The sequence below is a fragment of the Micropruina sp. genome (assembly GCF_047602085.1).
GTDB lineage: Bacteria > Actinomycetota > Actinomycetes > Propionibacteriales > Propionibacteriaceae > Micropruina.
This window is the reverse complement of record NZ_JASGID010000006.1, coordinates 1-111872: the sequence shown is the minus strand read 5'-3', so window position 1 is coordinate 111872 and position 111872 is coordinate 1. Positions and strand designations below refer to the sequence as shown.

The following is a 111872-nucleotide window of genomic DNA, read 5'->3' as shown; positions in this document are numbered from 1 at the left end:
AGTTTCCGACTCCCCACACGCCGAGGGTTTAGGGAAGCGCTGATTTTTCGCTGGTCGAGCTTGTCGAGACCTCGACCATGCCGCTCCGGTAAAGGGTTTCGACAAGCTCAACCAGCGAGGGTTGCGTTGATCAGCGCTTCCTTAGAGCAAACTCGGCTCTCGCCGAGACCTGCTGATCAACTGACCTTCCACTCCCAGAAGTTCCAGAAGATGGTCGGGGTCAGGGTGATCGGCTTGACGCCGGTCAGCTTGTTCGAGAACGACGCAAGGCTCGGGAACTGGAAGATGGTGAGCCCGAATGCATTGTCAACCAGCAACTTGTCGACCTGCTTCAGGATCTCGTCCTGCTTGGCCGTGTCGGTCTCGATCTGCAACTGATCGTAAAGGGCGTCGATCTGCTTATTGGTGAAGCCGTACGGGTTGTTGGACCCCCCCGCCTTCTTGGACAGATACTGGGGAGCATTATCGGTCACACCAGTGCTGTTGGCCGCCCACGCGAAGAACGCCGCATCGTACTTGTCGGGAGACGTGAACACCAGCGTCGACCAATCGTCACTGGAACTGTCGACCACCTTGAATCCGGCCTGCTCGGCGGACTCCTTCATCAGCCGGAACTCTCCTTGCCTGCGGACGTTCTGCTTGGCGAACATGATCCGCACGGTGGGGTTCTTCACCCCGGCCTCAGCGAGCAGCGACTTGGCCTTTTCGATATCCACGTCGCCGTAGGTAGTACCCATCCCATTCGCGGCGGTGACGGCGTCATAGTTCGGTGCGCCCGGTACCGCGTTGAACGCGTTGCGTACGGCCGCGTCGGGGTTGACCGGCTTGACCAAGGTGTCGACGATCTGTTGGCGAGGAACCGTGTGCAGGAAGGCCTGCTTGACCTTGAGCGCCTTGGCGGCGTCCCCTCCGTACGTCTCCGGATCGAAGACGCCCCCGCTGGCGACCGACAGGTCGATGTGCTCGTAGCTGCTCTCGATGCCGGTCAGAGTCGTGACGTTCGACAGGGCCTTGGCGGCCTGGTAAGCGTCCTCGGTGACCTGTGGCGCGATGAGCTGGACCTCGTTGTTCTGGAGGGCTTGCACGGCAGCCATCGGGTCCTCGTTGAAGCGAACGGTGACCGTGTCGATGGCCGGCGTGTGATCGCCCTTGTAGTTGGGGTTCCGCTTCAGGGTGACGTACTGGTCGGCTACGGCCTCCGCGATCATGTAGGGACCACAGGAAACCAACAGGTTCGCATCGGACGGCGTGTTCTTGAAGTTCCAGTCCTTGTTCCAGACGTTGGAGATCTTCGAGAGCGAGGCATTGTCCTTGTTCTGGAATGCCTTCACCACGGCGTCGGCGGCCTTGGTGGCATCTGTCTCACCAAGAGCCCGGGCACCCACAACGTGCGCCGGCAGGCCGGCCGTCATAAGGTTCTTTTCCCAGTCGGCGAACGGCTTGCTGTAAGTGTAGGTGAGGGACTTTCCATTGTCGCCGATAACCGGGAACTCCTCGATCAGCGAGGCGGCTGGAAGTCCGGTCTGATCGAAGTAGACGTCAGTTCCCTTGTTGGTCGACGTGACTGCGCCGGTATCGGCGTCCTTCTTGACGTCGGTGTCGCTCAGGGTGTTGAAGTGGCCGCTGTAGGTGGCCCAGTAGAGCACCAGATCGGCGGCCGTCACGGGGACACCGTCTGACCACATCGCCGTATCGGCCAGCGTGACCTTCACCTTGAGCGGGTCGTCGCTCAGCTTCTCGTAGGTGGCGAAGCTCTTGTTGTTCTCGAGCTTCAAGCCTTCGCCGTAATAGGTGATCGTGTCGGTGATCAGGTAGCCGATGTTGGCAGTCACCACGTTGTTGCCGGATGACGAGTATTGATTCACCGTGTAGAAGGGCTGGTTCCACATAACCGAAACACTCGACGCGGCCGGTGCTGACTGACTCGAACTTGTGGTCGGCGGTGTGCAGGCTGACAGCGCGAGAACGCTTGCGACAACGCCTGCGGCGCCCGCGACCCATTTCTTGATGCCCAATGTTCCTCCAGGTCTAGGTCGGCGAGACCGCGGGCCCTGTAGGTGCCGCAATGCAGACTCGTCCGATGGGTGAGCTTCGACTCAAGCTAATCGGTCGCATCGGGGGCCGCAATGGAAGCTGTGAACGGTTGCCGGATCGTTACGGAAGCGGCACCACTGCGCCCCGGAAGGCACGACTGACTGTTCTCGAACCGTCAGCGCACTCTCTCACGTGATGGGTTGGTGAGGCGCTGATTTTCGATCAGCGTTTCCTGGGCGAGGTTGGTCAGCGCCGGTTGACCACCACGGTGCCCAGCGCCAGATCGTTCAGGGCGCGCCGTTCGGCACCGATCACGATGGTGGGCAGCACCAAGCAGATCATCGCCTGCCGGGCCACCGCCCGCAGCAGGCCGATCGGTTCGCCGGTGAGCCGCACCACCCCGATCTTGGCGATGATCTGGCCGAAGCTCCCCCCCGCCAGACCGGTCAACACCGAACTCTGCACGAAGAACACCGCCAGGGTCATCCAGCTTCGCCAGCCCGGCTCATGCAACACCGCGGTGCCGAACAGGATCACAGCCAAGGCCATCGAGGCAGCCCAGTCGAGAATCAGGGCGGCCACGCGGGCTCGCCACCTGGCCAGCGCACCACGCCCGGTCTCGGGCAGGCCCAGGGTTTCGCCGGGGTAGTGCTCGGCGGTGTCGTTCACCCGGCCAATCTATCGGCTCCCCCGCGGCCGACGATCCCCGGCGACAGGCGGTCCCCGGCGACAGGCGGTCCCCCGTAACGTGGCCGAAACACTGGCGCAACCGCGCGGAAACGAAGTCTCCAATAGGGTGGCGATGTTCGGATTCCCTTACCCACTCGGAGGAAAGATGTTCCAAAGCGCTGACGATCTGTTGGCCTATGTGAAGGACGAGGGCGTCGAGACCATCGACGTCAGGTTCTGCGATCTGCCCGGCGTCATGCAGCACTTCACCGTTCCCGCTGGGTCGTTCGGCCCCGAGGTGTTCGAGGACGGCCTGGCGTTCGACGGCTCGTCCATTCGCGGCTTTCAGAAGATTCACGAGTCGGACATGGCACTGCTGCCAGACCCGACCTCGGCGTTCATCGACCCGTTCCGCCGGTCGAAGACCCTGGCCGTGAGCTTCTTCGTGCACGACCCGCTGACCAAAGAGCCCTACAGCCGCGACCCGCGCAACATCGCCCGCAAGGCCGAGGCGCACCTGAAGTCGACCGGCATCGGCGACACCGCGTTCTTCGCGCCCGAGGCCGAATTTTACATCTTCGACTCGGTGCGCTTCGAGACCAAGCAGAACGCGTCGTTCTACTACATCGACTCCGAGGCCGGCGCCTGGAACAGCGGCGCCGAGTCCGACGGCGACGGCCGGGCCAACCGTGGGTACAAGGTCAAGTACAAGGGTGGCTATTTTCCCGTCGCCCCGGTCGACCACTTCACCGACCTGCGTGACGACATGGTACGCAACCTCGAGCAGTCCGGCTTGATCGTCGAGCGCGCGCACCACGAGGTGGGCACCGCAGGCCAAGCCGAGATCAACTACCGCTTCAACACCATGCTGGCCGCGGCCGACGAGGTGATGAAGTTCAAGTACATCATCAAGAACACCGCCTGGGCGGCGGGCAAAACCGTCACCTTCATGCCGAAGCCGATCTTCGGCGACAACGGCTCGGGCATGCACGTGCACCAGTCGCTGTGGGCGAACGGAACCCCGCTGTTCTACGACGAGAACGGCTACGGACAGCTCTCTGACATGGCTCGGCACTACATCGGCGGCCTGCTGCACCACGCACCGTCGCTGCTGGCCTTCACCAACCCGACGGTGAACAGCTACCACCGCCTGGTGCCGGGCTTCGAGGCCCCGACCAATCTCGTGTACTCGGCCCGTAACCGGTCGGCCTGTATTCGCATTCCGCTCACCGGCTCGAACCCGAAGGCCAAGCGCATCGAGTTTCGCTGCCCCGACCCGAGCTCGAACCCGTACCTGGCCTTCGCCGCATGCCTGTTGGCCGGCCTGGACGGCATTCAGAACAAGATCGAGCCGCTACCCCCGGTCGACAAGGACCTCTACGAGCTGCCCCCCGAGGAGCACGCCAAGGTGCCCACCGTCCCGCCGTCGCTGGAGGGCGTGCTCGACAAGCTGGAGGCCGACCACGACTACCTGCTGGCAGGCGACGTGTTCACCTCGGACCTGATCGAGACCTGGGTCGACATGAAGCGCGCCGACATCTCGGCGATCCGGCAGCGTCCGCACCCGCACGAGTTCGAGATGTACTACGACATGTGACCATCAAACCTAGTCAACCCAAGGTCTAACTGGGCTTAGTCCGCAAAGAGTCCGCACGGGACGCGAAAGCAGCCGCGATCGCCTCCCGTGCGGACTTGTCCTTGTCCGGGAACATGTGCCCGTAGGTGTTCAGCGTCGTCGTCGCCGATGCATGCCGCAGCCGCGTCTGCACCACCTTCACGTCCAGGCCGGCAGCGATCAGCAACGACGCGAAGTAGTGCCGCAGGTCATGGAACCGGAACCCGTCCGGCAGCTTCTCCACACCCCGCTTCTCGTCGGGCTGCACCTGATCGCGGGCGGCCCTCATCGCCCGCTCGATCGCCCACGGAGTCGTCGGCTTCCCGACCACGTCGGTGACTATCGTCGACCCGCCGGACGCCTCCACCGCCGCCGCCACCTGCAGCGCCAACTCGTCCGGCACCGGGATCGGCGTCTTCGCCGTGTCCGACTTCAATGGCTCGAGCGGGTACTGGATGGCCGGCGAGATCACGCCCCGCATGAAGTCGACATCGACCACCCGCAGCGCCGCGGCCTCCGCGACCCGTAAGCCGGCGAACGCACCCAGAAGGACCGCCGGCTGCAGGTGTGCCGGGAACGCGTCATACAGGGCCCACACCTGCGCTGTGGACGCCACGTAGGGCCGCGGCTTCGCCTGCCCCGGGGACGTCCGCCGGGAGCACGGAGACCGCGGCAGGAGACCGTCGTGGACGGCGTCGCCGAGGATCTGCGCCAGCCGCCGATAGATCGCGTACGTGGTCGACGGTGCGTAGGTCTCCTGCAGCTGTGCCGTCCACGCCTTCACCGCCGACGGCTTCACATCGGCAAGCCGCTGATCAGCGAACGTCTTCTTGATCACCACGATGTGCGTCTTCGCCTGCCGCACCGTCCCCTTGCGGCGCGTCCCGTAGCCCTCCAGCCATGTGTCGCACCACTCCCCCACGGTCAGCTTCTGCTTCGTCGGCGCCACCCACATGCCCGTGACCAGCTTCGACGTCTCCTGGTCCAGCCAGCCCTGCGCGTCCACCTTCCGCCGGAAATGCTTCGCATGCTCCTTCCCGGCCGCGTCCCGGTAGCGGGCACGCCACCGGCCGTCAGGGCGCTTCGCGATGCTCGCCACGACGGGCCTTCCAGCGCTTCCTGGCCTCCAACCGGAGAGCCTCGGCTTGATCCAGTTCCACGGCGACCAGTCGCTCGAGGTCGGCGCTCTCGGAGTAGTCCTCGACGATGCTCCGCTTCGCTTCCGCTCTCATCCCGGAATCCACCGCCTCGATCAAGTGATCGCGGATCGGGACATCCATCCACAACCACCACAAGGGCTCGTCCGGCAGTTGCCCTTCTTCGTCGAGGAGAATTGACTCTGTACTCGTCTGGACCGCCGTACGGGTGAACTCCTGCGCCAGGCGGGCGATGCCACTATGCGCCTCGCTCAACCGGCGACCGGCCCGCATGAAGTGAGCCCCATGTTCTTCGCCCCACCTTGCAATCGATAGAACGTTGACCTCGACAACCTCGGAGAGCGCGATCGCCTCTTCCAGCTTCAGCGAGCGCTCGCCCTTCTCGATTGCCCAAACGGTGGCCTGCGTCCAGCGATGGCCTCGCTTCCGCATCTCGTCAGCGATCATCTGCTGACTCCGGTCTCCGCGCAGCCCGGCCAGGTTCCTACCCACGATCTTGTCGTACTCCCGATTGGCCATGGCTCACACGCTACTCGGAAACCCCTGCGCGCTCCACTTGATTTCCATGTGACTCGTGTTTACCATTATGGCCAACAGTGTTTACGAGTCGAAGGAGAGGACGCGTGACTGAACCACAGGCCGCCAACCTGATGTCCCCGATGGACATCGAGGCCTACACGAACGGCACCGTGAAGGCCGCCACCCTGCGGTGGTGGCGATACGAAAACAAGGGCCGAGGACCGAGGAGCTTCAAGCTCGGTCGCCGGCTCGTCTACCGCAAGAGCGATGTGCAGGCGTGGCTCGACGCCCAGTACAACGCCAGCCCCGAGGGGAAGGCGAGCGCATGAGTCAGCCGATGACCGCCGAGGACGCCATGGACTACCTCGACCAGATGATCACCCGCATGGACGAGCCGCTCGCGCAACTGGACCTCACCGACCAGCAGAAGGTCGGCGTCGCAACCATCGTCACCACCGAAGTCGCCGTGGCCAACCCGGCGTTGAGCGCCGGGCTCATCGCCGCCGGCATCATCGAAGTAGAAGGCTAAGCCCGATGAGCGACACCCTCGAACCATCCGCCTATCTGATCCAGCGATGCGAAGCAGCGATCCGAACGATCAGCCAGACTGCGGCCGACACGGGAATCATGTTTCCTGGCGAAGACGTCATCGACCTGGTCGAAAGAGACCTACTGCCCATGACGGGCGTGATGCAAGTCCTCCGGCGCGCAATGATCCGCCAGGTCATCAGCGACATCGTCACCCGCGACCAGGAGGGCTGAACCATGCCCTCCACCACGAAGAACGCCCCCGCCCAGCGGCAACTGGACGAGGGCAAGAAGTCAAACCCCAAAGGAAAGGAATTGACATGACCAACCATACCGCCCACGTCCACGACTTCCGAGCAGGCGAAGTCTGGTGCACCGGTTGTCTTGCCCACCGTCCCGACTGCGACTGCTGGCGCTGCGACCGCACCATCACCCTCGTGATGCCCGACGGGCTCAGCAGCAACCAATACGGCGAGATCAACGCCCGGACCACCGCGGCCTTCGACGCGCTGGTCAACGAGGTGGTGCGCCTCAACGCTGCCGAGTCGGTGACCCGATGAACACCGTCGTCGCCAACGTCCGCGCCACGGAAGTCACCGTCAAGACCGCCACGGTCCGCATCGAGAACACCGACAAGGGGCCCGTCATCATGCTGCCCCCGGTCCTCGATGACGAACTGGGGCGCCCGTCCGCGATCGCCAGGAAGGCCCGAGACCTCTCCGACGCCTTGACCAAGGTGGCGCACATGCTGAAGGACCACACGGACATCAATCTCGACACCGCGATGATCGCCGGCAGCGTGCGCGCCGAGGCTGGAGCCAAGCGGCTCACCACCCGAGACCTCGCCAACGCCGCCGGCGTGAGCATCCCACGGATGCGAGACCTGAAGGCCGGCCGCAAGCCGTACCGGACGGACGAACTCACCGGCATCGCGGCACTGATGGGAAAGAACATCGTCGAGTTCATGGACCAAGCCCAGCAAGACGCAATCCGACGCCGGGACTCCCTCCGCGACCCGGACCAACCGACGACCAGTTGGCGGCAAGCCCTCACTACCGTGCTGGAGGACTCATGACTCTCCACGACGCTCTCGATAACGCCGACAACTGGTGGCGGGACCCTGCCGAAAGGGCACTCGCCTGGTGGGCCGAAACCGGGCAACCGTTCACCGTTGACGATTTGCGCGATCTCGGCGTTCCTGAACCCGACCATCCCGCCCGCTGGGGAGCACTATTCGCTGGCGGGCGGAAACAAGGCCTCGTTCAGCCCATCGGCTATTCCCAATCACGACGACCCGCACGCCACGGAAGCGTCATCCGCATCTGGAAAGGAACCATGACGGAGAACCAGGCAGCATGACCTGGACGAAATTCGGTGCCGAGTTCCGCGACGAATGCGCGGAACTCGGCCTCACCGACGCCGAATTCCGCACCCACGTCGAAGCCATCATGTACCTGTACGGCATCGAAAACATGGACATGATCATCCAGTGCCGCCTCGTCCGCAAATGGGCGGGCAGCGACAACTACGCGGACGCCGTTCGCGGCTTGGTCGAGAAAGGGCTCTGGAAGCCCGCCGGACCCGACTGGAAGATCGTCCACCACGAGGACGTGTTCCGTCAGTCGCTCGGCTACCAGCTGCGCGAGCGCGAGCGGGCCAAGGACAGCATGGCCAAGAAGCGAGCCGCTGCCGAGGCTAGGCGACCGGCGCAGGACGTTACGCAGGACGTTACGCGTAACGAACTGCGAACGCAGTCAGTCAGTCAGTCATACAGGCAGAGCAGTAACAACGAACCTGAAAACGAGCGAGCTTCGAAGCTTGAACCGGACAAGCAGATGAACGGGCGCTGCTCTGACCCTGACTGCGATCAGCCTCTGACGAACCCGATGTCGAGGAAAGCTGGGAAGTGCCCGGCGCACATGAGGCGGGCAGCATGAACGAGATCATCGTCTACACGGCCCGCGAGGCTGCCGAGGTCGCTCGCTCCCGAGCCCGGGTCGACGGAGCCTGCTCGACTAGCGCATTCTCGCCGAGGACCTGCGCGAATGGATCAGGGCTGACCTATCCGCTCACGAAACATGAGGATGCCGAGCGGTGAGCCGCACCAAGTGGGCCGGGCGGGACAGCCGGAATGCCCGCGCTATCTGCAAACCGCTGGTCGACCAGGGCGTCCCGTGCTACCGCTGCAAGAAGCCGATCCTGCCCGGACAGCAATGGCACCCCGACCACATCATCGACCGGGCACTCGGAGGCACCAACACCCCCGACAACCTGTGGCCCTCGCATGCACGCTGTAACACCAGCGCAGGAGGAAAGATGGGCGCCGCAATCGCAAACACACGACGCCAACAATTGAAAGCACAAAGAAATAGCCGAAACAATTCCGAAAAGGTCGAATCTTTTGGCGGAAAGGAAACAGCCCACGGCTACGGCCCCTCTATTTCTCTCCCCATTCCGTCTGAATGGCCGGACGTGTCGGCCGCGGCGTCGATTTTGTCGCCTGTCCCGGCGGGCACTGATCTGGCGGAGGCGGTCGAGGGGGCGCGCTGGCTGGGGCTGGACTTGAAGCCGCAGGGGTTGGAGATCGCCGGCGTTATGCAGGCGTTGGGTTCGGATGGGCATCCGCTTTACGAGACGGTGGGTGTGGAGTTGGCGCGCCGGTCGGCGAAGACTACTGCGGTGTTGGCGACCTGAGGTTGACCCCAAAATCCGGACAGGTGGTTGTTTGGTCAGGCGGCCTGGAGGGCCGGCTGGTCGGTCTGTCGGGCCAGGTGGTGTTCGTACTGTAGTGGGCTGAGGTAGCCGATCTTGGAGTGGCGCCGGCGGGCGTTGTAGAACCCGTCGATCCAGGCATAGACGCCGCGGCGGGCCTCGACGATCGTGGCGAACACGTGCCGGTGGTAGTACTCGTTCTTCAGCGTCGACCAGAACGACTCGGCTGCCGCGTTGTCCCAGCACACCCCGGTGCGTCCCATCGAGCGCAGCAGGTCGAGCTGGCCGGCCACCTCGGCGATCTGCTGGCTGGTGTACTGACAGCCCCTATCGGCGTGGAAGATCACCTTCCCGGGCAGCTCACCGCGCAGAGCGACGGCCTGACGCAGCGCGTCCTCGACGAGATCGGCCCGCAGGTGGTCGGCGATGACACGGCCCAGGACCCGGCGGGTGTGGCCGTCACGGACCGCGCACAGGTAGGCCCAGCCCTCACCAGTGGACAGGTAGGTGATATCGGAGAACCAGGCGACATCGCGGTGTCCCTTGTCGAAGTGGCGCTTGACCAGGTCCGGTGCCGGGTCGGGGTTCGGGCCGGGCACCGTGGTCGGCGGATGCCAGGTCCGGGGACTGATCCCGGCTATCTTGGCTTGCCGCATGAGCTTCGCGACCGTCTTGCGCGACACCGTCTCCCCAGCCTCCTGCAAGTCGGCGCGGATCCTCGGCGCCCCATACGTGTGATCGGAAGCCTTGTGGAACTCGACGATCTTGCCGGTCAGCTCGGCCCGCCGCTGCTCGGCGCGAGTCGGGCCGCCGCGACGACGCTTGCACCACTCGTAGTAGCGGCGCCGGTCAACCCCGATCAGCCGGCACATCCGGCTGATCGTGTAGTTCGCCTTCTCCGCGTCGATCACCTCGAAGCACTCCTGCCGGGAGTGTTCTTCGCCGCGAAGAAGGCTGCGGCTTTTCCCAGGAACTCGTTGTCCATCCGCAGTTCGGTGTTCTCGTGCCGCAGCCGTTCCAGCTCGGCCCGCTCCGACACGTCCAACGGCGCCTCCGGCGGCGCACCGATCCGGTCCCGCTCGGCCTGGACCCAACGGCCCAACAGCTGCGCACCCACGTTGATCTCGGCCGCGACCGCCGCGATCGTGCGGCCGGTGTCGATCACCAGATGCGCAGCCTCACGCCGATACTCCGGGGTGTAACTCTTCCGCTTCTTCGAAGTTCCCATCAAGGACATCCTCTCCGGCGGTCTCCGACAAGGGAACCCGCCAAGACGGTGTCCGGGTTACGGGGTCAACCTCAGACCTTGTTGGGTCGCTGTCTGGCTCGTCCTGGCTATCGGGTGGCGTCGACGGCGCAGGACGGTTTGCGGGCGCGGGCGAAGTTGAAAGAGGTCATGACGCTACTGCGGTTGCGGGGGTTCGAGCGGCAGGAGTTGGGGGTGTTGTACTTCAGCAACGGCACGGAGCGGATCTTGTTCGAGAACGGGTCGGTGTGGATGGCGATCCCGCCGGATCCGGGTGCGTTCCGGTCGGACGCGTTCGACGCGATCTTCGTCGACGAAGCTGGCGAGTTGGACCCGGAGAAGGCTGAGGCGTTGCAGGCGGGCTACCTGCCGACGCAGGACACCCGGCCGGACTCGCAGACGATCATCGCCGGCACCCCGGGGGAGTCCCGGGCCGGCCTGTTGTGGTCGACGCTCGAGGATCTCCGCCACGGGGTACCGGGTGTCGGTGGCGTGGTGTACGAGGCGGGCGACCGTGAGGTGTTCCTTGACGTGTCCGACCCGGAGAACCCGGTGCCGAACATCGAGTTGCTGTTGCGGGTGCATCCCGGCATTTCGTCAGGTCTGACGACGGCGCCCAAGGTGCTCTCCCGGATCGGGAAGATGGGATTGGCGAAGTGGTGTCGCGAGTATCTGTGTCAGTGGCCGCTCAATGCCGGCGTCACCGCGCTGGACGTCGCCGCATGGGTCGACTGCGCGACTGAGGATGCCCCGGCACGGCCGGAGAACGCCGCGGTGTGCTGGGACATCGACAAGGACGGGGCTCTGGCGGCGCTGGTGGCTGCGTGGCGTGACGCTGACGGTCGGGCCTGGTTGGAGGTGCTGGACGTCCGCGCCGGCTACGACTGGATCCCGAAAGCGGCCCAGGCTGCGCAGGGCGAGCATCGCGGCCCGGTGATGTACGACGCGATCGGCGCGAACCTGGACGTCGCCGAGGAACTGTCCCGGCCGCCGTACCGGGTCCGGACCAAACCGTTGACGACCCGTGAGCAGGTGGGGGCGACAGCGCGGATCGAGAAGGAGATCAGCCGTCGCAACGTGCGGCATCTGGACGACCCGGCGCTGACCGGTGCGGTGGAGTCGTCGGCGTGGCGTCCGGCGGGGAACGCCCGCCTGTTCCTGCGGGTCGCCGGCTCCTGCACGATCGTGGCCGCCGCTGGGGCGTTGTGGGCCTACGACCAGCGCAGCCCGGCCGCCGGCCGGCGTCGCCGGATCCGGACGAGTGCGCAGGTGGCGGCGTGAAGTACCGGGTGGATATCGGGGATCCGGCTGCCCGGGTTGCTCTCGGGGTGTGCGACGAGTGTGGTGATGCTCGGTTCTTGGCCGTCTCCTACGAGTCGGCTCTCGTGCTGTTGGCTGCTCACGAGTTGGAGGTGCATCCGGACACGAAGCATGTCCGCTCCAACCTGGCCCGGTACCGGGCGGCGCACCGGCAGGGCGCGGCGGCTGCCTGAATACCACCTCGCCCATGATGGGTTTCGTGGGTTTGTTCGATAAGTTGCTGCCGCGCCGTGAGGCGGTCGGGATGCTGCTGGCTGACCCCCGTATCGCGCCGATGGCTTCCCCGTGGGCGGGCGCCAGCCTTGCCCGCGTCGCCCTGGCCGACATGGCCGGCATGCGACTCAGCGGGATCAGCCGCGAAGAGGCCATGAAGGTACCGGCCGTGGTCCGCGGCCGGGGTCTGATCGTCGGGCACCTGTCCCGCCTGCCGCTCAAACTGTGGGACGTCTCCAGCGACACCCAGCAGCCGACGCCCGTCTGGCTCGGCTCGACCAACACGCTGCAATCGCCCCGGATGCGGCTCGCCTGGACCCTCGATGACCTGATCTTCACCGGCCTGTCACTGTGGGCCGTCGAACGCAACGGTGACGGGCTGACCGATGCGATCCGGGTGCCGCGTGCCGAGTGGACCGTCGATCCCGACTCGCTCGGGGTGATCGTGCGCGGCGTCCCGGTCGCCGACCCGCGTCAGGTGCTGCTGTTCGAGGGCACCCAGGAAGGCCTCTGCCAGATCGCCGCCGACGAAGTACGCGGCTCGCTCGACATGTCCACCGCCTGGCGGCAACGCGTCGAGTCCCCGATCCCGAACGTGGCGCTGAAGCAGACCGACCCGAACGACCAGCTGACCGACGACGAGGTGGATGACCTGGTCGACGACTGGGAAGCTGCCCGCCGCGCCGGTGGGACCGCGTTCGTGCCCTACGGGGTCGAACCGGAAGCGATGGGGCAGGTCGCTGCCGATCTGTACGTCGAAGGACGCAACGCTGGCCGGCTCGACATCGCCAACTACCTTCAGGTGCCGGCCAACCTGCTCGAAGGCTCGATGTCCACCGCCAGCCTCACCTACAGCACCCAGGAGGGCCGGCGCTCCGACTTCATCGACACCTGCCTCGCCTACTGGGCTGGCCCGATCGAGGCCCGCCTCTCCCAAGACGACGTGTGCCCCGACGGCACCGCTATCCGGTTCGACTTCTCCAGCCTCACCAGCGTCATCGCACCTGCCACGCTCCCGAGTTCGGAGGACTGATGGACATCCTCGAGGATCTGCGCGAGGTCGACTACATGGCCAGATGGTGTGTCAGCCAGAACCTGAGTCACCTGACGGGGTCGGTGGAAGACGCATTCGATGAGGCTCGGAGCGCGATCCTGGAGAAGGTGGCCGAGCATGCGGCCAGCCAAGGCAGCCTCAGCAGCCGTCACGATCTCATCGTGGCGGGGAAACGCGCCGTCCAGCGACTCATCAAGGCGGCCGGCAAGCACAGAGGGCCGGCTGCTGTCAGCTACTGGACCGCTGCATGCGACCCGTGGGACGAGCGACTCCTCGACCGCCTCGCCGTACACGAAGTGATGCGGGTCTTGCCGCTCGAGATGCAGGAGACCCTGCTCACCTACGCCGCACATGACCAGAACATTGAGGCCACGGCGAAGCACTTCACCGTGGACATATCGGTGATGTACCGCCGCATCCGGCGGGCGCGGCAGCAGTTCATCACTGTCTGGTTCGACTGGGAAGTACCTGCCAAGCCTCGGCACCGGGAACACGTCGGGCAGGCGCCGCTCGCGACCCACTGTGGCCGCGGCCACGAGTTCACCCCAGAAAACACCCTCCGCACCCGCTCAAAGCGGAGTATCGCCAGAACCGGGCGCAGGTGCCGCGCATGCACGCAGATCTACAGCCGCCGCCAGGTCGCCACCAAACGCACCAAGACTCAGGAGAACCAATGACCAAGTTGACTCTGATTGCCCCCGGCCGGCTGCAGGCGACCGCCGATCCGCGTGTGAAGTCGGGTCTGTTGCTGCCGTACGGGGAGCACGGGCTGACGAACAAGGGCAAGGTGCTCGCTTCGGCTGGTGCGCTCACTCTGGCGGAGAAGCTGGACCCGTTGACGTTGGAGCATGCCGACAAGTTGGGGGTCGCGGACTTCGTCGGGTTCGAGGAGCAGCCCGGCGGGCTGCACTGCTCGGTGCGGTACCTGGACACCCCGCTCGGGAACGCTGCTCTGGCCGAGTTCGACGGCGGCACCCGCGCCGGCCTGTCGGTCGAGGTGGACCAGCCCGTGATCCGTGGAGGTCGGCTTGTTGCCGGCGTCATCACGGGCGGTTCGCAGGTGGAGACGCCGGCGTTTCCGTCGGCGAAGTTGGCTGCCGCTGAGCTGGACGACGCCCCCGACGAGGGCGCTCCCACCGATCTGCCGGATGTGGTGATCAACGGCGCCGAGCTCGACGACGTCGAGTCCGTCGAGGTCACCCATGACCGTATCGCGATCACCACCAAGACCCCCGAGGCACCCGCCGAGGACGACACGAAGGAACCCGTCATGACTGCTGCCCGAGTGCAGAACGCCGCGCTGCTGGGCGCGAGCAAGCCGAAGAACGACAGCAACGCCCTGTTCGCCGCGCTCGCCGGAGGGTTCGGCGCCGGCCTGACCGGTGGACGCCTGGAGGCCGCCCTGGCCGATGTTGTGCCGGCGAACATTCTCGGCATCGAGCAGCCGCAGTACGTCGGCGAGCTGTGGGCCGGGCAGCCGTTCGAACGGCGCATCATCCCCCAGTTCGACCACTCCGACCTGAACAGCTTCACCATCCAGGGCTGGGAATGGGGCACTCAGCCCACGGTCGGGCTGTACACCGGCAACAAGACCGAGATCCCGTCCGCGCCGATCAGCACCGTCGCCAAGTCGGGCACGCTGCAGCGGATCGCCGGCGGTCACGACATCGACCGCAAGTTCCGCGACTTCTCCAACGCCGAGTTCTGGGAGGCCTACTTCCGGAAGATGGCCGAGAGCTACGCGAAGGTGTCTGACGACTACATCCGCAGCCAGGTCGTGGCCTCCATCGGCGCCGGTTCGCAGCGGCAGCACCTGGCCGCCGGCGCCATGCCGTCCGGTGTCCCGGCCGCGCTCGCGATGATCGTGAAGGCGTCGATCAAGATGCTGGACGACCTCAACACCTTGCCGACGGTGGCGTTCGTCACGAGTGACTTCTGGGAGCCGTTGTTCTACGTTCAGCAGCAGCAGGTGCTCGCCTACCTGAGCACGTCGCTGGGGTTGAAGGAAGGCGATGTGGAAGGGTTCAAGATCGTGCCCGTCCCGACCGGCAGCCTCACCGCCGGCGCCTGGGTCGGCAAGGTTGTCGTGGCCCACAAGTCCGCGTTCAACGTGTACGAGCTGCCCGGCTCCCCGATCCGGGTCTCGACCGAAGACCTCACCCGAGGCGGCGTCGATGAGGCCCTGTTCGGCTACTGCGGCTACATGCTGGAGAACGCCAAGGGTCTGATCAGCTACGACACGCCCAGCTGACCATGGCGGTTCTTGGCTGGATCAGCGGCGTCGGTAGCGACGATCGTCTGGACGTGCTGTGGCCGGGTGCCTCCGACTACGGCTTCGATCTCGACTTCCCGTTGCAGTGCGCCGCGATCCAGTGCGCCCTGTTCGCCCCACCCATCGATGACGGGGCGCCGGTGCCGGACAACTACCTCGCTGCGCAGGTGTTGCAGGCCCGGGCGTTGGTGCGGGCCGGGATCGTCGGGGACAGTGACCGTGCCGGGCTGGGTGAAACGGTCGCAGTGTTCCCGATGGACTGGACGGTCAAGAACCTGCTCCGACCCAAGCGAGGCAAGCCGTACTTCGGTGGGAAGCGGGCAGTGTCGTGAGCGGCCGCAAGCTCCTCGCCGACGCACTGAAGACGGCGCTGCCGACCTGGCAGATCGTATCCGATGCCCGGACCCTCGACGGCGTCCGCAAACCCGGCGCGGTCGTGTTGTGGACTGCTCGCCGGATACGGCCGGACAAGGTCACCCTCGACCTGCTCACCGACGAGATCCCCCTATGGGTGCTCACCGCCACCGACCGGCCCGCCGACATCGAGGACGACCTCGACCAGCTACTGGACCGCACCATCGAGGTGTTGGAGTCGCTGGACTGGTGTGTCTGGACCGAAGCGACCCGCGGCGTCCTGGCCGAAACCTGGCATGGCTGGCAACTCACCGTCACCTGCAACTACCGAATCACCACCTAGGAGTACCTGATGGCCACCATCACTCATCCCGTCACCAACGCCTACGTACTGAAGACGCTCAGCATCCTGTTCAAGCTCCGGGGCGCCACCGATACCGACGATTTCACCAAGCACGTCGGTGGTGTCACGTTCACCCCGACCGCGCAGTCCGGTTCGTGGACCGGCGCCAGCGGCAACGTGATCAGCGAGCAGGGCATCGCGACCTGGGTCGCGACCCTGGGTCTGGTGCAGGACCTCGACGATGACGGGTTCATGTTGTGGCTGCTCACCCACGAGGGCGAGAAGGCCGACGTGACCGCCACCCTGAAGTCCGGCACCGGAGCGTTCACGTTCACCGTGACCCTGACCCCGGCCGCGATCGGTGGCGAGGTCGGCCCGAACCCGTTGTCGTCGTCGGTGACGCTGCCGATGGACGGCAAGCCCGTGTTCGTCCCGCCTGCTCCCTGATCCCCTGGTGTGGGTGGGGCAGCTGGTCCGGGGCTGAACGGCAAAGCACCTGTGACCGGGTCGCCGTCGCCCCACCCACACCAGGCCACGCTGAATTTGGAGGCGGTTGCATGATCGCGATCGACGTGGGTCGGGCACCGGCCGAGTTGCGTGCCGCGGTGCTCGCAATGCGCCAGGCCGACGCCGAGATCCGTCGTGGTGTGTCGGCCCGGATGCGGGGCGAGATGAACCCGGTGTGGAAAGCCGAGGTCACCCAGCGCGCCGCCGGCGGCATGGCGGCCCGGATCCTGTCCCCGGGTGCCCGGATCACCGGTGGGAACCCGCCGCAGATCATCGCCGCCTCGTCCCGGCGAGCGATCGGGCGTGGTTTGGTGCCGGACCGGAACTGGGCCGGCTACGAGTACGGCGCCAACGATTCCACCCGGATGGCCACCTCGGCTCGTGGGAAGCGGTACCGGCGGCATGTGATGCGGCACCTGCCGAAGCATGGTGAGGGGCGGGTGCTGGAACCGGCCGCCCGGGAACTCCTGCCCCGAATCGCCAGCTACTGGACGCAGAGTGTGATCAAGGTGTTCATGGACGCCGCGGAAGGCAAGGGGTAGACGTGGCGTTCAAGATCAGCCTGCTGTCCGATGTGCGTGGCTTCCTGAAAGGCACCGACGACGTCGGGAAGGCCCTCGACGACGTCGCTGACAGCCTGGACGACCTGGCCCGCGACACCAAGCAGAACGCCGACGAGGCCGGCCGGCAGCTTGAGCGGGGCTTCTCCGACGCGTTCGACAAGGTCCGCCGCGAAGGCAAGGACGCCTCGCGCCGGATGGGTGACGACCTCAAGGACGGCGCCAAGGAAGCCGGCGAGGGGTTCAACGAGCTCGGCGACGAAGCGAAAGACTCCGCGAAGGAAGCAGCCGCCTCGTTCTCCGGCGAGTTCTCCGACGTCGCCGACTACATCCAGGAAGTCCTCGCCCAAGCCCTGCAAGGGTTCGGCCCGGTCGGCGCGGCGGCCGGTATCGCCGCCGCGGCCGGGGTCGGCATCCTGATCAGCAGCCTGCAACAGGCCGCCGAGGACGCCGAGACCGCCAAACAGACTGTGCTCGATCTCGCTGACCAGCTCGCCGACGTGAAAGGCAACCCGGCGGCGCTCGCCTGGGCCGACCTGTTGCGCGGCAAGCTGCAGGAAATCGTGAACACCAAAGAGTGGTACGAGTTCTGGCAAGACACCCCGAAGACCCGCCTCGAAGAATGGGGCACTGCCGCCAAGAAATACGGCGTCGATATGGCCGACGTGATGCGCGCCCAAGCCGGTGACGCTGAAGCATTGGGCCGTGTCACCGATCAACTCAACCGGCAACAGGCCGACCTGAATAACCAATATCTCGACTCGGCCGACATCTACGGCAACTACAACGAACAGCTACGCAGCGCCGCCAGTGAGGTCGGCGCATTCCGCTACCAGGTCACCGCCGGCGCCAGCGACCTCGAAAAGGCGACCGAGTGGAACAAGGCGTACACCGAAGCGATGCGCGACATCCCGTCCGCGACCGAACGTGCCGCCGAGGCGTCCGCAACCTTCACCGACAGCCTGAACGATCACCTGACCGTCGCCGATGAAGGCCTGGACAAGTTCGTCCACAAGGGAAAGCTGAGCCTTGACGAATGGGCAAGCGAGCTGCGCCGGCGCGCCAAGGAAACCAAAGCGGTTCAGGACTTCACCGTCAACCTGACCCCGAAACTGTCCCCGGAGGCAGCTGCCCGGTTCGCTGAACTCCCCTTCGAGACCCAAGCGAAAATCGCTGACGCGTTCAAGTCCGGCGGAAAGAAGGCACGCCAGAAGATCGTGCAGAACCTCGAAGCCGAGGCGAAAGTCACCAAGGTCGACATCAACACCGGCGACGCCCAGAAATACGCCGACAGCAAGCCGATCGAGATCCCCACCACGGTTGCCAATACTGGCGCCCTCAAAGGCGCCCAAGAAGCTGCGGACGCCGCTCAGAAGGTCGCCGACCGGACCAACAACCGCATCGAGTACCACACCCGCATCGACACCGGCGAACTGCAACGCCAAGTCGACCGCGCCGCGGCGTCGATCAGGCCCCCGACGATCACGATCAAGACCCGGGTGCAGAAGGAGACGCCGTGATTGTCGCTACCGGTCTGCCGGTCACTCTGATTGCCATCAGTGGCCAGGCCACGGAATCTCCTGCCGGCACGTTCACCGTCAACGATGCCACCAGCTCAGGTTTCGCCGGCGTCACCGTGGCCAGCGTCCCGGCTGGTGCCCGCTGGACGGTCACCGCCGACGCCGGCCCCGACTCGTGGGGGCTGTACGCATACTGGCGGACCGCCGCCGGTACCCAGACCGGCCCGACCGTCCACTCGATCGACCCCGTCACCAGCGCCGGCGCCGGAACGACGATGATCGATCTGCCGGCCAAGCCCGCTGACGCGACCAGCGCCCGGCTCGGCATCGAGATCCGCAGCACCGGCGCCGGACGTGTCGTCGAAGTCACCGCCGCATCATGGACCCTCACCGCCACCACCGAGATGTTGACGGCGCAACTCGACCGCCCCCTGCACCGCACCGCCATCGACCGCATCACCGCAGCCGTCCCGCACATCCAAGCCGGCACACCCGGTCTGCTCGCCGGCCAGATCACCTACCTGTGTGACGATCTGAACGCTGCACTCGCCCTTGATGCCGTGTACACAGCCGGGCCGGGAGTGTTCGTTCGTTCGTTGACTCCAGACCCCGAGCATTCCGGCCTGTACCTGGCAGACGGTCTCGTGCCTGACCCCGAGCATCCCGGCCTGTACATGGTCAATCCCGAATTGATGGTCCCCGTGCTCGGTCTCCCCGGGATGTACACCGCACCCCCGCTCGCGAACCTGAGACATGTCGCGGTCGGCACCATTCGGATGGCCGCTGAGCGGGCGACGCCTGGCCGGCCGTCGAAGTGGCTGTACACCGTCGAAATCCGAGAGGTTCCCTGATGGCAGGCAACAACCCCGCCCCCTGGCTCCCGGGCAGCATCGCGCTGCTCGAGCAGCCGCTCGTCGAGCACACCTACGCGGTGAAGATCTGGACCGGGAACCTCGCCCTCAACAGCGAACGCGTCGAGGTACCCGCCTACGACGTCCAAGTCACCCTGTCGTCGGTTCGGGTCCCGTTCGGGCTGGCCACGTTCAGAACGCCGATCCCGCCCTGGCCCGGCATCGACTGGCCCACCGGGAACGTGCTGCACGACCTGCGGTCCTGCATCGCCCGCATCGTCCCGGTATCCATCCTGGCCGGCTGGAAGACCAGCGGCGGTGGCGACGACCGGCACACCATCCTCGCCGGCTACGTCACCAGCATCGAGGTCCGTCGTACCGCCGACAGCAGCTATGTGCAGTGGACCGTCACCAGCGCCGAACAGCTCTGGGAGTACCCCTCCCACCGCACCTACAACCCGTCCAACAGCTACACCCGGATCAAACAGGTCACCGACGCCGTCAACGGTTCCGCTGACCCCTGGTACGTCGCCCCCGTCGTCACCGAAGGCACCCTGAACACACCCAGCAGCGGCCAACTCACCAACTTCCGAGCCGCCGACATCGCGATCGGTGACACCGTCGGCGACTACCTGCGCCAACTCGCCCAGATGCTCGGCCAGGTCGTCCGGCCCGACTGGCGCAACGACACCCTGCGGCTGAGCGTGGAGGCCGAACCCACCTACAACACGGCCGCGGCGCTGACCCTCACCAGCCCCGCCGAAGCCAGCGAAACCTACAGCTACGACGAGTGGGGAACCGTCCTCACCCTGCGCGCCCAATGGATCGCCGGCGGCGACGAGAAGACCAGCCAACGCCAGTTCGCAGCCACCGCCGTCGGCGGTATGCCGCTGTTCCCCAACACCCCCACCCGCGGCACCATCCCCGCCGTCCCACAGACCGCGACCGTGTGGACCAAGCCACCCGGCGGTGTCGTCCCCGCCGATCCCACCTGGGGACCGACAGCGCTGTGGATGGACCGCATCACCAACAAGAAGTTCGCACTCCTGCAAGCCACCAGCCGCGCTGCCTGGTGGCTCGTCCCCGGCGACGTCGTCAGGTACACCAACCTGCCCACCACCGGCGACACCACCACGACCATCGTCGCCGACACGATCACCTACGACCTCGACAGCGGCCTCATGACCATCAACGGCTACGCGCCCTAGGTGCTCTAGTAGTGTGTCGTGTCTAAATATTTGGGTATAGGTGTCGGAGTTTGATGCGGGCGTCGTTTGTCGTGAACTGCCAGTCGACTTGCCGTTGGTCGTCGTTGGTCGCTTTCTGCCAGGCGGCGAGTTCGGCGTTGAGGACGTCGAGGTCGTCGATGCGGCGGGTGAGGCATTGCCGGCTGAGGGCGGACAGCTCGATCTCGGCGATGTTGAGCCAGGAGCCGTGCTTGGGTGTGTAGTGGATCTCGAGCCGTTCGGCGAGAGCGCGGGCCTTCGCGGGCTCGAACGCCTCGTAGAGCGAGCCGAGGGTATGGGTGTTGAGGTTGTCCATGACGAGGACGACGCGTTTGGCGTCGGGGTAGTCCATGGTCAGCAGCCGGTCCACGCCCGCGGCCCAGTCGATCCGGGTCCGCCGCGGCTTCGCGTCGACGTGGCGGTGTCCGGCGAGCGGCTCGACCCAGACGAAGATCGAGCAGGTGCCGTGACGGACGTACTCCGAGTCCTCTTTGAGATCGTGGCCGGGGCGCGCCGGGATCGGGTCACGAGCGTGGCCGAGCAGCTGGTACGGCTTCTCGTCCATGCACACCACCGGCACTGCCGGGTCGAAGGGCCGGTGGTAGACCTCCAGAACATCCTCCATCCGCGCCACGAACTCGGCGTTGGCTTTCGGCGGGATCGTCCAGCACTTCTTTAAGTGAGGACGAAGCCCCCCTTTTTCAGGGCCCGCCCAATCGTGGAGTGATCCAGAGGCGGCAGCCCGTCGGTAAGGGCCACGTGTTTCTCCAGCAGCCGCAACGACCACCGGTCGAACCCCTCCGGCGGTCTCGTGCACGCCAGCGCGATCACCCGCGCCTCGACATCCCCGGTCACCTTCGGTGGCACCGGCGGCGTGACCCGTTTGCGGCGGCGAATCACCTCATCGGCATCCCCACCGGACTCGACGAACCGCTTCGCGATCAGATACACCGTCTGTTCGGACACCCCGACACGCTCCGCGACAACCCGCCGACCCGGCACGACCCTCGCGTTCTCATCCAGCTCAAGCAGAACCCTCGCCCGCGCAATCATCCGCGCCGGATGCGTCCCCCGCGACACGACCCTCGTCAGCTTCACACGATCCTCAGCCGTCAACGCGACGACATGATCCTTCAGCCTGGGCACGATACGACTCCTCCCGATCAAGCATCAATCAGGACAAGCCAATCCCACCCATTACCAAACTATTAGGAGCGACACTCCACTAGCATCTGCTCATACTTCAAGCATCCCGCCTCTTAGGAAATCAATGCTGTTCAGAATCGAACCGACTATGCGGGTCACCGCTTGCACATTTCTCGGCAAGAAGGACCTCGCCAAGTTCGGGAGCCATCCCAACTTCCCCAACGTGTTCGAGCCGACCACAGTCGGTTCACCGGACCGTGTCTTGGCGATCGCGCTGCGCCACGGCGTCGCCATTACGGATGGCCTGGCCGTGGACGCCTATCCCGTGTTTGCACTCGGGCGACCTACCGAGCTCCGGAAGCTCCGAGACGACATGATGCGGAACCGCGAGCAGCTTCGTCCTGAGCACGAGATGGTGGACCGGTGGCTCGGCGTGCCCGGCGAGACGCAGAGGCTCGACGCTGAGATGGACGAGGTGATTGATAGGCAGATCGACGAGGCAGACACAGAAGCCGATGGCTATCTGGCCGGAGCGGTGAAGCCGGAACTCGTCGAACACTGGCGGTCACTGGGCGGCCCCGTCCTCCCGTGAACGGTCCGCAGAAAGTCCGCAAGATTCCCAGCAGCTACCCCGCCCGGCTCAACGCCACCAACGCTCCGCCCCTAGCCAACTCGCGGTAGCCAATCTCACCCATCATCCCCAATCGTGGGGCGGCAGTTCGAGATGTACTACGACATGTGACGACTCCGTCGTCCCAGGGTTCCGGCACTCGGCGGGCCTGAAGCCCTCAGCACCCGTGTGCTTCGATCTGTGACGACCCGGTGACTGGCCGGTCCATCGCTCGGTGGACCGGCCTTCGCTTGCCTACGCGACGTGCCGACCGATGCGGCCGCCATCTGACAGGGGTGCGTGAGATTACGTCCGATCCGCACGCCACTTCGCCTCGTCCGCCGCACGATCCACGGAATCGGACGTAATCTCACGAGCGTGATCGGGTTCAGAGCGGACAGTGCCGCGCCCGTCCACCCATCGCGAAGGAGACCACCCACGGACCTGGCGGAGCAGTCGTGCCGTAACACCGCGCCGGCCCGGCTGATCAGGCTGCTGCGATCCCCGATTGCGCACCGCTTGGCGACCAGACCCGACTCGACGACCTGACCATGCCGGGTTGGGTCGAGGGGATCAGCGCTGGTCGAGCCCGTCCAGACCTCAGACATTCCGCCGGGCAACGAGATTTCGACAAGCTCAACCAGCGGTGATTGTCTCCACCAGCGAGGGTGCCGCTCGACCGACGATTATCACCGTTCAAGCCGACAGCCGCACCACGTTGCCCCAGGGGTCGTCCAGCTCGACGAAGGCGCCGGTGTCGCGCAGTTGGGTGCCCGCGGCCCGCAGCCGTCCAGCGGCCTGGGCGACGTCTTCGGCGCTGGGCAGCGTGATGTCCACCCGGCCGAGCCCGAGAGCCGGTGCGCGGAAACCCGCGCCGGCACTGCGCCAGGTGTTCATCGCCATGTGGTGGTGGTACCCGCCGGCCGCCACGAACACCGCGCCGTGCCATTCGGCAGTGAGTTCGAAGCCGAGCAGGTCAACGTAGAACCGCTTGGCCAGTTCAGCGTCGCCCACCTTGAGATGCACGTGCCCGACGGCGCCGTCCAGGCCGGTCAGCACGCCGCGACGATCGGGTGCCGTCGACAGGTGCTCACGGGCCGCGTCGGTGAGATGTTCGCCGATGAATCTGTTGGCGTCGATGTGGAGGGCATCCATCACCACCCGCCCGTTCTGGTACGACCACTCACTGCGCGGACGGTCCCAGTACAACTCGATGCCGTTGCCCTCGGGGTCGTCGAGGTAGAACGCCTGCGAAACCAGGTGGTCGCCGGCACCGGTGTACAACTGTGGGGTGTTGACCGCGACGGAGGCCAGGGTGGCGGCCAGCGACGCTCGATCGGGGTGCAGGATCGCGGTGTGAAACAACCCGGCGCTGCGCCGCTCGCCTTTGGGCAGATCGGGACGGTGTCGCAACGTCACCAGGGTCTCTGCCCCACGACCCAGGTGCACCTCGGGGCCGTTCTCGGCCAGCACGTCGAGCAGCAGCACGTCGCGATAGAACGCGGTCTGGGCAGCCAGGTCGGCCACATCAAGGCTCACCCGGCCCATGCGGGTGCTGGCCGGCAGCAATTCGGTCACAACGAACCTTCTTCAGTCGATAGCTGACCTGTCAACAATAATTCTTGGCTGCGCATTCCAACCGTCCGGCCGTTGTCGGCTTCGAGACCGCGGGCTGCCGTCCTGGTGTCGGCGCTGGACGCGACACCACGACGACGACCCGCCGGCAGCACGCGTCGGCGAAAACCGGCGAGCCCTCGCAGCGAACAGGCCCAGGGCCGACGCACTGTCTCCACGGTTCACGCCACACGCCTAGACTGCGCCGGGTGACCTCAGCCCTTCAACCTCGGGTGCGCGCCCGTGCGCTGGTCGTGGTCGGCATCGTGCTGCTGGCGTTCAACATGCGCCCGGCCGCGGTGTCGATCGGCCCGGTACTGGCCGAGATCGTCGCCGAGCTGCAGCTGAGCGGGGTCGAGGCCGGACTGCTCACCGCGCTGCCGGTGCTGTCGTTCGCCGCGTTCGGGGCCCTGACGCCACGACTCGCTCATCACCTCGGCCCGCACCGGTTGACCGTGCTGGCCCTGGTGACGGCGCTGCTCGGCATGGTCGGCCGCAGCTTCGCGGGCCAGGCGTGGTCGTTTCTGCTGCTCTCGCTGCTCGCACTGGCCGGCATGGCCACCGTCAACGTGGTGATGCCGTCGCTGGTCAAGCGGCATTTTCCCGATCAGGTCGGCCTAGTCACCGCCGTGTACACCACAGCGATGGCAACGGCGCTGACCGCTGCCAGCGCACTCACCGTGCCGATCGCCGAGACCGCCGGCAGTTGGCGCTACGGCATCGCGAGCTGGGCGATCTTCGCGGTGCTGGCGATCGGTCCGTGGCTGGCACTGGCCGCGCACGACCGTCCAGACGCCGCCCCCGAGCCGACCGCCGCCGTGCGGCTGGGCCAGGTGGCGCGCACCCGGTTGGGTTGGGCGATGGCGGTCTTCTTCGGCCTTCAGGCGCTGCAGGCGTACGCGGTGTTCGGCTGGTTCGCCAAGCTCTACCGCGACGCCGGATTCAGCGCCACCGACGCCGGGCTGCTGCTGGGCGTGATCACCGGCATCGGCATTCCGGTCTCGTTCGTCGTCTCGACGTTGAGCCAGCGGGTGCGGCTTCAGTTGCCGTTGACGCTCGGGCTCAGCGGCTGCTATCTGCTGGGCTTTCTCGGCCTGTTGGTCGCCCCCGTCGCCGGCGCCTGGCTGTGGGCGGCGCTGATCGGCATCGGCACCTGCACGTTCCCGCTGATTCTCACCCTGATCGGCCTGCGGGCCCGCACCGCGGCGGGCACCGCGGCCTTATCGGGATTCACCCAGTCGATCGGTTACCTGCTCAGCGCCGCGGGGCCCTTCGCGATCGGCCTGCTGCACGACCTGACCCACGGCTGGACGGTCCCGCTGATCGGGCTGATCGGGCTGCTGGTGCCGCAGCTGCTAGCCGGCGTGCTCGCCTGCCGGTCGGGCCCGATCGAAGACCAACTGCCGTCCGGTCGCCTGGGCACGGCGGTGAGCTGAACCATGCGACACCCTCTGACGACCGTGACCGTGAGCAGGCTGCTGGTGACCTTCCTGTTCCTGGCCGGCTGCACGGCCGCGCCACCCACCACCCCGGCGTCCGCACCGGGCCCCGTGGCCGCCTCGCCCAGCACCACCGCCTCACCCAGCACCACCGCCTCACCCAGCCTCACGACCCACCCAGCTGGCGAATCCGCCACCCCCACGCCGAGCGCAACCCGCACGACGGCGTCCCCCAGCCCTCGCACCACCGCCGACCAGCCGGCGAAACCCCTAGCCGGACGCACCATCGTGGTCGACCCCGGACACAACGGGGTGTGGACCAAAGCCCTCAACCGTCAGGTGCCAGCCGGCAACGGACGCACCAAGCCCTGCAACTCCTCGGGCACTGCCGGCGGCGATTTCCCCGAGCACGCCTTCGCCTGGGCACTGGGTCAAGAACTGGTCGCGCGACTGCAGCGGCTGGGTGCGAAAGTGGTGCTGACCAGGCCGAACGATCACGGCAGCGGGCCGTGCGTCAACGTGCGCGCCGCCATCACCAACCGGGCAAAGCCCGACGCCCTGGTCTCACTACACGCCGACGGCAACCTGACCAAGGGTGCCCGCGGCTATCACATCATCGTCAGCTCGACGATGCTCGGCGGAGCGGCGGTCGAACGCGAATCGGTGGCCCTGGCGAAAGACCTGCGGGCGCAACTCGACGACACCGCGCTGCCCCGCTCGACCTACATCGGCGGCGGCACGGCGCTTCATGCCCGCACCGACATCGCGGGGCTGAACCTGATCAAGGTGCCCGGAGTGATGCTCGAGCTGGGCAATATGCGCAACGCCGCCGACCTTGCCCTGCAGCGCTCGGCGGGCTTTCGGCGCACCCTGGCCCGCGCCCTGGCCGACGGGCTGACCGAGGCGCTGCGCTGACATAGGCCAGCGCAGATCAACGCGACCACCGCTGGTTCACTGTTTCAAACCCCTTGCCAAACCGGCATATCCGAGGTCTCGACAGGCTCGACCAGCGAAGATCGGCGTTCCCGTAGGCTCCCGCCGTATGAAAAGGTGCCCCAGTGAGTGAGCAGAAGGACATCCAGCATTCCCGCCCCCGCTGGCACTATTCGCCGCGCAGCACCTGGATGAACGATCCCAACGGGCTGATTCACTACGCCGGCACCTGGCACCTGTTCTACCAGTCCAACCCGTCGGGTTCGACGTGGGGCAACATGTCGTGGGGGCACGCCACCTCCACCGACCTGCTGCACTGGACCGAACATCCGGTGGCGTTGTGGCACACCGACACCGAGCAAATCTTTTCGGGCAGTTGCGTGTTCGACGCCACCAACTCCTCCGACCTGGGCACCGCCGACTGGCCACCGCTGGTGGCCCTCTACACCGCCCACTACCTGCCGGGCAGCGAGCGGCTCGGCACGCAGGCCCAGTGCCTGGCCTACAGCCTCGACGGCGGCAGCCACTGGACGACCTACCCGGGCAACCCGGTGCTCGACCGCGGCTCGGCAAATTTCCGCGACCCGAAGGTCTTCCGGCACGGTGACCAGTGGGTGATGGTGGCGGTCGAGGCCGAGCACCAGCACGTGCTGATTCACACCTCGACCAACCTGATCGACTGGACCTACCGTTCGACCTTCGGGCCGGCCCACGCCGCTGGTGGCGCCTGGGAGTGCCCCGACCTGTTCGAGCTCGCGGTGGCCGGAAGCGACGAGACCCGCTGGGTGCTCCTGGTGAACCTGAACCCGGGCGGAGTGGCCGGCGGCAGCGGCTGCCAGTACTTCGTCGGCGACTTCGACGGCACCACGTTCACCCCCGACCGGGTGGTCGGCACGTCGCTCGACCGGCGGCCGGGCCCGGACGACCCGACGCTGCGCAGCTACGACTGGCTCGATTTCGGCCGCGACTGCTACGCCGTGGTCTCGTTCGCCGACGCCCCGGACGGCCGCCGCATCGTGCTGGGCTGGATGAACAACTGGGACTACGCCTACGACGTTCCGCTGACCGGCGGCCGCAGCATCATGACCATTCCCCGCGAACTCGAGCTGGTGCCGCTGAAGGGCGGCTACCGGCTGCGGCAGCGTCCGATTCGCGAACTACCCGGCGACGCCCTCGCACACTACGAGTTGCGGGCCGGCGACCGGGTGAGCATCGGCGGCGTCGCGCTGGAGTATCGCAACGGCGTGCTGAGCCTCGACCGGCGCGGCGCAGGCGTGGAGGACTTTCACGAGGCGTTCGGTTCGCGGCAGTGGGCCGAGATACCCGGAAACCCCGACACGGTGCAGGTGGACGTGCTCGTCGACACCTGCTCGATCGAGGTGTTCGCCGCCGAGGGCATGGTGACGATCAGTGACCTGGTGTTCTTTCGGTAGGGCAGCGCCGATCACGACAACGAACCCTGGTTGATCCTGTCGAAACCCCTAGTGACAGCACCCCGTTGTGAGGTCTCGACAGGCTCGACCGACAAGAATCAGCACAACCACCGCAGGTCGAGCTTGTCGAAACCACCGCAGGTCGAGCTTGTCGAGACCTCGGCCAGCACGCTGTGCCGAGGGGTGTCGACACGCTCAACCAGCGGTAGGCGCGTTGATCACGTGCTTCGCTAGATCGGCAGCTTGCGAAAGATCGGACGGGGCATGTGCCGCAGGGCCATCATCACGAACCGGAAGGCGGGCGGCACCCAGATCAGGGTCTTGCCGTCGGCGACCGCGGCGACGATCTGCTTGGCGGCGTCCTCTTTGCTCACCGTCAGCGGGGCCTCTTTCACCCCGGCCGACATGCGGGTGCGCACCTGCCCGGGACGGACCACCAGCACCTTGGGGCCCAGGCCGTCCAGGGCCTCGCCGAGGTTGAGGTAGAAGCCGTCGAGACCGGCCTTGGTCGAACCGTAGACGAAGTTCGAGCGCCGCACCCGCTCGCCCGCCACGGTGCTCATCGCCACGATCTGGCCGTGGCCCTGCGCCTTGAACCGCTCCCCCAGCAGCACTCCGACGCTGACCGCGCCGGTGTAGTTCACCTGGGCGATCTGCACGGCCTTGGCCTGGTTCTGCCACAGTTCCTCGGCATCACCGAGCAGGCCGAACGCAACGATGGCCAGGTCGATGTCGCCACCGGCGAACGCCTGCTCGATGACCGCCTGATGCGATGCAAAATCGGTCGCGTCGAAGTCGATCACCTCGACCGCGCTGGCGCCCTGGGTCTGCAGCGCCTCGACCGACTCGGCCACCCGCGGGTCGCCGGGCTGACAGGCCAGCACGATACGAACGGGCTGCCGGCGCAGGTACTCGGTGCACACGGCCAGGCCGATCTCTGAGGTGCCACCCAGCAACAGGATCGTCTGCGGGTTTCCGACGGCGTCGAACATCTTTTCTCGCTTTCTGCGAATGGTGCGGGTGCCGGTCAGACCAGCTCGAGCCGGCGAGCCAGGTCAGAGACGAACACGCCGTCGGGGTCGATGGTGCGCCGGGTGGCGATCCAGGAGTCGATCTCGGGGTACATGGCGTGGAACGTGGCCGCGGTGGCGCGGGAGTCCTTCGCGGTGTAGAGCCGTCCGCCGAACTCGAGAATGCGGGCGTCCAGTCCGGCCAAGAAGTCGTGCAGGCCCGGCTTGATCGGAAAATCCACGCAGACGTTCCAGCCGGCCATCGGGTAGCTGAGCGGCGCGCGGTTGCCCTCGCCGAATAGCTTGAATACGTTCAGGAACGAGTAGTGCCCGGAGCATTGAATGTCGCCGATGATCGCCTTGAACTCGTCAACGGCCACCGGCGGCACCACGAATTGATATTGCAGAAAGCCGGCCGGGCCATAGGCGCGGTTCCATTCGCCGAACATGTCCAACGGGTGGTAGAAGCCGGTCAGGGTCTGGATCTTGTTCGCGTAATTGCCCGACTTGGCGTACCACGCGGTGCCCAGCGCAGAGAACGTGAATTTGTTGGCCAAGCCGTTCGGGAACACGTCCGGCAACTCGAACAGTGGCTTGGCGTCGAAGGCGAGCGGGTCGGCAGCCAGCTTGGGCGCGTACTCCTGCAACTGCGCCAGAGTCGCCAGGCTGCCGCGCGACAACGCCGCCCGGCCCAGCTTCGGGGGGGCCGAGATGGCGTCGAACCAGGCCGACGAGTAGTCGTAGTTGGCCTCGGAACCGTCGGAGTGGACGGCGATGGTCTCGTCCAGGCTGCGGGTCACCACACCGTCGGCCAGGAAATACGCGGTCTCGGTGCGGGTCATGGCCAGACGCACCCGCAGAATGACGCCGGTCAGCCCGACGCCGCCGACGGTGGCCCAGAACAACGTTCCCTCGGGGTCATCCGGGGAGCCGTCGGGGGTGAGGGTGAGAACCCGGCCGTCCGCGACCAGCAATTCCATCGAGAGGACGTGATCGCCGAACGATCCGGCCGAGTGATGGTTCTTGCCGTGCACGTCGCAGCCGATGGCCCCACCGATGGTTACCTGGCGCGTGCCGGGCAGTACCGGCACCCAGAGCCCGTAGGGCAAGGCGGCGCGCATCAGGGCATCGAGGCTGACCCCGGCATCGAGGTCGACGATCGCGGTCTCGGTGTCGATGGAGTGAATGACGTCGAGGCCGGTCAGGTCGAGCACGACGCCGCCGGTGTTCTGCGCCACGTCGCCGTACGAGCGTCCGAGGCCCCGGGCGATGATGCCGCGCTTGAGGTGCGAGGGACGGCCAGCGTTGTGGTCGGCAACCGCGGCGACGGCAGACTGCACGTGCTCGGCGGTGGTGGGACGCAGCACATGGGCCAGGCCGGGGGCGGTGCGTCCCCAGCCGGAGAGTTCTTCGAAGGTGGTGGGCAGGTCGGTCAGTGAACTGGGCATCGGTGTCGATTCTATCGACACAGCACGCCCGTGACCTGCGTTGCGTCAACCCGGATGCGCACCGGGGTGAGTTTCGGCGCCAAGACGAGGTGCCGATACGCGCGTTGCAGGGAGAGCGGCTCTGAAGCAACGCTGAGTGGAGTGGGAATGTCGCCGCAGGCCAGAGTGGCCCGTGCGTCCTTGACCTGTCGGCTGTCGGGGTGGCCGGCGGCGGCGCTGTGGCGAGCCACCGCTCAACCCATGGTGAGCACAGCCGCCACCCGCGCCCAGGCGGCGCCGCAGATCGCGGCCATCGAGGCGAACAAGAGCACGGCTGCGAACAACAGCAAGCGGGCGTGCATGAAAGCGGGGGCGTGCATGCAATGGCCGGCCCCCCGAGACCACGAAACCGGCCGCCAGCGGCGCACTCACTCAAGCCCCCAGAACACGTGGTCCATCACCAGTCGGGCATGGCGGGTGTGCCGCCGGTAGGCGTCCAGCATGATGCTCGCCTCGCCCTTGTCGTAGCCCAGCAATTGAGCCACGGCACCGGCCTCGCGGGGGTCGGACGGAATCGTGTCGGAGGCCCGTCCGCGCAGCAGCAGGATCGCGTTGCGCAAGCGTCCGGCCAGCACCCAGGCCGTGCGAAGCGCGCCCGCGTCGTCGGCTGCGATCAGGCCGGCCTGCTCGGCGGCGGCCAGCGCCTCAAGGGTCGAGGTGGTGCGCAGCCCCGGCACCCGATGACCGTGGCAAAGCTGCAGCAACTGCACCGTCCACTCCACGTCTGAAAGCCCTCCCGGGCCCAGCTTGGTGTTGCGCAGCGGGTCGCTGCCTCGCGGAATGCGCTCCACCTCCATGCGCGCCTTGAGCTTGCGAATCTCGTGCACCTGGGTGCGGGCCAGCCCCTCGGCCGGAAAGCGCAGCGGGTCGACGGTCGCGAGCAGCTCCGCCGACAGATCGTGATCGCCCGCCCCGTGCGCAGCCCGCACCAGGGCTTGCGCCTCCCAGGTCGCCGACCAGCGCTGGTAGTAGGCCCGGTACGAACCCAGCGAGCGCACCATCGGCCCGTTCTTGCCCTCGGGCCGCAGATCGACATCGATGTCGAGGGACGGGTCGGGGCCGGCCTGGCCCAGGGCGGCCCGCAGCTCTGAGACGATCTGCGTGCCGATCTTCAGGGCGTCCGGGCGGTCGCTGTCTTCGACCACGAACATGGCGTCGGCATCTGAGGCGTAAGATAGTTCATCACCGCCCCAGCGGCCCAGCGCGATCACCGCCACGCGCGGTGCCCAGTCGAAGCGGCGCCGGACCACTTCGAGGGTTGCATCGATGGTGGCGCTGACCAGTTCAGACAGGCCCACCCCGAGGGTGGACAGGTCGATGCTGCCCAAGATGTCGGCCATCGCCAGCCGCAGCAACTCGCGACGCCGGACGGCCCGAATGTGCTCCACCGCCACCTGCAGGTTGTCGTGGCGTTTGGCTGAAGCCCGCATCTCGGCGAGAATCTCGCCCCGGTCGCGCGGCTGCAGGCTGCTGGCGTCGTTGAGCATGCCGGCCGACTGCGGGGCGCGCATCATCAGCTCGACGGTGTAGCGACTGGACGACAAAATCTTGGCCAGCCGCTCGGCCATCGCGTCGCCGTCGCGCAGTGCCCGCAGGTACCACTGGGTGCGCCCCATCGCCTCGGACACCTGCCGAAACGCCAGCAGGGCGTGGTCGGGGTTGGGGCCGGCGGTGAACCAACCGAGCATCGCCGGCAGCAACTGGCGTTGAATCTCGGCCTGCCGCGACAGCCCCTGCGACAGCGCCGCGATGTGCCGCAGCGCGGCCCTCGGGTCGGCGTAGCCCAGTGCCCGCAGCCGCACCTCAGCCCCGTATGAAGTCAACCGAACCGCCTCGGACGGAATCCGCGCCACCGCCTCGAGCAGCGGCGAGTAAAACAGCCGCTGGTGCAGCTTCAGTACCCGGCGGGCGGCGTCACGCCAACGGCCGAGCAACTCGCCGACCTCGCCCAGCCCGCTGCTGCGGGCCAGCCGGCGCAGGCTCAACTCGTCGTCGGGCATCAGGTGGGTGCGGCGCAGCTTCTCAAGCTGAATACGGTGCTCCAGCAAGCGCATCAGCCGGTAGGCGGCGTCGAGGTCCCTGCCGTCGGAACGTCCGACGTAGCCGTACTCGATCAGGGTGGCGAGGGCGGCCAGCGTGCCGGCCTGGCGCACCCGCTCGTCGGCCCGGCCGTGCACCAATTGAATCAACTGCACGCTGAACTCGACGTCACGCAGCCCCCCCGCACCCAGCTTGATCTCACGACCGGCCTCGCGCGGCGGCAACAGCGCGATCACCCGGCGCCGCATCGCCTGCGTCTCTGAAACGAACTGGTCGTTCTCGGCCACCCGCCACACCATCGGACGCACCATGGCCACGAAATCGTCAGCCAGCCCGAGGTCGCCGGCCATGGCACGCGCCTTGAGCATGGCCTGGAACTCCCAGTTCTTGGCCCACTTCTCGTAGTAGGCCCGGTGCGAGGCGAGGGTGCGCACCAACGGCCCGGCCTTGCCCTCGGGCCGCAGGGCCGCGTCGAGCTGCCAGATCGTGCCGGCGGCGGTGTGCGCCGAGCAGACCCTGGTCAGCGCGCCCACCAGCTTGGTGGCCACTGTCACCGCCTGCGCGGTGCCGCACACCGGCTCCCCGTCGTCGCCGAGGGCCGGTTCGGCGACGTAGAGCACGTCGACGTCACTGACGTAGTTGAGCTCCTGACCGCCGGTCTTGCCCAGCGCGACAATGCCCAGCCGCACACACTCCCAGCCGGGCACCTCGCCACGGGCCAGGGCCAGAGCCGCCTCGACGGTGGCGTCGGCCAGATCGGCCAGCTCGGCCGCAACCTGGGGCAGTTCGGCGAACGGGTCGGGGCTGGTCAGGTCGCGGGCCGCGATGCGCAGCACCTCGCGGCGGTAGGCCAGCCGCAGGTCGTCCGAACGGCCGGCGTCCGCGACCGGGTGCACCGCCGCGGGGTCGGCACCGATCACGCCCAGCAACACTGCCCGCAGCTCGGCGGCCGAACGACGGTCGACCGGCCCCCGTAGCACGTCCAGATCGTGCGGCCGGGCGCCCAGGTGCTGATTCAGCGCGATGCTGGCGCCCAGCACCCGGCAGACCCGTTCACCCCACTCGGGCTCGGCCACCAGACCGGCCAGCAGGCCGGGCCGCGCCGCGATCAATCGAGTCAAGCCATTCAGCGTCAAGTCGGGGTCGGCTGCGGCGAGCACCTGCTCGACCAGTGCGTCACAGGCATCGCCGTGTTCGTCGAACCACCCCGACAACGTCTGCGCGGCCCGGTGCGGATCGCCGAAACCCAGGCGCGCGAGCGTGCCTTCGGTCGTCGTCGTCCGGTCCATACCGGTGATGCTAGGGCGTCGCCGCAACCACAACGAGTACCGTCGGCGGCATGCCCCGCACCCCTGGCCCGCTGAACGCCATCGAGGTGCGTGACGCAGCCGAGCGGCTGCGAACCGGCGAGCCTTTGGAGCGCACTGTGCTGGCCCGGGTGGTGCGCGCTGTGTGCGCCGAGCTGGCCCGGTTGCACCCGGGCGGCAGCATCGAGCTACGAGTGCCGCCGTTCGCCGCCGTGCAATTGGCACTCGACGACGCCGGGCGGCATCGCCGCGGCACCCCACCGAACGTGGTCGAGTGCTCCCCCGAGGTGCTGCTGCGGCTCGCTGCCGGCACGCTGACCTGGGCCGACGCGAAGAAATCTCACCACGTGCTGGCCTCGGGCACCCGCAGCGACCTGAGGGCGATCTTTCCCCTGGTCAGCGGCTGACCCCGGCCCCAGCCCCACTGTGAAATCTTCGCTCGATTGACGCGGCCTGCGGCGCAGCCACCGTGTCGGCCCCCACTGGTGCGAATGATTCACACTCGACGTGGCCACCGACGGTTCACCACGCGCCGACCAACGCAACCAGCGCTGGTTGAGCCTGTCGAAACCTCTAGCCAGAGCACTCCGTTCGAGGGCTCGATACCCTCGACCAGCGAAAAGTCAGCACGTCGCTAACGGTTGAGCTCGTCGAACCTGTGGCACGCACCTGCCCATCGGTGAGACCGCTTCGACAGTGCCCGCTCAGCACGTCGGGTGCCGACTGAACTCGAAACCCTTAAGAGATTCCGTCAGTGGGCGCTGCCGTCGCGAGCGGCGCATCCGGTGGATGCTTCGCAAGGCGCAGGAGGGAGTCGGGCCGGTGGTCCCTCGACCGACGACAACGCAGCCAGGCGCCGCGGGGGCGTCGCGTAGCAGGCATGGCCAACTGGCGGGAGCTCAAAGCCTGACCGCTGACCCGGCGGGGCACCTCCGCGGTCGATGGGCCCCTACCAAACACTGTTCAGCGTTGGCTGATCACAGCGCCGGCAACAACGTTCGCAGCTCCCAGGGCGTGACCTGCGCCCGGTACGCCTCGTATTCGGCCCGCTTATTGCGCAGCACGAAGTCGAATACGTGCTCGCCAAGGGTCTCGGCGGCCAGTTCGGAGTTCTCCATCAGGGTGATCGCGGTGTCGAGCGAGCGCGGCAACGGCTTGATGCCCAACGACTGGCGCTGCCGCTCGGTCAGCGTCCAGACGTCGTCTTCGGCACCCTCGGGCAGTTCGTAGTCGTTCTCGATGCCGGCCAGGCCGGCACTCAGCACCAGCGCGTAGGCCAGGTAGGGGTTCGCCGCCGAATCGATGGAGCGCAGTTCGACCCGGGCCGAGGCGCCCTTGGTCGGCTTGAACATCGGCACCCGCACCAGCGCCGACCGGTTGTTCTGGCCCCAGCAGATGTAGCGCGGGGCCTCAGAGCCGACCGCCAGCCGCTTGTAGCTGTTCACGAACTGGTTGGTCACCGCCGAGATCTCGGCCGCGTGGCGCAGCAGCCCGGCGATGAACTGCCGCCCGATCTTCGACAGGTTGTACTCGGCCGAGGCGTCGTAGAACGCGTTCGCGTCGCCCTCGAACAGTGACACGTGGGTGTGCATGCCCGAACCCGGGTGATTCTCCAGCGGCTTGGGCATGAACGAGGCGAACATGTTCTTCATCGCGGCGACCTCTTTGATCACCACCCGGAAGGTCATGATGTTGTCGGCCGTCATCAGCGCATCGGCGTAACGCAGGTCGATCTCTTGCTGGCCCGGCCCGCCCTCGTGGTGGCTGAACTCCACCGAGATGCCCATCTGCTCCAGCAGCGTGATCGCGTGCCGGCGAAAGTCGGTGCCGGCATTGGCGGTGGTGTGGTCGAAGTACCCGCCCTGGTCGACCGGGGTGGGTGGATCGCCTGCGGTCAGCGGCTCTTTGAACAGGTAGAACTCGATCTCGGGGTGGGTGTAGAAGGTGAAGCCCATGTCGGCCGCCTTGCGCAGCGCCCGCTTGAGCACGTGGCGGGGGTCGGCGAAGGCCGGCGAACCGTCCGGCAGCCGGATGTCGCAAAACATCCGCGCGGTGCCCTGGGTGGTGCCACGCCAGGGCAGCAACTGAAACGTGGACGGGTCGGGGTGTGCCACCATGTCGGCCTCGTACACGCGGGTGAAGCCCTGGATGGCCGACCCGTCGAAGCCGATTCCCTCGGCGAAGGCGCCCTCGAGCTCGGCCGGGGCTATCGCCACCGACTTCAGATAGCCCAGAACGTCGGTGAACCAGAGACGCACGAAGCGAACGTCGCGCTCCTCCATGGCACGCAGGACGAACTCGGTCTGCTTATCCATGCCCGCTAGTCTGCCGTCCGGAATGTTTCAGTTGCGTTACATCCACGATGCAGTGCTGGTTCATCCGCCCGCCACCGAAGGCGCGTCCGGGTCGTCGCCGAACTGCTCGTCGTCACGGTCCCACCGCTCGTTGCGGAGCCGGACGATCTCGAGCGCGAGGCCCGCCTCGTCACGGGTGGCGTACGGGCCCAGCCGATCCTCAGCCTTGCAGCCGGCGTAAGGTTCGATGGCGTTGTGCCGCAGGCACCAGTACCACTGATCGTCGATCACAGCCGGTCTCCTTGTCGCTGGGGTCTCGCCAACTATGATCGCGCCCGTGACCGCGATCAAGCCCTACCCGCTCAGCGCCCGGCGTGCGGTGCCGCGGTCGATCGAACGCCCCCACTACGTCGGACGCCCCGCACCCGAGCCCTACCGGGGCTCACACGTGCAGAGCGCGGAGGTGATCGAGAAGATGCGCCTCGCCGGGCGCATCGCCGCGCAGGCCATGCATGTGGCCGCCGACGCGATCGCCCCGGGGGTGACCACCGACCAGTTGGACGCGGTCGCCCACGAGTTCATCTGCGACCACGGCGCCTACCCCTCGGCGTTGGGCTACCGAGGCTTTCCGAAGTCGATCTGCACCTCGGTGAACGAGGTGATCTGCCATGGCATACCCGATGCCCGTCCGCTCGAGGACGGCGACCTGGTCAAGATCGACGTCACCGTGTTCATCGGCGGCGTGCACGGCGACAACTGCGGCACCTTCTACTGCGGCGAGGTCGACCAGGCGTCCAGAGATCTCACCGACCGCACCCGCGAGGCGCTCAACCGAGCCATCAAGGCGGTGCAGCCCGGCCGACAGGTGAATGTCATCGGCCGGGTGATCGAAGCCTACGCCAAGCGGTTCGGCTACGGCGTGGTGCGCGACTACACCGGCCACGGCGTGCACTCGGCATTTCATTCCGGCTTGGTGATACCCCACTACGACGAGCCGTCGCTCAGCACGGTGATCGAGCCCGGCATGACGTTCACCATCGAGCCCATGCTCACCCTGGGCGATTACCGCTCGCACCTGTGGAGCGACGGCTGGACGGTGGTCACCAACGACCGCAGCCGCTGCGCGCAGTTCGAGCATTCATTGGTGGTGACTCCGCAGGGCGCCGAGGTGCTCACCCTGCCCTGACCAAACGCCCGGCATCATGACCGCAGGCGAGAGGAGGTGACCGATGGCGCAACCCGGCTGGTTTCCCGACCCCGGCGGTCAAGCGGGCATGTTCCGCTACTGGGACGGCACGGCGTGGACCGATCAGCTCTCAGCCGACCCCGCAGCCGGCTCGACCCCACCCGGCCCGAACAACCGGGCCAGAGTGGTGGTGGCCGCGATCGCCGCCATCGTCGTGCTGGCACTGCTCGCGATCTTCTTTCTGCCCCGGGTCTTCGGCGGCAGCTCGACGCCCGAACGGCCGGTGCCGACCGGCTCGCCGACGGTGTCGGCCTGGGACGAGACCACCCGACCCACCCCGACCCCGTCCACACCGACACCGACACCGACACCGACCAAGTCACCCGAGATCAGCCTGCCCTGCCCCGCGTACGACGACGCGGTGGTGAACGGCCGGCTCTACGGCGGTGCGCTCTCGGTGCCGGTGATCGACGACTCGCGGTGGGAGGTGAACGCCGTGCGGGTGCTGCCCTGGAGCATCTGCGCCACCGGCCTGGAACGCCAGATCGCCCCCACCTGGGTGAGCGAGGTGATTCTGGCCGGCATTCAGCCGCGGTCGATGCTGGGCACCCTGCACGAGCAGGCCGGCGCGATCGCCGAAGATTCCGTCGAGCGCTTCTACATCGGCGAGAAGGCTGAGTTCAAGCAGATCAGCAGCACCGCCCGCACGATCGACGGGCTGTCGGCCTGGGAACTGAGCTACCAGGTTCGCATCCATCGCCTCAAGAACATTCCGGGTGACAACGTCTACCTGCTGGTGGTGCAGCACACCGACGGCTCACGCAGCGTGCTGATGACCTTCGCCACCATCGGCGACACCCAGACCCAAAAGCAGGTGGACGCCAGCCGGGACGGGCTCAAGGTCGAGAAGCGCTGATGCAGCGCGCGCGGGTCCGATGACCGACACCGGCCGGTTAGGGAAACGCTGGTCGAGCCTGTCGAGACCTCGGATATGACGCTTGGGCAGATGCAGCGCGCGCCGGTCCAATGCACCGACACCGGCCGGTTAGGGAAGCGCTGGTCGAGCCTGTCGAGACCTCGGATATGGCGCTTGGGCAGGGGGCTTCGACAGGCTCAACCAGCGGTTGGTTGCGCTGATGAGCGCTTCCTTGGCAGTCACCACGACGACTTGGTGACCCCCGGCAAGTGGCCCAGGTGCGCCAATTCACGAAACCGGATGCGGCTGATGCCAGCCTTGCGCAGGTAGCCGCGGGGGCGTCCGTCGGTCGCGTCACGGCTGCGCAGGCGGCTGGGGCTGGCATCGCGAGGCAGCTTCGAGAGCGCGGCGTAGGCGGCCAGCCGCTCGTCGTGGGTCGTCGCGGTTCTGGCGAGGTCGCGCAACGCCGCTCGCCTGGACGAATAGCGCGCCACCGTGGCCCGCCGCCGCCGATCGGCGGCGATGGCCGACTTGCTGGCCATCAGCGGAATTCCTTGAACTCGACGTGGCGGCGCACGATCGGGTCGTACTTGCGCAGCACGATTCGCTCGGGGTCGTTGCGGCGGTTCTTACGGGTGACATAGGTGTAACCGGTGCCGGCGCTCGATCGGAGCTTGACGACGGGCCGCAGCTCTTTGCCCTTGCCAGCGGCCATCAGAACCGCACCCCGCGGCGCTGCAGGTCGGCGACCACGGTCTCGATGCCCCGGACATCGATGGTCTTGATGCCTCGGGTGCTCACGATGAGGGTGATCGAGCGGCCCAGGCTCGGCACCCAATAGCGCCGGCGCTGCACGTTGACGCCGAAGCGACGCCGGGTGCGACGGTGTGAGTGCGAGACGTTGTTGCCGAAACCGGGACGACCTCCGGTGACCTGGCAGGTTCGTGCCATTGCTACTCCTGTGTCATACTAAAAACGATATTCATTTACGTTAGCAGGAGCAGATGAGAAAAGACATTCACCCGGCCTACCAGCAGGTCGTGTTCCGCGACCGCGCCGCCGGCTTCGCCTTCCGCACCGGATCGACCCTCACATCGAGCGAAGAGATCGACTTCGAGGGGGGCCGCTACCCCGTGATCGATGTCGACATCTCGGTGGCCAGCCACCCCTACTGGAGCGGACGCGACCGCATCGTCGACACCGAGGGTCGCGTCGAACGGTTCCGCCGCCGCTACGGGCTGGGCGGTGCCCGATGAAGGTGCGCAACTCGCTGCGAGCCCTGAAGCGACTGCCCGGGGCCCAGGTGGTGCGTCGCCGCGGGCGCACGTTCGTGATCAACAAAGACAACCCGCGCATGAAGGCGAGGCAGGGGTGAACCGGGCCGGGCACGACTCCGCCACGAACGATGCACGGGTGCCGGTCATTCTCGTCAGCGGCATCGCCGAGCATGCCATGGCAGCGGCCACGATCGCCCTGCAGTGGGATCTGCCGACCGCAGTCGTGGTGCAGCACGAGGTCGACCCCGAGCGCGAGGTGCTCACCCGCACCGTCTCTGACATCACCGGGCTGATCGAGCAGGTCGAGCTGAACGTCGACCACGCCTGCGTGAGTTGTGCGATTCGCGACGACGTGGTGCCCACGCTGGAACGGCTGGCCGCCTCGAGTCGCTGGCAGGTGATCGTGGCCCAATTGCCGATCACCGCCGACGCGGTGCAGGTCTGCCGTGCGGTGGGGATGGCCGGCGACGCGGTGCGGCATCTGCGGATCGCCGCCACGGTGGTGGCGCTCGACGGCGAGTCGCTGGTCGACGACCTGCTCGGGCAGCAGCATCTGCTCGACCGGGGCCTGCCGGTGCGCCCCGACGACGACGCGGGCGTGGCCGAGACGACCACGGCGATGGTCGAGTACGCCGACGCCGCGGTCTTGATCGGCGAGCCGGAGACGGCCGGTCGCGAGGTGCTGGCCGTGCTGGCCCGGCCCGACCTGAGAATCTACGACGACGTGGGCGCGCTCGACTCCGGCGCCCTGCTGGCCGGAATCCACCGGGCCGACTGCAGCGAGCAGTGGGTCTCGGTGGTGCGCCGAGACCCACTGCCGCACACCACGGGCGAGCGGGCCTGGGTGCTCGACTTCAGGTCGGAGCGTCCCTTTCACCCCGATCGGCTCTACGACACCATCGCGGTGCTGGGGGGCGGCCCGCGGCGGTCGCGCGGCTGCTTCTGGCTACCCAGCCGTCCAGCCCAGGTGTGCCAGTGGGACGGCGCCGGGGGCCTGCTCGGCATTGGCCCCTGCGATCGCTGGGACGAGCAGGGCCCCCTGACCCGCATCGTGGTGGTGGGCCTGGACGACGGCCGCGACGAGTTGGAGGCGGCCTTTCGAGGGTGCCTGCTCACCGACGCCGAACTCGCCGTGCGCGGCCGCTACTGGGAAGTGCTCGACGACGGCTTCGAGCCGTGGTTGGGGCCGGTGCGGCACCTGGCGATCGACGAGGTGCAGTGATGGCGGTTCCGAAGCGACGCCTGTCGCGCAGCAACACCCGGCACCGACGGGCCCGGTGGAAGGCTGAACTGCCCGACCTGGTGCCGATCACCATTCGCGGGGTAGTGCATCGGGTGCCGCGCCGGCTGGTGCGGGCCTACCAGCGCGGGCTGATCGACCCCGGCTGATCATGGCGGTGGTACGACTGCCGGTGATCGCTCTCACCGGGTACCTGGGCGCAGGCAAGACCACCGTGCTGAACCAACTGCTGCGCACCCCGGGTGCCCGGCTGGGTGTGGTGGTCAACGACTTCGGGTCGATCAACGTCGACGCGGCGCTGGTCAGCGGTCAGGTGGACGAGCCGGCCTCCATCGCCGGCGGCTGCCTGTGCTGCCTGCCTGAGGCCGGTGGGCTGGATGAGGCGTTGCAGAAGCTGGCCCGTCCGTCGCGCCGCCTGGACGCCATCGTGGTGGAGGCCAGCGGCATCGCCGAACCGGCCGCCCTGGCCAGACAGATCAGGTTCAGCGGCGTCGACCGGGTACGGCCGGGCGGCGTGGTGGACGTGATCAACGCCGTCGACCACTTCGCAACCGTCGACACCCATAGCCTGCCGCCGGCCCGCTACGCCGCCGCATCGCTGGTGGTGATCAATCAACTGGACCGGCTGCCCCTGGCCCAGCGCAACGAGCGGGTGGCACGACTCACCCGCCGGGTGCGTCAGCACGGCCACGCCCACGTCGTCACCGCCAGCCATGGCCGCATCGACCCACTACTGGTGTTCGATCCGGCGTGCCGCAAGCCGGCGTCGGATGCGCTGCCCCTGACCCACGCCCACGCCCACGCCCACGCCCACGCCCACGCCCACGCCCACGCCCACGCCGTCAGTGTGACCGTACCCGTTGCCGCGCCCGTCGACCCCGGCCGGCTACTCGACCTGCTCGAGCATCCACCGGCCGAGGCCTACCGCATCAAGGGCTGCGTCACCGTGGTCACCGGACGCAACCCGCGGCGCCTCCTGGTCAATGTGGTGGGCAGGTTGGTGCACATTGCCGACGCCGCCCCTGATCTGCCGGACGGGCTGGTCGCGATCGGCATGCACCTCGACCAGGTGGCCACCCGAGCCCGGCTGCAGCAGGCGCTCGCGCCCGCCACTCAACGTCCGACCGCAGCGTCACTACGCCGACTGCTGCGCCACCGACGGCTCAGCGAATAGCACAGTGGACGGCTCGAGCTCGGGCGTGTAACGCTGCGGCATGTGTAGGTGAGAACAGTCACCGCACCGAAGGGAAACCCCTCACATGATCGAACCAGGCGAGCGCCTCGACCGCCTCATCGCCGGCGCCGACCCACTGCCCATCTGCGACGACCAGGAGCCCGTTGAGCATGCCTGGGCCAGGGTGCACGCCGCGTTGGACGTTGACCCGGTGGTCGTTCCGCTGCCCCGCCGCTGGCAGCGACCGGCAGTGCTGGTCGGTGCGCTGTCGGTCGCCCTGGCCACCAGTGCGGCGGCGATCGCCATCTCGACCCGGACCGGCATCGAGAACCCGGCCGCCGATGTTCCACTTTCTGGCCCCGGGGAAGTCTGGCGACTCGACGGCACCGACTTCGCAGCCCGATTGACCGAGCTCAGCTCAGACATCCCCTTTCCCGATCAGGTCAGTCGAAGGACGTCCGTCAGCCGGCTTGCCGCAGAAGCCGGCGAGGCCGGACACGACGCCCAAGCCACCACCGGCGCCCTGCGCGGCAACCTGGCCAAGGAGGCAATCTGCGCCTGGGCAACCACCTGGGCCGATCCGAGCACCCGCTCTGCCGCCACCACCGCACTGCGCGGCGCCATCGCCTGGCCGGCGGTGACCGACCTCGACCCGGCCCCCGCCGTCGACGGCTACCCGGGGGACGACGGAAGCCAGCCGACTGTCTTTGGCTACCTGCCCGGCATCATCGACGCCGCAGCCTCGAACAACGCCAAGCAGTTCAACGCCGCGGTCGACGAGTCCGGCTGGTGCGCGGCGCCGACCGTAACCCAGGCTGCTCAGCCCGAACCAGGCAACCGGGCCCCGGCCGAACCCGAGCCCACCACGAAGCGCTGACATGGGCGTGTCACCAACCGAGTTCGAAGCGCTCTACCGCGCCAACGCCGCCGGCATTCTGGCCTACCTTCGCCGCCGTGGAGCCGACGATGACGCCCCAGACCTGCTCTCTGAGACCTTCCTGACCGCCTGGCGCCGCCGGGACGCCCTTCCCACGCCAGAGTTGCGGCGCGCCTGGCTGTTCAGCACCGCGCGCCGGCTGCGACTGGCCCACCAGCGCCGGAACCCGCCCACGACGATGATCACCGACCTCGCCGCCCGCACCCAGGACGCTTCCGATACCGACACCGACACCGAGACGAACGCGATCGTCCGCGCCGCCCTCGACAAGCTGACCGAGGCCGACCGCGAACTTCTCACCCTCACCATCTGGGAGGGCCTCACCCCGAGCGAAGCCGCTGCAACCATCGGCATCAGCGCCCCGGCCGCCCGAGTGCGCCTGCACCGGGCCCGGCGACGGATCGCGGCCGACCCGGCACTGGCCGCTCACCTAGAAACCCACCCACGCGACGAAATGGCGCCGAGCCCTGCCGGTCTGGGAATCGCCCCGCAGCCCGGCTGAGCCAGGCACTCGACGAAGTCCGTCGGCTGCCGTCCCTTCGGAACCTGTCAAGCACGGCCGTTGGCCCAGCGCTCGTGGGGGACGAGTCGGCCTGTAAGCCGGATTCTGTGAGCCCGAAGGCCCGGTGATCATCCATCTGCGACGGCTGTTGCCAACCGCCTTCGCCCGAAGGCGTGCGACCTACCCGGACGCCTCGCGCGGGCAGCGCTCGAACGGCGTCCGCGGGCTGCGTCCGAAGACGACGCCCTTCTTGGTCTTGCTCCGGGTGGGGTTTGCCGAGCCACCCCGGTCGCCCGGGGTGCTGGTGGTCTCTTACACCGCCGTTTCACCCTTACCGCCGTTGCCGGCGGCGGTCTGTTCTCTGTGGCACTGTCCCGCGGGTCACCCCGGGTGGGCGTTGCCCACCACCCTGCCCTGTGGAGTCCGGACTTTCCTCAGCTCTCGCTGCGATCACCCGGCCGACTCGTCCGGCTCAAGGGTAGGCCAGCAGCCCCGTTGGCGGCGAAACGGCACCGTCGGCGCCCAGATGGGCCGTTCCTCATCTGGGCGTCACGGGGGTTTCATCGGTCGACGATGAAGTGCTGTTCAAGCACCCCCGGGTAACCCGCCGGGCTGACCGAAGGAGCAGCACATGCCCACCACCCGCACCCGGCTCAGCCGAGTTGTGATTCTGCCGCTGACCGCCGGCGTCGCCCTCCGGCTGAGCGCGTTCAGCGCTCCCACGGCGCGGGCCGCCACCTACCTGCAACGGCCACCAGGCCACCATCGTCGACACCAGGACCGACACCGTGAAGCAGCGCTACGCGGGCGAACGCCGGTCAATGCCCTCAGAACACCCGGAAATCGACCGAGCCCTTCACCAGATCGGCGGCCACCAGAGTGGCTTTCACCTCGCCGCCCAGCTTCAGCCGGCTGCCCCGCACCCGGGCCTCGACCGCCGGCTCCTGCATCTGCAGGAGGCCGGCCTTGCGATCGGGGTCGACGTCGATCAGCACGGCCGGAAAGCTCTGCCCAATGCGCGGCGCCAGCACCATGGACTCGACCAGGTCGACGATGCCCCGCTCGTATCTGCCGGCCCGGCGCGCCGAGACCTGCATCTCGCTGGGCAGGGCGTCCAGGGCGTCCAGCACCCAACCGGGCACCGGTTGCCCCGCGCTCAACGCCACGCAGATCTCGCCCGCGTAGCGGTCGACCAGCCGGCGCAGCGGCGCCGTGACATGGGCGTACGGTGCCGCGATGGCCGCGTGCTCGGCGCCCTTGGGCGGCCCATCGGTGAACGCGTCGTACCCGGCGCCGCGAAACAGCGTGGTGCAGGCGTTGAGCATGGCCGCCTCGCGCGGCACCGACGCGGTCAGCCCCCGGACGAAGTCGGGGTACGAAACCTGCTGCGGCCATGAGATGCCCAGCGCCTGTGCGGTGCGACGCAGCCGGTTGATCGCATGGTCTTCAGCCGGGGGCAGGGTGCGCAGAATGCCTACGCCGGCATCCAGCATCATCCGCGCCGCCACCATGCCGGTGAGCAGCGAGAGTTGGGCGTTCCAGCCCTCGCAGGGCAGGTTGGTGCGGTATTCCAGCGCCCAGGACGACCCGTCGGCCACCGTCACCTCTTGTTCGGGCACACCCAGGCTGACACCGCCGCGCGCTATCTCGGCCTGCTCCCGCAGCTGCCCCACCACCTTGAGAAGGTCGAGTTGCTCGCCAGCGGTGCCGTCGTCGATGGCGGCCTGCACCTGTTCGTAGCTGTAGCGCTGCCGGCTGCACACCCGCGCCCGGACGACCGAAGCGTCAGTGGGCGCACCGTCGGCGTCCAGGTGAATCTGCCACACCAGCGCCGGACGGGTCTGGCCAGGCAGCAGGCTCGCCGCCCCCTCGCTCAGCCCCGCCGGGTGCAGCGGGGTGCGCCGGTTCGGCGCGTAGAGGGTCTCGACCCGCTCGTGGCACTCCCGGTCGATCGGCCCGCCGGGTTCGACGAACGCGGCCACGTCGGCGATGGCGTAGCGCAGCAGGTAGCCGCCATCGGTGCGCGACAGGTGCAGGGCCTGGTCGAGGTCCATCGACCCCTCGGGGTCGATGGTGATGAACTCCACGTCGGTGAGGTCTTCTTGGGGCAGCCGGACGCCGACCACCGCCGCCTCGGCCGCCTCGACCACCTCGGGAGGAAAGTCCTCCGGCACGCCGAGCGAGTCGCGCAACAGGCGCAGCCCCTCGCGCAGCGACGGCGGAACCTCGTCGAGAAAGGCGACGTTACGACTGGGCATCGGTGACCTCCGGGTCGGATGCGCTCACCCTAACCGCGACACGCTGCTGAGGACCCGTTGATCGATCCACACCTCCGCCGGCAGCGGCGACCCAACCGGCGCGAAGCACCCGGGTAGGCGTCGACCCGGCACGGCCGGATGCACGCGGAGAAACGCGCGTTTTCACACCGGCCGGCCCCGACCGCGCAACTCCACGCGTCGAAACGAGAGTTATGCCGGCCACCGTGGCGGGCCGTAGCACTCATTTCTACGCGCAGAGAGCGAACCGAGGCCGCGTGATCCATCAAAACACGCGTTTCCCCGCATGAGTCCGAACAAGGCACTCAGCAACGCGACCGCAAGCCGGTTGCGTATGATCAAGCCCTTCGTCTAGGCATCGCAGCCGTCTCGACCAGCCGTCTCGACCAGCGAAGTCTGCGGCCTACCCCGAAGCCCCCGGCCCACCCAGCCCGCCACCCGGGCGCAACGAGCCCGAGCCCGACCCGGGCCCGACGGCGCCGGGCCGGGGCTTCTTCAGCTTGTCGACCGAGGCCCGGATCGCCGCCGTGATCACGGTGATCGGCGCGTCCGGACGGTCGAGCACCGCCGCCCAGATCGGCACCAGCTCGTCCTCGTAGATGTGGCCGTGGCCGGGCGGGGTGTCGAGGCTGGTGACCATGTCGGTGCTGGTCTGAAACCAGGTGACCAGCGGCCACCAGCGCAACGACGCGTTGACATCGCTGCCGGCCCGCTCGCGCATCCAGTCCGGCTCGCGCCAGGCCAGGTCGGCGGTGAACCGGGCCATCGGGTCAGAGGCGTGTGCCACGTAGACGATGCGCGGGGACTGCCAGGGCCCGAGCACCCGCCCGTAGGCGTCGACCACCAATTCGGTGGGCTTGGTGACAAAGCGAATATGCCGGCCGTTGTCGATCACCGGCGTGATCTCGGGCGATCCCCGCATGCGCGAGGCGGTGAGCTTGCGGGCGATCTTGGTGAAACCGGGGGTACCGATCCACACCGCGCCGGCGACCCGCTCGATCATGTCGTCGGCGTCGACGAAGGCACCGTGCCCGCCGTAGCTGCCCAACGATTCCCCGCTCACGTAGACGGCCGGACGCCGGTCGTGGGGCAGCAACTCGATCTCGTCCTCGATCGCGGCCAGCAGGGCGAAAGCGCTCGCGCGCGGGGTCTCACGATCGGCCAGGAAGACGAAGGCGCTGGCCAGCTTCGAGTACTGAATCGAGATCGTCGCGCAGTCCCCGCCGGTGAGGTGCTCGACGGCTTGCACCGAGAACTCGTCCACCCAACCCCGGCCAGCCGGGGTGTCGACGACCACCGTGCCCCGCCTGAGTGCGCCGGTGCGCCGCACCTCGGCCATGGCCACCTCGACGGCAGCGGCGACGCCGTCCTCACCCTGGGTGGCATAGATCCGAATGGGTTCCAGGGCCGGTTCGCCCGTCACTGCCTCGATCTGGGCCGCGGACGGCCCGCAGGCGGTGAAGATCTGCCCGCGACGGCCGAGCTCTGCCCACGGCTGGGCCGAGCCGGGGCCACCGCTGCGGGTGGTCAGGGTGGGAGCCTCGACACCGTTCGGACGGCGCCGGTTCATCTTGTCGGCCTGCCGGGTGAGTGCCTCGAGAGTGCGCCGGAACACCATGCGGTTCACCAGCCGCACCACGACGAGCGCCACGATCAACGCCACCGTGATCGACAGCAGGGACGGCAGGAACAGGTCGAGACCACGGGTCAGCCAAGTCGTGAACGTCTCCAGGCCGACGAGCAGCAGGATCAGCACGTTCAGAAACGCCATCGCCACGGCGGTGGCGGCGATGTCGTGCCACACCGGCTGACGAGGCATGCTGACCAGTGCGGCGGTCTTGCGGTGTTCGCGCACCGACCACCACCAGCCCAGCACCAGCAGCGCCACCCCGAGAACGGCCAGCACCACGTACCCGCCGGGCATCCGCCAGGTGACCTGTACGTCGAGCCCGATCAACCGCCCCAGGGCGTCGGCGGTGCCTTCGAGCAGAAAGCCGACGACGTAGCCGATGGCCGCGACGGCGCCGCCGATCACGCCCTGCATGAGCCAGCGTCGCGGCAGCAGACTGGGCGCGAACGAGACCAGGAACGCACACAAGCCGAGCACCAGGCCGACAGTCGAAATCGAACCCACCCCGACCCCTCTCGTCGATTGGGTTCAGCCTATGACAGGGGTGCGGCTCAACCGGCCAGCGGCTTAGCCATTTCGGCCAGCTTCGCCACGCGCTTGGCGCGCAGCGTGCCCGGCGCGTACTTCAGCGTCCAGGTGTCGTCCTCGACCAGATCGAGTGCGTGGGCCTCCGCCTCGGATGCCTCCTGCCCGACGCCGAGCTGCTGCACCACCGAGCGGAAGTAGTAATGAAAGAACAACCGGTTGAACTCGGTGAAGTAGATGTCGGCCACCCGGGCGTCACCCCGGATGATGATCATATTCTCGTCGTTTTCGAGCGTGGACGCCCGCGAGAAGTTCGCCGATCCGGTCACCACCACCGGGTCGGGGCCCAGCGGGTCGCAGAGCAGGAATTTGTCGTGAATGTAGGCCACGTGCTGGTTCAGGCCCAGCGCGCGGGTGGTCGTCTCGGCCACCCACTGGCCCAGCGGGTGATCGAGTTCCGAGCCCCACGCCTGGTAGACGTTGCGGGTGGCGTCGAGCCGCACGGTCGCCTTGCCCCGGGTTTCGAGCAGAAAGAAGCGCAGCGGGCCGTCCGGGGTGCCGGCGGCCGCGGCGTCCTGAATCTCCTGCGCGATGCCGAAGGCGAAGGTGGCGCAGACCAGCGAGGTGGCGCCCGCCCCGATCAGTTGCGCGTAGCTGGTCAGCGGGCCCAGGTCGGGCCGGGGGCTGAAGACGGGGGTGATGCCGGGCGCCACCCCGGCGCGGTCGGCCGGTGCCGGGCTGAGGGCAGCCACCTGCGCCTTGAACACGCCGTTCTTGGTGCGCTTTGCGGCCGCGGCGTCGGACGACCGTCCACCCGGGTCGGTGGCCAGCAGCTCGAAGTAGGCCTGGTAGGCGGTTGCGGTCGCCGCGTCGCGCACCAGGTGGCCGACGTTCGACTGCCCGTGCACACCGCCCATGGTCAGGTTGGTCGAACCGGTCCAGACCGCCGCCGGCGTGCCGCGGTGGCTCAGCACCAGAAATTTGTTGTGCGCGATCGCCGATACCCGCGCCTCGCGCGCGATGATCACGCCGGCTGGAAAACCGGCCGCCGCGATGGCCGCCTGGTTCGCCTCGCGCGGGCCGCCGTCGGTGGCCTTGAAATCGACCACCAGCCTGACCTGCACACCACGGGTGGCCGCCGCCACCAGCGCGTCGAGAACCGGACGGTAAGTGAACTCGTAGAACGCGCCGTGCAGCGCGTCGCCGGGACCGGTGCCCCCGATCAGGTCGAGCAGCACGTCGTCCAGGTCGCGGCTGAGCCAGTCCAGGGCCTGCTGGCGCAACTGCGGGCTGGGCTGGTCATCGGGCGACGTGCCGCCGAACCGGTGCATGTAGGCCTGGCTGGAGGCCACCCCGCGGTTGAACACCACGTCACTCACCCCGGCGTGCAACGGCTCGGTGTGAATCGTGATGGTGATCGGCTGGTTGCGCCGCGGCTTGGCCGGCGTGCCCCGCATCGGGTGAAACCGGTAGGTGTAGGTGGTGTCGGGCCGCAGCGTGAAATCGTCCCAGACCAGGGCCTGAATCGGGTGGCTGTAGGTGCTCACCTGATCGGACGGCTGGGGGTCGGGCACCAGCGAGCGGAACACCTTGAAGCCCTGCATCCACAGGAACGGACCGCCCTCGGCCGCCCGTTCGACGCAGAACCCGAGCAGCCCTTTGCGGGCGAAGTCGGTGGCGGTCAGGCCGAACGACACGGTGTTCACGCCGCACACCGCGTAGGCCCTCATGCCCCGCACGGAGCGTGACCGGTAACGCATGCTTCAAGGTAGCCCCGCGGGCGGGAATTGATACCCGCTCAGCCCGGACGTTCGTGCCGGGGCGGACCCGAGCCACCGGGAGCCCACCGCATGCCGATCTCGGTGCGAGCACCGGCCGGGCCGGTCACCGTGTCGAGAAGTGATGGAAACGCTGATCAATGCGCCCACCGTTGGTTGAGCTTGTCGAAACCCCTTGCCGCAGCGTGATGATCGAGGTCTCGACAAGCTCGACCAGCGAAAGAGCAGCGCCTACTTATCCCTCGCTGGCCGCACGTCGCTTGGCGTGGAGTCCTCGAGCGGCGAAGCATCGGTGAGATCGGCAACCGCGCCACCTGCGTGATCGACCGCCCGCTGCGGCGCCTTCGGTGCGCGCAACGGTTCCTGTTCGCCCAACGGTTCGCCGCCCTGCGGCAGCCGCGGCGCCCGGGCCATTACAGCCCCGATTCGGCGGTGCGCACCAGAATCCGGTTGCACTCCTCGCAGCGCAGCACCTCATCGGGCGCGGCGCTGCGGTACCGGGTCAGGTCGGCGGCGTTGGCCTGCAACTGGCAGCCCGAGCAGCGCCGCTGCACCAGCGCGGCGGCCCCGGTGCCCCCGCTCTTGGCCCTTACCCGGTCGTACAGCTCGACCAGTTCGGAGGGCAGGTCGGCCGTGAGCCCGTCGCGCTCGGCCCGGTGCCGGGCCAGTTCGGCGTCCAGCTCGGCGAACTGGCTGTCGCGGGCCGCGAACAGGGCGCGCAACTCACCCTCGCCCGCCACCCGGTCGGCAGCGAGCTGATCACGCACGCCGGTGGCCGCCTCGAGCCGCTCCATCACCTCAAGCTCGTCGTCTTCGAGGTCGTTGATCCGCCGCTTGAGGTGCTGAATCTCGTCGAGCAGCGCATTGAGCTGCTTGGGGTCGGTGACGGTGCCGTCGTTGACCCTCCGCTGGTCACGCTCCAGCCGGTCGCGCACCGGCACCAGGTCGGCCTCGGCCTTGGCCTGCTCAAGCTCCAGATCGCCGACGGCGGTGTTGGCGGCGATCAGTTCCTCACCCTGGCGGCGGCGCAACTGCTGACGCTGCGCGATCTGCGCCAATTCGGGCAGCGAACGCTTGCGGTGCTCGAGCTGCGCGATCGCGGTGTCGATCGACTGCAGCTCCAGCAGCCTGATCTGAGCGGTGGCAGCAGCCTGCATGGCAACCTCCTGGAGTTGTGGCCTCCGACTCTAGCCGCTGGTGAGTTGCTCCGGTCTAGCCGCTGGTGAGTTGCTCCGGCCGCTGGTTAGATGTGGGCATGACTCTGCTGTACCTCGTTCGTCACGGCCAAACCGCATGGAGCAAGTCGGGGCAACACACCTCGTACACCGACATCGACCTCACCCCCGAGGGCGTGGAACAGGCCAAGGCCCTGCGGCCCCGGCTCGACCCCGCCGAGTTCGGCCTGGTGCTCTCCAGCCCCCGGCTCCGCGCCCGCCGCACCGCCGAGATCGCCGGCTTCACCGACTACGAGGTCACCGACGACCTCCAGGAGTGGAACTACGGCGACTACGAGGGCATCACCTCCGCCGACATCCGCGCCCACCACCACCCCGGCTGGCGGCTCTGGTTCAACGGCGTGCCCAATGGCGAGACCGCCGACCAGGTGCGCGAACGGCTCACCCGCGTCGTCCACCGGGTACGCGCCTCGGGCGTCGAGAAGGCGATCTGCTTCGGCCACGGCCACGCCTCCCGCGTGCTCGCGCTGTGCTGGCTCGACTTTCCGCTGATCTTCGGCCAGGCCTTTCCGGTCGAGACCGCCAGCCTCTCGAATTCTCGGTCGCGAGAAGGAGTCCTGGGCGGTTCTGCGCTGGAACAGTTGACATGACCGACCCCACCGCGGCCTCCGCCCCGACGCCGCCCGAGGTGGGACGCAGCGCCGAGGAGCAGTTGCCCAACCGGCAGACCCCGTTCTCGGCGCCCTTCCGGGCGTTCATTCCCGAGGGTTGGGCGCCGTACCCGGCCGACCTGCCCGACCCACTGCCGGCCACCGGCCACGCGCCGGCTCGCCGCGCCGCGCTCAGTGCCCAGTTCGCCGGCGACCGGCTGGTGATTCCGGCCGGCGAGCTGTCGGTGCGCTCCAACGACACCGACTACCGCTTCCGGCCGCACTCGGCGTTCGCCCACCTCACCGGGCTGGGCACCGATCGCGAACCGGGCGCCGTTCTGGTGCTCGAGCCCACCGACTCCGGCCACGACGCCACTCTCTATTTCAAGCCCCGCGCGCCGCGCACCGACCCGGAGTTCTACGCCGACGCCCGCTACGGCGAGATGTGGGTCGGCCAGCGTGAGTCGCTGGCCGAGATGCAGGCGCTCACCGGGCTGGACTGCGCGCCGATCAGCCAGCTCGGCGAGGCCCTGGCCAAGAACGCCGGCAGCACCCGGGTGCTGATCGTGGCCGACGCCGACGCGCAGCTCACCGCGACGCTGAACGGTCAGCGCACCGCGCTCGGGCTGGGCGCCGAGGCCGCCTCCGACGAGCAACTGGCCGTGGCCCTGAGCGAGTTGCGGCTGGTCAAGGACGCCTTCGAGATCGAACAGATGCGAATCGCCTGCGACGTCACCGCCGACGGCTTCGAAGCGGTCGTTGCGGCCCTGCCCGAGGCCGTTTGGCGCGGCCGGGGCGAGCGCTGGGTCGAGGGTGTGTTCGGCCTGCACGCCCGGCACGCCGGCAACGCGGTCGGCTACGACACCATCGCCGCGTCCGGCGATCACGCCAACACCCTGCACTGGATTCGCAACGACGGCGACCTGCGGCCCGGCGACCTGCTGCTGCTCGACGCCGGCGTCGAACTCGACAGCCTCTACACCGCCGACATCACCCGCACCCTGCCGGTCGGCGGACGGTTCACCCCGGCCCAGCGCAGGGTGTATGACGCGGTGCTGGCCGCCCAGCAGGCCGGCATCGCGGCCGCCCGTCCCGGGGCGACGTTCGCCGATGTGCACGCCGCGGCGATCCGGGTGATCGCCCAGCACCTGCACGACTGGGGGCTGCTGCCGGTGGACGTCGAGACGTCGCTGAACCCCGAGACCGGCGGGCACCACCGGCGCTGGATGGTGCACGGAACGTCGCATCACCTGGGCATCGACGTGCACGACTGCGCACTGGCCCGGCAGCAGCATTACCGCGAGGGCACCCTGCAGCCCGGCATGGTGATCACCGTCGAGCCCGGCCTGTACTTCAAATCGTCCGACCTGCTCGTGCCCGAAGAACTGCGCGGCATCGGGGTGCGCATCGAAGACGACGTGCTGATCACCGAGACCGGCTGCGAGATCCTTTCGGCACGGCTGCCCCGCACCGCCGACGACGTGGAGGCATGGATGGCTCGGATGCTTTTCTGAAATTGTCCTGCGGCGTAGCATTGCGGCGGCTCGGCAAGGAGAAACGCGATGGCAGTTCAGGGCAATTGGGACGCATCCTCCACTGTCGGCGCGGACGCTGAATCTCTCTACGTTCCGCCGGAGTTTACGTGGGCACGCTACCAAGCCGGACGCCGGCTGCCGTCACCCGATCTGGAATCGGCGGTGGCCTCGGCCCGCGCCGGCGACGGCTACCTGTGGCTCGGCCTACACAACCCCTCACAACGGACGATGTCCGACCTCGGTGAGCATCTGGGAATGCACGAACTGGCGATCGAGGACGCCGTGCACGGCCATCGCCGCTCGAAGCTGGAGCGCTTCGACGAGCATCTGTTCTTCGTCGTCTCGACCGTCGCCTACCAGGAGCGGGCGGCGGACGCCGTCCCCGAGATCGTCACCACTGGTGAGTTGATGGTCTTTCTCGGCGACTGGTACGTCATGACCTCGCGGCACAGCGGGCCTTCCCGCATGCCTGAGGTGCGGGCATTAGTCGAGCAGGAATCCGACGACATGCCACGCGGGCCTTCTCGGGTGCTGTACGCGTGCCTGTCGGTGGCGATCGACGACTGCGAGCGGGTTGCCGAACAGATGGAGGACGACGTCGAGGACTGTGAGCAACTCATCTTCGGCGACCGCCGCGAACCCGACCTGGAACGCACGTATCAGATCAAACGCGAGCTGATTCAGTTCCGCCGCTGTGTCGCTCCGCTGTGCGCGCCCTTGACCACGCTCTACACCCGTGAGTTCTCGCAGATTCACGCTAACGCGAAGCCGTACTTTCGTGAACTGGCCGAGCGCACGCAGGCCGTACGCGAGACGGTGCTGGCACTGGAGGATCAGTTGACCAACATCTTGCAGACGGCGCTGGCTCGGGCCAGTTTCGACGACAACCGCGATATGCGGAAGATCTCGTCGGCGGTGGCGATCCTGGCGGTGCCCACCACGCTGGGCGCGATCTACGGAATGAACTTCGACGACATTCCTGAACTGCACGCCCACTACGGCTACTTCGTGGTGATGGCGTTGAACGTGATCGGCATGACCGTGCTCTACTTCCTGTTCCGCAAATTCAAGTGGCTGTAGCGCGGTAGCCGATCGGGCCCATCACCCCCCTCGACGACGTCGATGGAGCCGTCCAGTACCGCTGATCAGTCGCAGGTCGAGCTTGTCGAGACCCCCGATGTACCCCTCCATCGCAGGTCGAGCTTGTCGAGACCCCCGATGTACCCCTCCATCGCAGGTCGAGCTTGTCGAGACCCCAGATGTACCCCTCCATCGCAGGTCGAGCTTGTCGAGACCCCCGATGTACCGCAGCGGCAACGGGTTTCGACAGGCTCAACCAGCGATGGTCGGGTTGCGGACATGCCGTCGCGATCGACGATGGTCGGCTCTCTCACCCAGCCAGGGCAGAACCGCGGACACGGTCCCGACCCACCGATGAAGCCGCTACCCTCACGCTGGTGAGCGCACCTGCGAAGACGAAGGTGGTTCTGGACGAATCCCAGATCCCCACCCATTGGTACAACATCGTCGCCGACCTGCCGGAGGCACCGCCGCCCCCGCTGCACCCCGGCACCAAGCAGCCGCTGACCCCGGACGACCTGGCACCACTGTTCCCGATGGGGCTGATCGCTCAGGAGGCCAGCACCGAACGCTGGATCGAGATCCCGCAGGAGATCCGGGACATCTACCGGCTGTGGCGTCCGTCGCCGATGATCCGGGCCTGGCGGCTCGAGCAGGAACTGGGCACCACCGCCCGGATCTACTACAAGTACGAGGGCGCCTCCCCGGTCGGTTCACACAAGACCAACTCGGCCGTCGCCCAGGCGTACTTCAACGCCCAGGCCGGACGGACCAAGCTGACCACCGAGACCGGTGCCGGCCAGTGGGGTTCGGCGCTGGCCTTCGCCTGCGACGTCTTCGGCCTGGAATGCGAGATCTGGCAGGTCCGGTCGTCGTATGAGGGCAAGCCGTACCGGCACGTGCTGATGGAGACCTTCGGCGCCACCGTGCACTCCTCGCCGTCCGAGCTGACCCAGGCCGGACGCGCGCTGCGCGAACGCTTCCCGGACACCAGCGGTTCCCTGGGCATGGCCATCTCGGAGGCGATCGAGATGGCCGCCGGCGACCCGAACGCGTCCTACTCGCTGGGTTCGGTGCTCAACCATGTGCTGCTGCACCAGACCGTCATCGGCCAGGAGGCACTGCTGCAGCTCGCCGAGTTCGGCGAAGAGCAGGCGGACGTCGTCTACGGCTGCGCCGGCGGCGGCTCGAACCTGGGCGGGCTGGCGCTGCCGTTCCTGCGCGAGAACCTGGACGGCCGGACGAACACCCGCCTGGTCGCGTGCGAGCCGAAGGCGGCGCCGTCGCTGACCGAGGGCGAATACCGCTACGACTTCGGCGACACCGCCGGCATGACGCCGCTGCTGAAGATGTACACCCTCGGCCCCGACTTCGTCCCCGACCCGGTGCACGCCGGCGGCCTGCGCTACCACGGCATGGCGCCGCTGGTCAGCTTCGTCAAGCATCTCGGCCTGATGGACGCCGTCAGCATCAAGCAGCGCGAAGCGTTCGCCGCCGGCGTCCTGTTCGCCCGGACCGAGGGCATCGTGCCCGCATCGGAGTCGAACCACGCCATCGCCGGGGCGCTGCGCGAAGCCAAGCAGGCGGCGCAGGACGGCACCTCACCGGTGATCGTGATCGGCGTCTCCGGCTCCGGCCAGCTCGACCTGCCCGCCTACTCGGAGTTCCTCGCCGGAGACATGGCGGATAGCTGAGATTTTTCGCTGGTCGAGCTTGTCGAAACCCGTTGCCTGGCTGGTTGAGCTTGTCGAAACCCCTTGCCGGAGCATTCATATTCGAGGTCTCGACACGCTCGACCAGCGAAAGATCAGCGTCTCCCTGGGGGTTTCGACGCTCGGCCAGCGACAAGCAGCACTCCCCTGACGACTCCACCCGACCAGGGGCGAACCTGGTGATCGGCGCATCTCGCCTCAGCCGAGCGGTTGCAGGTTGCGCCACACCGCAAACAGCACTGCGACCACACCGAGCGCAAACCACCAACGCCCCGGACGCCGGCGCAGCAGCCGCGGCAGCCGCACGGCAGGCCCGCCCAGCGCCTCGACCGTCCACAACAGCCCGAGTGCCGCCAGCACCGCCAATCCGACGACGACGAACTGGTTCGCCGTCCAGGCCGCGGCCAGGTCGCCGCGCAGCAGGGCCATGCCGACGTGCGTGCCGCCGCACAACGGGCAGAGCGTGCCGGTGAGCCCACGCCAAGGGCACGGCACGCCCAGCCGGGTAGTGGCAGCGAGCACGCTCAACCCCAGCCCGACGGCACCGAAGCAGGCCAGCCCGCGCAGCGCGATCGCGGGCCGAAAACCGTCGGATCCGGTCATTTCCGGTTGCACAAGGGTCATTATCACCCGCAATCGCCCCCGCACACCGGCGCAAACAGCCCCGCACGGCCGTAGGATTTCGATCAACCTGACCTCGAAACCCAGGAGCAACACGTGAGCAACCAAACGTGGAACAGCGACCCCAAGCCGGAAGACTCCGGCGACGGCACCAACCCCGGATACACCCCACCCGGCTACACCGTCCCCGGCGCCGACCAGGGCCAGGCTCCCGGCTATCAGCCCCCTACATGGAGCGGCGGTCAGCAGCCGGCACCCAGCGGCCAGAGCGGCTCGGACGCACCGGCGCCCGGCGGCTACACCCCGCCCAGCTACTCGGCGCCCAGTGGGTCGGACGCACCCGCCTCAGGCGGCTACACCCCACCCAGCTACGGCGCGCCAACCACCCCCGACCAGACCTTCGGCCAGACCCCCGGCTACGGCGCTCCGAACCCGAACACGTTCGGCCAGCCCCAGCCCGGGTACGGTCAGCAACCGGGTTACGGCCAGCAGCCTGGCTATGGACAGCCGGCCGCCGCCCCGACCCCGTACGGCGGCGCTCCGCAGGGCGGCTACGACCCCAACGCCGGCGCGTACGGTCAGCCAACTCCGTACGGCGCTCCGCAGGGCGGCTACGACCCCAGCGCCGGCGCGTACGGTCAGCCGCCGCAGGGCCCGTACGGTGCACCACCCTCGCCCTACGACGCACCCGCACCCTTCGGCGGCGCACCCTCCCCCTACGGCGCCCCCGGCAGCTACCAGCCGAATCCCTACGCCCCGGTCGGTCCGCAGCTGGCCACCTGGGGTCGCCGGGCGATCGGCGGCCTGATCGACTTCGTCGTGCCGTCGATCGTGGTTTCGGTTCTGGTCGGCCTTGTCATACCCAACGGCGGCTACGGCGCGAACGCACTGTCGACGGTCCTGACGCTCGGCTGGTGGGCCTACAACACCGGCTACCGGGTGGCAACCACCGGCTACTCGTTCGGGCACAAGATCGCGAAGGTGCGGGTGGTGATGGAAGCCACCGGCCAGACGCCGCCGCAGAACACGGCGATCGGCCGCGCACTGGCACACTTCCTCGACTCGCTGGTGTGCGCCATCGGCTTCCTGTTCCCGCTGTGGGACGCCAAGAAGCAGACCTTTGCCGACAAGATCGCCAAGACCGTGGTGATCGACGAGCAGAACATCCCTTCGCAGCAGCAATTCTGAATCGGGACTCGACCAACTCGATGAGCACGCAGGGCCGCCCCGTCGGGGCGGCCCTGTTGCGTTGCCGTGGCGTTTCCGTTGTCGTGCGGTGCGGGCCGCGCGGCGGGTGCTCCTGGGCGCACCGTGCGGCACTGCCGCACGGTGCGGTTCAGTTGTCGCCGCGCGGGGTGCGTCCGTCCTGATCGTTGTGGGGCTCGGACGACGGCGCCTGACCGATGCCCTCGCCGGAGCCGTACGAACCGTAGGGCGGCTGCGCGACCTCAGGCGCTGACGGCTGCTGAGCCGGCGCAGGCTGGTACGGCTGCGGGTGGCCACCCGGCTGGTACGGCTGCTGCGGCGGGTACTGCTGCGGCCCCGGCTGCCACGGCTGTGCGGCCAACCGTGGGTCGAACGCCGCCGCCCGCGCCCCGGGCATGCCGGCCAGCAGTTCGCGCGCCTGGCCGGCCACCTTGTGCTCACAGAGCACCTCGTACTTCTTCGCCACCGTCTGGCTGATCGAGTTGAAATCACGCTTGCCGCGCGAGGCCGCATAACCGATGGCGGCGAACGCCATGCCGATCACGATGCCGATCAGCAGCGCACCGGGCAGCAGCACCAGCGGATTGGTCTGGGGCTGCAGGAACCACAGAATGAAGGTGACCATCAGACCGGTCGACAGACCGCTCTGCAGGCCCTGCACGAGCACGGTGCCCCAGTTGCGCCGTCCGGTCACCCGCTCGACCGATTTAAGATCGGTGCCCACGATGGCCAGGTTCTCGACGGCGAACTTCTGGTCGGCCAGATAGTCGACCGCGGCCTGCGCCTGCGGGTAGCCGTCGTAGACGCCCACCGACTGCGGGTATTCGAGCTCGAACAACGAGCTGAGCCGAGGATTGGGCTGGGTCATCGGGTTCCTTCCTGTGCGCGGCGCGTCCGCACGTCACGTCAATTGTCAGCAAAGTTGCGGCCGAAGTCATTCCTCACTCAGACGGCGAACCAGGTCGGGCCACCGACACACCCCACCGACCCCTGGGCGTCGCCGCGTCGCCGGGTCAGGGCAACTGCTGCGACAGCAGCGACGCGGCCGCCGTGCGAGCGTGATGGGGCGGCGCGGTGCTGTCGCGCAACACCAGTCGCGCGGGCTGCAGCACGTGCACGGCGTCCGCCGGCACCGACTCCCCCCGCAATTGACGCAACAGTTGGACGGCTGCGAGACGGCCCTGGGCGACCACGTCCTGCGCCACCGTGGTGAGATCGACGAAGCGCGCCATCTCGACATCGTCGATGCCGATCACCGACACGTCACGCGGAACCTGCAGGCCCGCCCGGCGCAGCGCCCACAGGGCACCGATGGCGAGCTCGTCGAACTCCGCCAGCACGGCCGTGGGCAGGCCGGGCCGGCTGAGCAGTTCGGACATGGCATGAGCCCCGCCATCGACGCCGTGCGGGCCCTCGACCACGAGGTGTTCGTCGAACTCGATGCCGGCCTCGTTCAACGCCTGCTCGTAGCCCAGCCGACGCCCCATCGACGCGGTGAAGCCGAAGCGGGCGTCGTCGAGAGCACCGGCGATCAGCCCGATGCGCTCGTGGCCCTGGTTGAGCAGGTGGTTCACGGCCAGGCGGGCCGTGGCCACGTCGTCGATGCCCACCGAGGGCCAACCCTCGATGTGCGAGCCGATGCTCACCAGCGGCAGGCCCAGCGCCCGCAGCGACAGCGTGTGCTGCTCGCGCAGCGGCATCGACAGCGACACGATGCCCTGCACGCGTCCGGCCAACGGCAACCGCTCGAAGAACTCGTCGCGAACATCGGCGCTGCCCAGGTGGTACAGCAGCACGTCGAACCCCTCGTCGCGCAGGTGCCGCAAGGCGGCTGCGGTCGCGGTCGAGAAGTACCAGCGGGTGAAGAACGGCATGATCACCGCCACGGCGGGCCGGCGGTCGTGCTCGGGTCGCTGGGCCAGCACGCTGGCAGAGACTGCATAATCGAGTTCGTGCGCGGCATCGAGCACCCGGGCCCGCGTCTGGGGCGCCACCTTCGCCACCCCACGAAGCGACCGCGACGCGGTGGCCACCGATACCCCGGCGCGGTTGGCGACGTCTTCGAGTCGCGCTCCACGCCTGGCTCTGCGACTCGGCGGGGGCATCTCGTCGCTGGCGAAGTTATCGGTCACTGAACCACCTTATTCAGCCTCTGGCACGACACGTCACCGCGCCCGGGCACGGGCACCACCGTGTGCACGTTGTACCGAAGTGTGTGGGCATACTGCCCGAAGAGGCAACAACCGTGCGGAATTCTTGCCAGATTTGTGCACAATCTTCCCGGCAGTACCGCTTTCGTGTCACACTCGTGATGCAAATCTTGCACCGCTGCCGGCATGGATGCCGTCGCAGTGCGCCGATCAGCAACAACCCCACAAAGAGGTGACGTGTGACAGCGAATGTGATCGTGACGGTGGAGCGTGAATTCGACGCTCCCCGCGAACAGGTGTTCAGGGCGTGGACGCGCCCGGACGAGCTCGCCCAATGGCGCGGTTCGCCGGGTTGGCACGTCGAGACCGAGACGGTGCGCGGCGAATTGCAGAACGGCGGCCGGCACTACCACGTGAAGGTGCGCGACAACGACCCCAGCACTCGTGTGGGCACCGACGGCGTGTACACCGAGTACTTCGAGCCCGATGTGTTCGTCTCGCGCGAACGAATCACCGGCGATCCCGGCATCGACCCCGACGTGCCGCTGGAGCTGCGGGTCGAGTTCACCCGCATGGGCCGCAACAACACCCTGGTGCGGATCATCCAAGGCCCCTACGAGCCCGACGTGGCCAGTTGGCACGGCGAGGCCTGGGAGCGCGAACTGACCCGGTTGGCCGAGTACCTGACCACAGCACAAGGAGGTGCGCGATGAGCGCAGAGGCGGGGAGCATCAGCCACACCAGCATCGTGCGCACGAAGCCGCTGATGACGATGCCGCAGATTCTGGTGATGAACTTCGGCTTCTTCGGCATTCAGTACAGCTTCGGCATGCAGCAGACCGCGGTGAACCCGGTCTATGAGTTTCTCGGCGCCCACCCCGAGGACCTGCCGATCCTGAACCTTGCCGGGCCCATCACCGGCCTGCTCATCCAGCCGCTGATCGGCGCACTGTCAGACCGCACCTGGAGCCCACGCTGGGGACGCCGCAAGCCGTTCTTTCTGATCGGGGCGATCGGTTGCAGCATCTGTCTGTTCCTGTTCCCGTTTGTCACCGCGGTCTGGATGGCCGTGCTTCTGCTGTGGCTGCTGGACGTCAGCAATAACACCGCGATGGAGCCCTATCGGGCGTTCATCGCCGACAAGCTGCCACCCTCACAGTTGGGCAAAGGCTTTCTCGCTCAGTCGTTCTTCACCGGCCTGGGCATCACCTTGGCGAACCTCTCGCTGTTCGTCTTTCAGAAGCTCATCGAGGGCTCGACCGCCGCAGGCATTCCGTACTGGGTGGTCGGGTCGTTCATGCTCGGCGCCGTGTGTTCGATCGGTTCGGTGCTGATCTCGATCCTGCGTACCCCGGAGATTCCGCCCAGCGCCGAAGAGCTCGAGGCACTGCGCAACAAGAAGGGCGGCCTCGGAGCGGCGCTCACCGAGATCGGCGAGGCGATCCGCGACATGCCTGTCGAACTGCGCAAGCTGGCGCTGGTCTACTTCTTTCAGTGGTATGGCTTGGTCATCTACTGGCAGTTCATCGCTTTGACGATCGCGCAGAATATGTTCCCGCACACTGATCAGGGCAAGGAAGAAGCAGTCGCCTGGACCGGCCTGGTCAACGGGTGGTACAACATCGTGACCTTCTGCGTCGCGTTCGGGCTGGTGGCGTTCGCGCGCAAACGCGGTGCCAAGCTGGTGCACTGCGCCTGTCTGCTGCTGGCGGCCGTCGGCCTGGCCATCGTGCCGTTCCTCTCCAACCAGTACCTGATCTTCATTCCGATGCTCGGCTTCGGCGTCGCCTGGGCATCGATCATGGGCGTGCCCTACATCATGGCCGTCCGCATGGTGCCCTCGACCCGACTCGGGGTCTACATGGGCATCATCAACATGATGATCGTCATCCCGATGCTGATTCAGTCGGTCACCTTCGGCTGGATCTACAGCAACATGCTCGGCGACAACCCCGGTAACGCGCTGCTGTTCTCGGCCGCCTTCCTTGCGATCGCCGCCGTGCTGATGCTGTGGCTGAAGGAGTCCCGCGCGATCCGAGACGTCGACGACGTGACCGCCATGCCCATGGCCGGGCACTGACCAGGAAGGCTTTTCGATGACCATGAAGGACTACCGCACCATCGTCGTGGGAACCGACGGCTCGTCACTGGCCGGCCCCACCGTCGGCCGGGCGGCCTGGTTGGCCAAGCACGACGACGCCAATCTGGTGATCGTCTGCGCCTACGCCCGGCTGTCGCGCCGCGACGAGGCCAAGAACGTCACCACGCTGGGCGGCGACTCTCGCATCGGCCAGGTTCTCGGACGTTCCGCGGCTGGACAGGCGTTGAGCGAAGCGATGATCGTGGCCGCCGCCGAGGGGGCCACCGTCACTGCCGCGCTGCTGATCGACGGGGAACCAGCCGAGGCTCTGGTGTCGACCGCCACCGAGCAGCAGGCCGACCTGATCGTGATGGGCGCGCTGCAGGATCGCACATTGGTCGATCGCCTGCTCGGGTCCACTTCTGAGGAGGTGGTCAAGCGCGCCGGCTGCGACGTGCTGATCGTTCGTCCGGAGTTCAACGAAGGCGACCTCGAGGTGCCAGAAGACGCCTCGATCGACCTGTAATTCTCGATGGAGGCCAAGGAAGCACTGATTTCGCTGGTCAAGCTTGTCGAGACCTCTGATAGGGCTCTGACGCGGAGATTCGCCGAATCTCCTGCCATCCCGATCCGCGCGCGAAGCCGCGGCTAGCTGCTGGCAAGAGGTTTCGACACGTCCAACCAGCGCTGGTTGCGTCACTCAGCGTTTCCCTGAGCCTGTGCCACCGACCGGGCACCCACCTTTGGGTGGGTGCCCGGTTTCGTGGTTCTACCCGACCGGGGTCAGGTTCAGCGTGCGTCCGACCAACGAGCGCCGGCGCCCGGCCAGGGTGCCGGCCAGCCCGGTCAGCGCCACCGCACCCGGACGGACCGGGTCGGCCACCACCACCGGAAAACCGTCATCGCCGCCGACCCGGACGGCCGGATCGAGCGGCACCTCGGCCAACAACGCGATGTCGTAGCCGAGCCGCTTGGTGAGCGTAGCCGCCACCTCGGCGCCGCCGCCGGTGCCGAACACGTCCACCCGGTGCGACCCGCCGCAGTGGGGGCACTCGACGTCGAGATGGCTCATGTTCTCGACGACACCGATCACCTTCTGGTCCATCATCGAGGCCATCGTGCCGGCCCGCTCGGCCACCTCTGCCGCCGCTTGCTGCGGCGTGGTCACCACCAGCACCTCGGCGTTGGGCAGCTTCTGGCCCAGCGACAGCGCCACGTCACCGGTGCCGGGTGGCAGGTCGAGCAGCAGAAAGTCGAGATCGCCCCAGAACACGTCCGAGAGCAGTTGGTGCAGGGCCCGGTCGAGAATCGGCCCACGCCAGGCGATCACCTGGTCGCGGCTGGCCTTCAGCATGCCCATCGAGATCACCTTCAGGCCCATCGTGGGCACGGGCAGGATCATGCCGTCGAGCGAGGTGGGGGTCTCGTCGGCCACCCCCAGCATCTGCGGGATCGAATGGCCGTAGATGTCGGCGTCGAGCACCCCGACCGACTTGCCCAGCTCGGTCAGCGCCATGGCCAGGTTCACCGTCACCGACGATTTGCCGACCCCGCCCTTTCCGCTGGCCACCAGGATCACCTGGGTGAGGTTGCTGGGGTCGGCGAACGGAATCGACCGCTCGGCCACGCCGCCGCGCAACTGCGTCTTCAGCGCCGCCCGCTGTTCGTCGTCCATGGCGCCCAGGGTGAGGTTGAAGCCACACACACCCGGCACCGCGGTGACCGCGGCGGTGACGTCGGCCTCGATGGTGCTCTTCATCGGGCAGCCCGGAATGGTCAGCAGCACAGTCAGCGACACCACGTCGTCGTCGTCGACGCTCAGCGATTGCACCATGCCAAGGTCGGTGATCGGACGCTTGATCTCGGGGTCGACCACCCCAGCCAGCGCCTCCCGGACGGCGGCGAGCAACTCGTTGTCGGGCATGGCAGAACCCTACTCCGGGCCGCAGCGCCCACCCGTCAGGTATCGCCCTGTGCGTAGTCGGCGGAACGATCTGCGTGGTTCAGGGGACGGTTCTTCTTGGTTCGGGGGACGGTTCTTCTTGGTTCAAGGAAGTGTCCCCATCCGGTTCAGTGGACGGTTCTCAACGGGTCCAGGAACCGTCCCCTGAACCAAACAGAACCGTCCCCTGAACCAAGAGAACCGTCCCCGTTGGTCGAGCTTGTCGAGACCCTGGACGCTCGACCAGTCGCCGCCGCACTGATCAGCGCTTGCCTAACCGTCCCGTCCGGACGGACGGCCGGCGTCACGCGTCCGCGGGTGATCCCGGCCGGAGCCTCGCGCACCGTCCTCGGCGTCCGCGGCCTTGTCGAGTTCGTCCAGCAGGTCGCGCAGTTCGGAGCGGATGAAGTCACGGGTAGCCAGGTCGCCGATGCGCATGCGCAGCGCCGCGATCTCGCGGGCCAGGAAGTCGGTGTCGGCCCGGGCCTGTGCCGCAACCTCGCGGTCATGCTCGAGGCTGACCCGCTCGCGAGCCTCCTGCCGGTTCTGCGCCAGCAGAATCAACGGCGCCGCGTACGAAGCCTGCAACGACAGCAGCAGGGTGAGAAAGATGAACGGGAACTCGTCGACGATCCACGCGGCAGGCGCGAACACGTTCCAGCAGACCCAGGCCACGATCAGCACCGTCATCCAGATCAGAAAGCTGGCGGTGCCCATGAACCGGGCGAAGCCCTCGGCAAAGCTGCCGAACACCTCTGAATCCATCCGGACCCGAGGCAGCCAGCGCCGCTCCCGCCCCGGGGTGTTGAGCCGATCACTGGAGGACACCGTTCACCCCTTCCCGCAACTGATCCAGCTGAATCCCTCGCCAGTCGTTAGGCAGAATGTGGTCGAGCACATCGTCGACGGTGACCGCGCCGAGCAGCCGTCGCTCGGCGTCGACCACCGGGGCGCAGACCAGGTCGTAGGTGGCGAAGTAGCGCGACACCAGCGCGATGTCGGAGTTGGGCGCCAGCGGCGTGATGCCCTTGTCGACCAGGGACGCCGCCAGCGTGGACGGCGGTTCGCGCAGCAGGCGCTGAATGTGCACGGCGCCCAGAAACCGTCCGGTCGGCGTATCGAGCGGCGTGCGACACACGAACGCCAGGCAGGCCAGCGCCGGCGTCAGCTCTTCGTTGCGCATCATCGCCAGCGCATCGGCAACGGTGGCGTCGGGGGCGAGAATCACCGGTTCTGGCGTCATCAGGCCGCCGGCCGTGGCGGCGTCGTAACTGAGCAACGAGCGGACGTCCTCGGCCTCTTCGGGCTCCATTCGCTCCAGAATGTCTTCGGCGACCTCGGGGGCCAGCTCGGCGATCAGGTCGGCTGCATCGTCGGGGTCCATCTCTTCGAGTACGTCGGCGGCCCGCTCGGCCTCCAGCGACTGGATCAACGCGACCTGTTCGTCTTCGGGCAATTCCTCCAGCGCCTCGGCCAGCAGTTCGTCGTCCATCGCCTGAACCACTTCGGCACGCCGCTGCGGGCTCATATCGTGCAACTCGCGGGCCACATCGGCGGGCTTCATCTCTTGCAGTTCGGCGAGCACCTGGTCGGCTCCACGGCCGGGAATCAGGGCGAAGTCGGGCACCTCGCTCCACGCCACGATCTGCACATGCGGCTTGGCGAATGGACGGCGTCGGCCGAGGCCACGCAGCGCCACCTCCGACAGTTCCCAGTCGCGCGGGCGCACCTGCCTGATCGCGAGGTCGTAGATCGTGAACGGCTCGGTGTTGCCGCGCCGGTAGACGGTGCGGTCGAACAGGTCGTCAATGGCCAGGCTCTCAACCTCGCGGCGCTCGAACCGTCGGGTGTTCACCACGCCCGAGATGATCACCTGGTTGACGTCGATCGAGTGCACCCGCTCCATCGGAAAGAAGATCCGGCGCAAGGCGAAGAGTTCGACCACCAGGCCCTTGACCCGAGGGGCCCGCTTGCCGGGGCGGTTCTGCAGCACGACATCGCGCACCTTGCCGACCTGGTCGCCGGCGGTGTCGAGGATGGGCAGACCCTTGATCCTGGACACGAAGATCGACGAGGTGGAACTCACCTTCGAACGGTAGCGCGTCAGCGCCCCGGCTGACCCCTCAGGTCGCCTCGGTGTCGAAGGGAGTCACCCGAACAGTTGCCGCCAGCGGCACCGCGACCTGGTCGCCGCCCGCGTCTGAGCCGTCGTCATCGGCAGCGCCGCCGTCGGCGTGCAGCGCATCGTCGATGCTGGTGCGAGCGCCCTTCAGTTCTTTGGCGATGTCGTCGAGTTCAGCGGTCGCGTCCGGCCCCAGATGCTTGGCGACGAAGCTGCGCGGGTTAAGGTCCGAGAGCTCCAGATCGGCGAACTCAGGGCCAAGCTCCTGCCGCAGCCGACCCTGCGCGTCGTTGGCGATGCGGCGAAAGTGGTGCAGCAGCCGCGCCGCCTTGCGGGCCAGTTCGGGCAGCTTCTCGGGGCCGAACAGCACGATGGCCAACACGAGCAGCAGAACGATCTCGCCCGCGTTGAAGTCCATGACTCACAGGGTAGTGCGGCCGTCCGCTCCCGGAGAACCGCCGATCTTGGCTGGTCGAGCTTGGCGAGACCTCGGCTATGACGCTGTGGCAAGGGGTTTCGACGTAGCTCAACCAGCGGGGCTGCGTTATTCGGCTTCGCTAGAGCCCGGCCGCGTCCAGCAGCGCGACGAAGGCGGACGCCTCGGCGCTCGAGGCCGGCAGCATCGGCAGCCGCAGCACCGCCGGGCCGAAGCCGCGGGCGGCCAGCCCGGCCTTGACCAGCATGCAGCCCTGGGTGGCGAACACGCCGGTGAACACCGGTAGCAGTGCCGCGTTCGCGGCGATTGCGCCGGACAGGTCGCCGGCCAGGAACGTCTCGATCATCGCCTTGGTGCGGGCCCCGGTGAAATGGGTGGACGTGCCCACCACACCGACCCCGCCCACGCTGAGCACCGGCAGGGTGAGTGCGTCGTCGCCTGAGTAGTAGTGCAGTTCGGTGCTGGCGATCGCCGCGGCAGAGGCGACCAGGTCGCCCTTGGCGTCCTTCACCGCGACGATCCGCGGGTGCGCTGCCAGTTCGATCATCGTTGCAGTCTGAATCGGCACCGCGGCGCGGTGCGGGATGTCGTAGAGCATCACCGGCAACTCGGTGGCATCGGCCACGGCGCGAAAGTGGGCCGCCAGGGCGTCCTGTGGCGGCTTCGAGTAGTACGGCGTGACCACCAGCAGGCCGTTGGCTCCGGCCTGTTCGGCCTGCTTCGCCAACCGGACGGTGTGCGCGGTTTCGTTGGTGCCCACCCCGGCCAGCACCTTGGCCCGATCTCCCACCTCGGCCACCACTGCCGCCACCAGATCGGCTTTCTCGGCATCGGAGGTGGTGGGCGATTCGCCCGTGGTGCCGTTGATCACCAGAGCGTCGTTGAGCTGCTCGTCCACCAGATAGGCGGCCAGCTTTCGGGCCTGCGCCACATCGACCGAGCCGTCGGGTCGAAACGGAGTGACCATGGCGGTGAGCATGCGGCCGAACGTTGGCTGAGGCATGCCCGCAGTGTAGTGCCGCGAGCACTGGTCACCCGGTACCGGCAGGGGGTGCGTTCGGTAGGGTTGCCCCCGTGACTCCAGCATCGCGTTCGGCCGCCAAGGCCACCACCCCATCACCCTCGTGGGCATTCTCCGAGGCGTTCATCGCCGATGACGACACCATGCGCCTGGCCCGCGCCGCCAGCCGTCAACTCGCGCTGAGCTCGGCCAGCCAGGGGGTCACCTCGACGTTGACCCTGCTGGCCAACCTGCTGCAGGCCAGGGCCGTTGTCGAGATCGGCACCGGGGCCGGGGTTTCTGGCCTGGCGCTGATTCGCGGCATGGCGCCGGACGGCATTCTCACCAGCATCGATCTCGAGACCGAGCACCAAGTCGCGGCCCGGCAGATCTTCGCCGCCGAGGGCGTGCCGACCCGCCGGGTTCGGCTGATCGCCGGCTCAGCGCTGAACGTGCTGCCCAAGCTGAGTGACGGCGCCTACGACCTGGTGCTGGTCGACGGTGACCCGCTCGAGTTCGTCGAATACGTGGCGCAGGCCCAACGGCTGCTGCGCAGCGGCGGGGTGCTGGTGCTGCACCACGCGCTGTGGAAGGGCCTGGTCGCCGACGAGGGCAACGACGACGACGAGACCTTGATCATTCGTGAGTCGCTGCAGGCGGTGCAAGACATTGAAGACTTCACCGCCACCCTGCTGCCCGTCGGTGACGGGCTGCTCGTGGCGGTGAAGTCGTAGCTTCGATTTTCGTTGGTCGAACTTGTCGATACCTCGACCGGAGTGCTCTCATCAGGGGTTTCGACGTCAACCAGCGGCACTTTCGGCGATCAGCGCTTCCTCAGGGAAGCGCTGATCGCCGTTGGTCGAGCTTGTCGAGACCCCCAGACACGCCGCCGTGGCAAGGGGTTCCGACAGGCTCAACCAGCGCTGCTCGGGTTCGTCAGCGCTCCCTTGGTTGGCCGGTTACGGCCCGACGATCGGGAAGCTCTTCGGCACCACGGTGATGCCGTCCTCGTGGTAAAAGCCGCGGGCCCGGTCATGTTCGGGGTCGACGCCGATTTCGACGCCGTCGGGCACGTGGACGTTCTTGTCGAGGATCGCTCGGCGCACCACCGCGTTGCGGCCCACCTGGCAGCCCGGAAAGATGATCGACTCCTCGACCTTGGCCCATTTCTGCACCCGCACGTTGGGTGACAGCACCGAACGGTCGACGTCGCCGCCCGAAATGATGCAGCCCGCGCTGACGATCGAGTCTTCGGCGTTGCCGCGCAGCGTGAACTTGGCACCCGGGGCCTGCACCTGATCGGTGAACATCGGCCACTTGCGGTTGTACAGGTTGAAGTCAGGGTCGACCGACACCAGATCCATGTGGGCGGTGTGGTAGGCCTGAATGGTGCCGACATCGCGCCAGTAGTTCTTGTCGCGCTCGGTCGAGCCAGCCACATCGTTCAGGGTGAAGTCATACACCCCGGCGCGTCCGGCGTTGACGAAGTCGGGCACGATATTGCCGCCCATGTCGTGCTTGGTGTCGCGGCTCGCGTCGTCGTTGAGTGCTTCGACAAACGCGCGCCGGGTGAAGATGTAGTTGCCCATCGACGCGAACGACTCATTTGGGCTATCGGGCAGCCCCGGCGGGTCGGCCGGCTTCTCCAGGAACGTCTTGATCTTGGCGTTCTCGTCGGCGTCGATCACACCGAACGCGGACGCCTCGGCCCGCGGCACCCGAATGCCGGCCACCGTGCAGTCGAAGCCCGACTCGATGTGCTGGTCGAGCATCTGCGACACGTCCATGCGGTAGATGTTGTCGGCGCCGAATACCACCACGTAGTCGGGGTCTTCGTCGTTGATCAGGTTCATCGACTGGTAGATGGCATCGGCGCTGCCCTGGAACCACTGCTTGCCGGTGCGCTGCTGGGCCGGCACCGAGGTGACGTAGGCGCCGAGCAGGGTCGACATGCGCCAGGTGACCGAGATGTGCCGGTCGAGGGAATGCGATTTGTACTGGGTCAGCACACAGATCTTGCGCAGATCTGAGTTGACCAGGTTGGACAATACGAAGTCAATCAGGCGGTAGGTGCCACCGAAGGGCACAGCAGGCTTGGCGCGGTCCGCCGTCAGTGGCATCAGTCGCTTGCCTTCGCCACCCGCCAGGACGATGGCCAGAACGCTCGGTTTGTTCATGATCCGAACATAGGCCCCACCGCTGGTCAGGGACAGTAGAACGCGACGAAATTCTCAGCTCTGCGGCCTCTCACAGCCGAAACATCGCTCGGGCTGTCCGCGCTTGCCCCTGAAGTCTCCCCTTCGCGGCGTGGGTTGTGCCACGATCCGGGTATGGCACTGCGCGTATCGATCCTCACCCGTGAATACCCACCACACATCTACGGAGGCGCCGGCGTGCACGTCGGCCAGCTCGTTCCGCAGTTGCGCAAGTTCTGCGAATCGGTGGACGTCCAGTGCATGGGCGAGCCGCGCGAGGGCGCCACAGCCCACGCTGAGGATTTCCCCCCGGGCGCGAACGGTGCACTGCGCAGTCTGGGAGCCGGCGTGGCGATGGCGGCGGCGATCCCCGAGGTGGACGTGATTCACGCCCACACCTGGTATGCCCAGTTCGCCGGCATCATCGGCGGTGAGTACCAGAACGTGCCCAGCGTGGTCACGGCGCACTCGCTGGAGCCGGATCGTCCCTGGAAGGTGGAACAGCTCGGCGGTGGCTACCGGGTGAGCTCGTGGATCGAGAAGACCGCCTACGGCCACGCTGACGCGGTGATCGCCGTATCGGCCGCCATGATCACCAACATCAAGAAGGCCTACCCGTTCGTCGATGACGACAAGATTCACGTGGTCAAGAACGGCATCGACCCCGAGGAGTTCAAGCCCGACCTCAACACCGACGTGATCGACTCGCTCGGCGTCGACCGCGACAAGCCGATCGTCACGTTCGTGGGCCGGATCACCCGACAGAAGGGCCTGATCCACCTGGTGCGGGCCGCCCAGCAGTTCGACCCCGACACCCAGGTGTTGTTGCTGGCCGGCGCTCCCGACACCCCTGAGATTGCCGCCGAGTTCGACGGAGCGTTCGCCCAACTCAACGCCACCCGCAGCGGCGTGAAGTGGGTGCAGGAGATGCTGCCGCGCGCGGCGGTGCGCCAAGTGCTCACCCACTCGACGCTGTTCGCGTGCCCGTCGATCTACGAGCCGCTGGGCATCGTGAACCTCGAGGCGATGGCCTGCGAGATCCCCGTGGTCGCCTCCGCGGTGGGCGGCATTCCCGAGGTTGTGGTCGACGGCGAGACCGGTCTGCTGGTGCCCTACGACCCCGAGCAGGCCGGTGACCCGGCCTTCGTCGAGAGCTTCGAGACGTCGTTTGCCGAGAACGTGAACGCCCTCACTCGTGACCCCGCCCGGGCCCGGCAGATGGGCCTGGCCGGTCGGCAACGCTGCATCGACGAGTTCAGTTGGGAGAAGATCGCGCAAGAGACGGTCGCGGTCTACGAGCAGGCGATCGCCGCGCACAACTCCTGAGCGGTTGCGCCAACAACGAACCCACCGCTGGTTGAGCTTGTCGAAACCCTTGCCGCAGCGGCACATCCCAGGTCTCGACAAGCTCGACCGACGATCGATCAGCGTTTTCGAAAACCGGGCATGACGAAGGCCCCCGATCACTCGGGGGCCTTTCGCTTACTGCCAGTCGGTTCAGGCCGGGTTGACGACGCCCGTGAGCGCCCCGAGAAGTTCCGCCGCCTCGGCTGCATTCATCTCGATGACCAGCCGGCCGCCGCCCTCGGCGGGAATCCGCATGGCTATCACGCGGCCCTCCTTCGCGACCTCGATGGGCCCGTCGCCGGTCCGCGGCTTCATTGCTGCCATTGCTCACCCTCGTTCTGGTTGGGGACTTACCCGTCCATTATTCCAGACCGCCCGGCAGGTCGTCGGCCATGATTTCGGAGCCGTGTTCGACCGGGCCGGCGGGTTGGTCGAGTTGGCGAGCCAGCCGGTCGAGCAACTCGTCCACCTGGTCCATCGAGTAACCGCGCGGAACCACCGCAAATCGCAGGCCGCGCAGATCGTCGCCGCTCAGCACGCCCGTGGGCACGTGCGGTCGCGGCGTGTCGGTGACCGTTGCCGGCAATTCACCCAGCCGACCGGACGCGGCCACGGCCGCCAGCCCGAGCACGGCGACCGCGATCATCCACAGCACCCACTGCATGCCGTCATCCTTTCATGTGCCGGAAGTCGCACCGGGGGCCAGGGTCACGGCCCGGACCACCTCGTCGACGCTGTCGGTGATCGTGACCAGGTCGAGGTCGGCCTCGCTGATGTACCCGCCGGCCAGCACGCCGTTGCGAATCCAGTCCAGCAGCGGAGCCCAGAACTCGGTGCCGTAGAGCACGATCGGAAACGAGGTGACCTTTCCGGTCTGCACCAGGGTGAGCGCCTCGAACAACTCGTCGAAGGTACCGAACCCGCCGGGCATCACCACGAAACCCTTGGAGTACTTCAGGAACATCACCTTGCGGGCGAAGAAGTAGCGAAAGTTGATACCGAGGGTGACGTGCTTGTTCAGCGACTGCTCGAACGGCAATTCGATGCCCAGCCCCACCGACACCCCGCCGGCCTGCGCCGCACCCTTGTTGACCGCCTCCATGATGCCCGGGCCACCACCGGTGATGGCCGCGAAGCCAGCCTGCGCCAGGGCGCGTCCGATCTCGACGCCGGCCTGCCACATCGGGCTGCCCTTGGGGGTGCGAGCCGAACCGAAGACGCCGATCGCCGGGCCGAGCTCGGCCAGAGTGCCGAAGCCCTCGACGAACTCGGCCTGAATGCGCAACACCCGCCAGGGGTCGGTGTGCACCCACGCGGTGTCACCCTTGCCGGCCAGCAGCCGCTGGTCGGTGGTGGTCGGCTGAACCTGGGCCTCACGGCGAATCACCGGGCCCTGGGTGCGGGTGCGCTTGGTCACGCGGCCAGCCTAGATGACTAATTCTCGGGGGTGTTAGTGGTCGTAGGCGACCAGGTTTCTTCTGGCTAGGGAGTTTGCTTGGTGGTTGTGCCAGATGGCGGTCGTGAGGGCGAGGATGCGTTGCGCGACCCGGGCGGCGACCCCGGCCGGGGTGCGTCCGCCGTGTGCTTCGAGGTCGAGTTGGCCCTTCAACGTGTCGTTGTGAGGTTGACCCCGTAACCCGGACACCGTCTTGGCGGGTTCCCTTGTCGGAGACCGCCGGAGAGGATGTCCTTGATGGGAACTTCGAAGAAGCGGAAGAGTTACACCCCGGAGTATCGGCGTGAGGCTGCGCATCTGGTGATCGACACCGGCCGCACGATCGCGGCGGTCGCGGCCGAGATCAACGTGGGTGCGCAGCTGTTGGGCCGTTGGGTCCAGGCCGAGCGGGACCGGATCGGTGCGCCGCCGGAGGCGCCGTTGGACGTGTCGGAGCGGGCCGAGCTGGAACGGCTGCGGCACGAGAACACCGAACTGCGGATGGACAACGAGTTCCTGGGAAAAGCCGCAGCCTTCTTCGCGGCGAAGAACACTCCCGGCAGGAGTGCTTCGAGGTGATCGACGCGGAGAAGGCGAACTACACGATCAGCCGGATGTGCCGGCTGATCGGGGTTGACCGGCGCCGCTACTACGAGTGGTGCAAGCGTCGTCGCGGCGGCCCGACTCGCGCCGAGCAGCGGCGGGCCGAGCTGACCGGCAAGATCGTCGAGTTCCACAAGGCTTCCGATCACACGTATGGGGCGCCGAGGATCCGCGCCGACTTGCAGGAGGCTGGGGAGACGGTGTCGCGCAAGACGGTCGCGAAGCTCATGCGGCAAGCCAAGATAGCCGGGATCAGTCCCCGGACCTGGCATCCGCCGACCACGGTGCCCGGCCCGAACCCCGACCCGGCACCGGACCTGGTCAAGCGCCACTTCGACAAGGGACACCGCGATGTCGCCTGGTTCTCCGATATCACCTACCTGTCCACTGGTGAGGGCTGGGCCTACCTGTGCGCGGTCCGTGACGGCCACACCCGCCGGGTCCTGGGCCGTGTCATCGCCGACCACCTGCGGGCCGATCTCGTCGAGGACGCGCTGCGTCAGGCCGTCGCTCTGCGCGGTGAGCTGCCCGGGAAGGTGATCTTCCACGCCGATAGGGGCTGTCAGTACACCAGCCAGCAGATCGCCGAGGTGGCCGGCCAGCTCGACCTGCTGCGCTCGATGGGACGCACCGGGGTGTGCTGGGACAACGCGGCAGCCGAGTCGTTCTGGTCGACGCTGAAGAACGAGTACTACCACCGGCACGTGTTCGCCACGATCGTCGAGGCCCGCCGCGGCGTCTATGCCTGGATCGACGGGTTCTACAACGCCCGCCGGCGCCACTCCAAGACCGGCTACCTCAGCCCACTACAGTACGAACACCACCTGGCCCGACAGACCGACCAGCCGGCCCTCCAGGCCGCCTGACCAAACAACCACCTGTCCGGATTTTGGGGTCAACCTCAGTTGACCGATTCGATGATTTGGCGCAGTGGTTTGAAGAACCGCTGCCCGGGTCGGGGCTTCTCGCCCTTGCGGGCCGGGCGGAGCAACGCGATCCCCGCTTCGTTCAGGCCGGTCTCGAACTCGCGACCGTGGTAGCCCTTGTCGACGATGATGATCTGGCGGTGTTGCTAGGGCCGGTGCTGTAGCGCGGCAGTGGCGCCGCGTAAGTGTTCCACCACGTCGCGTTCGTTGGCTTTGGCACCGGGGGTGTTGGTTCGCCAGGGTCGGTGCGGGCTGTCTCCCCGTACCGACCGAGCTGATCGCGCGGCTGGGAATCGCTGCTCATCGAGCTCCTTTCGTCGCCCGGTATGCGTGCGGGCCTGTGGCCGGCTATCTACTGCTCGACGCAAAGGGAGCACGCCTGCGACGGCCCGCCAGCATATAAACAATCCAGTAGGCGACAAACATTGGGATGTACCACCACCAGAGGTTCATCAGCACGATGTTCGCCACCAGAAGCCCGGCCCTCGCGTCCGCGTTCAGAGCATGGATTGGATCGATGGTGAGGAGCGGCGACAGGTAGCGCACGGCCGGTGCGGCGACTACGAACACCAAGCCTGAGATCACGTTGCGCATCCTCGGAGCGCTCCGACCCCACTTCGGTAGCCCGATGAGGCCAAGGACCAGATTCAAAGCCCACCAAGCACCAATCACAAGGTGATCAAGGCGCACCCCATTGACGTCGCGATTCTTCGTTGAACACGCTGTCGGGCCGAGTCGCACTCTCACTACCCGTCAGTCGCTGCCCCGCCAATGCCTGGGTGCTCATCACTTCAACGATAGGTGGCGCAAGACGGTCGAAGCTCCGGCCAAGGCCACCGAACTCGGTCCTGAGCGAGATCGACACCGACGTCTCCTTCGTCAATGAGCCTCTGATGCTGAACTCCGCACCCCAACGCAACCTCCGCAGCCCCGTCACATGGATACCCGGTGTATTCGAGATGATGTCGACACCCATGAAGTGGGGCTGGAGAGCCTCATCGAGCCGCGCGAGGACGGTCAACTGCGGCGGCGTTGGCGAAGGCCCGACCGAATCGACGGTAAGGACTTCTGGCGCATACGTTCTGTAACTCCGACCCAAGTCACTTGCGCCCTCGAGTGGGCTGACGGTTGCGGACGACACCGCGAGTGGAAGTGAGTCATATGCTGGTGCACCACAAGGAAGGTGAGCAGAACCGAGGACACCAAGTGATGAGAGTGGGCCTGACAGCCGCAGGCGCGATCGCGTTGCTCGTTCTCGGCGGATGCTCCAATCTGCCGCCCCTAACCACTACTCGGCCACCAGCGGTCACCACGTCTCCAACGAGCAGCACCGCATCCTCACCGACCCTCACTCCGGGCGCCACCACATCCGTGGCAGATCCTGAGACGGCGAAGTGCAAACCGCTAAGCCGCAGCCTGCTGAACGAGGCGAACGAGCGGGGCAGATTGGGCAAAGCCGCACGATTCACCTCCGGCCAGATGGTCAAAGCCAGCGACCACTGGTGGTTCGTCGCCGCCCGAGCCACCACTGAGCCTGGATACGAGAAAGTGAACGGCATCCGCAACGGACGGATGGCATTCGTCACCAACCAGCCCTCCGGCGGCTCCTCCTGGGTGCCGCTCAGCGATGCACTGGTCCAGAGTGGAGACTGGGATGGCACGCTACCCAACGGCGACGAAATACCCGACTGGGAGGCCTTCCGCGCGACCGCTCTGAAATGCCTGAGCTAGCCGATCACGGCCGCTGACGCGCGTGGTCACGATTGGGATCTATCTAGTTGCTGCACTCGTTGTTGCTGCACTCGGTGCCGGGGGGTCCGGGGCCTCAGGGGTGCGGCATCCATTCGTCCATGGCGTCGGCGTTGATGGCGCGGCCGAGCGAGGCCACCCGTTCGTCGTCGGGCCGGACGTAGCCGTTGCCGGACGGCAGTGTGCCCGGCGCTGCGGTGGGCAGCTTGAGCGCGGAAAGATTCTGCGCCGACCTCTTGGCGCGCAGCTCGACGAACAGTTCGACCATGCGCCGGGCGTCCAGGTTGCTGTCGACCACCACGTCGGTGGCCAACTGATCGAGCACGGCCTTCACCGTGCCGGGGTTGGTCAACGCCTCGTTGGTGAGCAGCCGTGTGGCGATGCCCTGCAGCACCAGGCGCTCACTTTCGGCCGGGTCGAGTTCACCGGGGCCGGCCACGCCCTGACGCACGAAGGCCAGGGCCTCTTCGCCCGACAGCGTGAGCTCGCCCCGCGGAAACGGGAAGCCCTCGCTGTTGCTCTCGACCGGGTTGTCGATCGGCACCCCGTCCACCAGATCGATCAGCCGCGACATGCCGTTCAGCCAGGTGAGCGCGACGTGTTGCACCCGAATGCCCAGCAACTGCTCAACGGCCAGCACTGTGCCCGCCGCGCCCTGGTCGGCGTACACCCGTCCCAGGGTGGTGGGCTCGGCCCCGGGGCTCTCGATCAGCAGGTTGCGCGGCAGCGAGATCAGGTACACGTCGTTGCGGGCGGCGTCGACGTGCACCAACATCAGCACGTTCGCCGCGCCTCGTTGCAGATGGGTCTCGGTGCCGACCAGCAGCAGGTTGATCGAGCCGTCGGAGGTGTTCGCCACCACGTCGCGCCCGGGCAGCAGGGTGGGGTCGCGCGTGATGCCGGACAGCGACAGCCACAACGAGCCGACAGCGGTTGCCGCGACCACCACGACGGCCACCAGCAACGCCAGCAGGCCCGCCCCGGCGCGCCGAAACCGCCGCAGGCCAAGGCCTCGCGGCTGCGTTTGCGAATAGGAAAGAAAGTCGCTAATGGTCCGATCCCCCCGGTCGGCTCATTGATGATCAGCGGTCACTTCCCCCGAAGGACCGGCTATCGCGTAAGCATACACAGGGGTTGGCCGGGAGTAGTGATCAGCCCTTCCCCAGCCAGCCGGCCAGCGCGTCACGGCAGGTGAATAGTTCGGCGATCAGGCAAAACTCGTCGTCGGCGTGTGCCTTGGCCGGGTCGCCCGGCCCGAAGTTGACCGCCGGAATGCCAAGTGCCGCGAAGCGGGCCACGTCGGTCCAGCCGAACTTCGCTGTCGGCTCGCCGCCCACGGCCGCCACGAAATCGACTGCCGCGGGCAGGTCGAGGCCCGGCCGGGCGCCGGGAGCTCCGTCGACCACGGTCAGTTCGTAGCCCGGCAGCACCGACCGGCAGTACTGCTCGGCATCGGCGAGGCTGCGGTGCGGGGCGAAGCGGTAGTTGACCATGACGGTGGCACGGTCGGGAATCACGTTGCCGGCGATCCCGCCGCTGATCGCCACGGCGTTGAGCCCCTCGTGGTAGCGCAGCCCGTCGACCACCGGTTGTTCGGGCTGGTGCGCGCGCAGCAGCGCGAGCACCTCGGCGAGGTCGTGAATGGCGTTGTGACCCATCCAGGCACGGGCCGAATGCGCTGCTCGTCCGGCGGTGGTCACCGTGAACCGCAGGGTGCCCTGGCAGCCGCCCTCGACCCGCGCGCTGGTCGGCTCCATCAACACGGCGAAGTCGCCGGCCAGCAGCTCGGGGCGGGTCGCCGCGATACGGGTGAGCGAATTGGCCGAAGCCTCGACCTCTTCGTGGTCGTAGAAGATCCAGGTCAGGTCGCGCGGCGGCGCGGTTGTGGCCACCGCGACCGCGAGCATGACCGCGACGCCGCCCTTCATGTCGCAACTGCCGCGGCCGTAGATGCGACCGCCCTCAATGCTGGACGGCAGGTTGCCGGCCACCGGAACGGTGTCGAGGTGACCGGCAATCACCACCCGTTCGGGTCGGCCCAGGCTGGTGCGGGCGATCACGGTGTCACCGTCGCGCAGCACTTCGAGATGGTCGTGCCCGCTCAGCGCCGCCTGCACCTGATCGGCCAGTTCGCGTTCGTTGCCGCTGACCGATTCGATGTCGACGATGGCGCGAAACAGGGCGACGAGGTCGCCGTGCGGGTCGAGGCTCATGGCCATGACCCTAGCGCCGCGGGAGTTGTCGCAGGCGCCAGGTAGGCTGGCCGGCATGACCGACACCCGCTCTGCCTGGGGTTGGGGGCTGGCCAGCGTCCATGCCTCGGGCCAGGTTCTCGACACCTGGTTTCCCGCGCCGCAGCTCGGCCAGGCGGCCACCGGCACTGCACCCCAGCAACTGGTCGCCGCTCAACTGGACGACCCCGAGCGGGGCGTGCACACCGAGGCGGTGCTGGTCGAGATCGACCTCGACCAGCCGCCGGCGTCCACCCCCGACGCGTACCTGCGGCTGCATCTGCTCAGCCACCGGCTGGTCCGGCCGCGCGCGGTGAACCTCGACGGCGTGTTCGGCGTCCTGCCCAACGTGGTGTGGACCTCGGCCGGGCCGTGTGCGGTCGACGGCTTCGAAGACGTCCGGGTGGCGTTGAAGGTGAGCCGGGGCCACCTGACCGTTTTCGGCGTCGACAAATTCCCCCGGCTGGTCGACTACGTGATTCCCTCGGGGGTGCGCATCGCCGACGCCGACCGGGTGCGCTTGGGGGCGCACCTGGCGCCGGGCACGACGGTGATGCACGAGGGTTTCGTCAACTACAACGCCGGCACACTGGGCGCATCCATGGTCGAGGGCCGGATCTCGGCCGGGGTGATCGTGGGCGACGGCAGCGACATCGGCGGTGGGGCGTCCATCATGGGCACGCTGTCGGGGGGCGGCAAAGAGATGGTGACCATCGGCGAGCGCTGCTTGCTCGGGGCCGAGTCGGGGCTGGGCATCTCGCTGGGCGACGACTGCACGATCGAGTCGGGCCTGTACGTGACGGCCGGCACCAAGGTGACCATGCCCGACGGCACCGTGCTGAAGGCGCGTGAATTGTCGGGCCGCAGCAACTTGTTGTTCATTCGCAACTCGCTCACCGGCGCTGTGCAGGTGCGTCCACGCTCCGGTGGATCGTTCGAGTTGAACGCCGCCCTGCACGCAAACTGAACCGTGCGACCGAAATGGCCGCGCATTCTGCTGGCACTGGCCCTGGTGCCGGTGTTGTGCGGGCTGGCCTGGGCGACCCTGGAGCTGTGGTCGAACACCGCCAAGCAACCGCTGCCGCTCGACGACCAGTGCGTCGCCACCATGGACGGCGCCAGCGTCGCCGTCACCCTGGAACAGGCACACAACGCGGCCCTGATCAGCGCCGTCGGACTGCGCCGTGGGCTGCCGACCAAGGCGGTCACCATCGCGCTGGCCACGGCGTACCAGGAGTCGGGCATGCGCAACCTCGACTACGGGCACGCCGACTCGATCGGCCTATTTCAGCAGCGGCCCAGTAAGGGCTGGGGCACGGTCAAGCAGATCATGAACCCCTACTACAGCGCGGGAAAGTTCTACAGCGCCTTGGTCCGGGTGAAGGGCTGGCGCACCGGCGACGTCAATGACGTAGCGCAGGCGGTGCAGCGCAGCGCCTACCCGAACGCCTACCGCAAGCACGTCAGCAAGGCGCAGGTGTTGGCCGCGGCGCTGACCGGCCGCGAACCCGGCACCTTCAGTTGCAAGGTGAGCAAACCCGGCAAGGCGGGCCCCGACGCCCTGGCGGCGCTGGTGCGCAAGAGCCTGGCCGACGAGGTGACGGTGACCCGCACCGACCAGGGCGTCCTGATCGAGGCCAACACCCGGCAGCGGGCCTGGGCGGCAGCCCAGCTGGTGGTGGCCTACGCCGACGCCCACGGCGTCCGGCGGGTGAGCCTGGGCGGCGCCGACTGGGTGCTGAGCACCGGCACCCTGGCCGCCTGGACGGGCAGCGGCGGCAGCAGCAGGATCGTCACCGTCGGCTTCGGCTGAACCGTCCAGAACCGTCCCCGACGGTTCAGGGGACGGTTCTGTTTGGTTCAGCTCAACCTGGACGCCGCGGCAGCGATCCGCTCGTCGGTGGCAGTGAGGCCGACCCGCACGAAATCGCCCGATTCGGGGCCGTAGAAGTCGCCGGGAGCGACCAGGATGCCGCGTTCGGCCAGCCAGTCGACGCTGCTGCGGCCGGGTTCGTCGCGGGAGCACCACAGGTAGAGCGAGCCCTCGGAGTGCTCGATGCGAAAGCCGGACGCCTCCAGCGCCGGCCGGAGCACGTCCCGGCGCCGCCGGTACCGCTCCCGTTGCTCGGTGACGTGGGTCGAATCGGCGAGCAGTGCGGCCATCGCGGCCTGCACCGGGCCCGGGACGATGCCGCCGGCATGCTTGCGCAGCTCACGCAGATCGCTGACCAGTTCGGTGTCGCCGGCGACGAACCCGGCCCGGTACCCGGCCAGGTTCGAGCGCTTGGATAGCGAGAACACCGCCAGCAGGCCGTCCAGAACACCGCCGTTGACGCTACGGTGCAGCACCGAGACCGGCTCGGCGTCCCAGCCGAATTCGCCGTAGCACTCGTCGGAGGCCAGCACCGCGCCGCGTTCGCGGCAGTACCGCACCCAGGCCGCCAATTCGTCGGCGGACAGGATCACGCCGTGCGGGTTGGCCGGCGAGTTGATCCAGACCAGCGCCGGGCGCAGGTCGGCGATCTCCGCCGGGTCGTCGCAGGCCACCACGGCCGCACCCACCAACCGGACGCCGACCTCGTAGGTCGGGTAGGCGATCCGCGGGATCACCACGACATCGTCCGGCCCCAGGCCCAGCAGGTGCGGCAGCGCGGCAACCAGCTCCTTGGTGCCGATCACCGGAAGCACACCTTCGTCGTCGACCGGAACGCTCGCCCAGCGGTCGGCGAGGTGATTGACGATGGCGGATCGCAGGGCAGGCGTGCCCCAGGTGGTCGGGTAGCCGGGCGCGTCGGAGGCCGCGGCCAACACCCGGCGTCCCAACTCAGGCGTCGGATCGACCGGGGTTCCCACCGAGAGGTCGACGATGCCGTCGGGGTGCTGCTGGGCGCGAGCCTTGGCACCCGCCAGGGAATCCCAGGGGAAGTCCGGCAGGCTGCGGTCGCGGAGCCTCACTCGCCCTGCGGCGGCAGGCCGAGCACGTACTCGTGGTCGGCGTCGATCGGGCCCATCTTCGCCGCCCCGCCGGGCGACCCGACGGTGTCGAAGAAGTTCACGTTGACGTCGTAGAAGACCTTCTGGTCACTGGGAACGTCGTCTTCGTAGTAGATGGCCTCGACCGGGCAGACCGGCTCACAGGCGCCACAGTCGACGCACTCGTCGGGCTGGATGTACAGCATCCGGTTGCCCTCGTAGATGCAATCCACGGGACACTCCTCAACGCAAGCCAGGTCTTTGATGTCGACGCAGGGCTGCGTGATGATGTACGTCACTTCGAATCCTCTCGAATGTCTCGCGTGTCGTGCTCGAACGCCGACACTCTACCGCGCAGACCTGCATGGCGAACGGGGGTGCCCATGGACGCGATCGGCCGCCTGTGCCCGCCGCTGCGAGTCGGCGAGCGGGTGACGCTACGCCTGGGTAAGCCGACCCGTGACCTGATCGGCTTCGTGGTGGCGCTGCGCCCGCTGACCATCGAAGACCGGCACGGTCGGCTGCACGAGATCCCGGACGGCACGGTACAAGCCGCCCGCCGGGTGTCGCCCGCGCTGGGCCGCGACCCGGGCACAGCCCCCCGCGAGCTGCTGGACGACCTGGCCCGCCGGGCCGGGCTGACCGGCGAACCGAGACTGCACCGGATCAGCGACCTGCTGGCCGGACGCCCCGCCCCCGCCACGGTGTTCGCCGCACGAGGCGACTGGGCCGACGGCAGCCACCGCGCCCGGGTGGAAGGTGAATGGCTGACCACCGACGTGACCGAACCCGAGCTGCTGGTGGACCTGTGCTGGTGGGCGACCCGACAGAACGCGCGAAGCGTCCAGGTGCGCGGCTGAACCAGCGGCTCAGGGAAGCACTGCGCAACGCAACCATCGCCGGTTGAGTTCCGTGGCACTCCCCTCTGCCACGACGGCAACTTTGAGGTCTCGACAGGCTCGACCAGCGAGATTCAGCGCCGCTCGGCCGCCTCGACGCAGTTCCGAAACAGCATCGCGATGGTGGTGGGGCCGACCCCGCCGACCCGCGGGGTGATCCAGCCGGCCACCGCGTTGCAGGCCTCGTCGACGTCGGGCAGCAGCCGCCTGCCCTCGTAGCGGACGCCTCCGCCGACCACGACCCGTCCGGGGGTGAGGTGTTCGGGGCGCAGAATGCCGGGCACACCCGCGGCGGCGATCACGATGTCGGCGCGGCGGGTGTAGTCGGGCCAGTTCGGCACGCCGGTGTGCACCACGGTGACCGCGGCGTTGCCGCCGGGGCGCTTGAGCGACAGCAGCATCGACAACGGACGGCCCAGGGTGAAGCCGCGGCCCAGGATCACCACATCGCGGCCGGCCACGGGGATCTCGTAGAACTGCAGCAGCGCCTCGATACCGGCCGGGGTGCACGGCAGCGGGCCGGACATACCCAGCGCCAGCCGGCCCATGTTCACCGGGTGGGCACCGTCGGCGTCCTTGTCGGGGTCGAGCTCGGCCAGCGCCGCCTCGTAGTCGAGATGGCCGGGGATCGGGTGCTGAATCAGCACCGCGTCGACGGAGTCGTCGGCGTTGAAGTCGCGGATCGCGGCCACCAGATCGGCCTGTCGGGCGTCACCGGGCAGTTCCACGTGACGCCCGCCGAAGCCCAGGTCGGCAGCCCGATTCTGCTTCATTCGAATGTAGCCGGCCGACGCCGAGTCGTCGCCGACCAGGATCGTTCCCAAGCCCGGGTTACGGCCCGCCGCCCGCAGCGCCGCGATGCGCGGCCCAAGGTCGGCGAAAACGGCATCGGCAACCGGCTTGCCCGGCATCATCACGGCGCTCACGTCGAATCAGCCTACGCGCTGAAGTCAGCGCTTCTCGCCACTCAGGGCTTCGTGCCACAGGCCACCGGAGTCAGGCTGTGGTAGCCCCGCCGGAACGGCTCGGCCTTGACCAGCTTCGTGCCCTGGCAGAACAGCCGCCTGTGGGTGATGTCGAAGCCGTTCATGGCGCTCTGCGCGATGCAGCCCGGCGACTCGTCGTACCGGGCCGGCCCGAGCGCCCGGTGGTTGCTGCGCACCGGGGTGGACGCCTTGATCGTGGACGACATCTCGACGCCTCAGCCATGGCGGGGGTGCTGCTGGCGGTCGCGCAACTGGCCCCATGCCAAGCGACCGGTGAAAGGCCGACGCTCAGTCGTCAGCGCCCCTGGCCGGCGTGGAGCTCGATGCCAAAAGGCAGTGAGAGCGCGCCGGTGGCGGCCACCCCGAGCTGCCCGGCAACCGTCTCGATCACGGTGTCGAGGTCGAACCGGCGGCTCGGCAGCGTGACCGCGGTGGCCACCTGCTCGCTCGACTCGGCCGGCCGGAACTGGCTCAGAAAGCCCAGCTTCGACACCGATCGCACAGTGACGTCGGCGGTCTTCACACCGGCCAGCTCGGCCGCCCGGTCGATCGCCAGGCCCATGCCCCCGAGGTGATCGATCAGGCCACGCTCGCGAGCGTCCGCACCCGTCCAGACCCGGCCCCGAGCCAAGGGTTCGAGCACCTCGATGGCCATCTTCCGGTCGGCGGCCGCCTTGCCGGTGAAGTCGGCATAGATCTCGTCGAGCCGGCGATCGAGCGCGACCCACTGCTCGTCGGTGAACCGGCTGTTCGGTGACAGGTAGCTGGCCCAGGCGCCCGAACTGACGTCGTGCAGCACCAGCCCCAACTTCTGCTTCAGCTCGGTGATCACGAATTTTCCGGCCAGCACGCCGATCGAACCGGTCAGCGTGGTGGGCTGCGCCACGATCTCGTTGGCCGGCATCGACACGAAGTAGCCGCCCGAGGCCGCCACGTCGGCCATGCAGGCCACCACCGGGCGCCCCGTCTCACGCAGCCGCAGCACCTCGCGGCGAATCGCATCCGAGGCGACGGCCGAGCCGCCGGGCGAATCGACCCGCAGCACCACCGCCTTGACCGACGGGTCGGCGCCCGCCGCCCGCAGGTGGGAGCAGACCACCGACGAGGCGGCGATCGGCTGGCTGCCCTGGCGCTGCGGACGCCCGGTGACGATCGAGCCGCGCACCTCGACGATCGCGATCGCCGGCTTGGTGCGGCTCTCGACAAGGTCACGGACCACCGAGGGCTGGACGTGCCGCTGCACGTAGCGCAGCCCGGCCTTTGCACCGGCCCAGGCGGTTCGGGCCGCGGCGTAGACCTCGTCGCGGTAGCCCACGTGGTCGATCAGGCCGTGCTGCAGGGCCTGGTCGGCGGTCAGCACGCCCGCGTCGACACTGCCCCAGACCTGCTCGACGCTGCGACCGCGACGTTGTGCGATGGCGCCCACCGCCCAGTGCGTGATCGAGTTGGCGATCTGCTGAATCATCTCGGCGTTCGCCGCCGAAATCTCGTGCGCGGCGTAGGTGTCGGCGGCGGTCTTGAATTCTTTGCGCTGACCGAACTGGGGCTCGACGCCCAGCTTGTCGAAGCCGCCGCGCAGCAGGGTGATCTGGGCCCGCACACCGCCCAGGCCGCACTCGCCGCTGGGCTGCAGCCAAATCTGATCGGCATGGGCGGCCAGCAGGTACGGCAACAGCGCGGTGCCGAACTCGCCGAACGACGCGGTGTGCGCCCACACCGGCTTGTGCTCGCCGAACCCCGCCAGCAGATCGGCCAGTTCGCAGCACTGGGCGGCGGTGAGCTGGCAGGTGCCGATGTGCACCAGCAGGCCCAGCACCGCGTCATCGGACGCCGCCCGGCGCAGCCCGTCGCGCAGTGCCTTCATGGTGGGCGCGTTGATCAGCTTGAGTGCCTCCAGCGGGTTCGCCGGGGGTGCGCTGAGCACCGAGAAGTCGAGATCGAGCTCGAGAATGACCCCTTCGCCGGCCGGGGACGTGCGAAACAAGGACGACAGCGTGCCGAGAGAATGCATGCCAGCAAGCCTATGCGGCGGTCGGCCCGGGTGAGGGCGCGTCGAGACCCTCGGACGCCTCGGGCGCAGCCACCCACCCACTGCCCTGCCGCGGCCCGTCCTGACGCGAACATTCCGGCACTGTGCGCGCGTCGCAGCCACCGTGCGGCCACCCCAGGTTCAGAGTGGAGGTGTGACTACCTCCACGTGGCTGCGAACCGTTGCGCTGACGGCCGGGTTGGCTCTGGCCGTGACGGGCTGCGCCAAGACCCAACCCGGCGCCTTACCCGGCAGCACTGCCACGCGCACGGCGAGCGACGAGACCCCCGCACCGAGCGCGACGCCGACGCCGTCCGAGACCGCCCCGACGACCACCACACCGTCGGGGTCGACCAGCCCGACGCCGAGCCCCACCGGCAGTTCGGGCCCGGCGGTCAAGGCCGGCGGCACGCTGAAGCTCTACGCCCAGGCCAGCAAGAAGCTGGCCGGTACCTGCCAGAGCAAGGCCGGTGACCCGACGCTGACGGTTGCCGATCACAAGAACGACTTCTTCAACACCATCGACGTCACCTTGGTGCTCACCGGCACCAGGAAGTCGGTGTCGAGCCTCACCATTGCCCTGGGCGAAGACTCCGAGCTGATCACCCGCACCCTCACCTATCACGCCACCGGCCCCGCCAGCGGAACCTCGGCCAAGCTGACCGTCAAGGGTGCCGCCTACACCGTGACCGGCAAGCTGGCCAGCGCCGAAGACGGAACGGCGGCCGGCACCATGCCGGTCACGCTCACCATTACCTGCGCGAGCACCCAATGGTGACTACGTGGCGATCGTGACCCCGACGGTTTTGCTCAGCGGGTCGTAGCCGGTCTTGCGGCCGGTCACCCGCACGCTGACCTTCTTGCCCTTGTCTTTGCTGGTCAGCTTGTAGCCGGCCTTGGTCGCGCCCTTGATCGTGGTGTCGCCCCGGTACCACTGGTAGCTCAGCTTTACCGCTCCGGGGCCCCAGTTGCCACCGTGCACCGTGAGCGTGCGACCCGCCTTGCGCGTGCCGGTGATCGTTGGGGAGACCGGCTTCAGGGTGCCCTTGGCGACCGCGTCGGTGGCCGACGAGGCGCGGGTCACCGAGGTGTAGCCGCTGGCCTTGCCGGTCACCCGCACCGTGATCTTCTTGCCCGCCTCGGTGGCGTGCAGCAGCAGGGTGGCCTTGGTCGCCCCCTTGATGGCGGACGACCCCGCGTACCACTGGTAGCTCAACTTCACCGCGGTGGGCGTCCACTCGCCCGGCTTGGCCGTCAGTGTCGAGCCGACCTTCGCGGTGCCCGTGATGGTCGGGGTCGCGGCGGCGATCAGCTTCGGCACGGTGGCTGAGACCGCCGACGTGCGGCTCAGCGTCGAGTAGCCGGCCTTGGTGCCGGTCACCGTCACCTTCAGGGTCGAACCGGCGTCGGCGTCGGTCACGACGTAGCCGGCCTTGGTCGCGCCGTCGATCCTGGTGCTGCCGCGGTACCACTGGTAGGCCAGTGCGACCGGTGCGGGCTTCCAGGTACCGGGGGTGGCGGTCAGCGTCTGCCCGACCACGGCCTTGCCGCTCAGCTTGGGCGTCGGCGCGGCGGTCAGGTCGAGCAACGGCACGGTGACCGCGGCCGAGCTGCGCACCGTGGTGGTGTACAGCCGCTTGATGCCGGTGACCTGCACGCTCAGCGCCGAGCCGGCATCGGCCAGGGTGACGGCGTAGCTCGACTTGGTGGCGCTCTTGATCGCGGTGCTGCCGCGGTACCACTGGTAGCTGAGGCTGACCGAACCGGGGCCCCAGCTACCGGCGCTGGCCTTCAGCTTCTGCCCCACGACGGCTTTGCCGCTCACCGTGGGGGTCGGGGCGGTCAGGGTCATGTACAGCGCCGCCCAGGTGCTGTCGTCGGCGGTTCCGGTGACCGGACGTCCGGCGTCGGCCTGAAACTCCTCCACCGCATCGGCGGTGGCGGCACTGAAGCTCGACGACGTCGAGGTGGTGTAGCCGTTGGCCTTGAGCAGGGTGTGCAGCGCGGTGACCGATCTGCCCTCGGCGCCGCTGGAGATCTTGGTGGTCAGCGAGGTGAGCGTGATCGGGCCGGCCTCGCCGTCGACCTCGAGACCCTTGGCCTTCTGGAACCTCTTCACCGCCGCGACGGTCGCCGAGTCGAATTTGCCGGTGGTGGCGACGGTGTAGCCCGCTGACCCGAGCAGGTACTGGGTGGCGGTGACCTTGGCGCCCGAGTCGCCCGAGTCGAGCACCAGGTTGAACGGCACCACGTCGTAGTCGCGCAGGTCGTACTGGTCGATCAGCTTGTTCAGCTCGGCTGCGTAGTCGGACGCGTTCTTGGGCTGTTCCACCTTTGCGATGGCGGTCACGTAGGCCGGAATGTCGCCGATCACCGTGCGGGCGGCACTGTAGGCCGAGTCTTTGGCCACCGCGACGGCATGCGCAGCGAACGACTTGGTCAGCGAGCCGTACTTCGCGTAACTAGTGCCCGAGACGGTCACGCAACCGGTCTGGAAGGTGCTCGCGGCCGACGCGCTGACCCCGTCGCTGCCGGCCAGCACGAAGCTGGACAGCCGGCGCAGGCCGGCGTAGTAGCTGCGCTTCTTCCAGTACCTCAGGGTGCTGCGCACCACTCCGTAGGCGCTGGCCGCGGGCCTCGATGATGCGCCAGTCGCCGTTCGACAGCTTCTTGGTCAGCACGGCCACGTGGCCGATGCCGTTGGAGCGGGCCGGGTTGTTGCGCAGAAACACCAGGTCGCCCACCTTGGGTGATCCGGTGACCTTCTTGGTTGCGTTGTACTGTGCCGCGGCCAGGTCGGTGATGCGATTGCCGGAGCGTCCGTACAGCCACTCGACCAACTCGGAGCAGTCGAACTTCGCCGGGTCGGCGTTGCTGATCGACGCCTCGGCGCCGAGCACGTAGGGCTTGCCCACTTGAGCGTCGGCCAGCGCCGCGAACTGCTTGGCGGTCATCGAGGCGCTGCACCGGGTGTCGAAATAATTGTTCGCCTTATCGGACACCGACGAGGTGCCCCAGTCGCTGGCCACGATGGCCTGGGCGATCGACACCGAGGCCGGCACACCGTAGCTGCGCTGCGCCTTCTGGGCCGGGCTGACCACCTTGTCGATGAACTTCTGCTTGGCGCTCGCGCTGACGGTGGCGGCAGTTCCGCCGGACACGTCGATGAGCGCGACGCTCAGAGCCAACGCAACGCTGGCGGTCAGGGACAACACTCTCGACGGAAATCGCACACCATGTTGCTACCTACGCGGCGCGACGCGGAGCAAGGACGCACTTGAGGGTTGCTGTTCAGCTTCTCTTCAGGAAGCGCCGCCGACTAGGCGTTTCACCGCGTTCAATGCTCAAGTTGGCCTTCAGGGTTCACTCGAGGGTTGCATCACGGCGGCAGATCGGCCTGCCGAACCCCCGACGGCGCACCAGCCGTGCGCCGTCGGAGGCCAGCCTTGCCAACCAGGGTCGGCCGTGCCAGCCGGTGGTCAGCCGACCAGCGCCTTCGCTTTCGCCACCGCGGCGTCGGCGGTGATGCCGAACTTCTCGAACAGCAACGCGCCGTCAGCCGAGGCCCCGAAATGGTCGATGCCGACCGCTTCGGTGTTGGCGCCGAGCAGGTCTTTCCAGCCCACCGACACGCCCGCCTCGATGACCACCTTGGGAATCGCGGCCGGCAGCACCTGCTCGCGGTAGTCGTCGCTTTGATCCTGGAACCACTCGTAGCACGGCAGCGACACCACACGGGCCGCGATGCCGTCGGCCTCGAGCGCCTCGGCGGCCTTGACCGCCACCTGCAGCTCTGACCCGGTGCCGACCAGCACCACCTGCGGCTCGGCGGAGGCCTCCTTGAGCACGTAACCGCCCAGCGCGGTCTTCGACGCCGCCGCGAATCCGGTGCCCTCGGAGCGGTCGAAGATCGCCAGGTTCTGCCGCGACAGGATCAGCGCCGCCGGACGGTTCGTGGTGCGCAGGATCTGCGCCCACCCGTGCGCGGTCTCGTTGGCATCGCCGGGCCGCACCACGTCGATGTTCGGCATCAGCCGCAAGCTCATCACATGCTCGACCGGCTGGTGGGTGGGGCCGTCCTCGCCGACGCCGACCGAATCGTGGGTCCACACGAAGGTGGTCGGGGCGTGCGACAGCGCGGCCAGGCGGGGCGTGGTGCGCATGTAGTCGCTGAACACGAGGAAGGTGGCGCAGTAGACCCGGCTGAGCCCGTCCATGGTGATGGCGTTGGCGATATTGCCCATGGCGTGCTCGCGAATGCCGAAGTGCAGCGTGCGTCCGCCGGGGGCGCCGGTGAACTCGTGGCTGCTGCGCTCAGCGGGAATGAAGCTCTTGACCCCGGCCATGGTGGTGTTGTTCGAGCCGGCCAGGTCGGCCGAGCCACCCCACAGTTCGGGCACCGGCTGGGCCAGCGCCGACAGCACCTTGCCGCTGGCGGCCCGGGTGGCCATCGAACCCGGCTCGAACACCGGCAGCGCGGCGTCCAGGTCGGCCGGCGCCTCTTTGGCCAGCACCCGGTCGAGCAGCGCGGCCTGCTCGGGGTTGGCGGCCCGCCAGGCCGCGTAGCGCGGATCCCACTCGGCGCGCGCAGCCTGGGCCCGCGCGACGGCGTTGGCGCGGACGGCGTCGACGACCGCGGTGTCGATGGCGAACGGGGCGTCGGCGAAGCCGAGTTCGGCCTTCAGCGCGCTGATCTCGGCACCACCCAGCTTCGAACCGTGCACGCTGTGGTCGCCGGCCTTGGTGGGCAGCGGCCAGCCGATGACGGTGGTCACCTTGATGAAGTGCGGCTTGTCGGTGACGGCCTTGGCCCGCTCGAGCACGTCGTACAGCTCGGCCACCTTCTCTTCGTAGCTGGTGAAGCCGTTGGTGAAGTCGACGTGGTAGGTGTCCCAGCCGTAGGCGGCGTAGCGCGCCTGCACGTCTTCTGAGAAGGCGATCTGGGTGTCGCCCTCGATCGAGATGCGGTTGTCGTCGTAGATCAGGAACAGGTTGCCCAGGTTCTGGGTGGCGGCCAGCGACGACGCCTCACCCGAGACCCCCTCTTGCATGCAGCCGTCGCCGGCGATGCAGTAGACGTTGTGGTCGAACACCGACTCGCCGGGCACGGCCTGCGGGTCGTACAGCTCGCGCGAACGACGGGCGCTCATCGCGAAGCCGACCGCGTTGGCCACCCCGGCACCCAGCGGACCGGTGGTGCACTCCACGCCCTTGGTCAGGCCGAACTCGGGGTGCCCGGGGGTGAGCGAGCCCCAGGTGCGCAGGCTCGCGATGTCGTTCAGCTCGAGCCCGAAGCCGTTCAGGTACAACTGCGCGTACTGGGTCATCGACGAGTGGCCGGCCGAGAGCACGAACCGGTCGCGGCCCAGCCAGCGCGGCTCGGCGGGGTCGGCCTTCATCACCTTGGCGTAGAGCAGGTAGGCCACCGGGGCCAGCGAGACGGCGGTGCCCGGGTGGCCGTTGCCGACCTTCTCGACTGCGTCGGCGGCCAGCACGCGGGCGATGTCGACCGCCTTCGCGTCCTGCTCTGTCCAGGTGAGATTGCTCATGGGCGGTTCCCTTCGTCAGTCACGCCTCGCTGCGTGGAGGCGCCGGTGGTCCAAACAGCGCCAACCCTATTAGGGAATAGCTGATTTTCGCTGGTCGAGCGTGCCGAGACCCCGGACGTGCCGCCAAGGCAAAGGTTTCAACACGTTCAATCAGCGGCGGTCGCATTGGTCAGCGCCTGCGTAGCCTCCCGCCCGTCAGCTCTCCAGCGCCCGTCCGGCGTGTTCGGGCAGGAACAGTGCCGCGCCGGCGGCCAGCAGAAACGCGACGCCGAAGACCCCGAAGACCAACACCATGCCGCCGGCCGCCAGCAGCAACGGGACGCTCAGCGGGGCGATCATCGAGGCGATCCGGCCGAACGCGGCGGCGGCTCCGGTGCCCTTGCCGCGCACGGCGGTCGGGTACAGCTCGGGGCCGACCGCATACAGCGCCCCCCACGCTCCGAGGTTGAAGAACGACAGCGCACAACCGGTGACGATGATCAGCGTCTCGGTGCTGGCGAAGCCGAAGGCGGCGGCCGCGATCGCCGAACCGGCCAGGAACACCGCCAGCGTCAAGCGTCGCCCCCACTTCTCGATCAACCAGGCGGCCACGGCGTAGCCGGGCAGTTGGGCCAGCGTGATGATCAGGGTGAACTCGAAGCTGCGCACCAGCGGAAACCCGCGTTGCACCAGCAGGGTCGGAATCCAGATGAACGCGCCGTAGTAGCTCAGGTTGATGCAGAACCACACCGCCCACAGCGCGGTGGTGCGGGTGCGGTAGGCGGGCGACCAGATCGAGTCGGTGGCCGCCGCCGTCGCCGGCGACGCGTCGGGGCTGGGCACGGGTTCGACCCCGGCGGCCTGTTCGAAACCCCGGACGGCCGACTCGGCCTGCGCGGTGCGGCCTTTCGACTCCAGAAACCGGACGGACTCGGGCAGGCTCCAGCGAATCACCGCCGCATAGACCGTGGGAACGATGCCCACCGCCAACGCCCAGCGCCAGCCGTCGGCACCGGAGGGAACGACCAGGTAGCCGATCAGTGCCGCCAGGATCCAGCCGATGGCCCAGAACGCCTCCAGTGCCACCACCACCCGGCCGCGGATCGCCCTGGGGGCGTATTCGCTGACCAGCGTCGATGCCACCGGCAGTTCGGCGCCCAGCCCGATGCCGACGACGAACCGCAGCACGATCAGCGCCGCCACCGAGGTGGCCAGAGCCGATGCCCCGGTGGCTACGCCGTACACCAGCAAGGTGAGGGCGAACACCTGGCGGCGTCCGATCCGGTCGGCGAGCAGACCGCCCAGCGAAGCTCCGATGGCCATGCCGACGAACCCGATGGAGCCGATCCACGACAGGGTCGTCGCGTCGAGCTTCCACTGGGCGGCCAGCGCGGCCATCACGAACGAGATCAGCCCGACGTCCATGGCGTCCAGCGCCCAGCCGATGCCGGAGCCGACCAGCAGCCGTCCGTGCTTGCGGGTGAAGGGCAGCCGGTCGAGTCGCTCGGAGCGGGTGAGCGACTTCGCGACGACGGGATCGGCCATTATTGGTCCCTCCTGCAAATAATGCTGCCAGGAGTCTAGAGGTTCCGCCGGTAGGGCTGTCGAGAGGTCTCCACCGCAGAGAGCCGGGGTCACGGTGGAGCAACTCGCCGGGGGCCGGTTGAGCCACCACCCATGCCTCTACGGAACCACTGATCAACCCGAGCACCGCTGGTTGAGCTTGTCGAAACCAACAAGATGCAGTGCTCAGCACCTTACCTATTGCTGTGGCGCCGCCGGCCGTTGCAGCAGCGGACGGGTGCGGTTGCCCATCACCTGCGACAGCGAGACGGCCGTGTTCGAGCGAACCACGCCTTCGATGGCCATGATCCGTAGCTGAGTACCAGGTAACTCCCAAAGCCTCTGTGCACAGGGTGCGGTGGTTGCACCGCGCAGAGCCGGCTCAGCGGGGCTCGACGAACACCGCGTAGCTGCGGGCCGGAACCGACGCCCACTCGCCATCGGCCCGGGCCCGCTTCAGTACCGGGTCGTGCCCGGCCACCTGCACCGGGTGCAGAGTGAAGCGACTGCTCAGCCCCGGCACCCGCACCCGCACCGCCAACGGGGTGGCGTTGAACACGGTGACCAGCCCGGCCCACTGCCGCTGCACGGGCTCACCCACCCGGTCGTCGATGCGCATCACGATCACGCCGGGCGGCTGCTGCGCGGTGTTGCTGACCGGAAAAGTCACCTTGGTGCGAATGGCATGACCCGACGCCATGCGGAACAACCTGGTGGACGCCCGCAGCCGCAGCAGGTCGAGAGCACCCTGATGCGCCCGCTCGATGTCGTCCGCCGCCGGCTTCATGGCCGGATCGGCCAGGAACGGAACGAAGTAGTGCCACTTGGCCCCGTTGTCGTCCTGGGGCGGCAGGCCGGCGCCGAAACCGTTGTCGGTCATCGTCCAGTCAAGGTAGTTGAACCAGTCGCCCGAGGCGTAGGAGTTACGGTCGAGGCTCTTGCTGCGCAGAATGTCGGTGCCGGCATGCCACATCACCGGAGCCTGGCCCAGCGTGGCCAGCGCCAGGCACAGGGTATTCATCCGCACCCGGTCTGCCATCGAGGTCTGCGGCGGCAGCTTCAGCGTGAGCGCGTCGAACAGCGTCTCGTTGTCGTGGGCGTCGACGTAGTTGACCACCTCGTCGGGCTCGGCGGCATACCCGGCGGGCTGACCGTGGTACTCCAGTTCGTCGCCACGCACGAACGCTCGGCGGCTGTTGCTGGGCAGCCAGAAATCGCGCAGGTTGCCGACCAGGCCCAGTTGAATCAGGTCGGTGTCGGCCAGCAGCCGGTCGTGCTGGGCGTAGCCGTCGCCGTTCACCGCAGCATCGTTGGCCTCGGTGAACAGCCCGGTGCCGAAGCCCTGCCCGCGCGGGTCGTCGTCGAACGGTCCCCCGCCCCGGACGGCGTCGCGCAGCCGGTCGTTGAAGGTGCCGATGCCGGTGCCGGCCAGATTGCCCTGCCGGGCCTGCACGAAGCGGGCGTCGTTGGCCACCTCGCCGAAGTTCCAGCCCTCGCCGAACAGGGTGACCGCCGAGCCGTCCACGCCGTCACGTTCGGGTGTGAGGGCGTCGAGGGCGGCCCGCACGGCCAGCATGTTCGCCCGGCTGTGGTGACCCATCAGATCAAACCTGAAGCCGTCCACCTTGTAGTGACGCGCCCACAGCACCACCGAGTCGACCATTAGCTTCTGCGCCATCGCATGCTCGGTGGCGACGTTGGGGCAACACGTGGAGTGCTCGGTGAAACCCAGCGGGTTGAGCCGGTGGTAGTAACCGGGCACGATGCGGTCGAGCACCGACTTGGTGTGCTGGCCGAAGCTGGCGGTGTGGTTGAACACCTGGTCGAGCACCACACGCAGGCCCATGCCGTGCAGTGCGCCCACCATGGTGCGAAACTCGTGCACCCGGCCCGGCCCCTCGGCGCTGGCCAGGCTCGAGCAGAACGAGCCCTCGGCGGCCTGGTAGTGCCAAGGGTCGTACCCCCAGTTGTACGGATTGCCCACCACGGTCAGCCGAATCAGCCGCTGCTGGGTGGGGCTGTCGGGCGGGTGCGCCCGAAGCTCCGCCTTGGCCGGACGCTGCTGGCGCTCGCGGCTCTCTTCGACGCTGGCGTTGTCGAAGACCGGCAGCAGTTGCACGGTGTTCAGCCCCGCCTCGGCGAGCCGGCGCAGATGCCGGGTGCCGAGGCTGTCGCGGGAGAAGGCCAGAAAACTGCCCCGCTCAGGCTCGGGAACACTCTTGTCGTGAATCGAGAAGTCGCGCACATGCAGCTCGTAGGTCACCTGGTCGACCGGGTGTGCCAGCCTGGGCTGGGGCGCTGAAAGCCACTGGGCAGGCTGCAGCTCGGGGTCGTCGAGGTCGACGATCACCGAGTGGGTGGAGTTCACCGTGAGCGAGACCGAGTAGGGGTCGGTGACCTGGTTGGTGACCACCCGCCGTCCGGACGGCGCATACACCGTCACCTGCCAGCGATACCGGGCACCGCGCCAGCCGGGGTCGCCGGAGACCGACCAGCAGCCGTCCGGGGTGCGGGTGGCGGGCAGCTCGCGACCCGGCGCGTGCAGGTCGTCGCCCGGGTGCCAGAGCCGCAGACTCACGTCGCGGGCGGTGGGCGCCCACAGCCGCAGCGTCGGCGCACCACCGGCCCAGGTGAGGCCCAGCCGGGCGTTGCCGGCGTCGGCGTACAGCTCGTCCAGCACGCCGGGCAGCTGCAGCGACCCGGCGTTCACCAGCCGTCCGGACGGCGCGTGCAGGCTCAGCACTAGCTGGCCGCGCAGCACCCGCTCGGCCTCGGCCGCCGCCGGCGCGGGCAGCCGCAGCGCCAGGCAGCCGCGCAGGTGCGGCCGGTCGGCCAGCACAGGCTCGGGCAGGCCGTCGTCGTCGATGCGCAGATCGGCGGTGTTCCAGGCGACGGGTTCGCGCGCGGTCGGATCGATGCCGCCGTCGGAGGACCAGTGCAGGCGCCAGACCAGCTCGTGCGGATCGAGCCCCACCGGCACCGCATCGAGCGGCCAGGCGACCAGCTCACGGGTCACCCAGTGGCCGGGCGCCAACGTCAGGTCGGGCAGGCCCTGCAGCATCCGCATGCGTCACCTCGTCGTCGGGGATCGGTCGCCGACCATCCTGCCCTCACTAGCATGACGCACCTGTTCGTCTCGGAACCCCCGCTTCGTTTCGGTTTGAACGAACCGTCCGCCGACGTGGCGAACCGCCGAAGCGACGACTCGCGAGATCGTCGCCCGAGTGGGCCGATGCCCTCGTGGAACGTGCCGACTTTCGCTGGTCGAGCTTGTCGAGACCCCTAGGATCCGTCTCCAGCAAGGGGTTTCGACAAGCTCAACCAGCAAGGGAAGCTGCTGAATCAGCACATCCCCACGCGACCGGCTCAGCGCATCTGGCCGCGAGCCCGGGCGTCCGCTATCGACTGCGGAGTGGCTCCCGGCTCGCCCTCGGCAATCGGCACCACCGCGACGGCGGTGCCGTAACAGCAGACCTCAGAGAACTGCGCCGCGATCTCACCGGTGTCAAAGCGGCAGGCGATAATGGCGTTCGCGCCACGCTGGGTGGCTTGCTCCCACATGCGCTGCATCACCTGCTGGCGCGACTCGTAGACCAGTTGGGTGTACTCGTTCACCTCGCCACCGCCGATGGCGCGAAAGCTCGCGACGAAATTGGCCCCGATATTGGCAGACCGCACGGTGAGCCCCATCACCTCGCCGAAAACTGCTTCGATGCGGTAACCCGGAATGTCGTTGGTGGTGACGATCAGCATGGGGCAATGTTATTGGGCGCCGGGCCCCGGCCACGCCCACCGCCCGGGTCTCAACAGGCCGCCCGGGTCTCAACAGGCGGCTGTGACACGCATGCAAACGTGGCCGGGTAGGGTGCCCAGCATGGCGGATTCGTTGCAGATCAGCACGGGTGAGGTCACGGCGGAGCTCCCGATCACCGAGGGAGCCGTCCGGGCCACCGGTCTGGCGGTGGTCGAAACCGACCGTGGCCCGCTGGCGTCCTACGACCCGGGCTTCGTGAATACGGCGGCCTGCCGCAGTTCGATCACCTACATCGACGGCGACGCGGGCATTCTCGAGCACCGCGGCTACCCGATCGAAGAACTCGCCGAGAAGTCATCGTTTCTCGAGGTCGCCTACCTGCTGAGCAACGGCGAACTGCCCACGGCGACCCAGCTCGCCGATTGGGAATATCAGGTCAATCGTCATCGGCTGGTGCACGAGAACGTGTACGACATCATCAAGTCGTTCCGCTACGACGCCCACCCGATGGCCAAGCTGATGGCCTCCGTGGTGTCGCAGATGACCTTCTACCCCTCGTCACGCCGCATCGCCGAACCAGAGTTGCGCGAACTCAACGCGTTTCGGCTGCTGGGCAAAATGCCCACGCTGGCGGCGGCCACGTTCCGTCACTCGATCGGACGGCACCCCGTCTACCCCAGCGACGAGCTCGGCTACGTCGAGAACTTTCTGGCCATGCTCTTCCAGTCCCAGCAGCGGGTCTGGCGCTCCGACCCGCGACTCACCCGGGCGTTGGAGGTGTTGTTCATTCTGCACGCCGACCACGAGCAGAACTGCTCCACCACCGCGGTGCGCACCGTGGCGTCGTCGGGCAACGACGTGTACACGGCTGCCGCGGCGGGCATCGGCGCACTGTTCGGCCCGCTGCACGGCGGCGCCAACGAGGCCGTGCTGAAGATGCTGCGCGAGATCGGATCGCTCGACCGGGTGCCCGAGTTCATTCAGGGCGTCAAGAACGGCCGGGGCCGGCTGATGGGGTTCGGCCACCGGGTCTACAAGAACTACGACCCGCGGGCCAAGGTGATCAAGCAGGCCGTCGACGACGTGTTCGAGGTGCGCGGCATGAACCCGTTGCTCGACATCGCGGTCGAGTTGGAAAAGATCGCGCTCAACGACGACTATTTCGTCTCACGCAAGCTGTACCCGAACGTGGACTTCTACTCGGGGCTGATCTATGAGGCGTTGAACTTTCCCAGCGAGATGTTCACCGTGCTGTTCGCCGTGCCGCGCACCGCGGGCTGGATCGCGCACTGGACCGAGCAGCTCACCGACCCAGACCAGCGCATCATCCGGCCCAAGCAGCTCTACACCGGCTATGAGCGGCGCACGTACGTGCCGATGGAAGATCGGTGAGTCCGCAGTTCTGGGTGGGGCCGGTCACGCTGGCCGGCTGGGGGGTCAAACTCAAGCCGCTCAAGGCCGAGCATGCGGCCGGGCTGGCCGCGGCGGCCTCCGACGGCGATCTGTGGAAGCTCACCATCACGAGCGTGCCCGCCCCGGGTGACGAGGCGGCCTACATCGCCACCGCGCTCGCCGACCCAGCGCGGGTGGCGTTCGCGGTGACGGACGCCGCCACCGGGCTGGTGCTGGGCAGCACCAGCTTTCACGACATCGTCCCGGCCATCAAGCGGCTCGAGATCGGCTACACCTGGTACGGCAGCAGCGTGCAACGCAGCCACGTGAACACCGCCTGCAAGCTACTGCTGCTCACCCACGCATTCGAGGTGCTGCACGCCGCGGTGGTCGGCTGGCGCACCGACAATGAGAACTTCGCCAGCCAGCGGGCGATCGAACGGCTGGGCGCCCACCACGACGGCGAACTGCGGCACCACAAGCTGCGCCGCGACGGGTCGGTGCGCGACACCGTGATGTACAGCATGCTGGCCGATGAGTGGCCGGCCGCCCGGCAGCGGCTGACCGAGCGCATCGGACGCCCGCGGGAGTCGTGATCACCAGGGAAACCCTGACTTTTCGCTGGTCGAGCTAGTCGAGACCTCCAACAGAGCGCCCTCAATCGGGGTTTCGACAAGCTCAACCAGCGGTGGGCGCCTGGGTCAGCGCTTCCCTGCCGTCGTCGGAACCGGACGTCCGGTTCGGTGCGGCGCACCAGGTGAAGGCCCAACTGCCTTCGTGGCAACTCGACTGCCTGTCTGCGGGCAGCCACGTGGGGCGAAGGCGGCGACGTGCGGCAGGTCTCGGACGGGGCATCCGGTTCGGAGCCGTGGCGTCGGCAGCCCTAGGATCGACCGCGTGGCTTTGACAATCGGCATCGTCGGACTGCCCAACGCGGGCAAGTCCACCCTGTTCAACGCGCTCACCCGTAACGAGGTGCTGGCGGCGAACTATCCCTTCGCGACCATCGAACCCAACGTGGGCGTGGTCGGCGTCCCGGACGAGCGCCTGCCGCAGCTGGCGAAGCTGTTCGGCTCCGAGCGGATCGTGCCGGCCACGGTCAGCTTCGTCGACATCGCCGGCATCGTGAAGGGCGCCTCGGCGGGTGAGGGCATGGGTAACGCCTTCCTCGCCAACATCCGTGAGGCGGACGCCATCTGCCAGGTCACCCGGGTGTTCCGCGACCCCGACGTCACCCATGTCGACGGCGCGGTCAACCCGGGCAACGACATCGACACCATCACCACCGAGCTGATCCTGGCCGACCTGCAAACCGTCGAGAAGGCGCTGCCCCGACTGGAGAAGGAAGCCCGGATCAACAAAGACCGCCGCGAGACCCTCGCCGCCGTCCAGGCCGCCCAGCAGGTGCTCGATTCCGGACGCGGCATCTACGCGGCCGACCTCGACCGCGAACCGCTGCGGGAGCTCTTCCTGCTCACCGCCAAGCCGTACATCTACGTCTTCAACTGCGATTCGGACGAGCTCACCGACACCGCACTGCTGGACCGGATGCGCGAGCTGGTGGCACCGGCCGAGGCGATCTTCCTGGACGCCAAGATCGAGTCCGAGCTGGTCGAGATGGAGCCCGACGAGGCCCGCGAGTTCCTGGTCGAGATGGGCATCGACGAGCCCGGCCTGGACGTCCTGGCCCGGGTCGGCTACGACACCCTCGGCCTGCAGAGCTACCTGACCGCAGGCCCCAAGGAGGCCCGCGCCTGGACGATCCGCAAGGGCGCCACCGCCCCCGAAGCCGCGGGCGTGATCCACACCGACTTCCAGAAGGGCTTCATCAAGGCCGAGGTGGTGTCGTTCGGCGATCTCCTCGAACTGGGCAGCATGCAACAGGCCAAGGCCGCCGGCAAGGTCCGGCTCGAGGGCAAGGACTACGTGATGGCCGACGGCGACGTGGTGGAGTTCCGCCACAGTTAGGCATCTGGGGTGCCCGATGGCGGAGCGCCGGGGTGCGGCTGCCCGATGGGAGGGCGTCGGCAGCCGGATCCCGCCGAGTTCACAGAACGCAGCGAATGGGGTCCACCGGTGAGCGGGACGACGATCCATGGCGGCGTCCCTGTGCCTGGCCCCGTGCAGCTCGGTCACGACCAGGAATCGCTGACCTGAGTTCCGCAGGCAGAGCGGCGGCGGGTCACTCAGACTGTCGTTGGTGGCAGATGCTGTTCGCCCACGGCTTCGAAGGTCGCCCGCAGAGCTGCGCCGAGGTCATCGAACCTGAGCTGGGCGACCCGGACGAACAGGAAGTCGACCACCGCTAGCTGGGCGATCCGGCTCGCCAGGGCCGCAGCTCGCATCGCGGCCTCCCGCGCCGTCGTGCGAAGCACCAGCTGGGAGGCCTGGGCGATCGGCGATTCGGGATCATTGGTGACCGCCACGGTGAGCGCTCCGGCCTGGCGCGAGATCCGCTGCGCCCGCAGCACCTCGACGGTGCGACCGCCGTAGGAGAAGGCGACGGTGACGGTCGCCGGGTCGGCCAGCGCCGCATGCACCAGCTGGACGTGCGTGTCGTGGGAGGACAGACACATCAGGCCGATGCGCTGCAGTTTCTGGGCTAGGTCGGCTGCGGCCAGCCCGCTGGCGCCGACTCCGAGTGTCACCACATGGTGGCCACCGGCGATCGCCTGGGCGACCTGCTCCAGCGCGGCCAGATCCAGCCCGCGCGCGGTCTGCTCGATGGCCCGGGCCTCGTGGAAGGCCAGCTTGGCGACCACGTCGGCCACCGGATCGGAGGTATTGATCTCGCCCTGGGCGATACTCGAACGTTCGAGCTCCACCGCGCGACGGGAGAGTTCCTGAGCCAGCTCGATCCGCAGTGCCGGCAGGCCGCTCAGCCCCAATGCCCGGGTGAACCTGACGACGCTGGCCTGGGACACCCCGGCTCGGTCGGCGAGGCTTGCGACGGTGGCTTCCAGGACAGCCTCGGGGTCTGCCAGCAACACCTTTCCCACCTTCGCCTCGGCCGGCCGCAGGCGCGGCATTGCGGTGCGGATCGCGTCCGTCACCTCCACGGCCGCCTCCTCTCTGACCGGCCCGGTCCCAGCTGCGCAAGACAGTGTGACACACCACAATGTTGCATTGTTTCACAATGTGTAGAAACCGTGTAGCATCGCGCCATTCGGTCGCCGACCCGACAGGAGGGAACCTGATGCCAGACCTGAGCGAGCTGACCGCAACCGAGTCGCGAAACCCCCGCACGGCCACGCTGGATGCGATGAGCATCACCGAGTTCCTCCAGGTGATGAACGCGGAGGACTCCCGGGTACCGGCTGCGGTGGCCGACCAGATTCCGCAGATCGCGCGAGCCGTCGAACTTGCCGTGGCCGCCCTGCGCGCGGGTGGCCGCCTGATCTATACCGGAGCGGGGACGAGCGGACGGCTCGGCGTGCTGGACGCCGCGGAGTGCCCGCCGACCTTCGGCACCGACCCCGATCAGGTGGTCGGGCTGCTCGCGGGTGGCCAGCAGGCGATGTTCCGCGCTGTGGAGGGAGCAGAGGACTCCACAGAACTGGGAGTCGCCGATCTGGTCGAACTCGGCCTTGGCGGCTGTGATGTCGTCGTCGGCATCGCAGCGTCCGGCCGAACCCCCTACGTGATCGGTGGCCTCGACCACGCCCGCGAAGTCGGTGCTGCGACGGTGTCGATCGCCTGCAATCCCGGCGCAGAGGTGAGCAGCCACGCGGACGTCTCGATCGAGCTGGACAACGGCCCTGAGGTGTTGACGGGCTCGACCCGGCTGAAGGCCGGCACCAGCCAGAAGCTCGTCCTCAACATGATCTCCACAGCCACCATGGTGCGGCTCGGAAAGGTCTACGGGAACCTGATGGTCGACGTCCTGCCGACCAACGAGAAGCTGGTCTCGCGCGCGATCGGAATCATTCAGGCAGCCACCGGCTGCGACCCCGAATGCGCCGCGCAGGCGCTGGCCGAGGCCGGCAACCACGCCAAGACCGCGATCGTCTCGATCCTGTGTGGCGTCGACGCCCAGACGGCCCGTGCCCGGCTGGTTGAGGCGCACGGTTTCGTCCGCGCCACCATCGCCCCCACCCCGCAACCCTGACCCAACACTCGACCCACTGAAATCAAGGAAGGAATCACCGTGGATTACGCAGATCTCAGCCGGCAGATCGTCGGTCTTGTGGGTGGCAACCAGAACGTTGCCACCTTCACCAACTGCATGACCCGGCTTCGGCTGGACCTGGTCGACCCCGGCAAGGCCGATCTGGATGCGATCAAGAAGCTGCCGGGCGTCCTGGGCGTCGTCTCCGGCGAGCAGGTGCAGATCGTGGTCGGTCCCGGTCACGCCCAGCGGCTGCGGGACGCTTTCGCCGAGGTCAGCGGGATTACCCCCGGCGCAGAGGTCGAGGTCGATGCTGCCAAAGATCTACGCACGCTGGAAGCCGAGAACAAGGCCAAGGTGAAGGCCAGGCAGACCACGGGCGCCCATGCCGTCTTCCGGCACATCGGCAACATCTTCATCCCGATCATCCCCGGCTTCATCGCGTGCGGACTGGTGCTTGCTCTCGCCAACATCGTGAAGGTCTTCGACCCCACCGTGGCGAAGAACCCCTGGTTCCTGGCCTTCGCCGGCCTGGGCGCCATCCTCAGCGGGGCGCTCAGCCTGATCGTCGGTCACAACACAGCCAAGGAGTTCGGCGGCACTCCGGTGCTCGGCCTCATCGCCGGCGGAGTGCCCTACATGACGTCCCTTTCCGGGATCGCGGCGACGACGGCCGCCGACGGCACCAAGACCGCCGCGCAGCCGCTCTCGCTCCCGGTGTTCGGCGACCTCAGTCCAGCCCTGGGCGGCATCATCGGCGTGATGATCACGGCGTGGGTGTTCACCGTGATCGAGAAGTGGGTGCGCAAGCGCGTCCCTGCTGCGCTCGACCTGTTCGTCGTGCCGGTCGTCACGCTGATCGTCGGTGCCGTGCTGTGTATCGGCATCATCATGCCGATCTCGGCCCTGTTGATGAAGGGCATCAACTGGCTGCTGATCGACTTCGCGCTGCAACAGGGTGGTGTGATCGGCGGCTACCTGCTGGCGTCCCTCTTCCTGCCGCTGGTGATGCTCGGCATCCATCAGGGTCTGACCCCGATCCACGCCCAGCTGATCGCCGACCACGGCTACACCCAGCTGCTGCCGGTGCTCGCCATGGCGGGTGCGGGCGAGGTCGGCATGGCGATCGCGATCTTCTTCAAGACCAAGAGTGAGCGGCTGAAGAACATCATCCGGGCCGCACTGCCGATCGGCTTCCTTGGTGTCGGCGAACCGCTGATCTACGGCGTCTCGCTGCCACTGCTCTACCCGCTGATCACCGCCTGTCTCGGCGGCGGCTTCGGCGGCGCCTTCATCGCCTTCGGCATCCAGCAGACCGGTGGGTTCGGCGCGACAGCGCTGGGTCTGTCCGGCATCCTGATGGCGCCGGTGATCTCCAGCGGCATGTGGCTGTGGTACCTCGGCGGTCTGGTCATCTCTTACATCATGGGTTTCGTGCTCACCTGGTTCTTCGGCTTCAAGGAGGAGATGGTCGAGCGTCTCGGCTGACCGGCCTGGTGCCGTGCTGCCGGAGCGACCGGCGGCACGGCCCGGCCGCGCGGTGATCCGGGGGACTGATCGCCGCGGCGAGCGGCGAATCCCGCCGGCTGCTCGCCTCGACAGCGTCGGCGGCGCAACGGTGAAGACGGAAGAATGGATCGATGCTGTTCTCGCTCTATCCCACCGACAGCTCGCAGTTGCGGGCCGCCGTGGTCGCCCAGGCGCTCGCCCAGCCGGAGCGGCTGGTCTTCACCTCCTTCCACATCCCCGAGAGCGAGGGGCTGCTGGCCTACGGGGAGTATCTCCGCGGACTGCATGAGGATCACGGCCTGACCTTCTGCGGCGACGTCTCTCCCGCCACCCTCGACAAGCTGAGCATCAGGCTGGACGAGATCGGCCGGCTGCGCGACTGGGGTGTCGTCCGGCTGCGGATCGACTACGGGTTCACGGCCGAGCAGATCCGCCGGATCGCCCGGGAGTTCCCGATCGCGGTCAACGCCAGCACAGTGAATGCCGGGCTGCTGGACGAACTGGCCGGCCTGGAGGTGATCGGCTGGCACAACTACTATCCGCGCCCCGAAACCGGACTCGAGCCCGGCTTCTACCTCGCCCAGAACCGGCTGTTCGCCGAGCGGGGCCTTCCGGTTTACGGCTTCATTCCCGGTGAGGTCAGCTTCCGGGCGCCGCTGTTCGCCGGGCTTCCCCTGCTGGAGCAGCAACGACACCGCAACTCCTACCGCAACGCGGTCGAGCTGTTGACTCTCTCCCCAGAGGTGAAGATCTTCTGTGCAGAAGGGACCCTGCTGCCCGAGCACCTACGCTGGATCGATCGCTTCGAGCAGTCCGGCGAGGTCACCCTGCCGCTGACCGGGCTCGACCCCTCGGTCGGCTTCCTCGTCGAACATCCCTGGCGGCTCCGTGTCGAGGGTGCCGAGGCGTCCTTCCGGCTGGAGGGGACCAGGGCGGCGCGGACCCCTTCCCGCATCGTGAACGCCGACCAGCGGCTGTGCGGCAGCTTGCAGATGGACCTGGCCGGATACGGCCGCTACTGCGGGGAGATCCACCTGATGCGCACCGACCGTCCGCTCCATCATCTGCAGGCCCGGGTGGCCGAGATCGCAAGCCCCTACCTCGGCCTGGTGGACCTGCTGCGTCCGGGCATGACCGTCCGGTTCGAGCAGGTCTGAGTCTGGATCCGAGCCCGCGCCGGTCGAATCGTCGCTCCGGCGGCAACACGATCCGCACCGGAGCGCCGGCTCCCGAGGCGGCCGGCGTGATCCACACTGACTCCCAGAAGGGCTTCATCAAGGCCGAGATCGTCAGCTACGACGACCTGGTCGAGTTCGGCTCGGTCGCCGCTGCCCGCGCTGCCGGCAAAGTGCGGCTCGAGGGCAAGGACTACGTGATGGCCGACGGAGACGTGGTCGAGTTCCGCTTCAACGTGTGACTGCGCCCCGTCTGCCCCTCACCGAGGCACGTACATTCTAACGCTGCTCTTGTACAATCGAGCCGTGTCTACCATCACTGCCTCCGAGGCGCGCAAGAGCTTCGCCGCCGTCATCAAGGCCGCCCAGCACGAGGCGGTGGTCGTGGAGCGCCGCGGCGAGGCGCAGGCCGTCGTCGTATCCGCTGCGGAGTACGAGCGCCTGAAGAGCGCGGCCGAAGAAGCAGAAGACGTGGCCGCGTTCGACGCCGCGATGGCCGAGGAGGGCCCGAACATCCCTTGGGAGCAGGTCAAGGCCGACCTGGGCTGGTGATCGCTGCTCGTGACGTATGAGATCGAGGTTCGCCCGGCGGCGCTGCGTGCCCTGAAGAAGATCGACCGGCAGGACCGGGCGCGCATCCGTGGCGCGATCGCGCTGCTCGCAGCCGATCCCCGCCCGCCGGGAGCGAAGGCCCTGCGCGGCCGCCCAGGACTGAGAATCCGCGTCGGCAACTACCGGATCATTTACGCCGTCCACGACGACCGGCTGCTGGTCGTGGTCGTGACGCTCGGGCATCGCCGCGACGTGTACGAACGGTGAGCGCTGGGCAAGACGAGGGCGTCCAGAGGTTAGTTGGTCTGTGCCGGAACGCGGTCGAGTTCAGGTTTAACGTCTAGCGTTATTAACGGTTTGCGCCATATAGTTGCCTCGTGATCAGGTCGTTCGGCAATAAGGACACCGAGCGCATCTGGCATGAGCAGTACGTCAAGCGTGTCGACCGGACGCTGCAACGAGCGACCTTGCGGAAGCTGGAGTTGATCCATGCGGCACAGGACGTAGAGGATCTGCGGATACCGCCGGGAAACCGCTTGGAGCGGCTGGCCGGCGATCGTAGCGGGCAGTACAGCATCCGGGTGAACGCACAATGGCGTATCTGCTTCGTCTGGACAGATGGAGGTGCGGAAGATGTCGAACTCGTCGATTACCACTGAGACCGACCGGATCGAGCCGATCCATCCGGGCGAGATCCTGATGGAGGACTTCATCGAGGGCTTCGGGATCACGCAGAACAAGCTGGCCGTGTCCATCGGAGTGCCGCCGCGGCGGATCAACGAGATCGTGCACGGCAAGCGGGGCATCACCGCCGACACGGCGATCCGCCTGGCGCGGTACTTCGGCACGTCCGAGGAGTTCTGGATGAACCTGCAGTCGAACTACGAGTTGCGCCTCGAACGTCACGCACTTCGCGACAAGATCGCCGAGATCACGCCTCTGAGCGTCGCGTGATTCCCGATCCGGGGTGTTGCATTGTTCGGAAGGTCGTTGGCTCCGTCGTCCGCGACCGGCGACTGCTGGTCGGTGGAATCGGGCCAGCCAGGTCTGGCCGATGCCCCCGTCCCGATTATTGCGACGTGCTCGACGACGCCACCTTCAGTCGAGTGCGGCGAGCGCACGAGCCCGGCAGTCCGGGGTGTTGACCCGGATCGTGCTGACCGGGTGGCTGACCAGCTCGGACGCCGGCCGAATCGGCCGACGCACCAGCTCACCGGCGCAGTTCGGGCACACCAGGCGCAGCAGTTCGCGCGCACACTCCCCGCACCACGTGCATTCGAAACTGCAGATATAGACGTCGGCACTGCTCGCAGCCAGGTCACGGTCACAGCACTCGCAGTTCGGTCGGAGTTCGAGCACGACCCAACCGTACACTCGCACGCCCGAACCTTCTGGGCTGGAGCAGGCGATTCCAACCTAACGCATAGCGTTACTAACGCTATGCGTTATACAATGGGCGAGCGATCAGATCGTTCGCCGACCGCGACACTGAGCGTGTGTGGCGGCGCGAACCGGCGAAGCGGATCGATCCGAGAATTCACAGGACGGCGAACAAGAAAGCTCCGCCCACTGGATGCGGCGACGGCGCTGGACGCCTTGCGCGTTCCGCCCGGCAACCGCTTGGACGCACTCAAGGGCGACCGAGCCGGGCAGCACAGCATCCGGATCAACGACCAATGGCGAATCTGCTTCCGTTGGAGTGATGGTGGCGCCGAACACGTGCAGATCGTGGACTACCACTGAGGAGGGATGATGGCCGAGAAGCTCTACCCGCCGATCCACCCGGGCGAGGTCCTCATGGAGGACTTCATCAAGGGTTTCGGCATCACACAGAACAAGCTCGCGGTCTCGATCGGCGTGCCACCGCGCCGCATCAACGAGATCGTTCATGGAAAGCGGGCGATCACCGCCGACACCGCGCTCCGCCTGGGACGATACTTCGGGATGCCCCCACAGTTCTGGCTCAACCTGCAGACCCGGTACGAGTTGGAGCTCGCAGAGGACCGTGTGGCCGACCAGATCGCGGCGATCACGCCGCTGCAGGTCGCATGACCCTCGCGTTGACATGACTGAACGACGCGGGCAGGCTCAGCGGATCATCAGGTCACGCGATCGAGGAAAGAACGAGATGGGCAAGCGGAAGACCGCCGAGGAACGAGCCGACGAGCAACGACGCTATGCACTGGCTCGCGCGGCACACCTGGACGCGGACTTCGAACCGTTCTTCGTCGATCCCAACCAGGCGATCCGCAATGTCGCCGCCATGAACCCGGCGGCCGGCACGGCGGTGCTCGACCGCTTCGCCGAGGACCGCTTCTGGAGCGTGAAGGTCGCCGTCACCGAACATCCGAACGTGGCGCGCATCACGCTGCTGCGGCTGTTGGAACGCGATCCGAGCCGGCGCGGCGTCGTCCACCACGCGGCCCGCAGGCGACTCGAAGCGGACGGCGTCGCCTTCGACGACGACGGGCTGGCCATCGAGCCTGCGCTGTAGGTTGCCGGCATGAGTGGCCCGGACCTGACGAACCTGAGCATTCCCGAGCTGCTCAGCCTGGAGGCCGGTATCGTCACCGAACTCACCCGGCGCGGACTGGTGCGGACCAGGAACAAGCCGCTCGGAGACATCGCCGAGCAGGTCGTCCTCCAGGCCCGTGGCGGAGCCTTGGAGCCGAACTCGACCAAGTCCCACGACATCACCACGCCAACCGGCCGGCGCATCCAGGTGAAGGCGATGGGCACTCGAGCTGCCGGCTCGTCGGGCAAGTTCAGCCCGTTCCGGAGCTTCGACTTCGACACGGCGGTCTTCCTGGTGTTCGAGCACGGCGCCTTCGAACTCGTGCTCGCTCACGAGGTGCCGGCATCGGAGGTCGACCTGCTGGCCCGCTATAGCGAGCACACCAACGGCAAGCAGCCCACCCTTCGACAGATTCGGAATGCGGGCGTCGATGTGACCGACGAGATGAGGGCGGCCTACGCCGCGCTGGACGGGCCCACTCCGTGAGCGCTGACGCAGTGTGCCGGGGACGGTGAGCACCGGCGCGCAGCGTGGGCGCTCGCCAGCGGAGGCGAATCGGTCTCAGCCGAGCCCGAAGACCGCATGGGCCGCGACGAACAGGGTCGCGATCGACGCCACCGCGAGCCGGAGGGTCCGCCGTGCGGCGGCGTTGCGCGGAATCGGCGACGGCAGCAGGGCGAGCCACCATACGGCGAAGAGCACGGCGCACAGCCCGACCGCGAACCCGAGAGTCGGCAACGAGAAGTCGAGTTCGGCCAGCGTTCGCTTCGGGTAGCACTGCCACAGTCCGTACCGGTCGATCGCGATCGCCAGGACTCCCGCCCCCAGCATCGTGGTGACGAGCGCGAGCGGGACGGTCGCGATCCGGACCAGCGCCCACAGCGACGAGCGCTGCTCGGGCACGGACGCGGCGCCAGACGCCGCACCGGGAGCACGGGAACGGATAACCAGGACGGTGACCGCAATGACCAGGCCGAGCGCGAGCCCGGCGAGGACGGCGGTGAGATAGCTGGCGGTCGCGACGGGCCTCTGGTTCGCACGGACGATCTGATGCCCGGGCGCACATCGCACGCGAATCGCAGCCCGAATTGGCTGGGGAGTCTAGTGATCGTGGGTGTCGGGGCACCGGCAAGGTCTGCCGGCACCGCAGCCAAGTCTCGACGGGAATGGCCTTATCGTGCCGTCCGTCGGCACATCCCGCCGCGCGCCGTAGCAACCCGAGGCTGCCTATGCTGCACGACATGGCCCAGGACCAGCCCGCCCAGCCTGACCTGGGTCCGGCGATCGACGAGACCATCGAGGCGCGCGGCGCAGACACCCAGCGGCGGCGACTCGAGTTCAGCCTGTTCGGCGTGGCGCTGGCGCTGGAGCTGGCGGCGATCGTGCTGCGGATGTCCGGCAGCGGCTTCGTCGAGGTGGTGGTGTCGAACTGGCTCGCCATCGCCGCGTACCTGGCCGGGCTCGGGGCGATCTTCGTCCGCTATCGGGGCTGGGACGTCCGCAAGGCGGATCCGCGCAACCACACCTACTACCTCCTGCTCTCACCTCTGGCCGGCATCGCGATGGTGGCCGTCGTCGGCCCCGACCGGGACGCGGGCTTCACCAACACCGCCAGCTTGGTTCCCGGACTGATCGCCTCCAGCCTTGCCTGGGGCTGGGCGCACAACACCCGGATGGCCAAGCGGGCCGACTTCGTCGAGGCCACCGAAACCGCGCGGACCATCTTCTGGGGGTGGACCAGCATCGGCGTGCTCACCCTGATCGAGCGGATCACCCATGAGCTGCGCGGCACCCCGTACGTCAATCCCGACCTGGTCTCTTCGCTGGTCTCCCTGGGCGCCTTCCTGATCCTGGTGTCCACCGGCTACACCCAGTACATCCGTGCCCAGGAGCAGATGCAGCACGGCGTCCATCGTGCGGAACGTACGCGCCGCAAGGGCGAACGCCGGCCCCGACGGTTGCTCACCCGGACCCTTCGGCAACCCCAGCAACCTCGGTGAGGGTCACCCGGTCGAAATGCGGCGGCGCGCCCCTCAGGCCTGGATGACGTCGGTTGCGGCGAAGTCACGTCCCTTGAAGAGCAGCGGCTCGCTGCGGATGCCGGCCAGCGCGTAGCTGAAGGTGTCACCGAGATTGAGCCCGGCCGGATGGCGGCCCTTACCGAATCTGCGCCAGGCCGACGCGGCCGCCTCAGCCTGACGCTCGTCGACGGCGACGACCTCGGCCTCGAGTTCGGCCAGCAGGGCTCCCAGGTCGGCGGCGGCCTCGAGCCCCTGTCGCGCCTCGGCGACGATCAACGCCTCGGTCAGGCTGACCGCCGAGACAGCCAGCGTGGGCGCTCCGGTCATCGCCTTCAGGTACGTCTCGGCATCCGACTCACCGAGGATCACCGCCATCAGCGCCGAGGTGTCGACGATCACTGCGGAAGCCCGTTCTCGTCATAGCCCAGGATCTCGTCGGCGGACCGAGCATCGAGCGTTGCCCGCTGCCGCCCACGGTCGACATAGCGCTGCAGGTCGGCGAATCGCGCGCCGACCGACGCCTGCCGACGCAGCCGCGTCAGCCGCTCCCCGATCGCGATCCGCAGCGCTTCGGTGATGCTCTCGCCGGTCTCTCGGGAGAGCTCGCGGGCGAGGGCGTCCGTGACCGGATCCTTAATGTTCAAAGCCACGATTCCATCCTACAAGGAAGAACTACTCCCTCTTAGGAAGAATCCGAGACAGACCACCGACCATCGAGGACCTGGCCGCGGCCACGCCGTGAAAGGTCAGAATCAACGTTTGGCACTACTCGCCCACCGCCGATCTGAAGACGAGGCACGAGGCTGGGACGCCGCGGGAATGACACGACGTTCTCGGGGTGATGCCCATCGAGGACTTCGGATCCGCCATAGAGTAGGTATGTGCCTACATGAGTGAGGGGGCGTTCAGGATGACGACAATGACTGCGCGCGAGTTCAACCGTGATGTCAGTGCCGCGAAGCGCGAAGCAAACAGGGGGCCGGTCGTGATCACTGATCGCGGCGAGCCGGCCTACGTGCTGATGTCGATCGCCGAGTATCGCCGCATGGGCGAGACCGGCGCGTCCCTCGTCGACCGTCTGAGCATGGACGATGACCTCGACATCGAGTTCCATCCCGCCCACATCGAGCTCGCGGTTCCCGAGTTGTGACCTACCTACTCGACACCAATGTTGTGAGCGAACTCCGCAAGTCGAAGCGTAGGGCAGATCCTGGGGTGCGCTCCTGGGTCGCTGCGCGTGTGGTGTCCGATCTCTACCTCTCGGTGATCACCGTCCTCGAAGTCGAGGTGGGGATTGCACGGCTGGCCAGGCATGATCCGGCTCAGGCATCGCGGCTGCAGGCGTGGCTGGACGACGAGCTGCTCCAGGCCTTCTCCCGCCGGATCCTCGCTGTGGACATACCGGTTGCGCGCTACGCAGCACGACTCCACGTCCCCGACCCTCGGCCGAAGCGGGATGCGCTGATCACGGCGACGGCGGCTGTCCACGGCCTGACCGTCGTCACACGCAACGTCAAGGACTTCGAATCCCTCGGCGTGGCTGTCGTCAACCCATGGAGTTGAGCCGTGCGTCGTTCGGCCATTCAGGTGTGGCCTGCGAGCGCGTCGTGGACCGCACGGCGGTACTGCGGCCCGTCCGGTCCGCGGTACAGGTCTCGCGAGAAGAAGCGAGACTTTTCCAAGTACGGAGCACTGTTGTGGATACGCGTGGCGAGATCGGACAGGTAGTCGTGACCACCGAGACGGTAGGCCTTGAGTTCGGCGTCGCTGAGCCGGATCAAGGCGCAATCGTCGACCAGTGCGGTGTAGCTGTACCGCGCGTCGAGGTAGCGGGAGCCGTCCTGCTCCAGCAGGAACCATCCGCCGGGTTCGTGATCGAGGTAGCGCATTTCATCCTCCAGTAAAGCAGCTGGCGATGACCGGCTTGAACGTGGCCTCTCGACCCGGTCAATCGGTCGAACGCTTACTCTGAAGTGACTCAGCCGACTCCGAGGACTGCGTGGGCCACGGCGAACAGCGTCCCGACGGAGGCGACCACGAACCGGATGGTGCGGCGGGCGACCGCGTTGCGGGGTAGCGGGGACGGCAGCAGGGCCAGCCACCAGATGCCGAAGATCACCGCACACAGCCCCAGCCCGAACCCGATCACCGGCAGCGAGAAGTCGAGTTCGGACAGCGGCCACGACGGTGAACACCCCCATAGGCTGCAGCGGCCGAGCAGAATTGCGAGAACTCCCCCGCCCACTAGCGTGGTGAAGCACGCGAGGGGGACGGTCGCGATCAGCATCAGCGCCCACAGCGGCGAGCGCTGATCGGGCATCACGGCCGCCTCGGACGCGACGTCGGCCGAATTGCGCCGGACGATCACGATGGCAAGCACGATTGCCACGCAGCAGACGAACCCGACGAGCAGGAAGAAGAGAGAGTTGGCGGTCACGCTGGGCCTTCCACGCCTGATCGGGCCGATGCGGCGGCATGCAGGATTTCGACCCCATGACTCGCGACCTCGCCGATGACGTCATTGGTCGGGTCCGCGTCGGTGATCACCCCGGAGATCTGGCTCCACGGCAGGACACGGTAGGGCGATGCCGTGCCGATCTTCTCGGACGAGGCGAGTATGTAGGTCTCTGCCGCACGTGCCGCCAGCGCCCGCTTCATCGCCGCGTCCTCGGAGTCGCCGGTGGTGAGCCCGGCCTCCGGGTGAACCCCGGTGACACCGAGGAAGCAGAGGTCGGACGAGACATACTGGGCAGCCTCCACGGCGGCAGCACCGCAGGCGACAGCCGAGTGTTTGAAGATCCGGCCGCCCAGCATGAGCAGTTCGGCCCTCGGGTGTGGCAACAGCGCCGACGCGATCGTCGGGCTGCTCTGGTGATGACGGTACATTCCAGATCCCGCGAAGCAGCTGTGCGACCGCGAGCGCCGTGGTGCCGCCGTCGAGGATGAGCGCTCCTCCCCGGGCGGATCAGAGACACCGCCGTCGCGGCCACCGCCCGCTTACCCTCGGGCTCCACGCCCTGGCGGGCGGCGTAGTCGACGATCGCGGGGAGGCGGTAGCGCACCCCCGGTAGACCCGCGGCACAGCCCCTCAGCAGCCAGGTCGCGCAGGTCACGCCCTGTCCACCGAGATGCCCAGGTCAGTCGCGACGTCGAAAGCCACTATCTTGCCTGATTCTGCAAGGAGTCTGAGCAGATGGGCACGTCGCTGGGCGGCAAGCA

General features: G+C 67.7%; 123 protein-coding genes, 1 other RNA gene and 2 pseudogenes. 69 read left to right on the top strand and 57 right to left on the bottom strand.

Features of this window, described 5'->3' with window-relative positions; genetic code table 11:
* Positions 1-176 precede the first annotated feature (176 nt).
* Entirely contained in the window at positions 177-2015 is a 1839-nt protein-coding gene (locus QM721_RS12145) for an ABC transporter family substrate-binding protein (RefSeq protein ID WP_415122334.1), read from the bottom strand.
* A gap of 265 nt (positions 2016-2280) precedes the next feature.
* Positions 2281-2703, bottom strand: coding sequence for an RDD family protein (locus tag QM721_RS12140; protein ID WP_415122332.1), 423 nt, complete (start codon positions 2701-2703; stop codon positions 2281-2283).
* A gap of 166 nt (positions 2704-2869) precedes the next feature.
* Between QM721_RS12140 and glnA (QM721_RS12135) the strand changes: the two genes are divergently transcribed.
* Entirely contained in the window at positions 2870-4300 is a 1431-nt protein-coding gene (gene glnA / locus QM721_RS12135) for a type I glutamate--ammonia ligase (RefSeq protein WP_415122330.1), read from the top strand.
* Between the two features lie 25 nt (positions 4301-4325).
* On the opposite strand, the gene QM721_RS12130 is transcribed toward glnA (QM721_RS12135), so the two are convergent.
* Positions 4326-5417, bottom strand: coding sequence for a tyrosine-type recombinase/integrase (locus QM721_RS12130; protein WP_415122328.1), 1092 nt, complete (start codon positions 5415-5417; stop codon positions 4326-4328).
* Positions 5392-5994, bottom strand: a complete 603-nt coding sequence (locus QM721_RS12125; protein ID WP_415122326.1) for a hypothetical protein — start codon at positions 5992-5994, stop codon at positions 5392-5394. Before QM721_RS12125 ends, QM721_RS12130 begins: the two co-directional genes overlap by 26 nt.
* 104 nt (positions 5995-6098) lie before the next feature.
* On the opposite strand from QM721_RS12125, the gene QM721_RS12120 reads away from it, so the two are divergent.
* From QM721_RS12120 to QM721_RS12085, 8 genes are all read left to right on the top strand, one after another.
* Positions 6099-6323, top strand: a complete 225-nt coding sequence (locus QM721_RS12120) for a helix-turn-helix transcriptional regulator (protein ID WP_415122324.1) — start codon at positions 6099-6101, stop codon at positions 6321-6323.
* An 8-nt stretch (positions 6324-6331) separates the two neighbouring features.
* A complete protein-coding gene (locus QM721_RS12115) occupies positions 6332-6523 on the top strand; it encodes a hypothetical protein (protein WP_415122322.1) in 192 nt (63 codons plus the stop codon).
* A gap of 5 nt (positions 6524-6528) precedes the next feature.
* Positions 6529-6756 (top strand): hypothetical protein, encoded by a 228-nt coding sequence (locus QM721_RS12110; protein WP_415122320.1) that lies wholly within the window; start codon positions 6529-6531, stop codon positions 6754-6756.
* A gap of 86 nt (positions 6757-6842) precedes the next feature.
* The gene (locus QM721_RS12105; protein WP_415122318.1) at positions 6843-7082 is read left to right on the top strand and encodes a hypothetical protein; all 240 of its coding nucleotides are present in this window, start codon (positions 6843-6845) and stop codon (positions 7080-7082) included.
* Positions 7079-7597, top strand: a complete 519-nt coding sequence (locus tag QM721_RS12100; protein ID WP_415122316.1) for a hypothetical protein — start codon at positions 7079-7081, stop codon at positions 7595-7597. Before QM721_RS12105 ends, QM721_RS12100 begins: the two co-directional genes overlap by 4 nt.
* Entirely contained in the window at positions 7594-7881 is a 288-nt protein-coding gene (locus QM721_RS12095; RefSeq protein ID WP_415122314.1) for a hypothetical protein, read from the top strand. Before QM721_RS12100 ends, QM721_RS12095 begins: the two co-directional genes overlap by 4 nt.
* Positions 7878-8459, top strand: a complete 582-nt coding sequence (locus tag QM721_RS12090; RefSeq protein ID WP_415122312.1) for a hypothetical protein — start codon at positions 7878-7880, stop codon at positions 8457-8459. Before QM721_RS12095 ends, QM721_RS12090 begins: the two co-directional genes overlap by 4 nt.
* A 157-nt stretch (positions 8460-8616) precedes the next feature.
* Positions 8617-9216: an HNH endonuclease gene (locus QM721_RS12085; protein ID WP_415122310.1), complete on the top strand. Its 600-nt coding sequence runs from the start codon at positions 8617-8619 to the stop codon at positions 9214-9216.
* Positions 9217-9251: 35 nt separating this feature from the next.
* On the opposite strand, the gene QM721_RS12080 is transcribed toward QM721_RS12085, so the two are convergent.
* Positions 9252-10465 (bottom strand): IS3 family transposase gene (locus QM721_RS12080; protein ID WP_415120634.1). Its coding sequence is split into 2 segments (ribosomal slippage): positions 9252-10190 and positions 10193-10465, totalling 1212 coding nucleotides; the frame shifts between segments, so codons are not numbered across the junction.
* A 165-nt stretch (positions 10466-10630) separates the two neighbouring features.
* On the opposite strand from QM721_RS12080, the gene QM721_RS12075 reads away from it, so the two are divergent.
* From QM721_RS12075 to QM721_RS12020, 12 genes are all read left to right on the top strand, one after another.
* Positions 10631-11761, top strand: coding sequence for a hypothetical protein (locus tag QM721_RS12075; RefSeq protein WP_415122308.1), 1131 nt, complete (start codon positions 10631-10633; stop codon positions 11759-11761).
* A complete protein-coding gene (locus QM721_RS12070) occupies positions 11758-11973 on the top strand; it encodes a hypothetical protein (protein ID WP_415122306.1) in 216 nt (71 codons plus the stop codon). Before QM721_RS12075 ends, QM721_RS12070 begins: the two co-directional genes overlap by 4 nt.
* A 26-nt stretch (positions 11974-11999) precedes the next feature.
* Positions 12000-13046, top strand: coding sequence for a phage portal protein (locus QM721_RS12065; protein ID WP_415122304.1), 1047 nt, complete (start codon positions 12000-12002; stop codon positions 13044-13046).
* Positions 13046-13744, top strand: a complete 699-nt coding sequence (locus QM721_RS12060; protein WP_415122302.1) for a hypothetical protein — start codon at positions 13046-13048, stop codon at positions 13742-13744. The genes QM721_RS12065 and QM721_RS12060 overlap by 1 nt, the downstream gene beginning before the upstream one ends.
* Positions 13741-15318, top strand: a complete 1578-nt coding sequence (locus QM721_RS12055; protein WP_415122300.1) for a hypothetical protein — start codon at positions 13741-13743, stop codon at positions 15316-15318. Before QM721_RS12060 ends, QM721_RS12055 begins: the two co-directional genes overlap by 4 nt.
* A 2-nt stretch (positions 15319-15320) precedes the next feature.
* The gene (locus QM721_RS12050; protein ID WP_415122298.1) at positions 15321-15671 is read left to right on the top strand and encodes a hypothetical protein; all 351 of its coding nucleotides are present in this window, start codon (positions 15321-15323) and stop codon (positions 15669-15671) included.
* Positions 15668-16036 (top strand): hypothetical protein, encoded by a 369-nt coding sequence (locus QM721_RS12045; RefSeq protein ID WP_415122296.1) that lies wholly within the window; start codon positions 15668-15670, stop codon positions 16034-16036. Before QM721_RS12050 ends, QM721_RS12045 begins: the two co-directional genes overlap by 4 nt.
* A gap of 9 nt (positions 16037-16045) precedes the next feature.
* Positions 16046-16483 (top strand): hypothetical protein, encoded by a 438-nt coding sequence (locus QM721_RS12040; RefSeq protein ID WP_415122294.1) that lies wholly within the window; start codon positions 16046-16048, stop codon positions 16481-16483.
* A 110-nt stretch (positions 16484-16593) separates the two neighbouring features.
* Positions 16594-17085 (top strand): hypothetical protein, encoded by a 492-nt coding sequence (locus QM721_RS12035; protein ID WP_415122292.1) that lies wholly within the window; start codon positions 16594-16596, stop codon positions 17083-17085.
* Between the two features lie 2 nt (positions 17086-17087).
* Entirely contained in the window at positions 17088-18623 is a 1536-nt protein-coding gene (locus QM721_RS12030; protein ID WP_415122291.1) for a hypothetical protein, read from the top strand.
* Entirely contained in the window at positions 18620-19474 is an 855-nt protein-coding gene (locus QM721_RS12025) for a hypothetical protein (RefSeq protein ID WP_415122289.1), read from the top strand. Before QM721_RS12030 ends, QM721_RS12025 begins: the two co-directional genes overlap by 4 nt.
* A complete protein-coding gene (locus QM721_RS12020; protein WP_415122287.1) occupies positions 19474-20682 on the top strand; it encodes a hypothetical protein in 1209 nt (402 codons plus the stop codon). The genes QM721_RS12025 and QM721_RS12020 overlap by 1 nt, the downstream gene beginning before the upstream one ends.
* Before the next feature lie 22 nt (positions 20683-20704).
* On the opposite strand, the gene QM721_RS12015 is transcribed toward QM721_RS12020, so the two are convergent.
* Together QM721_RS12015 and QM721_RS12010 are read right to left on the bottom strand one after the other, a co-directional pair.
* Complete coding sequence (locus QM721_RS12015) at positions 20705-21334, bottom strand: IS630 family transposase (protein WP_415117916.1); 630 nt, start codon at positions 21332-21334, stop codon at positions 20705-20707.
* Positions 21335-21375: 41 nt separating this feature from the next.
* Complete coding sequence (locus QM721_RS12010) at positions 21376-21666, bottom strand: helix-turn-helix domain-containing protein (protein ID WP_415117914.1); 291 nt, start codon at positions 21664-21666, stop codon at positions 21376-21378.
* A 304-nt stretch (positions 21667-21970) separates the two neighbouring features.
* Between QM721_RS12010 and QM721_RS12005 the strand changes: the two genes are divergently transcribed.
* Positions 21971-22438 carry a hypothetical protein gene (locus QM721_RS12005; protein WP_415122285.1) on the top strand — a complete coding sequence of 156 codons (468 nt, stop codon included), beginning with the start codon at positions 21971-21973 and terminating at the stop codon, positions 22436-22438.
* Between the two features lie 714 nt (positions 22439-23152).
* On the opposite strand, the gene QM721_RS12000 is transcribed toward QM721_RS12005, so the two are convergent.
* On the bottom strand, positions 23153-24034 hold the full coding sequence (locus tag QM721_RS12000) for a VOC family protein (RefSeq protein WP_415122283.1): 882 nt from the start codon (positions 24032-24034) through the stop codon (positions 23153-23155).
* A 245-nt stretch (positions 24035-24279) separates the two neighbouring features.
* Between QM721_RS12000 and QM721_RS11995 the strand changes: the two genes are divergently transcribed.
* From QM721_RS11995 to QM721_RS11985, 3 genes are all read left to right on the top strand, one after another.
* Positions 24280-25506, top strand: coding sequence for an MFS transporter (locus QM721_RS11995; RefSeq protein WP_415122281.1), 1227 nt, complete (start codon positions 24280-24282; stop codon positions 25504-25506).
* 24 nt (positions 25507-25530) lie between these two features.
* The gene (locus QM721_RS11990) at positions 25531-26424 is read left to right on the top strand and encodes an N-acetylmuramoyl-L-alanine amidase (RefSeq protein ID WP_415122279.1); all 894 of its coding nucleotides are present in this window, start codon (positions 25531-25533) and stop codon (positions 26422-26424) included.
* Positions 26425-26567: 143 nt separating this feature from the next.
* Positions 26568-27875: a GH32 C-terminal domain-containing protein gene (locus QM721_RS11985; RefSeq protein WP_415122277.1), complete on the top strand. Its 1308-nt coding sequence runs from the start codon at positions 26568-26570 to the stop codon at positions 27873-27875.
* Positions 27876-28105: 230 nt separating this feature from the next.
* Here the strand turns inward: QM721_RS11985 and QM721_RS11980 are convergent, their stop codons facing one another.
* The 4 genes from QM721_RS11980 to QM721_RS11965 all read right to left on the bottom strand — a co-directional run bounded on the left by QM721_RS11980 (position 28106) and on the right by QM721_RS11965 (position 33701).
* The gene (locus QM721_RS11980) at positions 28106-28867 is read right to left on the bottom strand and encodes a decaprenylphospho-beta-D-erythro-pentofuranosid-2-ulose 2-reductase (RefSeq protein WP_415122275.1); all 762 of its coding nucleotides are present in this window, start codon (positions 28865-28867) and stop codon (positions 28106-28108) included.
* 35 nt (positions 28868-28902) lie between these two features.
* Entirely contained in the window at positions 28903-30333 is a 1431-nt protein-coding gene (locus QM721_RS11975; RefSeq protein ID WP_415122273.1) for an FAD-binding protein, read from the bottom strand.
* A 233-nt stretch (positions 30334-30566) separates the two neighbouring features.
* Positions 30567-30692: a hypothetical protein gene (locus QM721_RS11970; RefSeq protein ID WP_415122271.1), complete on the bottom strand. Its 126-nt coding sequence runs from the start codon at positions 30690-30692 to the stop codon at positions 30567-30569.
* A 48-nt stretch (positions 30693-30740) separates the two neighbouring features.
* Complete coding sequence (locus tag QM721_RS11965; protein ID WP_415122269.1) at positions 30741-33701, bottom strand: bifunctional [glutamine synthetase] adenylyltransferase/[glutamine synthetase]-adenylyl-L-tyrosine phosphorylase; 2961 nt, start codon at positions 33699-33701, stop codon at positions 30741-30743.
* 50 nt (positions 33702-33751) lie between these two features.
* On the opposite strand from QM721_RS11965, the gene QM721_RS11960 reads away from it, so the two are divergent.
* Complete coding sequence (locus tag QM721_RS11960; RefSeq protein ID WP_415122267.1) at positions 33752-34126, top strand: sterol carrier family protein; 375 nt, start codon at positions 33752-33754, stop codon at positions 34124-34126.
* Positions 34127-34696: 570 nt separating this feature from the next.
* On the opposite strand, the gene glnA (QM721_RS11955) is transcribed toward QM721_RS11960, so the two are convergent.
* Both glnA (QM721_RS11955) and QM721_RS11950 read right to left on the bottom strand, forming a co-directional pair.
* Positions 34697-36034, bottom strand: a complete 1338-nt coding sequence (gene glnA, locus QM721_RS11955) for a type I glutamate--ammonia ligase (protein WP_415122265.1) — start codon at positions 36032-36034, stop codon at positions 34697-34699.
* 60 nt (positions 36035-36094) lie between these two features.
* Positions 36095-36304: a hypothetical protein gene (locus tag QM721_RS11950; RefSeq protein ID WP_415122263.1), complete on the bottom strand. Its 210-nt coding sequence runs from the start codon at positions 36302-36304 to the stop codon at positions 36095-36097.
* Between the two features lie 46 nt (positions 36305-36350).
* On the opposite strand from QM721_RS11950, the gene map reads away from it, so the two are divergent.
* Positions 36351-37199 (top strand): type I methionyl aminopeptidase, encoded by an 849-nt coding sequence (gene map / locus QM721_RS11945; RefSeq protein WP_415122261.1) that lies wholly within the window; start codon positions 36351-36353, stop codon positions 37197-37199.
* A 43-nt stretch (positions 37200-37242) separates the two neighbouring features.
* Positions 37243-38115 carry a DUF2510 domain-containing protein gene (locus QM721_RS11940; protein WP_415122259.1) on the top strand — a complete coding sequence of 291 codons (873 nt, stop codon included), beginning with the start codon at positions 37243-37245 and terminating at the stop codon, positions 38113-38115.
* A 239-nt stretch (positions 38116-38354) separates the two neighbouring features.
* Here the strand turns inward: QM721_RS11940 and rpsN are convergent, their stop codons facing one another.
* Genes rpsN through rpmB form a run of 3 tightly spaced genes read right to left on the bottom strand, consistent with a single transcriptional unit; the run spans position 38355 to position 39066 of the window.
* Positions 38355-38657, bottom strand: coding sequence for a 30S ribosomal protein S14 (gene rpsN, locus QM721_RS11935; RefSeq protein WP_415122257.1), 303 nt, complete (start codon positions 38655-38657; stop codon positions 38355-38357).
* On the bottom strand, positions 38657-38830 hold the full coding sequence (rpmG, locus tag QM721_RS11930; protein ID WP_415122255.1) for a 50S ribosomal protein L33: 174 nt from the start codon (positions 38828-38830) through the stop codon (positions 38657-38659). Before rpmG ends, rpsN begins: the two co-directional genes overlap by 1 nt.
* Positions 38830-39066 (bottom strand): 50S ribosomal protein L28, encoded by a 237-nt coding sequence (rpmB, locus tag QM721_RS11925; RefSeq protein ID WP_415122253.1) that lies wholly within the window; start codon positions 39064-39066, stop codon positions 38830-38832. Before rpmB ends, rpmG begins: the two co-directional genes overlap by 1 nt.
* A gap of 53 nt (positions 39067-39119) precedes the next feature.
* On the opposite strand from rpmB, the gene QM721_RS11920 reads away from it, so the two are divergent.
* The 7 genes from QM721_RS11920 to QM721_RS11890 all read left to right on the top strand — a co-directional run bounded on the left by QM721_RS11920 (position 39120) and on the right by QM721_RS11890 (position 43245).
* Entirely contained in the window at positions 39120-39371 is a 252-nt protein-coding gene (locus QM721_RS11920) for a type B 50S ribosomal protein L31 (protein ID WP_415122250.1), read from the top strand.
* Entirely contained in the window at positions 39368-39490 is a 123-nt protein-coding gene (ykgO, locus tag QM721_RS11915) for a type B 50S ribosomal protein L36 (protein WP_415122248.1), read from the top strand. Before QM721_RS11920 ends, ykgO begins: the two co-directional genes overlap by 4 nt.
* A 38-nt stretch (positions 39491-39528) precedes the next feature.
* Entirely contained in the window at positions 39529-40614 is a 1086-nt protein-coding gene (locus QM721_RS11910; protein ID WP_415122246.1) for a CobW family GTP-binding protein, read from the top strand.
* The gene (rpmF, locus tag QM721_RS11905; RefSeq protein WP_415122244.1) at positions 40614-40781 is read left to right on the top strand and encodes a 50S ribosomal protein L32; all 168 of its coding nucleotides are present in this window, start codon (positions 40614-40616) and stop codon (positions 40779-40781) included. Before QM721_RS11910 ends, rpmF begins: the two co-directional genes overlap by 1 nt.
* 2 nt (positions 40782-40783) lie before the next feature.
* The gene (locus tag QM721_RS11900) at positions 40784-41806 is read left to right on the top strand and encodes a CobW family GTP-binding protein (protein ID WP_415122242.1); all 1023 of its coding nucleotides are present in this window, start codon (positions 40784-40786) and stop codon (positions 41804-41806) included.
* An 85-nt stretch (positions 41807-41891) separates the two neighbouring features.
* A complete protein-coding gene (locus QM721_RS11895; protein WP_415122240.1) occupies positions 41892-42683 on the top strand; it encodes a hypothetical protein in 792 nt (263 codons plus the stop codon).
* A 1-nt stretch (position 42684) separates the two neighbouring features.
* A complete protein-coding gene (locus QM721_RS11890; protein ID WP_415122238.1) occupies positions 42685-43245 on the top strand; it encodes an RNA polymerase sigma factor in 561 nt (186 codons plus the stop codon).
* A 78-nt stretch (positions 43246-43323) separates the two neighbouring features.
* Here the strand turns inward: QM721_RS11890 and rnpB are convergent.
* The 5 genes from rnpB to QM721_RS11865 form a co-directional block, all read right to left on the bottom strand.
* Positions 43324-43711, bottom strand: an RNA gene (rnpB, locus tag QM721_RS11885) — RNase P RNA component class A.
* A 361-nt stretch (positions 43712-44072) separates the two neighbouring features.
* Positions 44073-45503, bottom strand: coding sequence for an RNB domain-containing ribonuclease (locus QM721_RS11880; RefSeq protein WP_415122236.1), 1431 nt, complete (start codon positions 45501-45503; stop codon positions 44073-44075).
* A gap of 421 nt (positions 45504-45924) precedes the next feature.
* Positions 45925-47655, bottom strand: a complete 1731-nt coding sequence (locus QM721_RS11875) for an alpha/beta hydrolase (protein ID WP_415122234.1) — start codon at positions 47653-47655, stop codon at positions 45925-45927.
* Positions 47656-47702: 47 nt separating this feature from the next.
* Positions 47703-49436, bottom strand: coding sequence for a phospholipase D-like domain-containing protein (locus QM721_RS11870; protein WP_415122232.1), 1734 nt, complete (start codon positions 49434-49436; stop codon positions 47703-47705).
* Positions 49437-49867: 431 nt separating this feature from the next.
* The gene (locus QM721_RS11865) at positions 49868-50611 is read right to left on the bottom strand and encodes a zinc ribbon domain-containing protein (protein WP_415122230.1); all 744 of its coding nucleotides are present in this window, start codon (positions 50609-50611) and stop codon (positions 49868-49870) included.
* A 98-nt stretch (positions 50612-50709) separates the two neighbouring features.
* On the opposite strand from QM721_RS11865, the gene QM721_RS11860 reads away from it, so the two are divergent.
* The 4 genes from QM721_RS11860 (at position 50710) to QM721_RS11845 (ending at position 55588) form a co-directional block, all read left to right on the top strand.
* Positions 50710-51279, top strand: coding sequence for a histidine phosphatase family protein (locus QM721_RS11860; protein WP_415122228.1), 570 nt, complete (start codon positions 50710-50712; stop codon positions 51277-51279).
* On the top strand, positions 51276-52793 hold the full coding sequence (locus QM721_RS11855; RefSeq protein ID WP_415122226.1) for an aminopeptidase P family protein: 1518 nt from the start codon (positions 51276-51278) through the stop codon (positions 52791-52793). The genes QM721_RS11860 and QM721_RS11855 overlap by 4 nt, the downstream gene beginning before the upstream one ends.
* Positions 52794-52841: 48 nt before the next feature.
* Entirely contained in the window at positions 52842-53894 is a 1053-nt protein-coding gene (locus QM721_RS11850) for a magnesium and cobalt transport protein CorA (protein ID WP_415122224.1), read from the top strand.
* Between the two features lie 377 nt (positions 53895-54271).
* Positions 54272-55588: a TrpB-like pyridoxal phosphate-dependent enzyme gene (locus QM721_RS11845; protein ID WP_415122222.1), complete on the top strand. Its 1317-nt coding sequence runs from the start codon at positions 54272-54274 to the stop codon at positions 55586-55588.
* Positions 55589-55804: 216 nt separating this feature from the next.
* On the opposite strand, the gene QM721_RS11840 is transcribed toward QM721_RS11845, so the two are convergent.
* A complete protein-coding gene (locus tag QM721_RS11840; protein ID WP_415122220.1) occupies positions 55805-56209 on the bottom strand; it encodes a DUF2752 domain-containing protein in 405 nt (134 codons plus the stop codon).
* A gap of 114 nt (positions 56210-56323) precedes the next feature.
* Here QM721_RS11840 and QM721_RS11835 point away from each other — a divergent pair, with 114 nt between their 5' ends.
* Positions 56324-57415, top strand: coding sequence for an RDD family protein (locus QM721_RS11835; protein ID WP_415122218.1), 1092 nt, complete (start codon positions 56324-56326; stop codon positions 57413-57415).
* 385 nt (positions 57416-57800) lie between these two features.
* Here the strand turns inward: QM721_RS11835 and QM721_RS11830 are convergent.
* Positions 57801-58301, bottom strand: a pseudogene (locus QM721_RS11830) (general stress protein); the annotation flags it as partial.
* A gap of 145 nt (positions 58302-58446) precedes the next feature.
* Positions 58447-59565 (bottom strand): LacI family DNA-binding transcriptional regulator, encoded by a 1119-nt coding sequence (locus tag QM721_RS11825; protein ID WP_415122216.1) that lies wholly within the window; start codon positions 59563-59565, stop codon positions 58447-58449.
* A 257-nt stretch (positions 59566-59822) separates the two neighbouring features.
* Here QM721_RS11825 and QM721_RS11820 point away from each other — a divergent pair, with 257 nt between their 5' ends.
* From QM721_RS11820 to QM721_RS11810, 3 genes are read left to right on the top strand one after another with little or no spacing between them, the layout of a single operon-like run.
* Positions 59823-60296: an SRPBCC family protein gene (locus QM721_RS11820; protein WP_415122214.1), complete on the top strand. Its 474-nt coding sequence runs from the start codon at positions 59823-59825 to the stop codon at positions 60294-60296.
* The gene (locus QM721_RS11815; protein WP_415122212.1) at positions 60293-61663 is read left to right on the top strand and encodes an MFS transporter; all 1371 of its coding nucleotides are present in this window, start codon (positions 60293-60295) and stop codon (positions 61661-61663) included. The genes QM721_RS11820 and QM721_RS11815 overlap by 4 nt, the downstream gene beginning before the upstream one ends.
* A 16-nt stretch (positions 61664-61679) precedes the next feature.
* Positions 61680-62189 carry a universal stress protein gene (locus QM721_RS11810; protein ID WP_415122210.1) on the top strand — a complete coding sequence of 170 codons (510 nt, stop codon included), beginning with the start codon at positions 61680-61682 and terminating at the stop codon, positions 62187-62189.
* A 243-nt stretch (positions 62190-62432) separates the two neighbouring features.
* On the opposite strand, the gene QM721_RS11805 is transcribed toward QM721_RS11810, so the two are convergent.
* The 5 genes from QM721_RS11805 to dapA form a co-directional block, all read right to left on the bottom strand.
* Positions 62433-63587, bottom strand: coding sequence for an Mrp/NBP35 family ATP-binding protein (locus QM721_RS11805; protein ID WP_415122208.1), 1155 nt, complete (start codon positions 63585-63587; stop codon positions 62433-62435).
* Between the two features lie 291 nt (positions 63588-63878).
* Positions 63879-64433, bottom strand: coding sequence for a DUF1003 domain-containing protein (locus QM721_RS11800; protein WP_415122206.1), 555 nt, complete (start codon positions 64431-64433; stop codon positions 63879-63881).
* A complete protein-coding gene (locus QM721_RS11795; RefSeq protein WP_415122204.1) occupies positions 64420-65691 on the bottom strand; it encodes a magnesium transporter MgtE N-terminal domain-containing protein in 1272 nt (423 codons plus the stop codon). Before QM721_RS11795 ends, QM721_RS11800 begins: the two co-directional genes overlap by 14 nt.
* Positions 65692-65728: 37 nt before the next feature.
* The gene (locus QM721_RS11790) at positions 65729-66145 is read right to left on the bottom strand and encodes a sec-independent translocase (RefSeq protein ID WP_415122202.1); all 417 of its coding nucleotides are present in this window, start codon (positions 66143-66145) and stop codon (positions 65729-65731) included.
* Positions 66146-66284: 139 nt separating this feature from the next.
* Positions 66285-67166 (bottom strand): 4-hydroxy-tetrahydrodipicolinate synthase, encoded by an 882-nt coding sequence (dapA, locus tag QM721_RS11785; protein WP_415122200.1) that lies wholly within the window; start codon positions 67164-67166, stop codon positions 66285-66287.
* A gap of 71 nt (positions 67167-67237) precedes the next feature.
* Here dapA and QM721_RS11780 point away from each other — a divergent pair, with 71 nt between their 5' ends.
* Positions 67238-67897: an O-methyltransferase gene (locus tag QM721_RS11780; protein WP_415122198.1), complete on the top strand. Its 660-nt coding sequence runs from the start codon at positions 67238-67240 to the stop codon at positions 67895-67897.
* Between the two features lie 225 nt (positions 67898-68122).
* Here the strand turns inward: QM721_RS11780 and glgC are convergent, their stop codons facing one another.
* Positions 68123-69340, bottom strand: a complete 1218-nt coding sequence (gene glgC, locus QM721_RS11775) for a glucose-1-phosphate adenylyltransferase (RefSeq protein ID WP_415122196.1) — start codon at positions 69338-69340, stop codon at positions 68123-68125.
* 159 nt (positions 69341-69499) lie between these two features.
* Here glgC and glgA point away from each other — a divergent pair, with 159 nt between their 5' ends.
* A complete protein-coding gene (glgA, locus tag QM721_RS11770) occupies positions 69500-70684 on the top strand; it encodes a glycogen synthase (RefSeq protein ID WP_415122477.1) in 1185 nt (394 codons plus the stop codon).
* Positions 70685-70855: 171 nt separating this feature from the next.
* On the opposite strand, the gene QM721_RS11765 is transcribed toward glgA, so the two are convergent.
* The 4 genes from QM721_RS11765 to QM721_RS11750 are packed head-to-tail and all read right to left on the bottom strand — an operon-like array spanning position 70856 to position 72314.
* Entirely contained in the window at positions 70856-71029 is a 174-nt protein-coding gene (locus tag QM721_RS11765) for a DUF3117 domain-containing protein (RefSeq protein ID WP_415122194.1), read from the bottom strand.
* Positions 71030-71066: 37 nt separating this feature from the next.
* Entirely contained in the window at positions 71067-71369 is a 303-nt protein-coding gene (locus tag QM721_RS11760; RefSeq protein ID WP_415122192.1) for a DivIVA domain-containing protein, read from the bottom strand.
* Positions 71370-71381: 12 nt separating this feature from the next.
* The gene (locus tag QM721_RS11755; protein WP_415122190.1) at positions 71382-72122 is read right to left on the bottom strand and encodes a TIGR00730 family Rossman fold protein; all 741 of its coding nucleotides are present in this window, start codon (positions 72120-72122) and stop codon (positions 71382-71384) included.
* 33 nt (positions 72123-72155) lie between these two features.
* Positions 72156-72314 carry a hypothetical protein gene (locus QM721_RS11750; protein WP_415122188.1) on the bottom strand — a complete coding sequence of 53 codons (159 nt, stop codon included), beginning with the start codon at positions 72312-72314 and terminating at the stop codon, positions 72156-72158.
* 81 nt (positions 72315-72395) lie between these two features.
* Between QM721_RS11750 and QM721_RS11745 the strand changes: the two genes are divergently transcribed.
* A protein-coding gene (locus tag QM721_RS11745) for an IS3 family transposase (RefSeq protein ID WP_415119878.1) occupies positions 72396-73609 on the top strand; the annotation gives its coding sequence in 2 pieces (ribosomal slippage) (positions 72396-72668 and positions 72671-73609; 1212 coding nt in all).
* 408 nt (positions 73610-74017) lie between these two features.
* Here the strand turns inward: QM721_RS11745 and QM721_RS11740 are convergent.
* Complete coding sequence (locus QM721_RS11740; RefSeq protein ID WP_415122186.1) at positions 74018-74263, bottom strand: hypothetical protein; 246 nt, start codon at positions 74261-74263, stop codon at positions 74018-74020.
* 558 nt (positions 74264-74821) lie between these two features.
* On the opposite strand from QM721_RS11740, the gene QM721_RS11735 reads away from it, so the two are divergent.
* Complete coding sequence (locus QM721_RS11735) at positions 74822-75400, top strand: hypothetical protein (protein WP_415122184.1); 579 nt, start codon at positions 74822-74824, stop codon at positions 75398-75400.
* 94 nt (positions 75401-75494) lie between these two features.
* Here QM721_RS11735 and QM721_RS11730 read toward each other — a convergent pair whose 3' ends face one another.
* Both QM721_RS11730 and dapE read right to left on the bottom strand, forming a co-directional pair.
* Positions 75495-76367, bottom strand: a complete 873-nt coding sequence (locus QM721_RS11730) for an LCP family protein (RefSeq protein ID WP_415122182.1) — start codon at positions 76365-76367, stop codon at positions 75495-75497.
* A 202-nt stretch (positions 76368-76569) separates the two neighbouring features.
* Positions 76570-77631, bottom strand: a complete 1062-nt coding sequence (dapE, locus tag QM721_RS11725) for a succinyl-diaminopimelate desuccinylase (protein WP_415122180.1) — start codon at positions 77629-77631, stop codon at positions 76570-76572.
* A 55-nt stretch (positions 77632-77686) separates the two neighbouring features.
* Here dapE and dapD point away from each other — a divergent pair, with 55 nt between their 5' ends.
* Together dapD and QM721_RS11715 are read left to right on the top strand one after the other, a co-directional pair.
* Positions 77687-78616 (top strand): 2,3,4,5-tetrahydropyridine-2,6-dicarboxylate N-succinyltransferase, encoded by a 930-nt coding sequence (dapD, locus tag QM721_RS11720; RefSeq protein WP_415122178.1) that lies wholly within the window; start codon positions 77687-77689, stop codon positions 78614-78616.
* A gap of 3 nt (positions 78617-78619) precedes the next feature.
* Complete coding sequence (locus QM721_RS11715; protein WP_415122176.1) at positions 78620-79462, top strand: hypothetical protein; 843 nt, start codon at positions 78620-78622, stop codon at positions 79460-79462.
* Between the two features lie 47 nt (positions 79463-79509).
* Here QM721_RS11715 and dapC read toward each other — a convergent pair whose 3' ends face one another.
* A complete protein-coding gene (dapC, locus tag QM721_RS11710) occupies positions 79510-80604 on the bottom strand; it encodes a succinyldiaminopimelate transaminase (protein WP_415122174.1) in 1095 nt (364 codons plus the stop codon).
* The gene (fdxA, locus tag QM721_RS11705; RefSeq protein ID WP_415122172.1) at positions 80601-80921 is read right to left on the bottom strand and encodes a ferredoxin; all 321 of its coding nucleotides are present in this window, start codon (positions 80919-80921) and stop codon (positions 80601-80603) included. Before fdxA ends, dapC begins: the two co-directional genes overlap by 4 nt.
* Positions 80922-81005: 84 nt before the next feature.
* Here fdxA and QM721_RS11700 point away from each other — a divergent pair, with 84 nt between their 5' ends.
* On the top strand, positions 81006-81482 hold the full coding sequence (locus QM721_RS11700) for a hypothetical protein (protein ID WP_415122170.1): 477 nt from the start codon (positions 81006-81008) through the stop codon (positions 81480-81482).
* A 113-nt stretch (positions 81483-81595) separates the two neighbouring features.
* Here QM721_RS11700 and QM721_RS11695 read toward each other — a convergent pair whose 3' ends face one another.
* The 3 genes from QM721_RS11695 to sppA form a co-directional block, all read right to left on the bottom strand.
* Entirely contained in the window at positions 81596-82447 is an 852-nt protein-coding gene (locus QM721_RS11695) for a bifunctional 5,10-methylenetetrahydrofolate dehydrogenase/5,10-methenyltetrahydrofolate cyclohydrolase (protein WP_415122168.1), read from the bottom strand.
* A gap of 41 nt (positions 82448-82488) precedes the next feature.
* Positions 82489-82713, bottom strand: a complete 225-nt coding sequence (locus tag QM721_RS11690) for a hypothetical protein (protein WP_415122166.1) — start codon at positions 82711-82713, stop codon at positions 82489-82491.
* Between the two features lie 89 nt (positions 82714-82802).
* On the bottom strand, positions 82803-84518 hold the full coding sequence (gene sppA, locus QM721_RS11685) for a signal peptide peptidase SppA (RefSeq protein WP_415122164.1): 1716 nt from the start codon (positions 84516-84518) through the stop codon (positions 82803-82805).
* Positions 84519-84690: 172 nt separating this feature from the next.
* On the opposite strand from sppA, the gene QM721_RS11680 reads away from it, so the two are divergent.
* Complete coding sequence (locus tag QM721_RS11680) at positions 84691-85314, top strand: lipoprotein LpqH (RefSeq protein ID WP_415122162.1); 624 nt, start codon at positions 84691-84693, stop codon at positions 85312-85314.
* On the opposite strand, the gene QM721_RS11675 is transcribed toward QM721_RS11680, so the two are convergent.
* From QM721_RS11675 to QM721_RS11650, 6 genes are all read right to left on the bottom strand, one after another.
* The gene (locus tag QM721_RS11675) at positions 85315-86769 is read right to left on the bottom strand and encodes a peptidoglycan-binding protein (protein ID WP_415122475.1); all 1455 of its coding nucleotides are present in this window, start codon (positions 86767-86769) and stop codon (positions 85315-85317) included.
* Between the two features lie 229 nt (positions 86770-86998).
* Complete coding sequence (locus tag QM721_RS11670) at positions 86999-87724, bottom strand: C40 family peptidase (RefSeq protein WP_415122160.1); 726 nt, start codon at positions 87722-87724, stop codon at positions 86999-87001.
* 291 nt (positions 87725-88015) lie between these two features.
* Complete coding sequence (tkt, locus tag QM721_RS11665) at positions 88016-90085, bottom strand: transketolase (RefSeq protein ID WP_415122158.1); 2070 nt, start codon at positions 90083-90085, stop codon at positions 88016-88018.
* 195 nt (positions 90086-90280) lie between these two features.
* Positions 90281-91609, bottom strand: coding sequence for an MFS transporter (locus tag QM721_RS11660; RefSeq protein WP_415122156.1), 1329 nt, complete (start codon positions 91607-91609; stop codon positions 90281-90283).
* 400 nt (positions 91610-92009) lie between these two features.
* Positions 92010-94694, bottom strand: coding sequence for a pullulanase-type alpha-1,6-glucosidase (gene pulA / locus QM721_RS11655; protein ID WP_415122154.1), 2685 nt, complete (start codon positions 94692-94694; stop codon positions 92010-92012).
* 299 nt (positions 94695-94993) lie between these two features.
* Positions 94994-95380 (bottom strand): YbjQ family protein, encoded by a 387-nt coding sequence (locus QM721_RS11650; RefSeq protein ID WP_415122152.1) that lies wholly within the window; start codon positions 95378-95380, stop codon positions 94994-94996.
* A 121-nt stretch (positions 95381-95501) separates the two neighbouring features.
* On the opposite strand from QM721_RS11650, the gene QM721_RS11645 reads away from it, so the two are divergent.
* The 3 genes from QM721_RS11645 to ychF all read left to right on the top strand — a co-directional run bounded on the left by QM721_RS11645 (position 95502) and on the right by ychF (position 98741).
* Positions 95502-96773, top strand: a complete 1272-nt coding sequence (locus QM721_RS11645) for a citrate synthase (RefSeq protein WP_415122150.1) — start codon at positions 95502-95504, stop codon at positions 96771-96773.
* Complete coding sequence (locus QM721_RS11640; protein ID WP_415122148.1) at positions 96770-97369, top strand: GNAT family N-acetyltransferase; 600 nt, start codon at positions 96770-96772, stop codon at positions 97367-97369. The genes QM721_RS11645 and QM721_RS11640 overlap by 4 nt, the downstream gene beginning before the upstream one ends.
* Positions 97370-97670: 301 nt before the next feature.
* Positions 97671-98741, top strand: a complete 1071-nt coding sequence (gene ychF, locus QM721_RS11635) for a redox-regulated ATPase YchF (RefSeq protein ID WP_415122146.1) — start codon at positions 97671-97673, stop codon at positions 98739-98741.
* Between the two features lie 218 nt (positions 98742-98959).
* Here the strand turns inward: ychF and QM721_RS11630 are convergent, their stop codons facing one another.
* The gene (locus QM721_RS11630) at positions 98960-99832 is read right to left on the bottom strand and encodes a MurR/RpiR family transcriptional regulator (protein WP_415122144.1); all 873 of its coding nucleotides are present in this window, start codon (positions 99830-99832) and stop codon (positions 98960-98962) included.
* A 137-nt stretch (positions 99833-99969) separates the two neighbouring features.
* Here QM721_RS11630 and murQ point away from each other — a divergent pair, with 137 nt between their 5' ends.
* From murQ to QM721_RS11590, 8 genes and pseudogenes are all read left to right on the top strand, one after another.
* Positions 99970-100881 carry an N-acetylmuramic acid 6-phosphate etherase gene (murQ, locus tag QM721_RS11625; RefSeq protein ID WP_415122142.1) on the top strand — a complete coding sequence of 304 codons (912 nt, stop codon included), beginning with the start codon at positions 99970-99972 and terminating at the stop codon, positions 100879-100881.
* A 39-nt stretch (positions 100882-100920) separates the two neighbouring features.
* Positions 100921-102369, top strand: a complete 1449-nt coding sequence (locus QM721_RS11620) for a PTS transporter subunit EIIC (protein WP_415122140.1) — start codon at positions 100921-100923, stop codon at positions 102367-102369.
* A gap of 152 nt (positions 102370-102521) precedes the next feature.
* Positions 102522-103547 carry a MupG family TIM beta-alpha barrel fold protein gene (locus tag QM721_RS11615; RefSeq protein ID WP_415122138.1) on the top strand — a complete coding sequence of 342 codons (1026 nt, stop codon included), beginning with the start codon at positions 102522-102524 and terminating at the stop codon, positions 103545-103547.
* Between the two features lie 47 nt (positions 103548-103594).
* Positions 103595-103807, top strand: a pseudogene (locus tag QM721_RS11610) (DUF933 domain-containing protein); the annotation flags it as partial.
* 64 nt (positions 103808-103871) lie between these two features.
* A complete protein-coding gene (locus QM721_RS11605) occupies positions 103872-104117 on the top strand; it encodes a type II toxin-antitoxin system Phd/YefM family antitoxin (protein ID WP_415122136.1) in 246 nt (81 codons plus the stop codon).
* Between the two features lie 9 nt (positions 104118-104126).
* Positions 104127-104384 (top strand): type II toxin-antitoxin system RelE family toxin, encoded by a 258-nt coding sequence (locus QM721_RS11600; RefSeq protein WP_415122134.1) that lies wholly within the window; start codon positions 104127-104129, stop codon positions 104382-104384.
* Between the two features lie 110 nt (positions 104385-104494).
* Positions 104495-104776 (top strand): type II toxin-antitoxin system RelE/ParE family toxin, encoded by a 282-nt coding sequence (locus QM721_RS11595; protein ID WP_415122132.1) that lies wholly within the window; start codon positions 104495-104497, stop codon positions 104774-104776.
* Entirely contained in the window at positions 104736-105071 is a 336-nt protein-coding gene (locus QM721_RS11590; protein WP_415122130.1) for a HigA family addiction module antitoxin, read from the top strand. Before QM721_RS11595 ends, QM721_RS11590 begins: the two co-directional genes overlap by 41 nt.
* A 144-nt stretch (positions 105072-105215) precedes the next feature.
* On the opposite strand, the gene QM721_RS11585 is transcribed toward QM721_RS11590, so the two are convergent.
* On the bottom strand, positions 105216-105497 hold the full coding sequence (locus QM721_RS11585; protein ID WP_415122128.1) for a DUF1272 domain-containing protein: 282 nt from the start codon (positions 105495-105497) through the stop codon (positions 105216-105218).
* A 60-nt stretch (positions 105498-105557) separates the two neighbouring features.
* Here QM721_RS11585 and QM721_RS11580 point away from each other — a divergent pair, with 60 nt between their 5' ends.
* Genes QM721_RS11580 through QM721_RS11565 form a run of 4 tightly spaced genes read left to right on the top strand, consistent with a single transcriptional unit; the run spans position 105558 to position 107118 of the window.
* On the top strand, positions 105558-105860 hold the full coding sequence (locus QM721_RS11580) for a type II toxin-antitoxin system RelE/ParE family toxin (RefSeq protein ID WP_415122126.1): 303 nt from the start codon (positions 105558-105560) through the stop codon (positions 105858-105860).
* Between the two features lie 6 nt (positions 105861-105866).
* Positions 105867-106169 (top strand): HigA family addiction module antitoxin, encoded by a 303-nt coding sequence (locus tag QM721_RS11575; protein ID WP_415122124.1) that lies wholly within the window; start codon positions 105867-105869, stop codon positions 106167-106169.
* Between the two features lie 13 nt (positions 106170-106182).
* Entirely contained in the window at positions 106183-106611 is a 429-nt protein-coding gene (locus QM721_RS11570) for a hypothetical protein (RefSeq protein ID WP_415122122.1), read from the top strand.
* Positions 106612-106620: 9 nt separating this feature from the next.
* Positions 106621-107118: a DUF6998 domain-containing protein gene (locus QM721_RS11565; protein WP_415122120.1), complete on the top strand. Its 498-nt coding sequence runs from the start codon at positions 106621-106623 to the stop codon at positions 107116-107118.
* Positions 107119-107193: 75 nt separating this feature from the next.
* Here QM721_RS11565 and QM721_RS11560 read toward each other — a convergent pair whose 3' ends face one another.
* Positions 107194-107535 carry a hypothetical protein gene (locus QM721_RS11560; protein ID WP_415122118.1) on the bottom strand — a complete coding sequence of 114 codons (342 nt, stop codon included), beginning with the start codon at positions 107533-107535 and terminating at the stop codon, positions 107194-107196.
* 338 nt (positions 107536-107873) lie between these two features.
* Here QM721_RS11560 and QM721_RS11555 point away from each other — a divergent pair, with 338 nt between their 5' ends.
* Complete coding sequence (locus QM721_RS11555) at positions 107874-108632, top strand: hypothetical protein (protein WP_415122116.1); 759 nt, start codon at positions 107874-107876, stop codon at positions 108630-108632.
* A gap of 33 nt (positions 108633-108665) precedes the next feature.
* On the opposite strand, the gene QM721_RS11550 is transcribed toward QM721_RS11555, so the two are convergent.
* Together QM721_RS11550 and QM721_RS11545 are read right to left on the bottom strand one after the other, a co-directional pair.
* Complete coding sequence (locus tag QM721_RS11550) at positions 108666-109052, bottom strand: type II toxin-antitoxin system VapC family toxin (RefSeq protein ID WP_415122114.1); 387 nt, start codon at positions 109050-109052, stop codon at positions 108666-108668.
* On the bottom strand, positions 109049-109303 hold the full coding sequence (locus QM721_RS11545) for a type II toxin-antitoxin system VapB family antitoxin (RefSeq protein ID WP_415122112.1): 255 nt from the start codon (positions 109301-109303) through the stop codon (positions 109049-109051). Before QM721_RS11545 ends, QM721_RS11550 begins: the two co-directional genes overlap by 4 nt.
* 269 nt (positions 109304-109572) lie before the next feature.
* On the opposite strand from QM721_RS11545, the gene QM721_RS11540 reads away from it, so the two are divergent.
* Positions 109573-109803: a type II toxin-antitoxin system prevent-host-death family antitoxin gene (locus QM721_RS11540; protein WP_415122110.1), complete on the top strand. Its 231-nt coding sequence runs from the start codon at positions 109573-109575 to the stop codon at positions 109801-109803.
* A complete protein-coding gene (locus tag QM721_RS11535) occupies positions 109800-110216 on the top strand; it encodes a type II toxin-antitoxin system VapC family toxin (RefSeq protein WP_415122108.1) in 417 nt (138 codons plus the stop codon). Before QM721_RS11540 ends, QM721_RS11535 begins: the two co-directional genes overlap by 4 nt.
* A 20-nt stretch (positions 110217-110236) precedes the next feature.
* Here the strand turns inward: QM721_RS11535 and QM721_RS11530 are convergent, their stop codons facing one another.
* The 3 genes from QM721_RS11530 to QM721_RS11520 all read right to left on the bottom strand — a co-directional run bounded on the left by QM721_RS11530 (position 110237) and on the right by QM721_RS11520 (position 111539).
* A complete protein-coding gene (locus QM721_RS11530; RefSeq protein ID WP_415122106.1) occupies positions 110237-110542 on the bottom strand; it encodes a hypothetical protein in 306 nt (101 codons plus the stop codon).
* 89 nt (positions 110543-110631) lie between these two features.
* Positions 110632-111090, bottom strand: coding sequence for a hypothetical protein (locus QM721_RS11525; RefSeq protein WP_415122098.1), 459 nt, complete (start codon positions 111088-111090; stop codon positions 110632-110634).
* Positions 111087-111539 (bottom strand): hypothetical protein, encoded by a 453-nt coding sequence (locus QM721_RS11520; protein ID WP_415122094.1) that lies wholly within the window; start codon positions 111537-111539, stop codon positions 111087-111089. Before QM721_RS11520 ends, QM721_RS11525 begins: the two co-directional genes overlap by 4 nt.
* Positions 111540-111872 lie beyond the last annotated feature (333 nt).

Bases quoted from the DNA above. Each gene is read 5' to 3' on its own strand.
- glnA (WP_415122330.1), top strand. From the start codon at position 2,870: ATGTTCCAAAGCGCTGACGATCTGTTGGCCTATGTGAAGGACGAGGGC.
- QM721_RS12125 (WP_415122326.1), bottom strand. From the start codon at position 5,994: ATGGCCAATCGGGAGTACGACAAGATCGTGGGTAGGAACCTGGCCGGG.
- QM721_RS12115 (WP_415122322.1), top strand. From the start codon at position 6,332: ATGACCGCCGAGGACGCCATGGACTACCTCGACCAGATGATCACCCGC.
- QM721_RS12110 (WP_415122320.1), top strand. From the start codon at position 6,529: ATGAGCGACACCCTCGAACCATCCGCCTATCTGATCCAGCGATGCGAA.
- QM721_RS12105 (WP_415122318.1), top strand. From the start codon at position 6,843: ATGACCAACCATACCGCCCACGTCCACGACTTCCGAGCAGGCGAAGTC.
- QM721_RS12100 (WP_415122316.1), top strand. From the start codon at position 7,079: ATGAACACCGTCGTCGCCAACGTCCGCGCCACGGAAGTCACCGTCAAG.
- QM721_RS12095 (WP_415122314.1), top strand. From the start codon at position 7,594: ATGACTCTCCACGACGCTCTCGATAACGCCGACAACTGGTGGCGGGAC.
- QM721_RS12090 (WP_415122312.1), top strand. From the start codon at position 7,878: ATGACCTGGACGAAATTCGGTGCCGAGTTCCGCGACGAATGCGCGGAA.
- QM721_RS12075 (WP_415122308.1), top strand. From the start codon at position 10,631: ATGACGCTACTGCGGTTGCGGGGGTTCGAGCGGCAGGAGTTGGGGGTG.
- QM721_RS12060 (WP_415122302.1), top strand. From the start codon at position 13,046: ATGGACATCCTCGAGGATCTGCGCGAGGTCGACTACATGGCCAGATGG.
- QM721_RS12055 (WP_415122300.1), top strand. From the start codon at position 13,741: ATGACCAAGTTGACTCTGATTGCCCCCGGCCGGCTGCAGGCGACCGCC.
- QM721_RS12050 (WP_415122298.1), top strand. From the start codon at position 15,321: ATGGCGGTTCTTGGCTGGATCAGCGGCGTCGGTAGCGACGATCGTCTG.
- QM721_RS12040 (WP_415122294.1), top strand. From the start codon at position 16,046: ATGGCCACCATCACTCATCCCGTCACCAACGCCTACGTACTGAAGACG.
- QM721_RS12035 (WP_415122292.1), top strand. From the start codon at position 16,594: ATGATCGCGATCGACGTGGGTCGGGCACCGGCCGAGTTGCGTGCCGCG.
- QM721_RS12020 (WP_415122287.1), top strand. From the start codon at position 19,474: ATGGCAGGCAACAACCCCGCCCCCTGGCTCCCGGGCAGCATCGCGCTG.
- QM721_RS12005 (WP_415122285.1), top strand. From the start codon at position 21,971: ATGCTGTTCAGAATCGAACCGACTATGCGGGTCACCGCTTGCACATTT.
- QM721_RS11980 (WP_415122275.1), bottom strand. From the start codon at position 28,867: ATGTTCGACGCCGTCGGAAACCCGCAGACGATCCTGTTGCTGGGTGGC.
- QM721_RS11975 (WP_415122273.1), bottom strand. From the start codon at position 30,333: ATGCCCAGTTCACTGACCGACCTGCCCACCACCTTCGAAGAACTCTCC.
- QM721_RS11970 (WP_415122271.1), bottom strand. From the start codon at position 30,692: ATGCACGCCCCCGCTTTCATGCACGCCCGCTTGCTGTTGTTCGCAGCC.
- QM721_RS11965 (WP_415122269.1), bottom strand. From the start codon at position 33,701: ATGGACCGGACGACGACGACCGAAGGCACGCTCGCGCGCCTGGGTTTC.
- QM721_RS11960 (WP_415122267.1), top strand. From the start codon at position 33,752: ATGCCCCGCACCCCTGGCCCGCTGAACGCCATCGAGGTGCGTGACGCA.
- glnA (WP_415122265.1), bottom strand. From the start codon at position 36,034: ATGGATAAGCAGACCGAGTTCGTCCTGCGTGCCATGGAGGAGCGCGAC.
- QM721_RS11940 (WP_415122259.1), top strand. From the start codon at position 37,243: ATGGCGCAACCCGGCTGGTTTCCCGACCCCGGCGGTCAAGCGGGCATG.
- rpsN (WP_415122257.1), bottom strand. From the start codon at position 38,657: ATGGCCAGCAAGTCGGCCATCGCCGCCGATCGGCGGCGGCGGGCCACG.
- rpmG (WP_415122255.1), bottom strand. From the start codon at position 38,830: ATGGCCGCTGGCAAGGGCAAAGAGCTGCGGCCCGTCGTCAAGCTCCGA.
- rpmB (WP_415122253.1), bottom strand. From the start codon at position 39,066: ATGGCACGAACCTGCCAGGTCACCGGAGGTCGTCCCGGTTTCGGCAAC.
- QM721_RS11920 (WP_415122250.1), top strand. From the start codon at position 39,120: ATGAGAAAAGACATTCACCCGGCCTACCAGCAGGTCGTGTTCCGCGAC.
- ykgO (WP_415122248.1), top strand. From the start codon at position 39,368: ATGAAGGTGCGCAACTCGCTGCGAGCCCTGAAGCGACTGCCCGGGGCC.
- rpmF (WP_415122244.1), top strand. From the start codon at position 40,614: ATGGCGGTTCCGAAGCGACGCCTGTCGCGCAGCAACACCCGGCACCGA.
- QM721_RS11900 (WP_415122242.1), top strand. From the start codon at position 40,784: ATGGCGGTGGTACGACTGCCGGTGATCGCTCTCACCGGGTACCTGGGC.
- QM721_RS11895 (WP_415122240.1), top strand. From the start codon at position 41,892: ATGATCGAACCAGGCGAGCGCCTCGACCGCCTCATCGCCGGCGCCGAC.
- QM721_RS11890 (WP_415122238.1), top strand. From the start codon at position 42,685: ATGGGCGTGTCACCAACCGAGTTCGAAGCGCTCTACCGCGCCAACGCC.
- QM721_RS11880 (WP_415122236.1), bottom strand. From the start codon at position 45,503: ATGCCCAGTCGTAACGTCGCCTTTCTCGACGAGGTTCCGCCGTCGCTG.
- QM721_RS11870 (WP_415122232.1), bottom strand. From the start codon at position 49,436: ATGCGTTACCGGTCACGCTCCGTGCGGGGCATGAGGGCCTACGCGGTG.
- QM721_RS11865 (WP_415122230.1), bottom strand. From the start codon at position 50,611: ATGCAGGCTGCTGCCACCGCTCAGATCAGGCTGCTGGAGCTGCAGTCG.
- QM721_RS11860 (WP_415122228.1), top strand. From the start codon at position 50,710: ATGACTCTGCTGTACCTCGTTCGTCACGGCCAAACCGCATGGAGCAAG.
- QM721_RS11855 (WP_415122226.1), top strand. From the start codon at position 51,276: ATGACCGACCCCACCGCGGCCTCCGCCCCGACGCCGCCCGAGGTGGGA.
- QM721_RS11850 (WP_415122224.1), top strand. From the start codon at position 52,842: ATGGCAGTTCAGGGCAATTGGGACGCATCCTCCACTGTCGGCGCGGAC.
- QM721_RS11840 (WP_415122220.1), bottom strand. From the start codon at position 56,209: ATGACCGGATCCGACGGTTTTCGGCCCGCGATCGCGCTGCGCGGGCTG.
- QM721_RS11815 (WP_415122212.1), top strand. From the start codon at position 60,293: ATGAGCGCAGAGGCGGGGAGCATCAGCCACACCAGCATCGTGCGCACG.
- QM721_RS11810 (WP_415122210.1), top strand. From the start codon at position 61,680: ATGACCATGAAGGACTACCGCACCATCGTCGTGGGAACCGACGGCTCG.
- QM721_RS11805 (WP_415122208.1), bottom strand. From the start codon at position 63,587: ATGCCCGACAACGAGTTGCTCGCCGCCGTCCGGGAGGCGCTGGCTGGG.
- QM721_RS11790 (WP_415122202.1), bottom strand. From the start codon at position 66,145: ATGGACTTCAACGCGGGCGAGATCGTTCTGCTGCTCGTGTTGGCCATC.
- dapA (WP_415122200.1), bottom strand. From the start codon at position 67,166: ATGCCTCAGCCAACGTTCGGCCGCATGCTCACCGCCATGGTCACTCCG.
- glgC (WP_415122196.1), bottom strand. From the start codon at position 69,340: ATGAACAAACCGAGCGTTCTGGCCATCGTCCTGGCGGGTGGCGAAGGC.
- QM721_RS11765 (WP_415122194.1), bottom strand. From the start codon at position 71,029: ATGGCAGCAATGAAGCCGCGGACCGGCGACGGGCCCATCGAGGTCGCG.
- QM721_RS11760 (WP_415122192.1), bottom strand. From the start codon at position 71,369: ATGCAGTGGGTGCTGTGGATGATCGCGGTCGCCGTGCTCGGGCTGGCG.
- QM721_RS11740 (WP_415122186.1), bottom strand. From the start codon at position 74,263: ATGCGCAACGTGATCTCAGGCTTGGTGTTCGTAGTCGCCGCACCGGCC.
- dapE (WP_415122180.1), bottom strand. From the start codon at position 77,631: ATGAGCCTCGACCCGCACGGCGACCTCGTCGCCCTGTTTCGCGCCATC.
- dapD (WP_415122178.1), top strand. From the start codon at position 77,687: ATGACCGACACCCGCTCTGCCTGGGGTTGGGGGCTGGCCAGCGTCCAT.
- QM721_RS11700 (WP_415122170.1), top strand. From the start codon at position 81,006: ATGGACGCGATCGGCCGCCTGTGCCCGCCGCTGCGAGTCGGCGAGCGG.
- QM721_RS11690 (WP_415122166.1), bottom strand. From the start codon at position 82,713: ATGTCGTCCACGATCAAGGCGTCCACCCCGGTGCGCAGCAACCACCGG.
- sppA (WP_415122164.1), bottom strand. From the start codon at position 84,518: ATGCATTCTCTCGGCACGCTGTCGTCCTTGTTTCGCACGTCCCCGGCC.
- tkt (WP_415122158.1), bottom strand. From the start codon at position 90,085: ATGAGCAATCTCACCTGGACAGAGCAGGACGCGAAGGCGGTCGACATC.
- QM721_RS11660 (WP_415122156.1), bottom strand. From the start codon at position 91,609: ATGGCCGATCCCGTCGTCGCGAAGTCGCTCACCCGCTCCGAGCGACTC.
- pulA (WP_415122154.1), bottom strand. From the start codon at position 94,694: ATGCGGATGCTGCAGGGCCTGCCCGACCTGACGTTGGCGCCCGGCCAC.
- QM721_RS11650 (WP_415122152.1), bottom strand. From the start codon at position 95,380: ATGCTGATCGTCACCACCAACGACATTCCGGGTTACCGCATCGAAGCA.
- QM721_RS11645 (WP_415122150.1), top strand. From the start codon at position 95,502: ATGGCGGATTCGTTGCAGATCAGCACGGGTGAGGTCACGGCGGAGCTC.
- murQ (WP_415122142.1), top strand. From the start codon at position 99,970: ATGCCAGACCTGAGCGAGCTGACCGCAACCGAGTCGCGAAACCCCCGC.
- QM721_RS11615 (WP_415122138.1), top strand. From the start codon at position 102,522: ATGCTGTTCTCGCTCTATCCCACCGACAGCTCGCAGTTGCGGGCCGCC.
- QM721_RS11590 (WP_415122130.1), top strand. From the start codon at position 104,736: ATGGAGGTGCGGAAGATGTCGAACTCGTCGATTACCACTGAGACCGAC.
- QM721_RS11580 (WP_415122126.1), top strand. From the start codon at position 105,558: ATGCGTTATACAATGGGCGAGCGATCAGATCGTTCGCCGACCGCGACA.
- QM721_RS11575 (WP_415122124.1), top strand. From the start codon at position 105,867: ATGATGGCCGAGAAGCTCTACCCGCCGATCCACCCGGGCGAGGTCCTC.
- QM721_RS11570 (WP_415122122.1), top strand. From the start codon at position 106,183: ATGACTGAACGACGCGGGCAGGCTCAGCGGATCATCAGGTCACGCGAT.
- QM721_RS11565 (WP_415122120.1), top strand. From the start codon at position 106,621: ATGAGTGGCCCGGACCTGACGAACCTGAGCATTCCCGAGCTGCTCAGC.
- QM721_RS11555 (WP_415122116.1), top strand. From the start codon at position 107,874: ATGGCCCAGGACCAGCCCGCCCAGCCTGACCTGGGTCCGGCGATCGAC.
- QM721_RS11540 (WP_415122110.1), top strand. From the start codon at position 109,573: ATGACTGCGCGCGAGTTCAACCGTGATGTCAGTGCCGCGAAGCGCGAA.
- QM721_RS11530 (WP_415122106.1), bottom strand. From the start codon at position 110,542: ATGCGCTACCTCGATCACGAACCCGGCGGATGGTTCCTGCTGGAGCAG.
- QM721_RS11520 (WP_415122094.1), bottom strand. From the start codon at position 111,539: ATGTACCGTCATCACCAGAGCAGCCCGACGATCGCGTCGGCGCTGTTG.